Source organism: Lacinutrix cladophorae, assembly GCF_053604645.1.
In genome coordinates this window covers 57,672-173,014 of the sequence record NZ_JBSHNR010000108.1, presented here as the reverse complement: position 1 = coordinate 173,014, position 115,343 = coordinate 57,672, and the positions used below count along the sequence as shown (strand labels likewise).

Sequence of the window (115,343 nt, the reverse complement as noted above, 5' to 3'; positions counted from 1 at the left end):
AGAAGTTAACATGACTTCTTTACAATCTGGAGCTTACTTTGTTAAAGTAACAATTGGTAACTCTACAGAAACAGTAAGAGTACTTAAGAACTAATTAATTAGAACTTATTCATATTTAAAAAGCCACCCTTTGGGTGGCTTTTTTTATTTAAAAATTTAATGTATTTACTATAATCATAGTAGTCTTACTATAAATTACCATTTCCCTAAAGTATCTAGCAGATTATTAGTGTATTATCAATATGATTTTAATGATTTTTTTGTAAATTTATTTATTAATTAAATAATTTATTAACAAAAAACCAATTTAATATGAAAAAAATTACTTTATTATGTATTGCATTTATTGCTTTTGCTTTTTCTTTTCAAGCGAATGCACAATGTGACTACACTTTAGAAATGAATGACTCTTGGGGTGACGGATGGAACGGAGGTACCGTGGACGTACTTGTAAACGGATCAGTAGTACTTGATGAAGCTACTTTTACTAGTGGAGCTCAAGCTTCATTGATTATTTCAGTTAATGATGGGGACCAAATAACAACGATGCATTCTGTAGATGGAGATTATCCCACCGAAATGTCGTATCGGATATTAGATAACATTGGGGTAGAAGTTGGTACAGGAAACCCCACCACAGATATAGATACAGCAATAGTTGTGATTTGTCAAGTTGTACCAGACCCACCATTATGTACAGGATCTCCTACACCATCAGTTGGTGGAACAAACACTGGGTTAGGAAGTACTGTTGATTTATCTTGGATTCCTGATGGAACAGGAGGTGCTCCTAGCGAATATGAAGTGTTTTTTGGAACAACTTCTGGAGCGCTAACCTCTTTAGGAACAACTACTGACGAGTTTGTTTTGATTACTGGTCTTGAGTATGATACTATGTATTACTGGATGATTGTTCCTTCTAATGCTGGTGGAGTTGCAACTGGTTGTACGGAATGGAATTTTATGTCTATCTCAGCGCCTCCAACTCCTACAAATGATACTTGTAATACCGGAATTGCAGTTTCTTGTGGTTCTCAAGTTGTTGGAAGTACGGCTGATGCTGCTGCAACAAATACTGGAGGTAATGATGCTGCAGATTTATGGTACGTTTATTCAAATCCTGGTGTGACGGAAGATGTTACTTTTAGTTTATGTAACTCTGATTATGATACCAATATGATTGTATATTCGGATTGTCCTGCAACTACGCAAATAGCAACAAATGATGATTTTTGTGCATTGCAATCGGAAGTTACTGTAACAAATACTGGAACAGAAACATTCTACATTATGGTAGAAGGATATGGTACTTCTACAGGAGATTTTATATTAACTACAACATGTAGTGTATCTATTCCTGCTCCTTCTAATGATAATTGTGATGCTTCTGAAGCATTAACTTTAGGTGTATCTACAACTGGTACTACAGCTGGAGCAACAGATCAAGGTACAGGCAGTGATGATGATACAGATTGTGATCCATTTGATACGCATGCAGATGTATGGTACTCTATTACATTAACAGGAGGGCCAAATGAATTAACAGTTACTACAACACCTACTGGAACTTCTAATGAAGCCGGTTTAGCTATTTATCCTGATGAGTGTGACTTTTTAGATATTAATGCTTTAGGGTGTGCAGGTTCCAATTCTGATACAGGTGGTACCATAACATTAACGGACTTAGCTGATGGTACTTACTATGTGAGAGTTTGGAGTGACGGTGCTGTCCCTGTGTCTCCTACTGCTTCTAGAACAGAAGGGACTTTTGATATTATTGCAGATGTTACATTATCTACGGCAGATATTAATGCAAATGGTTTAGCTTTTACTTACTATCCAAATCCAGTGTCTAGTGCTTTAACATTAAAGGCACAAAAAGATATCGATAACGTATCTGTTTATAATATGTTAGGTCAAGAAGTACTTCGTACTGCTCCTAATGCGGTTGACACAGAAATTAGTATGGAAAATTTACAATCTGGAGCCTACTTTGTTAAAGTAACAATAGGTGGTGTTACAGAAACGGTAAGAGTACTTAAGAATTAATATTTAAGAACTTATATATAATAAAAAGCCGCCTTTAAGGTGGCTTTTTTTAATATATATATATTATGAAACTTATGTTTTCGTTATTTAAATATCTTGTTTTTAATTGAAGTAAAAAAGCTTGTATTTGTATTAGATGCTTTTTCTGGTATTAAATTTTTATTAAAATGTAGCTTCTTATTGTATTTAAGAAAGGAGTTCCCCATTATGGTTTTATTTATTACACTGCATATCGCTTCGGTATTTTTTAAAGGATCTTTTTCGTCCTTTAATTTATTAAGTTGAATCGATAATGGAGAGTTCGTATAGGTGCTGTTAATAGTCTTAATAAAACAAGCATTCCACATAGAAACATATTCTTCTCCATCTTTAAGTTTTAAACTATGGTGTAAATAATTATTTAACTCTTGAAAAAAAGCGGTATTGTTATAAATAAATTTTTTGTTTTTAATTCCTATTTCTAAAAGGTTAAATCGCTCTGTATATTTCAATACATAATTATATTTATCTCCTCTAAAATTTAAAGATTTATTTTGTTTTAAATCTTTGGTGTTTTCTTCAAACTTTTTTACGCAATAATTATATAGCTTAAAATCTAAGGCATTATGTTTTATTACTAAATCTTTAATCTCTTGAGATACCTTATCAAGCTTAGGCCTATTAAGTGTTATTCGTTTAATATCAATGTTTTTCGGTAATTTTATTCCTGTAATAGAACTAAAGTGTTGTAGTGATTTTGCGTATTCTTCAAAAACACCAACATTAATAGGTAAGTTGTTAATCGTATTAATAACTAAATCGTAGTCGCTTTGGGTTACTAATTCTTCGTCATACATTCTTTTTCCTAATAGGAAACCAATCATATAGTTTTGCGTTTGTTTACTTTTAATATATTCTTTTAAATTTCTTGGCACTGGTTTAATTAGTGACATAAACTCTTGTCTGTCTTTAATAAAATAGTATTCAGAAATAAGTCTGTCTATAGGATTTCTTAACAACATGAATATATGATATGCATCATATTTATTGTAGTTTAATGGATTAAAAATATCTTTCGAATTAGACCTTTTAGTTTCATATAAAATATGTCTATAATTAAAATCTGGTTTGGTTTGCCATTCTGTTTTATTCATCACACAATTAATTGTAGTGCCTCCAGTTTTAGGAATATGAATAAAAATATTTTTTGAACTCATTGTTAATACAATTTTATATAAAGATACTGATTTTTGAAAGATAATAATTTATTCGATTGTCTTACATTTGTAGCATGCATTTAGACTTTTCATTTATTATTCCTGTTTATAACAGACCTCAAGAAATTGATGAGTTATTGCATAGTTTTACGCTATTAAAAACAAAAGCAAGCTTTCAAGTTGTTATTGTAGAAGATGGCTCGACAAAGACCTCTAAAGAGGTTGTAAATAAATATACAGATCAATTAGATATAGCATACTATTTTAAGTCCAACTCAGGTCCTGGTGATTCTAGAAATTTTGGAATGTATAAAGCGACCGGTAACTATTTTATTATTTTAGATAGTGATTGTATTTTGCCTTCACAATATTTAAATGAAGTTAGTAATAGTCTAGATAAAGAGTATGTAGACTGTTTTGGAGGTCCAGATGCAGCAGATACTTCGTTTACCAATTTACAAAAAGCTATAAATTTCGCAATGACATCCTTTATTACTACTGGAGGAATTAGAGGGAATAAGAATAGCGTAAATAAGTTTCAACCCCGAAGTTTTAACATGGGGATTTCAAAAAAAGCATTCCTTAAAACAAAAGGATTTGGCTCCATTCATCCTGGTGAAGACCCCGATTTATCTATTCGTTTATGGAAACTTGGCTACCAAACAAAATTAATTCCTGAGGCTTATGTATATCATAAAAGAAGAATTTCTTGGTCTAAATTCTATACACAAGTATATAAATTTGGTATGGTGAGGCCAATTCTTAATGCTTGGCATCCACAAACAAAGAAAATCACGTATTGGTTTCCTAGTATTTTTAGTTTCGGATTTATTCTAGCTATAGTTTTGTGTTTATTTCATTATAAAGTTTTGTTATATGTATATGCATTGTACTTTGTTTTAGCATTTGTTTTAGCTATATTAAAAACAAAAAATATAGTTATTGCTATACAATCTATGCTTGCAATTTGTATTCAGTTTTATGGTTATGGGTATGGTTTTTTTAAATCGACTTTTATTGTCGGTTTATTAAATAAAATACCCGAAGATCAATTTCCAGAATTATTCTTTAAAAAATAATGTTAAATAAGATTAAATTAGAATTTTTATCGTTTATAAAAACAAAAAAAATTAATATTTTTTTACTGTTTTTGGCATTAGCATTTGGTATTTTGTTACTTACTAAATTATCTAAAAGCTATACAAATACTTTTGTTTTTAATATTGATAAAATTAATATTCCCGAAGAAGAAGTAATACTTAACGATACGAGTCAAGTATTAGAAATTACTATAAAAACGTATGGGTTCGATTTATTGCAATACCATTTTTCTAAACCTAAAATACGAATAGATTTTTCTAAACATATTGATAAAACAGATTCTGCTTACATTTGGAGTAAAAACAAAGCATTTGCAGCATTACACAATCAATTTAATAAAAATATAGAATTGGTAAATATTGTTCCAGACAGTTTGTGGTTTGCTTATGATATAAATGCAGTTAAAACTGTCCCTATTAAATTACTTTCTAAAATAAGTTATAGCCCTGGTTATAACCTAACAGATAATATTGTTTTGCAACCCGATTCGGTTAAAATAATTGGAGCAAAAGCCATATTAGATAAAATGGATAAAATAGAGACAGACACGATTACTCTTAGTAATGTAAATCAAAACATTTCAAAATCTATAAATTTAAAACTGGATGACTTAGCTAAAGATTTAAAGTTTTCTGTGCATAAAATTGATGTTGAAGCTAAAGTTGAAAAGTATACAGAAGGGACATTACCAATTGTTGTACAAATAATAAATGTGCCTGTAGATATTAAGCTAAAACACTTTCCAAAGACAGTAAATGTTTCCTATTATACAAGTTTGGCTAAATTTAACTCCATAGAAGCCAAAGATTTTAAAGTAATTTGTGATTATAGTAAACTAGTAAAAGGACAAACGTATTTAGTACCTAAGCTTGATAAAAAGCCAGAAGCCGTAAAGCACTTTAAAATCAAGCAAGAGTTTATTGAATTTATTATTACAGAATGAAACTTCAAGCACGTAAGTAATATTACGTATTAATTACAATATAACACATGAAAATAGTTGGTCTTACAGGTGGGATTGGTAGTGGGAAAACTACAGTTGCAAAAGAGTTTAATAAACTTGGAGTGCCTATTTACATTGCTGATGATGAAGCTAAAAAGCTCATGAACAGGTCTAAAGTTATTAAGAGAAAGTTAATAGCGCTTTTTGGCGAAGATGCGTATAAAAATGAAAAACTTAACAGACCGTATTTAGCGAAGCTTATTTTTAATGACGAAAGTTTATTAAAAAAAATGAATGCTATAGTACATCCAAAAGTAGCGCAACATTTTAAAAGATGGCTTAAAAAACAAGATGCACCATACATCATTAAAGAAGTAGCTATTTTATTTGAAAATGGAAGCTACAAACATTGCGATTATATAATAACTGTAACAACAGCAATAGATACGCGAATGGAACGTTTGTTAAAAAGAGACAATACAACAGTTTCTAAAATTGAAGCAATTATGAATAATCAATGGAAAGACGAAGAGAAAATAGCATTGTCTCAGTATGTAATTTATAACGATATTTTAGAAGATACTATTTTTCAGGTGCAAAAAACCCATAATGAGTTACTTAAATCAATTATAAGTCTATAATTTTAACATTTTTGTTAATGTAAGGTTAAAAGCTATAACACCTAAATGTTAAAATGTTAATTTTGACCAGATGAGCAAAAAGTTATTCATCTTACTAATTATTTTAATGAGTTTATCGCTTATAGGAATTATTTCTGTACAAGCATATTATATTAAAAACTCGGTAGATAATAAAAAAGAGCAGTTTAATTTTAATGTAAAAAAAGCATTAAGTTATACAACAGCTGCTATTGAAAATAAGGAGCTAGATAAGTATTACACCATGTTTCAACAGCTTGCAGAACAAAAAAAGCAAGCAGACACTGTAGCAATTAAGAACTTATTTATAGTACAACAAAACCAAAACACTAACGAAACGATAGTGTATAAGAGTGGTATTTTTGAAGAGAATCACACATTGTCTTCCGCGTTCTTTGACATAGGTTTAGATAGAGATAGTATTAATATACAAAGAATACTAAGCAATTCGGAAACCAAAATTTATTCAAATTCTAACGGAACTGATTCCGATTTAAATATGAATCCTGTATTAAGTATTTCTAACTCAGGAAGACTTACAGAAGCAGAAAAAATAAATTTTGAAAAAGCTTTTAGAACATTTGCTAGTAGAATGCCAATTCATAAAAGAGTTTTAAATAAAGAAATTAATAGATTATTAAAAAAACAGCTTAATGAAGATAATATTAATATAGATTTTCAATATGCAATTTACGATAATGATCTAGCAACAAAAGTACACAGTGAAGCATTCGAGTTACAAAATGCATCTACTTTTAGTGTGCCAATTTTTGAAAACGAATTAAACGATAATAATTATAGATTGCTTGTAAATTTTCCAGAACACAATAAATTTATTTGGTCTTCAATAATTAGCATGATGATTTTGTCTATAGTATTTACTGGCATTATTATTTTAGCTTACGCGAGTGCATTATTGCAGCTTTTTAGACAACGAAAAATTTCGGAAATTAAAACAGATTTCATTAATAATATGACGCATGAGTTTAAAACACCTATTGCTACTATTAACTTGGCTTTAGATGCTATAAGAAATCCAAAAATTATAGACGATAAAGAAAAAGTGCTTCGTTATCTCAGCATGATAAAAGATGAGAATAAACGCATGCATGCACAAGTAGAAAATGTACTAAGAATATCTAAACTTGAAAAAAATGAACTAAACATTAGTAAGGAAAATGTAGACTTGCACGACTTAATAGAAGATGCAATTACACATGTAGAGTTAATTATAGAAGATAAGAAGGGATATTTAAAAACAAACCTTATAGCAGATAAGACTTCGGTCTTAGCTAATGATACTCACTTTACCAATGTGATAGTAAATATTTTGGACAATGCTATTAAGTATTCTCCAGAAGCACCAGAAATAGAAGTTTCTACAGAAAATGTAGGAGAAAATATTCTATTAAAAATTAAAGACCATGGAAGTGGTATGAGCAAAATAGCTCAAAAACGTGTTTTTGAAAAATTTTATAGAGAACACACAGGAAACATACATAATGTAAAAGGACACGGATTAGGTCTTGCATATGTAAAAAGAATGATAGACGACCATCATGGTCACATATCAGTAGAAAGTGAAAAAGACAAAGGAAGTATTTTTACAATAAGGCTTCCATTAATATCATAAAGCTATGAACGAACAACAAAAGAGGATATTATTAGTAGAAGACGACCCAAATTTCGGAACCGTTTTAAAAGATTATTTAATGATGAATGATTACGAAGTTACACATGCCAAAAATGGTATGGAGGGCTTTGAAAAATTCAAAAAAGATGATTTCGATTTATGTATTTTAGATGTCATGATGCCTTATAAAGATGGTTTCACTTTAGCTAAAGAAATACGCGAGAAAAATACAGAAGTGCCAATTATTTTCTTAACTGCAAAAGCAATGAAAGAAGATGTTCTTAAAGGATACAAAGTTGGTGCAGATGATTATTTAAACAAGCCATTTGATAGCGAAGTGTTATTAATGAAAATTAAAGCAATTATTCAACGTAAAGCTTCAGATACTGTTGCTGATAGTAAACAGTTTGAGTTTAAAATTGGAGGTTTTGATTTAAACTCTAAACTTCGTTTTTTAACTTACAATGGAGGTGAACAAGTAAAATTATCTCCTAAAGAGAATGAACTTTTACGCTTGTTAGCTTTACATGAAAATGATTTAATGCCTAGAGAATTAGCATTAACAAAAATTTGGAGAGACGATAATTATTTCACCTCTAGAAGTATGGATGTTTATATAGCGAAGCTACGTAAATATTTAAAACTGGATGAAAAGGTAGAAATATTAAACATACATGGTGAAGGCTTTAGACTAGTAGTTAATACAGAAGCTTAAAATTCTAGTATATATAAATAAAAAATCCAACTTTTTTAAGTTGGATTTTTTATTTTATGTTTTTTTTAAAAAAATTAGCTGAGACTTTTAAGCTTTAAGTTTAGATATAATAAGGCCAACATTTTTTTCTTCAAATTTACCTATAAGTTGTAAGGCAAATTTTAAAATTTTAGATTTTGGCGATTTAATAATTTGGGAAAGCTTTACAACCAGTAAGTCAATTTTATTTATAGCTTCAGTATTGTTGTTATTTCCTAAAGCCCATAATAAATTAGCATTATTCCAAGCTTGTTGTCTTGCTTTTCGCATACTAAAGTCTATTATTTTTTCATCGGTTTTTTTTCCAATAAAATCTAAGAGAAACATAAGGCGTGACACCTTACTTAGTCGGTCTTGCATTTCATTAACAATATGAAAAAGAATATCATTTACTTTATTAAAATCGTTTTCAATTGTAATTAAATTAGAATTCACCATCGTTGTACTTGTAGAAATACTCAGGTCTAAATTTATATGTGCATTCATACCTAAAAGTATGTGCTGTAAAATAGTAAGACTTTCGTTTTTGGCATAAAACGCAAATTCCCAGGATTTACTTACAGGTGTCTTTTTAGAATAATTAGCATGAGCATCTAAATAAAGGTTTGCAAAAGCAACATCTAATTTTTCTAAACGTTCATTATCTTCAAAATTTCCTAATAAAATTTCCTTTTGTATTTCAGCAGTCGTTCTTCGGTATATAAAAGCAAATAAGCCAACTCTATCATTATTTAATATAGCTTGTTCTATAATAGCGTCTAATTGATTTAAAACTTCTTGGATGGTTGTTGCTCGACTCATCTATTTGTTTTTAAGGATAGATATATTTAATTATTAAGAGTTATTCTTGCTTTAGGTCAGTAGATTTTTCAATAGAACTAGCGTGATCTTTTATGATGTACCAAGTGTTATCTATTTTTTGAAGCGCATAACTTACATGCATTCTATTAAAATAGGGTTTTCCATTTCTTTCGGGTTCTCGATATATGATTTCGGTAATAGCGATGCCAAAATCGGTTCCAATTTCTGTATTTAATATTTTAGTTTCAAAAGTCCATGGTGTTTTCGATGCAAACCATGCTTTATGATATGCTATAAAATCGGCAACAGTATTGGTGATTTCTGTTTTTGGTAAAATAAGTTGCATATTTCCTTTTGGAGATAGAGTGCTTTTTAAGGTTTTTAAGTCTTTATTTGAAACGGCATTTAAATGTTTTTGCATGGTTTCAACAAAAAGCAATTCGTTTTTAGCACTGTAATCTATTAGCGGGTTTCTATGTTCTTTTTTTTCACAAGAAAGTAGAAGAAAACTTAGCATTATGAAAACACAGGGTATTCTATTTGGTATTGATTTCATGTGTGATTTTTTTAATTATTGGTTCTAGTGCTGTTTTATAATCAAACCATAAGGTTTTCTCATTTCTTTTAAACCACGTAAGTTGACGCTTAGCAAATCTGCGAGAATTCTTTTTTATTTCGCTGATTGCAAATTCTAACGACCACGTTTCACTAAAATAATTAAAAATCTCCTTATAACCAACAGTGTTTAAGGCGTTTAATTTTTTGTTTGGAATTAATTTTTTCACTTCGTCTAGCAAACCTTCTTCTAGCATAATATCTACACGTGTATTAATTCGGTTATAAATAATATCTCGATCTGCTGTTAAACCAATAGTTATTGTTTTAAAAGGCCTCCTGTTTTTTTCTTTATTAATAAAAGAAGCATAGGGTTTTCCTGTGCCAATACAGACTTCTAGTGCTCGAATAACCCGTTGGGGATTTTTTAATGCAATGGTATTATAAGTCGCTTCGTCTAATTCTTTTAATTGTTTTTGAAGCGTTTCTAAACCTTCGTTTTTTAACCGAATATTCAGTTTTTCTCGAATGCTTTTATCTACATCTGGAAAATAATCTAATCCTTTAGTTACGGCATCTACATATAATCCTGAACCACCAACCATAATTACTACATCATGCATTTTATGTAGCTCTTCAAGTTTTTGTATCGCATCTTTTTCGAAAGAGCCAACACTGTATTCCTCTTGAATAGATTTATGGTGAATAAAATGATGTTTCGCTTCAGCCAATTCTTGTGGAGTAGGAGCAGCAGTGCCAATTTGCATTTCTTTGAAAAATTGTCTAGAATCTGCCGAAATAATTTCGGTATTATAATGTTGCGCAAGTTTAATACTAAGGCTTGTTTTCCCAATTGCTGTTGGTCCAACTATAGAAATTAGGTATTTAGGAGTAATAATCAAAAGGCGTTATTTAAGGATGCAGTTTTTCACCACAATTATAACAAAAGTCTGCGTTGTCTTGGTGTTTTTCTTTTAAACAATTTCTGCAAGATTGAGAGTTTACGTGGACAGTATCCTCTTTTTTTTGTTTTTCTTCTTTGTTTTGGTTGGTATATTCTGCAGAAACAATTCCTGTTGGTACCGCAATAATTCCGTACCCTAAAATCATGACTAAAGATGCTATAAATTGCCCCAAAGGGGTTTGTGGAGCAATATCACCAAAACCTACAGTTGTAAGTGTTACAATGCACCAATATACACTTTTAGGAATGTTTGTAAAACCATTTTCTTCGCCTTCAATCATATACATGATAGTACCTAAAATAACAGCAACAATTATCACTGCAAATAAAAACACAGATATTTTTGCTCTACTTGCTTTTAAAGCATTTACCAAATTGTTTGAAGCTCCTAAGTAACGTGCCAGTTTTAATATTCTAAATACGCGTAATAAACGTAAAGCTCTTAAGGCTGCAAGTGCATGAACTCCTCCAAAAATTAGCGATAAGTATTTTGGAATTGTAGAAAGTAAATCTATAACACCATAAAAACTAGTAATGTATTTTAAAGGCTTATTTACCGTTATAATTCTTGCTATATATTCTATAGAAAATAAAATCGTTATTATCCATTCTGAAATATTAAGAAGATTATGATATTTTATATCGATGCTTTTTACACTTTCTAGCATAACTAGTAAGATACTTGCAATAATTGCAACAAGTAATACTACATCAAATAATTTACCTGCAGGAGTATCTGCTTCATAAATAATTTCATGAAGTCTTTCTTTCCAGTTTTTGTAAGATGTGTTACTCATAGTTTCAAAAGTAGTGAAAAAGATTTATTACTTCCTTTTTAATACAATAGATGTGTTGTTTTGTATACTAACTACTTTATTTATTGTTTTTTTTAAGATGGGTAAAATTCTTTAATCCACAAGTAAACCGTAGTGATTGTCCCAAAAAGGTTGTAGTGATGAGTAAGGATAAAAGTAGGTAAGGTTTATTCATTCTAATCTAAAGTTAAAACTTTTATTCTTTTATTTCGTCTTAAATAACTTTTAATAATATGTTGGGTATCTCTATTGTTTTCCATTGGAGTAATAATAGATTCTAAAACATCTATATTGTTTATTTGATAGTTTAGATTGTAAAATCCTATGCCTTTAAATACGCCATTTTGAATTAGAATTGCCGCGCGTTCATCGATATCACGACCTCGGTCTATAATTACAATGTTTTCGCTAACAAATGCATTTTTATTAATAAGTTGTAGTACACGTTTGTTATAGTTTTCTACCTCTTCTTCTTGTATGCAAGCACCTTCGCAAGATTTAATGGAGTAATTAAAACAGCTTGTTTTGGTATCGTATAAACCATTTAATTTTTGACAAAGGTTGTATTCTTCTGTTCTGCTAAACATAAAACTTTTTGCACTTTGTCTATTGCTAAAAGTGGTTATTGGTTTTTTGCGTCCATCTACTTTATCAATTTTTAGGTTGATATAGCCTTTTTCGTCTGTATAACTATATAATGCGTGCGTAAAAATGGTTTTTCTTAAAGCTCTATTGTAAATAGGCTTGTTCTGTTTAATAGCTTCGCTTTCTTTTAATAAAGCGACTAGTTCACTTCCACAGGATTCGTAGGTTACAGTAGCTACTTGTAATTGTATTTTTTTAGATTTATGGGAAGTTCCCGTAAAGTGTTGGTTTACTCGTTTTCTTATGTTTTTGCTTTTACCAATATAAATAATTTCGCCATCTGCTTTATGCATAAAATAGACTCCAGTTATTGATGGTAAAGTTTCTATAATATTTAATAATCTCGATTCTACTTGATTCTTAGGTTCTTGTCTAATAGATTCTTGAATAATATTTTTTTTCAAATCTTTATCTAGTAGCATTTTAAAGAGCTTGACTGTTGCAAATGCATCTCCAGAAGCTCTATGTCTATCTGCAACAGGGATTCCTAAAGCTCTGGTTAGTTTACCTAAGCTATAGGAAGGCTGATCTGGAATAAGTTCTTTAGAGAGTTCTACTGTGCAAAGGGTTTTACGTTTAAAATCGAAACCTAATCGTCTAAATTCTGTACGTAAAATTCTATAATCAAATTTAGCATTATGTGCTACTAAAATTGTTTCTTCAGTAATCTCTACAATGCGTTTTGCAATCTCGTAAAACTTAGGAGCATTACGTAACATATTGCTGTTTATTCCAGTAAGGTTAACTACAAAAGGTTGTATTTCTCGTTCTGGATTTACTAGGCTTATAAATTGGTCTACTATTTCGTGACCATTGTATTTGTAGATAGCAATCTCTGTAATTCCTTCTTCATTATACTTTCCACCTGTGGTTTCTATGTCTACTATTGTGTACAATACATTTAAAATTTAATAGTTAAAAACTAAAAGTTATTTAGTTTTTGATTTCATAGTATTTATTGTCGAAACTAATTTTTTATTTTAAAAATTGATTTTCTATATTCTCTATTGGTTACGTACGCCAAATATACTACTTCCAACGCGAACCATAGTACTGCCGCAATCTATTGCTAGTTTATAATCGCCACTCATTCCCATGGATATGGTTGTTAGCTTTTGATTGTATAGCTTTAAGTCATTAAAAGTAGACTTTAATAGATTAAATTCACTTCGGATTTGTTCTTCGTTATCGGTAAAAGTAGCCATTCCCATAACACCAATTACATTAACGTTTTTTAATTCTGAAAATTCTTTTGATTGTAATATTTCGGAAGTTTCATTAGCAGTCATACCAAATTTAGAGTCTTCGGAAGCTATTTTTATTTGTAACAAACAATCTATAATTCGGTTATGTTTCGCAGCTTGTTTGTCAATTTCTTTTAATGTTTTAAAGTTTTCTACACCATGAATTAAACGTACAAAGTGTGCCATGTACTTTACTTTGTTTCGTTGTACATGACCAATCATGTGCCATTGGATATCTTTTGGCATCTCATCAAACTTTTCTACCATATCTTGAATCTTATTTTCGCCAAAAATGCGTTGTCCAGATTGATATGCTTGCATGATGTCGCTTACAGGTTTGGTTTTAGAAACAGCAACAAGTGTTACGTTTTTTGGTAGCTGCGATTGTATGTCTTGTAAATTTTTTGTTATGCTCATATTATTTCCTGCACAAGCAGAAATTTTATTAATGTTATTGACTCATTTTAGTAATTCCTCAGGTTGCTCGACTGCGATCAGAATGACAAATAATTTTTATTTTTTAGCCTTAAAGCTAAAATTCATAAATGGTTACGCCACTTCGTAATTTAGGTTCAATATAAGTGCTCTTCGGAGGCATTTTTAGTCCATCGTCTGCTATTTGTTTCATTTCTGGAATCGATACAGGAACCATACCAAAACCGACTGCAAATTCACCATTATCGATGCTGCTTTTTAAATTGATAATATCTTTCTTTCCGTTCAAATATTTAATCCTTCTGTCATTTCTTAAATCGTCAATACCTAAAATAGGTTGCAAAATTGTTTTATAAAGCAGTTGTGCATCTAAAGCGTCTAACGAATTAATAAAGGAATACTTTGTTTTTCGTAAATATAAAGAATAAAAATCGCCATCTAAATACATGCTAAAATGATGTTTTTTACTTGGTTTATATGGTATTATCCCTCTGTTTTCAATTCTAAAAGCAGTATCTAATTTAATTAGAAAGGCCTCTTTAGATAGGCCATTTAAATCTTTAACCAGTCTATTAAATTCATGAATACGAAGTTCGGATTCAGGTATTAGAAAACTCATAAAGAAATTATAAGCTTCTTTCTCGTTGTGATTGGGGTTGCTTTCTTTTAAATCTTTGCTTAATAAATAGGAAGAGGAACAACGATGATGCCCATCTGCAATATAGATGGTTTCCATGTTTTTAAATTCTTCAGTAATGGTTTTAATAGTTGTTTCGTCTTCTATTTTCCAAAGATAGTGTGTGTCTCTATAGGTTGTTGTAAACTCAAATTCTGCTCGTTCCTTTTCGGTTTCCTTTAAAATGGAAGCAATAATTTTATTATCAGGATAGGTGAGTAGTACAGGTTCTGCATTAAATCCAACCGTTTTTAAATATTCTTTAAAAATGGTTTCGCGATGCTCTAAAGTGTCTTCGTGTTTTCTAATAATATTATTTTCATAATCTTCTGCACTTGTTGCAGCAACGATACCATGAAAAATCTGCTTTTCTCTATCTACAATTTTATAAATGTAAAAGGAAGGCTTTTTATCTTGAACAAAAATGTTATCTTCTTTAAATTCTGAATATCTATTCTTTACTAAAGTATAGCGTTCTTCCCCAGTAATTTCATGTGCATATTTGTAACCAGGATTTACAATGTGTAAAAACGAAAACGGATTGTAATCTAATCGCGCTTCTCGTTCTGCTTGCGTGTAGGTTTGATAGGAGCGTGAGGCAACCAGACTTACTTTGTCTCGTGTAGGTCTAACTGCTTTAAAAGGTTTTATCGTTGCCATATTTTTTATTTGTCATTGCGAGAACGAAGGACTTGGCAATCTTTTTTCACAACATATTATTTTTTACTTCAAAAATTGCTTAGCAACATGTTCTGCTTTTCTGCTCTCAGAATAATCATAAAAACCTTCTCCAGATTTTACCCCTAATTTACCAGCACTTACCATATTTACTAACAGTGGGCAAGGCGCGTATTTAGGGTTTTTAAACCCGTCATACATTACATTTAAAATAGAAAGGCATATATCTAACCCAATAAAATCTGCTAATTGTAATGGTCCCATTGGATGCGCCATACCAAGCTTCATAACGGTGTCAATTTCTTGTACTCCCGCTACGCCGTTGTATAAGGTTTCAATTGCTTCATTAAGCATTGGCATTAAAATTCTATTGGCAACAAAACCAGGGTAATCGTTAACTTCTGTAGGCGTTTTTCCTAATTGTTTAGAAAGTTCCATGATGGTTTGTGTTACTGCGTCACTTGTATTGTAACCTCTTATGATTTCAACCAATTTCATAATTGGTACAGGATTCATAAAATGCATACCAATTACTTTTTCTGGACGATTAGTAACTGCAGCAATTTGCGTTATAGAGATAGATGAGGTGTTAGATGCTAAGATGGTGTCTTCCGCGCAAGTTTTGTCTAATTGTTTAAAAATATTAAGTTTTAAATCTACATTTTCTGTTGCTGCTTCTACAACAAGGCTGGCGTTTTTAACGCCTTCTGGAATAGTAGTAAAGGTTGTAATGTTTCCTAAAGTGTTTGCTTTGTCCGTTTCTGTAATTTTTCCTTTAGCGACCATTCTGTCTAAATTTTTAGCAATGGTTTGCATGCCTCTTTCTAGAGATGCTTCACTAATGTCTATAAGTTGTACTTGGAATCCAGATTGTGCAAAAGTATGCGCAATTCCATTCCCCATGGTTCCAGCTCCAATTACTGCTACGTTTTTCATAAAAAAGAGAAGTTATATTTTTTCCTGTTAAAGGAAATTGTGATTAATTGTTCGTTTGTTTTTATTTGTTTACCGTGTCTACTAAAATTGATCAATTATCATGTTAGCTACACGTAAAGCTTCTGTACCATCATGTAGGGTTACAATAGGTTTTGTGTTGTTATTTATTGCATCTGCAAAAGTTTCTAATTCGTCAAGAATAGCGTTATTTCCATCTACTTCAGGGTTATCGAAATAAATTTGTTTTTTTACACCTTCCGCATTTTGTAGAATCATGTCGAAATCGCCAGGAGTTTCTGGGGCATCTTTCATTTTAACTACCTCACATTTTTTTTCTAAAAAATCTACAGAAACATATGCATCACGTTGAAAGAAACGTGTTTTTCGCATGTTTTTTAAAGAAATCCTACTTGCTGTAAGGTTAGCTACACAGCCATTTACAAACTCTATTCTTGCATTAGCGATATCTGGCGTGTCACTAATTACAGATACTCCACTAGCACTAACATGTTTTACTTTAGATTGTACTACGCTTAATATAATGTCTATATCGTGTATCATTAAATCTAAAACTACGGGAACATCTGTGCCACGAGGATTAAATTCGGCTAAACGATGTGCTTCAATAAACATTGGTTTGTCAAGCATGTCTTTAACAGCAATAAAGGCTGGGTTAAATCTTTCAACATGACCAACTTGACCTTTTACACCATATTCGGCAACTAAAGTTCTAAGGGTTTCAGCTTCTTCAACGGTATTGGTTATTGGTTTCTCAATAAAAATATGTTTGCCTTTTGCTATCGCTTGTCTTGCACAATCGTAATGAGAAAGTGTAGGCGTGACTATGTCTACCACGTCTACAGCTTCAATAAGTTTGTCAATAGAATCAAAATAAGTGTAACCAAATTCGGCAGCAACTTTTTTTGCATTTTCTTTGTTAGCATCATAGAAACCAACAAGGTTGTATTTTTTAGATTGATGAAGTAATCTTAAATGAATTTTCCCAAGATGACCAGCACCAAGAACACCTGCTTTCAGCATACTTTTACGTTTTTAACAAAAATAAGATTTTTAATTTTTTAATTGTTAATTCTCCGGAATCTTTTTAAAGGAATTCCTATTAAGAAAGCCTTAACTACCTTTTAACGTAAGTTTGTGATTTGTGCGAAATCTATTGTTAAAGCGTAAAACGTAAATATAATGTACTACTTATAAGAGCACATATTGTTTAACTAAAATTCTATAAAATCATGAAAAAATTAATCATAACATTAAGCGGAGTATTTTTTATATCAACTACTATTTCAGCAAGTAATGGCACATCCGATTTACAAGTTAAAACCTTAAAAACTAAAGTAGATACCTACTATAATAATTACAAAAAAGACATGTATTTGTGGGAAGTAGAGAGTAATTATGGAACAGCAAGAGGGTATTCGGCTTCTTTAGAGAAAGCAAAAGAAATGATCGCTTTAGTAGGTAAAGAAGATGTTACAACATATAAAATTATTGTAAGTAATTAAAAGATAATTCTCTAAAAAGAAAGTATCAAGTTATTCTAATTTGATGCTTTTTTTTTGCATTTTTATTTATGGTCTTTAAAATCTTTGTTTAATTTTAGCATCCTAAACGAACTTACTTTTTTGAAAGATACATTTAAACACCAAGGATTAAGGCAAAAACTAGTGGATGTTCTAGTTGCTAAGGGAATACAAGATAAACAAGTTCTAGCTGCTATTAGAAAAATACCTAGACATTTGTTTATGGATTCCAGTTTTTTAGATCATGCATACCAAGATAAAGCTTTTCCTATTGCGGCAGATCAAACTATTTCGCAACCATATACAGTCGCTTTTCAATCGGAATTATTACAAGTAAAACCTACCGATAAAGTTTTAGAAATTGGTACAGGAAGTGGTTATCAAACAGCAGTTTTGTGCGAGTTAGGGGCAAAAGTGTATAGTATAGAAAGACAACAAGAACTTTTTAAAAAAACGAGTAAGTTTTTACCTAAACTTGGCTACAGGCCAAAGAAACTCATTTTTGGAGATGGTTATAAAGGTTTAAAATTAGAAGCGCCTTTTGCTAGTATTATTGTAACAGCTGGGGCTCCTTTTGTTCCAACACCTTTGTTAAGCCAGTTAGCCATTGGAGGGCGTTTAGTTATTCCGGTAGGAGGCGATGTACAAACGATGACCTTATTTATTAGAAAAGGAGAAAAAGAATTTGAAAAACACGAGTTTGGCGAGTTTCGTTTTGTACCTCTATTAGAAGATAAGAATTAATAAAATATAGGCACAGATTCAGTACGTAAATACGTTAATGTTATATTACTTATTTATAAATTATGTTTATTAACAAGGAACAATAAACCTTATTTTGAGGGAGTTGTAGAAATAAAAAAGGATTGTTAATAAAGAATGTTTGTGTGTTGATTAAAAATTTTTCTTAATTCGATCTAGATCACGCTTATTATCTCTGTCTTTCATCGTCTCTCTTTTGTCAAAAAGCTTTTTACCTTTAGCAAGAGCTATGTCTAGTTTAGCCAAACCTTTTTCGTTTAAAAATAATCGAAGCGGAACAATTGTCAAACCTTTTGTGTTTACATCTTTGGCTAGTTTTTTTAACTCACGCTTGTTTAACAAAAGTTTACGTTCTGCTTTTGGCCTGTGGTTATAATAGTTACCATAAACATATTCTTGAATAGTCATGTTTATAACAAACAGTTCTCCTTGTTCATTAAACTCGCAAAAACTTTCTGCAATAGAGGCTTTACTATCTCTAATAGATTTTATTTCGGTTCCAGTTAAAACAATTCCAGCAGTATATTTATCGAGTATCTCGTATTCGAATCTTGCTTTTTTGTTTTTTATGTTTACAGTGTTTTGCATGGTTGCCAAAATTACACAATTAAATTAAGTACTTAAATGTTATTAATTGAATAATTTTGCGACAACCTAAAGAAAAAAATAATTCATGCAAAATTTAAAATATATAGTTGTCGTTTGTTTTCTTTTTATTGCTTGTAATTCAAAAAAAACAGAAACAGCAAATGCTATTGTTGATAAGGCAATTGAGGTAGCAGGAGGGGAAAAATATGTAACTGCAGAAATTGATTTTAATTTTAGAGACAAGCATTACAAGGCTATTCGTGATACAGAAAAATATCAGTACGAACGTGTGTTTAAAGACTCTGTTTCTATAATTCGTGATGTTTTAAATAATAAAGGATTTACAAGGTTTATAGATGATAAAGCTATAACGATAGCAGATAGTGTGGCTGTAAAATATGAAGCTTCAGTTAATTCTGTGCATTATTTTGCTTTGCTTCCTTATGGTTTAAATGATTCAGCTGTTATTAAAAACAAACTAGGGGAAGTAGTTGTTAAAGGAAAAAAGTATCATAAAATTAAAGTAACTTTTAATCAAGAGGGAGGCGGTGAAGATTACGAAGATGTTTTCGTGTATTGGATTAATTCTGAAACATATACTGTAGATTATTTAGCATACTCTTATCAAGAAGTATCTGGTGTTGGTATGCGTTTTCGTGAAGCCTATAATGTAAGAATCGTTAATGGTTTACGTTTTGTAGATTATAATAATTATGCTCCTAAAGACAAAAGCCTACATCTTATAGAAACAGACAAGGCTTTTGAAAAGGGGAATTTAAAATTATTATCCAAAATAGAACTAAAAGACATAATAGTGAAATAAAGGCTTATGCTAATTCTAAGGCAATTTCTATCATATCTTTAAAGGTAGTTTCTCTTTCTTTACTTGTTGTTGTTTCCCCAGTTACTAAAGAGTCCGAAATAGTAAGTATTGTTAGTGCATTTGCGTTATGCTTTGCAGCAACTGTATACAAACCAGCAGTTTCCATTTCGACGCATAGGACACCAAATTTGCTCCATTTTTTATACGATTCAAAATCGTCAGCATAAAACTCATCGCTAGTAAAAACATTTCCAGCTTTTATTGCAACATTTTTAGTTTTTGCTGCTTCTACAGCTTTTTGAAATAACTCAAAATTAGCAGTAGGCGCGTAGTCTGCACCTCCAAAACGGAGTTCATTTACTCCTGAATTCGAAGAGGCAGCCATAGCCAAAACTACATCTCTAATTTTAATATGCTTTTGGTATGAACCAGAACTACCAACTCGAATAAGGTTTTTAACACCAAATTGTGTAATTAATTCGTGCGCATATATAGAAATACTAGGCACACCCATTCCAGTTCCCATTACAGAAACACGCTTTCCTTGATACGTCCCCGTATAGCCTAACATACCTCTTACTTCATTAAAGCAAATTGGGTTTTCAAAAAAAGTTTCGGCGATCCATTTTGCGCGTAAAGGGTCACCAGGAAGTAAAATAGTTTCTGCGATATCGCCTTTGTTGGCGCCAATGTGTATGCTCATGTTTTTTGTTTAAAGTTGTAACTTTTTAAAGCTTTTTTGTGTTTTATATAATTTTAGTAATTATTTTCTTTGGCAGTATTTCCTGTAGCGATAGCAATTCCGTTAGAGGTACCTATTCTGTCCACACCCAGATTAATGTAGGTTATAGCTGTTTTTGTATCTCTAATTCCTCCAGAAGCTTTTATTTTTGTATCTCCATTTTTAATAACCGATTTCATAAGTGTTACATCTTTTATTGTTGCTCCTCCAGTACCGAAACCTGTAGAAGTTTTAATAAAATCTGCTCCAGAGTTAATAGCTAATTCACTGGCTTTTATAATTTCTTTTTCTTCCAAATAACAGGTTTCTAAAATAACTTTTAGCGTATGATTTGGTATTACTTTTTTTACCGCTTCAATATCCTGCGATACGGCTTCATAATCTTGACTTTTTAAAAGTCCAATATTTAAAACCATATCAATTTCATCGGCTCCATCTTTTAAAGCCTGCTTGGTTTCCGCAACCTTTGCATTAGTACTCATGGCACCAAGAGGGAAGCCTATAACACTACATGTTTTTACTGTTGTGTTTTTTAATTCTTCTTTAACTAGTGTTACGTAACAAGAGTTTATACATACCGAAAAGAAGTTGTATTCCTTAGCTTCTTTGCATATTTGTAGAATATCTTCTTTAGTTGCAGTTGCTTTTAAAAGCGTATGATCTATATATTTATTTAATTCCATTGTAGTGTAAATTGACTATAAAATTACTTCATTTTATTTAAAAATTAAGGCTAATTTATAAGTATTATTCTTTCCTTAAAAATGAAAAAAAATAAAACGTCAGTCTATGACTTTTGTCATCTTTTAAGGTCTTTTTCACTATTAATTTTGTTTAAAATTTTAACCCAATTAATTATGAGAAAAATATTTATTACCGCTTTAATGGCATGTTTTACTTTCTTTTCAGCTAATGCTCAGGAGAATACATCAGCAGAAAACACAGGATATACTAAATTTCAACTTAGAGTTAGAGCTTTAGTCGTTGCACCAGATGAATCCGCTACCATTGAAGCCATAGGAGGTGATGTTCAAATTACCAATAATTATGTACCAGAATTAGATTTAACTTATTTTTTTACAAAAAATATAGCTGCAGAGTTGATTTTGGCTACAACAAAACATGATGTAAAAGCAGTTGCAACAGCTGCGGGTGATATTCCTTTAGGTTCTGTTAGATTGTTGCCACCAACGTTAACATTACAATATCATTTTAATGGAGATTTAGTACGTCCTTATGTTGGAGCAGGAGTTAATTATTCTTTATTCTTTGATGAAAAATCTGGTCCAGTAGCAGATAAAGTAGAATATGATAACGCTTTCGGATTCGCTTTTCAATTAGGATTTGACTTTGATATTACTGATAAATGGTTTGTTAATTTAGATGCTAAATATTTATTGTTAAACACAGATGTTACTGTCGATGCAACAACAGCATTAGGAGCTACGGTTGGTGCAGATGTTGATATTAATCCTTTTATAGCAGGAGTTGGTATTGGTTATAGACTGTTCTAATTAGAAAGAAGTTTTATTTAAAAGGTCGCTTTTTGCGACCTTTTTTTTTATTTAAAAATTAATTATTTCAAAGGACTTGCATATATTGAAGCCTAAATAATAAAAAAAAATGCAAGATATTAGTAGTGTTAAAGAATACGATTTAATTTGTGTTGGAGGAGGAATTATGAGTGCCACATTAGCACTTATATCAAAAATTATAAAACCAGAATTAAAAATTTTAATCGTTGAACGATTAAGTGCCGTTGCACAAGAAAGTTCTGCTGCATGGAATAACGCTGGAACAGGACATTCTGCACTTTGTGAACTTAATTATTGTCCAGAAAATGAAGATGGATCGGTAGCGATAGAAAAAGCCATTAAAATTTGCCAACAGTTTGAAATCTCTAAACAATTTTGGAGCTATCTAGCAGAAGAAGGATTATTAGAAAGCCCTGAGGAATTTATAGCTGCTGTGCCACATCATAGTTGGGTTATAGGGAAGGGAAATGCCGATTATTTAGAAAACCGTTTCCATGCAATGAAAGATCATTTCATGTTTAATACCATAGAATTTACAAGAGATTCTAATAAAATGAAGGAGTGGTTTCCTTTAATCATGCAAGATAGAAAGGAGGATGAAGTTTTGGCTGCTTCCCGAATTGAAAGAGGTACAGAAGTAAATTATGGAGCTCTTACCAAAAGTCTTTTTAAAATATTAGAAACCAAATACAATACTCCTGTGCATTGTAATATGGAAGTGCAAGATGTAGATCCTAGCGCAGATATTGATTGGACTGTAGAAATAAAAAACCTAGAAACTAAAGAGAAATACAACCTAGAATCCAAACATGTTTTTATTGGCGCAGGAGGAGGAAGCTTGTTGTTACTACAAAAAGTAGAGATTGATGAAAAAGAAGGTTATGGCGGTTTTCCTATTAGTGGCGAATGGTTGGTTTGTAAAAATGAAGAAATTATAAAACAACACAATGCAAAAGTGTATAGTAAAGCAGGAATTGGAGATCCACCAATGTCTACACCACATTTAGATACAAGATATATTAATGGAAAACGCGAACTGCTTTTTGGTCCTTTTGCAGGTTTTAGTCCTAAGTTTTTAAAAGAAGGTTCAAACCTTGACTTATTTAAATCGGTGCAATTGGATAATATTTCCCCTTTACTTGGTGCATTTTGGCACAATTTGCCTTTAACTAAATATTTAATTGAACAAGTCACTTCTAGTCATGAAGATAGAATGCAGGAATTACGAAAATTTGTTAAAGAAGCAAAAAGCGAAGATTGGGAAATTCTTGTTGCTGGTCAACGCGTACAAATCATTAAAAAAGACGAATTTGAAGGAGGTAAACTTCAATTTGGTACAGAGGTAGTAAGTAGTAAAGATGGGAGTATTACTTGTTTGTTAGGCGCTTCTCCTGGAGCTTCTACTGCGCCTTCTGTAATGCTGGAAGTTTTAGAAAAAGCTTTTCCTGAAATTTTAAATACTTCCGAAGGAAAAGAAATATTAAACCAATTAGTTCCCACTTGGAAAAAAGATTTGGATGCTGAAACTTTTCAGCAGCAGCTAGAAAAATCTAAAAAAGCATTAAAATTATAGTGTAAATATGCCAACTCTTCCTATGGTTTTGATGTCGAAAAATATTTTGTTTGCATTTTTTTTAAACCAAGTATAAACCCCTGATTTTTAAGTATTAAAAGGGTGTTTTTTTGCTGATGTATTAAATTTATTTACCTTTCGAAGGCTAATAATCAACTTAATATATATTATGAAAAAACAAAACTTTTTTTTTATGTTGCTATGTCTTATACTTAGCCCAACACTTTTCGCACAACAAGATCAAGATATTCCGGTACCGGAAGATCAAGTTTTTGTCGATGATTTAGTAGTACAAGGTAGTGCAGTTGTCGGTTTCGATGCTATAGATGGTGAATCTTTTGGCTTTGATACTTTTAGGCTTAAAGAAAATAATCTAAGAATTCATTTTGACGATACTTCTGCTAGTGCCTCTTTTCCGGGTAATGACTGGAGAATTTCCATTAACGATACTGCTAATGGCGGTCTTAACTATTTTTCAATAGATGATGCTACATCAAATACAAATCCTTTTAGAATTTTAGCAGGTGCTGGAAACAATGCACTATACATTAACGCCTCGGGTAATGTTGGATTTGGTAATGCTGCACCAGTAGTAGAGTTACACGTTACAGATGGAGATACGCCAACATTACGTTTAGAGCAAAATGGTGCTAATGGTTGGCCGGCGCAAACTTGGGATGTTGGAGGTAATGAAACTAACTTTTTTGTAAGAGATATAACTAATGGGACTTTGTTGCCTTTTAGAATGCAACCAGGAGCTGCAACAAACTCTTTATTTGTTGCTTCTAATGGTAATATAAGTTTGGGAGACGATTCTGCTTCTGAGAAATTAGAAGTAAATGGTAATGTTGCAATTACAGGAAATACATTTATTGCTGGTCAAGCAGGTATTGCTACGATGACTCCAGATGCTAATGCATCTCTAGATCTTGCTGCTACAGATAAGGCGTTGTTGTTAAATAGATTAACTACTGCGGATAGAACAACTTTAGGTGCAAGTGCAGTTGCAGGTATGTTGGTGTATGATACCGATGAAAATAAAACGTACTATTTTGATGGAACTGCTTGGGTAGATCCTTCAAGTGATAACCAAAATTTAGCTTCTGCGTCTTTAACAGCTACGACCTTAACTATTGCTATTGAAGGAGGTACTTCTGTTGCTGTGGATTTAGCACCAATTTTAACACCTTTACAAACAGCAATTACCGATTTAGAAAATGAAAATACTGCGCAACAAGCCCAAATTGACGCCTTAATGGCTAGAATGGATGTTGTGGAAGCTTGTGCTTGTGGTGGAACTTTAGGTATTGCAGATATTTCTGATGATTTAAATGATAATGCAAATATTAGATTAAATCAAAATATCCCAAACCCTTTTCAATCTACTACAACGATAAACTATTTTATACCAAATAAATATAATACTGCTAACATTCAAGTAGTATCTTCTTTAGGTCAAGTGGTTTATGATATTCCTGTTACAAAATTTGGTGATGGTTCGGTTACTTTAACAAAAAACAATTTACAATCTTCAGTTTATTTTTACACGCTTTATGTTGATGGTGAAAAAATAGATACCAAACGATTAGTTGTAGATTAAGAATGAAGTAGAATTTTAAAGTAGATAAAAAAAAACAGCGTGCATCTTAATTTAAGACTTACGCTGTTTTTCAACTAACTAACCAACTTACTATGAAAACGTATAAACTTTTAAGTTATTTTACGTTAACAATACTTTAATATATTTCACTTATTCTTTTGGTTTTCTTTAAGAATAATAGGGTTTTATACTTTTTCTGTAACCAAGCTATTTTGATTTCTAAAAACCAATTCTCCATCAAAAGCATCTAGTAAAATAATACTATCTGTAGTTACAGTTCCTGCAAGTATTTCTTTACTTAAAGCATTTAAAACTTCTTTTTGAATTACTCGTTTTACAGGTCTTGCTCCATATTCTGGATTATACCCTTTGTTTGCTAGATATTCTACAGCTTCTTGTGTAGCATCAAAAGTAATACCTTGTTGTGCTACCATTTTGGTAACCGATTTTAATTGTAAACCAACTATGTCAACAATATTGTCTTTACTTAAAGGAGTAAACATAATGGTGTCGTCTATTCGATTTAAAAACTCTGGTCTTACGCTTTGTTTTAGTATTGCTAAAACATCTACTTTTGCTGCTTCTATAGCAGAGTCTATATCTTTTGTTGCTTCAAAACGTTGTTGTATAATATCACTTCCCATGTTAGAAGTCATGATAATTATTGCATTTTTAAAATCGGCAACACGACCTTTGTTGTCGGTTAATCTACCTTCATCTAATACTTGTAATAAAATATTAAAAGTATCTGGATGTGCTTTTTCAATTTCATCTAATAGGACCACAGAGTATGGTTTTCTTCGAACCGCTTCTGTAAGTTGTCCTCCTTCATCATAGCCAACATATCCAGGAGGAGCACCAACTAATCTGCTTACCGCATGACGTTCTTGGTATTCGCTCATATCTATTCTAGTCATAGCATTCTCATCATCAAAAAGATATTCTGCTAAAGCTTTAGCTAGCTCTGTTTTACCAACGCCAGTTGTACCTAAGAAAAGGAATGTGCCTATTGGTTTTTCAGGGTTTTGTAAGCCAGCTCTACTACGACGTACTGCATCACTTACAGCAACAATAGCTTCTTCTTGACCAACAACACGTTTGTGTAGCTCATCTTCTAGTTTTAAAAGTTTTTCTCTGTCGCTTTGTAGCATTTTGGAAACAGGAATCCCTGTCCATTTGGCAACAACATCTGCAATATCTTCGTAAGTAACTTCTTCTTTAATTAAAGAGCTTTCACTTTGATTTTCTTGCAATTCTTTTTGTAGTTTTTCTAACTGTTCCTGTGCTTCTTTAATTTTTCCATAGCGAATTTCGGCAACTTTTCCATAATCTCCATCTCTTTCTGCGCGTTCTGCTTCTAGCTTAAACTCTTCAATGTTAGATTTTGCTGTTTGTATGTTATCTACAACATCTTTTTCGCTTTTCCATTTTGCAAATATTTCGTTGCGTTCTTCTTTTAAATTAGCTAAATCTGCACGAAGCGATTTTAATTTTGTTTCGTCCTTTTCACGTTTGATCGCTTCAATTTCAATTTCTAATTGCATAATTTTACGATCTAAAACATCTAATTCTTCAGGTTTAGAGTTTATTTCCATGCGAAGTTTGGAAGCGGCTTCATCCATTAAATCAATAGCTTTATCTGGTAAAAAACGATTGGTTATATACCTTTGTGAAAGCTCTACAGCTCCAATAATAGCTTCATCTTTAATACGTACTTTATGGTGTGTCTCGTACTTTTCTTTAATTCCTCTTAAAATAGAAATAGCACTTTCGGTATCTGGCTCATTCACCATTACTTTTTGAAAACGACGTTCTAAAGCTTTGTCTTTTTCAAAATATTTCTGGTATTCATCTAAGGTGGTTGCTCCAATAGCACGAAGTTCTCCACGTGCTAATGCTGGTTTTAAAATATTTGCAGCATCCATTGCGCCTTGACCTCCTCCAGCTCCAACTAATGTATGGATTTCATCTATAAAAAGGACAATGTCCCCATCGCTTTCGGTAACCTCTTTAATAACTGCTTTTAGTCGTTCTTCAAATTCCCCTTTAAACTTTGCGCCAGCTATTAGTGCTCCCATGTCTAATGCAAAAATTTGCTTGTCTATCAAGTTTTCGGGAATATCTCCATCTACTATCCTGTGTGCTAAACCTTCTGCAATAGCAGTTTTACCAGTTCCAGGCTCACCAACTAAAATAGGATTGTTCTTGGTTCTACGCGATAAAATTTGAAGTATTCTTCTAATTTCTTCATCTCTACCTATTACAGGGTCTAGTTTCCCATCTTTAGCTAATTGGTTGAGGTTTTTAGCGTATTTGTTTAAGGAGTTGTATGTTTCTTCTTGGCTTTGCGATGTAACTCTATCTCCTTTACGTAACTCTTCAATAGCAGCTTGTAAGCCTTTTTCGGTAATGCTTTGGTCTTTTAAAACCTGTGCAATTTTACTTTTTGATTTAAAAATAGCTAAAATTAAATGTTCGACAGAAACATAATCATCGTTCATTTTTTTTGCAACAATGGATGCTTCATTTAGTGTTTTTCCTGTTTCTCGAGATAATATTATATCTCCACCAGAAACTTTAGGAAAGCTTTCTAATTCTTTGTCTAAAATTTGTTGTAGTATGGTGATATTAACATTCAATTTTTTTAATAAGAATGGTAGTACATTTTCATCTACTTCAAAAATAGCTTTAAAGAGATGTTCGTTTTCAATTTGTTGATGACCATAACTTTGTGCAATTTGTTGCGCTTGCTGTATGGCTTCTTGCGATTTTATTGTATAATTGTTAAAGTTCATGTTGTTTTATTTTTCTTTATTCTGATAAGTATTAGTCAACAATCTTACCAGTTAAATAGATGAGACAAAATGTCTGATTTGCTGAGTAGCGAAATGACTTTTTGTCTGTTTCTCTGGTTGGGTAAACTAATAGTAAGTTTACAATAATGTTTCGACAAAAAGAATGATTAATATCATTAAAAGGGTATTAGATTGTTTCATTTAAAATTAATTTTGCTTTCTAGCAAATAAAGAATAGAGTGTATGTTTAAAAAAATATTCGGTTCTAAAGAGCCAAAAGAAGTAAAGGTTTTGCCTTGGATACCTTTAAATGATTTGCAACAACTAATGTTTATTGAGGAAAAATCGAAAACAAAAACACAAGTGATATTTAAGCATTCTACACGATGTGGTATTAGTAGAATGGTTATGAATCAATTTATTGCAATGTATGGTTTAACCGAAAAAGATTTGGATTTGTACTATTTAGATTTGCTAAATTATAGAGCTGTTTCTGATGCGGTTGGCGTTAAGTTTATGGTTATGCATGAGTCACCACAGTTATTAGTTATTAAAAATGGAACCCTTATTACTCATGCGTCTCATGGAGGTGTTAATGACATTAAATTAGAGGAATATATCTAATTGCTATTTGTTTTTGTATTAATAGTTGCAATTTTAAATAGCAAATCCCCTTTATCGCTTTGGCCATTAATAATTAGTTTTATGTGTTCTAAATTATCGTTGTAAACTGTTATAAAATTATCTGTGTTTGGTTTTAATTCTATATTTGGTATCCAATCTAGAGTGCTATAATATATTTTAGAATTTTTTGTTGGAAATTGTATATCTTCATTATAATAATTTTCTGTTGAAATTGAAAAACCAAAATCTACATTCCCAATTTTTAATGTAGATAGTGTATTGTTTGAATTTTTAATCGGATTTGTTTCTCCTTTCGTTTTTAGTATTACAACTCCAGCAAACCCATCTAATCCATAACCAGCTCCTGAAGCATTTACTTTAGCTTCTACGATTTCTGTAGCATTAATAGATCTTAGTAAATCGAAATCTGGTACTCTAACACCATTTAAAATTACAGCGACTTCATCATTTCTACTGCCTGGGATAATAGATTTTGCTCCTCTAGTAGATCTTATTTTTGTTGAGAAAACATCTACTTCAATTCCTGGTAAATCTTTAATAACATCCATTACTGTTTCGTTAGGTGAGTATCTGTTTTCTTTTATTTGATACGTTTTTGTAAAGCTACTTGCACGAACTTTAGGGTCTGGATAATCATCTGGGAGAACTGTTTTTTTTGTTTTCGATTGAATAACCACTTCGTCTAGAATTTCTTGTGTTTTTATTTGTTTAGAATCTTGGTCCTCAATTTTGGCATAGGTATAGTTCTTTGCGTACAACTCTTTTAAGTTTTTATTAGAAACAATCTCTGGCTTGTAGTCTATAAAATCTTCATTTACCTTAATAATAGCTTTTAAAAGTCTCCCTTTATTATCGATTAAAGAAAGTTTGTAATTAGAGTTTTGCTTTAGTAAAAGACTATCAAAAACAAAGGTGTTGTTTGGTTTTAATCTAGATACTAAAACAATATTATTTTCTTGTGAAGTAAGCATTATTCTAGAATTTTCACTATTCGCTTTGTTTAGTAATATAGAACCACTAATTCTTGTTCCAATTTCTGGTTTTTTTGTGGATTTTTTGTTTTTTGTAATTACTGAAAAATGATTTTTGTTTTGGGTTTGTATGTATGTATCTAGGTTTTTTAATGTCGATTTATTTAAAAAGTATTTAGCTGCGTTTCCTGTTTTATCGTTTAAATAAGGAGTCACTAAAAAGTCGGAAAGAATATTATTTTGGTTTTGATACATCAACGATTTTTCAGGTAAAACCGAAATGCTAGCATTCGTTTTAGTGTAAATATTTTGGAGGTTTATTTTTAAGGTTGTAGAATCTTTTGAATTGGAAATTTTAGTTACTTCTATTTCTATTTGATTTTTATTAGTATTAAAAATATTACGTTCTGCAATGGGTTGATTTTTATTATTAAAAAGCGTTATGGTATTAATACCATTAAAAAGATCATTTTTAAGTAGCTTTAGGTTATAGCTATAGTATTCTTGACTTATAGTAATGGGGATTACAGATAAAACATGTCCTTTTCTATGTATTACAGCAAAAATAGTGTTCCCTTTTTCTTGCTGAATGGTACTTTTGTTAGTTGTTATTTTTAAGCTAATTGCATCCTTATTTTCCTGATTTTCTTTTTTGTGAATAATAAATCCAGTTTCTTGAGTTTGCGGTATTTTATACTTAGAAGTATTAATCTTTATAGAATATGCATCTTGTTCATAAGGAGTTAGTTGAAAGTTTCCAATTCCATTTTTATCACTATAAAATTCAGTGATTACCTCTCCATTTTTATCTATTACATTCCCATGAACCTTTATTGGTTCGTTGTTTTTTGTACTTGAAAAATATATTGTATTCTCCGTGTTTTTTAAAATAACGTTACTTTCTGGGTAGAATTGAAAGGTAGTATCTGTATTTAAAGATTCTGTGTTTTCTTGTGAAGAAATAAAACCGTCTTCTAAATTATTAATTTTAATGGGTTTAATGTAAGTATTATTAAAATTAGTATTCCAATTGGTGTCTAATTGCAAGTAATATGTATTTGTTTTTATAGTATCCGGTATTTTTATTTTGCCTTCTACTTTTCCATTAGAAACATAAGCTAATTGCTTTGCTATTAGTTTCTTTTCAGCATCGTAAAGGTTTAGATGTAAGTTTGTGGTTTTGTAATTTGGTGTTTCAGTGATATCGTATGCCACATAAGCTTTAAACCAAATATGCTCTCCCGAAAAATAGATTGTTTTATTCGTGTGAACAGCAAATTTCTCTAAATATTCATGATGCAAAAAGTTGTTTTTTGAAACAAAAGATTGTGTTATATTTTGTTCTTCCTTTTGTGCATATGTACTAGTATGAAAACTGAATATAGTGATTAATATAACAATGAATCTTTGCATAATTTTTGTATAGATTTTTTAAAGATAATAATTTAAAATACTATAAAGAATAGGGGTAAGTGAAAGTATTTATTAATCACGAATACTATATGGCTATAGTTCTATTATTTTACTAATTAAATTTCCATTTTCATTAAAACCATTAATAATCAGCTTAACCTTTTCATGCTTTGGTTTTTTAATTTTTAAAATATTTGAGCTATTTGCTTTTATATTGTAGTTCGGAATCCAATCTATAGTTTTATAATAATACTGTGACTGTAGACTTGGAAAAGTAAGTTTACTGTCTTCTAATTGTGCTTGGTTTAAGTTAAATCCTTTTACTGTTTGGTATTCTTTAGTAAAAGAATTGCCTTTGTTTTTATAACTAAAATCGTTTCTAGTAATTAAATTTATTACACCATTTGAGCCATTAATTCCATAGCCAGCTCCAGATATATTTACACTAATTAATTCAAAATCGGTAACATTAAGATATGCAATATCTAAACCATCTTCTTGGCTAAATGGCATACCATCTAAAATGATATTCATCAATGAAGCACCAGCACTTTTCTGTAAATTAGACATTCTTCTTGTGTATACTTTTATAACACCAAATTGATCCGTAACGCGTAAGCCAGGAATATTTATTAAATAATCTTTGAGGGTTAAATGAGAGTCTTTTTCAGTATCAATAATATAATCTTTTGAAAATCCTGCGCCTATTCCTAAAAATTTATTTTCTTTTTTTAATTCTTTAACTCTTTGTTGTTTTTTGTTTTGAATGTCTTTTAAAAACACTTCTTCTAATTCTTCGATTTCATTGTTAAGCGGGAAGTAATTAACTATTTCATTTGTATTCGAATTTATAACCGTACTGTCCAAATTTATTTCCTTTTCAGCATCTAAGGTTTCTGAAATAATAGGGTCTATAACCGTATAATTGTTTAGAATATTATCTGCTTTGTAGGTAACAAAATCTTTATAAACATAAAATTCACCTTTTATAATTTCTCCTTTTTTATTTACCAAAGCAAGTTTATAATCGGAAGGATGTTTTAATAGTAAATTTTTAAATTCAAACTTTTTATCAGAAGTAATCGGGCTAGTTAAAAGTATGTTGTTAACATGTGAGGTTAGCATTACTTTGTGATTTTTTGTATTCTCTATGCTACTATTAACTGTTCCAGTAATTTTTAAACCATTTTCTCTGGTAAATAGAGGTTTTGTATTTGTTTTGTCTTTATATGGAAATGCATTTTTAGTATCTATTCCTAGTAGTGTTTTCGTTATTGTAGCATTGCTATCTATGGCTTTCGTTTGTTGGTGTAAAACAGCAACACTTATATTGGTATCTTTTAAACTGTTTAACAGTTTAATATTTAAACTTACAGAGTCTTTCGTTTCTTTTAAAACATTAGTAATAATGTCTACTTTTTTTTCTGGGTACTTATAGTAGTTTATTTGCGCAAGAATTTCGTTCTGTTTATTAAAAACCGATATGGTATTTGTGCCTTCGTATAGCGAGTTTTTATAAAAGTTTAATTTGTAAGTATTTATTCCTTTAATAAGTTTTATTGGAGCAACAGATTTAGCTACTCCTTTTTTATGTAATACTGCATAAATAAATTTGTCTTTTTCTGCTAATACCGTTTTGTTATCTGTGTTTAGTCGAAAGGAAACAATATCTTTTTTGTCTAATTTGTTTTCTTCGAGTATATATCCAGTTTTCTTTACATTAATGAAAGCAGTTCTATCCTCCTGATTTAATATTCTTTTTTGAGGTTTAGTAATAGAAGTAGTAGTATCCTTTATATTATAAATTTGAATAGGAAATAAGGAGCCTTCCTTAAAATTTCTATTCCATTGAGTATTTAATTGTATCGTATAATTTCCTGTTTTTATATCTTCAGGAATAGCAATAGTGCCATAAGTGATTCCTTTATCTACATAAAACAATTCGCTTATTACCAGTTTATTTTCAGAGTCGTATATGTTTATATGAAGGTTGGTCGTTTCAAGAAAAGGTTTGTTATTCTCTTCATGTACCACATAGGCTTTAAAAAATATTTCTTCTTGTGTGAAGTAAACGCTTTTATTGGTGTGTAAATAAAAATTTTCTAAACTATAATTGTTGAAATATCCATTATTTAATATTGCATCAATAGGGTCTTTATTACTATTGCTTTGAGAAAAGGAAAGATTTGTAGCTAAAGCAATAAAAATAAGTAGGATGTTTCTCATAAGTTAATTTTTGTAACAATAGTCTTGCAAATAAGTATCGATAACGAACATTTCGTATAGATTTATTAATTGATTAGATATCCAAAATAACCCAAAATAAGGATAATGGATAGTAGAGTAAATTTACTATTATTTTTTAAGTCTTTAAAAGAAATAAGCAACGAAATTGCCATTACTATCATACATCCAACAAAATTTAACCATAAAAAAGGAAGGTTTATTATTTCGTATTGATTTAAAAGAAACAAACTAATAACAACCACTTGCGTTATTAATGCTGCTACAAATACCGCATTTGCTTTTACTGTTTTAAAGAAAAAGGCAAGAAGAAAAATACCCAAAACATTACCATAAAAAATAGAGCCTATTATATTTACTAGTTGAATTAAATTTTCGGCAAGATTGGCTACGCAAGCAACACCAATAGCAATAATTCCCCAAGCAAGAGTAAACAATCTAGACGTTTTAACCATTTCTTTCTCAGTCTTTTCGCTAGTGTTACGTTTGTATAAATCTATAGTAGTTGTACTTGCTAATGCATTAAGTTCACTAGAAGTACTAGACATTGCAGCACTTAATATTACAGCTAGAAGTAAGCCAATTAAACCTCTTGGTAAGTTGTTTAATATAAAATGAATAAACACATAATCTTTATCGTTGCTTTCTACTTTTACTTGCTGCGCTTTACCAGCTTTTTCTATTAAAATTTTGGCTTCGTTTCTAATATCATCATTGGCTTGATTGGCTATATGAATGTAGTTTTTTAGCTGTTCTGTTTCCGAAGTAGTGTACTTATCGATTAGAATTTGTTTGTCTTTAAAAATCTTTTCTTGTTCTAGTTGAAGATTTTTATATTGTTCCGCATACTCCGAATTTAAAACCAATTCAGTAGCTGTAGGATTAAAATTTACAGGAGCAGGATTAAATTGATAAAAAACAAAAACCATAACTCCAACTAGTAAAATAAAGAATTGCATAGGTACTTTTAATAAGCCGTTAAAGACTAAACCTAATTGCATTTCTTTTAATGATTTACCAGATAAATATCGTTGTACCTGACTTTGGTCGGTACCAAAATAGGAAAGCATTAAAAAAGTACCACCAATAATTCCAGACCAAAATGTATATCGATTGTTTAAGTTGAAAGAGAAGTCTAAAACTTCCATTTTTCCGCTAGCTCCTGCAATATTTAATGCTTTCGAAAAAGTTATATCTGCAGGAAGTTTGCTGATAATAAGAATAAAAGCAATTACCATTCCTGTGAAAATAACCACCATCTGGTGTTTTTGTGTGACGTTTACAGCACGTGTACCACCAGAAACGGTATAAATAATTACAAGAACCCCAATGATGATGTTTAGTAATAATAAATTCCATCCAAGAACTGCCGATAATATAATTGCAGGTGCAAAAATAGTAATTCCTGCAGCTAAGCCACGTTGAATTAAAAATAGAATAGCAGTTAGTGTTCTGGTTTTAAGGTCGAATCTGGTTTCTAAAAACTCATAAGCGGTATATACTTTTAGCTTATGGTATAACGGAATAAATACCATGCAAATCACTACCATTGCTATTGGTAAGCCAAAATAGAATTGCACAAACCCCATGCCGTCATTAAATGCTTGTCCTGGAGTAGAAAGAAAGGTGATGGCACTCGCTTGTGTTGCCATTACAGACAAACCAATAGTCCACCATTTGGAAGAATTTCCACCTCTTAAATAATCTTGTACATTTTTACTGCCTCGAGTTTGCCAAGTTCCATAACCAACAATAAGTAATAAGGTACTTATAAGTACGATCCAATCTAATGTTTGCATAGTTTATAAGGCTTTGGTTATAAAGTAAAATGCAATAATATAGACTGCGTTTGCAACAAGTATTAAAGTATACATGTTATTCCATTTATATTTTGGTTGGTTCATTGCGGTTATTTTTAATTTTTTATTGTGTTTACTGCATGTATATTCTCTTTTCCTATACTTAACATATTTGCAAATAATCGGTAAGCGCCAGAAACTCCAGCAGGAAACTCTCTAAAGAAACTTAATCCGGTATATATATAATAACCTTTGCCATGTTTTGCAACCAGTAAACTTCCTTTTTTAGCAGATTCTCCTTTGTCATGCATTGATAAAATAGGAGTAAACTCTTTAGACCATTTATCCGGAAAATACAAACCACGTTCTTGTGTCCAGCCTTCAAAATCTTTTTCAGTTATTTTATTTGGAAAATTTAATAGCTCATGTTCTGGTTTTAATAAGGTAACTTTTGCGTTTTCGTCGGTAACACGATCTCTAGAAAGGGTTAAAGAATAAGGAGCAAGTTGCTCTGTTTTTAATCTTCGGTTAGTATTATATTGCACAATCATGTTTCCACCATTAGCGACAAAATCGAATAATATTTGTTGTTTAAATTTTAAAGCTTCAACGGTGTTGTATGCACGAATACCAACTACAACAGCATCAAATTTGCTTAAGGTTTCGGTATTAATATCTTCTGGTTTTATAGTTACTACGTTGTAACCAATTTGTTGTAAACTCTCAGGGATCACATCTCCAGCGCCTTCAATATACGCGATGTTTTCTCCTTTTTTTTGAATATCTAATCGAACAATTTTACTTTCACTAGGCAATAAAACCGTTTGAAACGGAATGTGATCGTATTCCATTTCAATAAGTTCCTTAGTGTAGGTTTTATCTGCAACATGAACCATTGGGGTTATTAGTCCTTCACTTTGATTTTTAGGAGGAATAATAGTAAATATTAGGGTTTGTTCTTGTCCTTTATTAGCGATGGCAAATTTTTGCTTTTCGGGAAAAACACTCCATCCATTAGGATATGCAATTTCTACAAAACCTTCAAGATTATCTCTTCCAGCTTTTACAAGTACAGGGATTTCTTTTGGCTTATCGTTTTCAAAAATTATTACTTTTTCTGCTATTTTGGCCGAAGCTTCTGTGATAATTTCAAAAGGTTTGTATACTTCTCCTTTTACAGGATCATTGGTTTTATAGATAATTGGTTTTGTGTACGAAATTGCGATACCTTGTATGTTTAAGCCAAAAGTTACATTAAAATATCGAGGTGTTTCTGGCTTGCCTATCCAACTTTTATCGTTTACTTGGTACATGCCAAGCGTTCCTTTTTTTGTTAGCCAATATGGTGTTGTTGGTTCTTGGTCTTTCTTTATAGAAAAAGATTTTTTAAGCCCTATTTTTTCGTTTTTGACTAATATTTTTTCTTCTAAAAGAGGAGTTTCATTATTAATTTGTAAGGTTTTTAATTGTACATTGTCAGAAGCCCTGTTAATAAGTTCAATGTTTAAATGAACAGTTTCATTTGCTGTAGCATGATTGTTTACGGCTGCAGCTTCTAAATATAAACCAGCACAATTATATATAAGGTTTTTAATTTCTTCGGATTTGATTTGCTTCCAATGATTGTCTTCTAATTTTTCAATGCGCTGGTAAGCTTTCAATAGTTCTGGAATAGAAGCGGAAGGATTTGTGAAGTCGAAATCTTTTTCTACTTGATATAAAATATTTCCTATTGCATTACCTCCAGAAACACGGTTCCATGTAGTATCTATTCCTTCAAAAATATTGTTTTTATCCTTAGGTATTTCTCCTTTAATTAATTCGATATACTCTTGTTGACTTCCACGTGTTCCTGTATTACCGAAGCCTTGCGATTTATGCTGACTTCTACTAAGTGATGCAATTTCGGTGTTACTTAAACCATTGGAAGCATAATAAGTACCAATATCAAAGTTTAAAAGTTTGCTCTTGTCGGCCTTGTCAAATTTTTCTTGGCTGCCATAAAACCACCAAGAAGTATTAAAAAACTCACGGTTTGGTTGCCAAGCTCCATGTTTTTTTACCTGCTCAGGATAAATAGAAGGATTGTTCGCTAAATCAAAAGCTTCTACACTTAACATAGCAGAACTTGTATGATGCCCATGAGTGGTTCCTGGGCTTCTGTGGTCAAAACGATTAATAATAATATCTGGTTTAAATTGTCTAATAGCTAAAACTACATCACTTAAAACTTCTTCTTTGTTCCAAATAGCCAATGTTTCGTCTGGATGTTTAGAATAGCCAAAATCGTTCGCTCTGGTAAAGCGTTGTTCTCCTCCATCTGTTCTTCTAGCTGCAAGTAATTCTTGAGTTCTTATTACTCCAAGAAGTTCTCTAATTTCTGGACCAATTAAGTTTTGTCCTCCATCACCACGAGTTAGGGAAAGGTAAGCAGTGCGAGCTTTTACATGGTTTGCCATATAAGATATTAATCGCGTATTTTCGTCATCGGGATGGGCTGCAACATATAATACAGAACCTAAAAAATTAAGCTTTTTTAAAGATTCGAAAATCTCTGAAGCATTAGGTTTTTTAGGTTGTTGTGCTTGTGTGCTTGTTATTGTAAAAAAAGAAATAAATAAATAGAGTAGTAGCTTTCGCATCATTTTGGTTCGTTTAATAACCAAATATAAAAAAGTTACTACCGAGTAGAATGCTTTTAATCTTTATTTAACTTTATATTTAAATAAGATCGGAACCATGTTCAAAATCTTCGATAGCATCTTTTTCTATAAGGGTAACTGCCTTTTGTAGAATAAGATTATTAGGGTAAGTAACTAAATCACCATTATCTTGTCTTAAGTGTAGTTGAAACGCTCTAATGTCTTCAATAATAGCCTCTATGGGAAAGTCTTTGTCGTGTATTTGAATTTTATCTCCAACTTTATATGGAAACGAGAAAAACATAATGACACCAGAAGTGATGTTGCTTAATATAGACCAAACAGCAAATAGTGCAACTCCAATAACTGCAAAAACAGAAGAAAAAACTAACGCAAGATTTTTAAATTCTGCACCAAAAATAAAAGCTAAAATGAGTGTTAGAATTAAGAAGAGTGTTACAGATGAATATCTAATAATTAAGTGAATTCTTGCATCATTAATTCCAGATTTTCTTCCTATTTTTCGAATAGAAAATTTTTGGATGGTCCAAATAATAAAAAAGATGCCTAATACAATTAAGGCGTTTATAAATTGGTCACTAAGTGAGCTAAAAATATCTTTCATAATTTAAAATAAAATGCAAAGATAAATTAGAATTAGTTCTTAAAAACAAAAAGAAGAAGTTAGTTTGTAATTTCTAACAAAGCTTGATACACTAAATGAAGCGGTAACCCCATTACATTATAATGAGACCCTTCAATTTTTGTAATAGCGATATAGCCAATCCAATCTTGAATACCATAAGCACCAGCTTTGTCGTATGGTTTATAGTTGTCTAAGTAGTAATTTATTTCTGTATCAGAAAGTGCTTTAAAAGTAACTTTTGTTACAGCACTTACTGTTTTTTCTGAAGTTTTTGTTGTAAAACAAACCGAAGTAATTACTTCGTGGGTAGCATTACTTAACGATTTTAATATTTGAAAAGCATCGTCTTTATCTCTCGGTTTCCCTAAGGCTTTTTCGTTATGCCATACAATGGTGTCACTAGTAACTAGAATGTCTTTTTCTTGTAATTCTGTTTTAAACGGAAGCGATTTTAATTGCGCTAAATAATCTGTTATTTCAAAATGACGGAGCCTATCTGGATACTCTTCAACAACCGGTTTTAATTGAATTTTAAAATCCAGATCTAAATCCGAGAAAAACTTTTGTCGTCTAGGTGAAGCAGAAGCAAGAATTAGATTGTGGTTTTTTAGTTTTTCTTTCAACATTATTTTAAAATTAAAGGGTAAAGTAGCATCGATAACATGCCAAAAAGCATGACCAGTTTCAATATAATACTAATATGTGCATATTCTTTTTTCGTTTTTGCTGAAAACAGTTTTATGCTAATGTAAATAAGTGGCGCTACTATGAATAGTAAAAAGTAAGCTACAGCAATTTCTTGTTTGTATAAAAAAGTAGTGATGTAAAATACAACGCCAACTATTGGTATTAAAGAAAAAACGAAAATAACTTTATTAGCACGATCTCTTCCAATGGCAATTGGTAACGTGTTTCTACCTGCTTTATAATCTCCATCGATATCTTCGATGTCTTTTACCATTTCTCGAATTAGATTAATTATAAATGCAAAAAATGCATAATCTAAAATAATCTTGAAGAAAGTAATTTGTGCTTCTTTGTTTGCAGCGGTTATTGCAGGTAGTAAATCGAAGATGCCAACAATAATTAAACTTAAAGCTACTAAAACAGAGATGACGACATTTCCTATTAAAGGAATTTGTTTTAAATAGGAAGCATACATATAAAGTAGCGCAGAAATAATAACAAATAAAGTAAAAAAAGGACTTTTCCCAACCACATGTGATAAATAAAAACCAAGAGCAACACCTATAAAATTAAAAGCAAAAAATAGGTTGTATGCTGTTTTTTCGGAAATAGATTTACCTACAGTTACCCGATTTGGTTTATTAATTAAATCGGTTTCTATGTCATAGATGTCATTAATTATATTTCCTGCTGCAGCCAAACAAAGTGTCGCTAAAATTAAAATAAATAAACCCATGCCATTTAAAGTAATAGTAACGCCAAAAGGTTCCAAAAGCGCATATTTTATGAGTAATTGCACCAATACAATTAATAAGAGGTTTTTCCAGCGAATTAGGTTTAATATGCTTTGCATTATTTTAAAGAATAATTAATATGAAATAATTAAAGTGTTTTAATCTGTTTGTTAATGCTTTTACTTAACAACGAACTAATCATATTTAGCATCAAAATTACCATCCCATTTGCCTTGTACTTTTAGTACTTGCTCAATAACATCGCGAACAGCACCTTTTCCTCCATTTTTATGTGATATGTATTTAGAAACCGCTTTCACTTCTGGTACTGCATCTTGAGGACTACATGGTAATCCTACTAGTTTCATAACAGGAATGTCTGGAATGTCATCTCCCATGTATAAAGCATTTTCTAGCTTTAAATGGTGTTTTTTTAAATACGCATGAAGTTGTTCTATTTTATTATGCGAACCAAGATATACATCTGTAAGACCTAGATTTTCTAAACGTTTTCTAACACCTTCGTTACTTCCGCCAGAAATAATACAAATAGGATATCCTTTGTCTACTGCAGTTTTTAAAGCATAACCATCTTTAATGTTCATGGTTCGTAACATTTCTCCCGAAGTAGTAACGGTTACTGTTCCATCTGTTAAAACACCATCTACATCAAAGATTAGTGTTGTAATATTATTTAGGTATTCTTTGTAGCTTTTATCTTCCATGTGTTTTTTGTATCGATTTGGTTAGCAATTCGTAAACTTCTTTATGGTGTTTATCTGTTAATGCTTTTAAGTGTTTTTTTATTGTTTTTTTGTCGTTGCGCTTGGCAGGACCAGTTTGTGCTAGATAAGGAGAAATATCATCCAGTTTTCTAGCCGTTTCTTTAATTAAAGGTTTTAGTATTTCAAATTCGGCACCTTGAGATTCTGTTATTTCGTGTGCAATTCTGTAAATCTGATTGGTAAAATTATTTACAAAAACAGCTGCCAAATGCAAAGCAGCGCGTTGGTCACTATTTACTTTATGTGGTTGGCTGCCAATAGCTATTGCAAGTTTTTTTAAAATAGGGAGATCTTCTTTGTTTTTTAGCGCTTCTAAGCATAATGGAACATCCGAAAAATCTACACTCGCATTTTTACTAAACGTTTGTAGCGGATAGAATACACCGCGTTTATGTTTTTTATCAACGGCATATAAACTAACACTACCAGAAGTATGAACAACCAATCTGTTTTCAAACGGAAGTTTAGAAGATAATTCTGCAACTACATCATCACTAACTGCAAGAATATATATATCTGCTTCTACCAAATCTTCTAAATTATCGGTAATGGCAACTTTATTTTTATACTTTTCAATGGTTTTTAAACTCCTGTTATACCATTGTTTTACAGTTACTTCTTCTGCATTTGTAAATGCTTTATATAAGTGGGTTGCTACATTTCCTGCACCAAGTAATACTACGTCAATCATTCTGCTAAAATAATAAGAATAATCAATTACTAATTAATATTATTTAATTCCTTTATTCAAAATAAAAACTTAATTTCGAATTCATGAATAAATCCGATATAAATACTAGAGAAGATATTTTTTTACTTGTTTCTACTTTTTATGATAAAGTTAGAGCAGATCTAACGCTTGGGCCTTTTTTTAATGAAACCATTAAAGATTGGAGTGCTCATCTAGAACACTTAACTACGTTTTGGGAAACAAGTCTTTTTATGACCCGAAAATTAGAAAATAAATACCAAGGAAACCCTCTAGAAGCACATGTTAAAGTAGATAAACAGTTTAATCATACCATCGATAATTTACATTTTGGATTATGGTTAAATTTATGGTATCAAACTTTAGATGAATTATTTGAAGGAGACATCACAGAGAATGCAAAACGAAGAGCAAGAAAAATGGGAACTTTTATGTATATGAATCTTTTTGCTGCACGTAAAAAAGATGAAATGTAAATCACGTATATTTTAACACAATATTTGTTTCAATTCGATACTTAAATAAACTAAAATCCGTAAATTTGCACGAGCTAAAAATAAGCTTGTTATTATGCTAAAGAAACTCTCCGATATTCTGTTTTCAACCAGACTAACCGCATTACTTTTTGTTTTATTTGCAACAGCAATGGCTGTTGGTACTTTTATGGATGCAGGAATGGACACATCTCCAACGCCATATAGTAGGAATTTAATCTATAACACATGGTGGTTTGAAGGAATCATGCTATTTTTTGTAATTAATTTTGCAGGAAATATTTTTAGATTCCGATTGTATAAAAAAGAAAAATGGGCAACTTTAATCTTGCATGTCGCTTTTTTGTTTATACTTATTGGAGCGTTTATTACACGCTATGCAAGTTATGAAGGTATGATGCCAATTCGAGAAGGTGCTACCGAAAGTAAGTTTTTGTCACAAAAAACATATATAACAACGTATATTGATGGAGATTATGAAATTGATGGTGTTCCACAACGATTACCAGTAGAAAGAGAAGTAGATTTTTCGCCACGTTTAGAGAATAATTTTGAAGTAAATACCAACTATAATAAGCAACCAGTTCGCATTTCTTTAGAGGAATTTATTGGAGGAGCAGAAGAAGATATTTTGCCAAATGAAACTGGTGAAGAATACCTTAAAATAGTTGAAGCAGGAGGGGAAGGACCTCACAATCACTTTTTAAAATCTGGTGAAGTACAAAGTATTCATAATGTATTAATTGCATTAGATAAGCCAACAAAAGGAGCAATAAATATTACACAAGATGCGAACGGATTAAATATTCATTCGCCTTTTGAAGGAGAGTATTTAACAATGGCTACTATGGCCACTGGCAAGCTTGTGAAGGATAGTTTACAACCATTAATTTTGCGTTCCCGATATATAATTGGAAATATGCAAATGGTTTTTCCTAAACCTGTAGTGAAAGGAGATTTCGGGATTGTAAAAAAAGCACAATTTCTTAAAGGAGACGAGGATGGCGTTGTTTTAAAGGTTACCGCTAATGGAGAAACTAAAAGCGTAGGGTTACTAGGAGGACCATATAAAAACAATGCGTTTAAGCAAATTAAAATAGGAGGCTTAGATTTTGCTTTCCGTTATGGTTCTAAAGTTTTAGAGCTACCATTTCAAATTAAGTTGAACGATTTTATTGCAGAACGTTATCCAGGAACCGAAAGAAGCTATTCTTCCTACGCAAGTGAAGTAACTGTTTTAGATAATAAGGAAGGCGATTTCGATTACCGAATTTATATGAATAATATATTAAATCATGGTGGTTATAAGTTTTTTCAATCTAATTTCGATCCAGATGAAAAAGGAACTATTCTTTCTGTAAATCATGACTTTTGGGGTACATGGATAACTTATTTTGGTTACTTTATGCTTTTCTTCGGTATGATTGCTATCATGTTAGCAAAAGGAACAAGGTTTTCCGATTTAAAAAGACACTTAAATAAGATTAAGGATAAAAAGGAAAAGTTACTTACTGTATTCTTTTTCTGTTTTGCACTACAAACTTTTGCCCAAGAAGAGCAACATCAAGCTCCAACTCCTGCGCAAATTGACTCTATTTTAATTGCTAATGCAACACCAAAAGAACATGCTGACAAATTTGGTAGATTGGTGATTCAAGATTTAAGCGGACGAATGATGCCAATGAATACATATGCATCCGAATTAGTTAGAAAAATTCATCATAAAGAAACGTATGCAGGTTTGTCTCCTAATCAAATTTTGCTTTCTATAAGTGAAAGTCCATTGCTTTGGTATAATGTGCCAATTATTTATCTAACACCAATGAAAACCGATTCGTTAAAAACGATTCTTGGTATTCCGAAGGAAAAAAAATATGCAACTATAGTAGATTTCTTTGACGAAAATTTAAGCTATAAATTAAATCCGTATTTAGAAGATGCATACAAAACAAAAACGCCTAATGGATACCAAAAAGAATTAAAGTTAGCAGACCAACGTGCTACTATTTTATCGAATGCGATTGAAGGATTGACCTTAAAAATTTTCCCAATCCCAGAAGACGATAATAACAAATGGATATCTCCTTTAGAATACAGAAAAGAAGGTTATAAAGAAAAAATTACAGATTCCCTTTACGGAAATTTTGTAAATTCTGGTTTTTCGGCATATTTATTTACTTTAGATAAAGCAAAGCAAAAAGGAGATTTTACTGAAGCTGAAAAGCTTTTAGAATCTTTTAATAAAACGCAGCATAAATATGGTAGCGATATTATGCTTAGTGAGAATAAGATTAGTGCAGAGATTAATTACAATAAATACAATGTATTTAAAAAACTTTATAGATATTATTTATTAGCAGGTTTTTTAATGTTTGTTTTCTTAATTACACAAATTTTAAGCAAAAATAGAAAAGGCATTAACCTAGCTGTAAATATTAGTAAATGGTTAATCATAGCTTTATTTATTGTGCATACTATTGGCTTAATTGTACGTTGGTATATTTCTGGTCACGCTCCTTGGAGTGATACCTATGAAACAATGTTATATGTCGCGTGGTCTGCAATGTTATTTGGGTTGTTTTTTGGAAGAAAAAGTGATTTAACCATTGCTTCTACGGCATTTGTGGCATCTATTATTTTATTTTTTGCACACCAAAACTGGCTAGATCCTGCAATTGCAAACTTGCAACCTGTTTTAAATAGTTATTGGTTAATGATACATGTATCTATTATTGTGGCTAGTTATGGTCCATTTGTTTTAGGTATGATTCTAGGTATAGTCTCTCTTGTTTTAATGATTGCAACTAATGCAAACAATAAAGAGAAAATGCTATTAAATATTAAAGAGCTTACTATTATTAACGAAATGGCTTTAACAGTTGGTTTGGTTATGCTTACTATTGGGAACTTTCTTGGTGGTATGTGGGCTAATGAAAGTTGGGGAAGATATTGGGGATGGGATCCTAAAGAAACTTGGGCTTTAATTAGTATTATGGTATATGCATTTGTAATTCACATGCGTTTGGTGCCTGGATTACGTGGCAGATTTGGTTTTAACTTGATGTCTATTATTGCTTTTGCAAGTATAATGATGACCTATTTTGGAGTAAATTTTTACCTAGCAGGACTACACTCTTATGCTAGTGGAGATCAAGTAATGAGTGTGCAAATTATAGGGATTTCTTGTGCAATAGTAACGATACTAGGTTTCTTTGCATATAGAAAGTATGCGAAGTTTTATAAAAAATAAACAATAAATATTCCAGATGAAATTTTTAAAAGAGTTTAAAGAGTTTGCTGTTAAAGGCAATATGATGGATATGGCTATTGGTATCATCATTGGTGCATCTTTTAATAAGGTAATAGATGTATTAGTGAAGAAAGTATTTATGCCACCTTTATCTTTAATGACAGATGGTTTAAATTTTCAAGATAAAAAATATGTGCTTCGAGATGCTGTTGTTAACAGTGAAGGTGTAACTACTACAAATGAAGTCGTAATAGAGTATGGAACCTTTTTTGAAGTTTCGTTAGATTTTTTAATTGTTGGTTTAACCGTATTTCTAGTAGTTAAAGCAATGAATCGTTTACGTACAAAGGCACACAACGAAAAAGACACAACAGTGGCTACTCCCAAAGATATTGAGCTTTTAGCAAAGCTCACCGTTTTAATGGAGGAACAAAATAAATTATTAAAAGCTACTAAAAATTAAGGTAATTTAATTGGCTCTTTGTCAAGGTTAAGGTCATCAAGCATGTCTTGTGTGAACTTATAATGACCACGACGTGTAATTACTTTAAATCGATCGTCTTTCATTCTAGATAAAACATCTAAAAAACGCCATTTCGACTTTAATAAAGTCGGTTCTTCACTTTTTAAGCCAATTTCAAAATAGTGTTTTCTTCCTGCTTTTTCTGCTACAATATCCGGAGTTATTGAAGAATCAACACCTTTACTCTTTTTAGTGTAAGATTTTGGAGATTCATAACCTTCAACATCTGCTTGAATATTATCAAAGCCTTTGTTTTCTAGGTATAAAATACTTTCTTTTAAAAATTCTAAATTTACTTCTTTGTCTGCTGTTGTCATAACCTGCAAGTTACAAAAAATAATCAACAATACGTAATTATCTGGTATACAGTTGTTTAAAATTATTGCGAATTTGCGAATTGCGTTAAAAAAGCGCCAAAAAAAATAAGTGTCAAGGCGTTTTATTTATAAGATTCTGATTAATAGTTTATTGTGTGCTAATAGAACTTATAGCATATGCAAATTAGAAAATATTTAAATTTATAAAACCTAAATAAGTTTAATTATTAAAATCTGCTACTTCTTCTACTTTACCAGATTCTATTTTTAGAAGTATACTACCAATTCGAACTCTAACCAAGCGTAATGTTGGAAAACCAACTGCAGCAGTCATTTTACGTACTTGTCTAAATTTACCTTCTGTTAATGTAATAGACACCCAAGACATTGGTCCATGACGTGCATCTCTCACTTTTCTATTGGCAAAAGGAAAGTCAGAAACATTAGAAATACTTTTTACGATGCATGGTTTCGTTTTATATTTTGTGCCATGTATTCCAATTTCTACACCTTCTTGTAATTGTTTTAAGGCTTGGGTAGTAATTAGACCATCTACTTGTGCATAATATTCTTTTTCAAATTTTACACTTCTTATTTCTTCACTTACTTTACCGTTAGTGGTTAAAAGTAGTAGACCTTCCGAGTTTTCGTCTAATCTGCCAATTGCCATAGTTCTTTCCGGAAAATCGAATAGTTCTCCTAATAAACGTTTGTTTTTCCGTTTGTTTTGGTTGTTTATTAATTGGCTTAAATAGCCATAAGGCTTGTGTAATATAAAATGTTGATGGTTTTCTTGTACTTGCAAAGCAATATTCTTTTATTAATAGCAATGTACTTACTTTATTTAAAATGTTTCCATAAAAAATTATTTACATTTGCTTATGCCAAAACCTAAAGGACAAAAAAACACAAAGAATAAAGCGAAACATTCTAAGTTAATCGCTAGAAAAGTGAATAAACAAAAAAAAGAAAAAGAACTGCGAAAAGAACGCTTAAAAGAAATTGTAAAGCGATCTAAAGGGCAAGCTTAATCTCTTATATTTTGTAACTAAAATAGGATAACAATGAAAGACAATAAATTAGGAATAAATACGATTTGTACACATGTTGGTGAGACACCAGATGAACAGTTTAAAGGAGCAGTTTCACCAATGTATTTATCGTCTTCTTATGCGTTTATGGATATAGACGTAAAGCGATACCCAAGATACTATAACACGCCAAATCAAGAATATTTGTCTAAAAAAATTGCGGCCTTAGAACATACAGAAGCAGCAATGATTTTTGGATCTGGAATGGCTGCTATTAGTACTGTTTTGTTAGCGTTTTTAAAATCAGGAGATCATGTAGTTGTTCAAAATGATATTTATGGAGGAACAAGAAATCTTATTGAAAAGCACTTTGAAGACTATAATATTGCATTCACGTTTACTAAAGATTTAAAGATTACCTCGTTTAAGGATTGCATTCAAACAAATACGAAACTCATTTATATTGAAACACCTTCTAATCCGCTTTTAAAATTAGTTGATATGGAAGCAGTCGCAGATTTAGCAAAATCGAAAAATATTTTATCAGTAATCGATAATACTTTTGCTAGTCCAATTATTCAAAACCCAATAGACTTTGGTATCGATATCGTTGTGCACAGTGCAACCAAGTATTTTGGCGGACATAGTGATATTTGCGCAGGAGCTGTTGCTACTTCGCAAGCTTACATAGATACCATTTGGCAAACCGGAATTGCGCTTGGAGGTAGTTTAAGTGATTATACCGTTTGGATGCTAGAACGTAGCATGAAAACCTTAGCGATTCGTGTAAAAGCACAACAACGAAACGCTAGAAAATTAGCGAAATTTTTAGATGCACATCCTGCAGTAGAAAAAGTATATTATCCTGGATTAAAAAACCATCAAAATCATCAAATAGCTAAAAAGCAAATGAAAGGTTATGGTGCGATGCTCTCTTTTGAATTAAAAGAAAATATAGATGCAGAAGCATTTTTAAAGGCATTACAACTTATAAAACCATCTATGAGTTTAGCAGGAATAGAAAGTACCATGTTATTACCTTCTAAAACATCTCATTCTTTATTAACTGCCGAAGCTAGAAAAGAACAAGGTATAAAAGATGGTTTAATTCGTTTCTCTGTCGGAATAGAATCTAAGAAGGATTTGATGTATGATATTGAACAAGCTATAAGTAATTCCTAATTAAAGTATTTTGCATAAAAATAACAAGCATATTAAGGGGTATGATTTTGAAGCTTTATTGAAGGGGTTTCCTAAACTAGAACCTTTTGTTTTTACAAATAAGTATGGTACACTAACCATAGATTTTGCTAATCCGGAAGCTGTAAAAAATCTAAATAAAGCATTATTAAAAACCTATTATTCTATTAATTATTGGGAGTTTGATGATACTCATTTATGCCCACCAATTCCTGGTCGTGTAGATTATATACACCATTTAGCTAATCTATTAAAAACCTATACTTTTAAAAAGAAAATTCAAGTTTTAGATATTGGAACAGGAGCAACTTGTATTTATCCTTTGCTCGGTTTTGCTGCATATAATTGGCGTTTTGTAGGGACAGATGTTGAAAACACTTCCTTGAAAAATGCACAAAGAATTATAGATGAGAATATGTTAAGGGATAGTATTACTTTACGTTTCCAAAAGGACAAGGCACAAATTTTAAACGGAATTTTAAAGCCGGATGACACTTTTATGGTTAGTATGTGTAATCCTCCTTTTTATAAAGATGAAAAAGAGGCATACGAAGCGACACAACGTAAACTAAAAGGTCTTGGTAATACAGACAAACAAGGGCAGCGAAATTTTAGCGGAACAGCAAGTGAACTTTGGTTTGCAGGAGGAGAAAAAGCCTTTTTGCATACCTATTTATATCAAAGTGCTTTGCATAAAAACAATTGTTTTTGGTTTACAAGTTTAGTTTCTAATAAAGACTTGGTGAAATCGATGCAGAAATCACTTAAAAAATTGGGAGCTACAGAAATAAAGATAATTAATATGCAACTTGGTAATAAGATAAGTCGAGTAGTGGCTTGGACTTTTTTAACCGAAGAAGATAAAAAAGATTGGTTATTATAATAGGGGAGGGATAAGTTAATTACAATTTTACAGCAGATTTAGATTTTCTGTAATCGGTTAGGATACTAATTCCTATTTGAATACGATTAAAATTCTTTTTTCTAATATGATGTTTTAAATAATCCATTTGTAGTTGCATGTTTTTAAATAGATGGAAACCTGCTCCAATAAAAAAACGATTTTCATGAAAAGCTTGATCCTGAAAATTAACAAAAGGTTCTTCTTTTATACCAAGGAATAACGTTTTATTGATGTTGTATTTTAAACTAAATCGATAACGAAATCTATTTTGCATTTCATTTTTAGCTGCTAATTGCAAAAAACGTTGCTCTAACCTAAAACGATGCTGTACATTAAAAATACCAAGCTTATGCTTGTAATTGTATTGTTCATAGATTCTGTTTTCCTTCGTGTTGTTGCGATTGTCTTCATCAAAAACACTATCGATATCTAAATACGCATAAGCAACACTAAGAGTTTGTTTCTTTTTTATGTGATAATTTCCAGAGAAACTGGAAAAGGTTAAATTATAATTAGAAATTGGTTCATAAAAACGTAGTTCCCCATAGGTGTTTACACTAAATTTTTCTGTAAATCTATGGTTAATACCTAGCGTGTACCAAGAACCTAAATAGTCTTCAGAAGTTTTTTGAGCAAACAATTGTGCTGGGATGCATAGTACAATAAGTAGTGCGATTTGGCTGGCTTTTACAATCATAGAAAAATAAAAGAGCCCAGAATTGGGCTCTTTTTAATTAGGATAATATTAAATATGTTCATTTAAGTGATGGTGCTCATCAATTAATGGGCCTCCTTCTAGTATTTGTTGGGAAGCTTCACTTGCGAATTTTTCAAAATTTAAATGGAAGGAATGTGCTAATTGAATCGATTTACTAATGTAAGCTCCCTTGTCAGTCCAAGTATTCATTGGGTCTAATAATGCTACAGGTACATTCGGACACGTTTTTGGCATGAATAAACCAAATATGGGATGTTGCGAATAATCTACAGTATCTAAATCGCCGTTTAAGATAGCTGTAATCATAGCTCTAGTGTATTTTAATTTAATTCGAGAACCAACGCCATAAGGACCTCCACTCCAGCCTGTATTTATTAGCCAAACGTTAACACCAGCATCTTGCATTTTTTTGCTTAGCATTTCAGCATATACGGTTGGGTGTAAAGGCATAAATGGTTCGCCAAAACAAGCAGAGAAAGAAGGTACTGGTTCTGTGATACCAGCTTCTGTTCCTGCAACTTTAGCAGTATATCCTGAAATAAAGTGATATGCTGCTTGACCTGGAGTTAATTTAGATACTGGTGGTAATACACCAAAAGCATCTGCAGTTAAGAAAAATATATTTGTAGGATTCTTAGCATAAGATGGTTTTTGAATATTGTCAATATGATAAATAGGGTAGCTTACACGTGTATTTTGTGTGATACTACTATCCATATAATCTATAGTACCATCGTCTTTAAAAACTACATTTTCAAGAATTGCTCCAGGTTTAATTGCTCTAAATATATCTGGTTCTTTTTCTTCAGAAAGATCAATAACTTTAGCATAACATCCGCCTTCAAAATTAAAGATGTTATTATCGGCTGTCCAACCATGTTCATCATCACCAATTAGTTTACGGTTAGGGTCAGCAGATAATGTTGTTTTTCCTGTGCCAGATAATCCAAAGAAAATAGCCGTATCGCCAGCTTCACCAACATTAGCAGAACAGTGCATAGGTAAAACGTTCTTTTCAACAGGCAGAATAAAGTTTAAAGAAGAGAAAATACCTTTCTTTATTTCTCCAGTATATCCAGATCCTCCAATTAAAGCTATTTTTTTTGAAAAATTAAGTATGGAAAAATTCCCTTGACGCAATCCAATAGATTTAGGGTCTTTTGCTTCGTATCCAGGAGCGCAAAGTACCAACCAGTCTTCTTTGAAATTTTCTAATTCTGATGCATCAGAACGTAAAAACATATTGTAGGTGAACATGTTAGACCAAGGATATTCGGTAACAGTTCTCACATTTGTTTTATATTCTGGGGCTGCACATACATATGCATCTCTTACATAGATTTCTTTACCGCTGAGGTATTTTGTGATTTCCGATTGTAAATATTCGAAATTTTCAGGAGAGATTGGTTTGTTTGTTTTTCCCCACCAAACACGATCTTTGGTATAATCATCCTTTACAATAAAACGATCTTGAGGAGAACGTCCAGTATATTTTCCTGTATTAATAGCTAATGTTCCATTAGCGGTTTCTTTACCCATTCCTTTTTCAATAGTAATGGCTTGTAGTTTTTCAGGGGAAAGATTCCAATGTGCATTGGTGTCTTTTATTCCGTACTTTGTTAGGTCTCTTGTTTTCATAATCTGTTGTTTTAATGTGTTGTTCAAGATGTTAAATATTAAAAAGGCCAAAATAATGGCACTAGTATTAATGATGTTATTAGAAAGAGTAGTAGCAATGGAACTCCTACTTTTAAGTAATCCATAAATTTATATCCGCCAGCCGTCATTACCATAGCATTCGTAGTTGTGCCAACTGGTGTTAAAAATGCGGTGGATGCACTAATTGCAACTATAATCATAAATGGAGCAGCAGAAAGGTTTAAAGAATTTGCGGTAAGAATTGCAATAGGCGCCATTAGTACTGCTGTCGCTGAATTATTAATAACCTGACTAAAGGAGGTGGTTAATAAAAAAATACCTCCTAGCAATACAATTGGATGTAAAGCTCCTAAAGTGTTAACAAGTCCATTGGCTATTAGTTCTGCTGTTCCAGTTTTTTGTAAAGCAACTCCCATAGGTATCATCGCAGCAATCATAATAACACTCACCCAACTAATACCTTTATATGCTTTTGCCATTGGAACACAGCCAGTGATTAATACAATCCCCGCAGAAATTAATGCAGCAATGGAACCAGGTACAAGTTTAAATACTAATAAAACAATCATTAACAGGAGTGCGAATAGTGCGATATACGATTTAAGGGTGATATTAGTTACGGTTTTAATCATGCCTTCTGGGCTCCCACAAATTACTATATGTTCATGATGTTTTTTTAAATCGTCAATAGCACTCCATTCTCCTCTAATTAAAAAGGAATCTCCCGATCTTACCGTAATTTCTGGCTCTGTTAGTGGTGTTGAGTGACGAGAAGCAGCCATTAATTGTACATTGTATCTATCAAAAAAGCGAATAGATTTAATTTGCTTTCCAACTAAAGAAGATTGCGGCGTTACCAATATTTCCGTCATGCCAACTTCTCTGTTAATTAAATTGGTTCTTAGTTCATTAGTAATGGATTTTAAAGGTAGTAGCCCTAGTCTTAAACTAATCATTAAAGCATTTATCGCTTGCGTTTCTCCCTTTACTGTTATAATATCATGATACAGAAATTCTGTATTCTCCGTTGGAAGTTCAATAAAAGGGTCATTTCCTTTAAGACGGTTAGGATGTCTTCTCTTAATACGAAGTATAGATACCCCGTATTTATTTTCAAAATCCCAATCGCCTAATTTTGTATTTAATAATGGCGATACAGATCTTACTCTTAACCGGTAATATTCACCATCTACTTTATAAGCTTCAATCCATTTATAAAGTGTATTGCTTATATCTACAGGTTTGTTATTTGTTTTGTTATCTGGTAAGAGTTTATGTCCTATAAATTTAAAGTACAGAAGAGTTATTAGTAACAAGGGGATACCTATTAAACTAAATTCAAAGAAAGAAAAACCTTCAAGTCCGCTTTCCATCATTGCATTATTTACTATAATATTAGGAGGTGTACCAGTTAGTGTTAATAAGCCTCCGGTATTAGAACCAAAGGCAACAGGCATTAATAATTTAGAGGGCAATGTGCCAATGCTCCAAGCAGAAGAAATAGTTACTGGCATTAGTGTTGCTACTGTTCCTGTATTACTTACGACTCCAGAAAGTAGCCCAGAACCTAATGTGGTTATTAGTAAAAGTTTCGTTTTGCTTTTACCAGCCATTTTTATAAACTTTTCACCAGCCAATGCTGTCCATCCCGTTTGCGATAATCCTTCTCCAATAATAAATAGAGCGGCAATCATAATAACAGTTGGATTACTAAATCCGCTTAGTGTTTCTGTTAAATTTAAAATACCAAAAAGAAATAAACTTAACATAGATAATAATGCGATAATATCTGGTGTAAATTTGCCCCAAATAAATAAGGCGATGGTGATAATAAGAATTATAATCATTAATGTCATAATTACTAAAAGTTCATTGTATTAAGTTGTGGATTAAAGGTATAGCCATTAGAAGATAATATTTATGATTATTATCATACTTCGAAGTATTACCAGTTTTACAATTTTGACTGCTCTTTATTAAGAATTCTTTAATTTATTTCAAGGAATAATGATTGCTAGTTAAAAAGAAAGCGATTATCTGTCTTCTTTTTAATATTTTTGATGTTTAGAAAACTAAAAACACATATGAAACTAGATATATTAGCTTTTGGTGCACATCCAGATGATGTAGAATTAGGTTGTGGAGGCACAATAGCAAAAGAAATAAAAAACGGAAAAACCGTTGGGATTATAGATTTAACTCGTGGAGAATTAGGTACTCGAGGTACCGCAGCAACTAGAAAGCAAGAAGCAACAAATGCAGCAAAAATTTTAGGGGTAACCGTGCGTGAAAATCTTGGTTTTGCAGATGGTTTTTTTATAAATAACAGGCAACATCAGCTGGAGATTATTAAAATGATACGTAAATATCAGCCAGACATTATTCTTTCTAATGCCATAGATGATAGACATATAGATCATGGCAAAGGAAGCCAGCTGGTTAGTGATGCTTGCTTTTTAAGCGGACTAATAAAGATTGAAACCGAAGTAGACGGAAGCAAACAAAAACAATGGAGACCAAAGCAAGTATACCACTATATACAATGGAAGAATATAGAGCCAGACTTTGTTGTTGATATTTCTGGTTTTATAGATACTAAAATGGCATCTGTTTTAGCATATCGTACTCAGTTTTTTGACGCCAATAGTAAAGAGCCAGAAACCCCCATTTCTAGTAGAAATTTTACCGATAGTGTAGATTATAGAGCAAGAGACTTAGGAAGATTAATAGGGGTAGGGCATGCAGAAGGCTTTACCACAGAGCGTTATGCTGCTGTGGAAAGTTTATTTGATTTAAAGTAATAATTTTTTAAAAAAATCTTTGCAGTAATTACTAAATAATTTACATTTGCACTCGCATTCTTAAAGAATGTTATAAGGTGGGTCTTTTCGTTAGGTTAGGCACTTCTTTTTTAGAAACTTTTATAAAGTTTTAAAATAAAACAGGTTGTTGTAGTCTTAGTTGGTTAGAGCATTCCTTTTTAGAAACTTTTATAAAGTTTTAAAATAAAACAGGTTGTTATAGTCTTAGTTGGTTAGAGCATTCCTTTTTAGAAACTTTTATAAAGTTTTAAAATAAAACAGGTTGTTGTAGTCTTAGTTGGTTAGAGTATTCCTTTTGAGAAACTTTTTTAAAGTTTTAAAATAAAACAGGTTGTTATAGTCTTATTTGGTTAGAGCATTCCTTTTGAGAAACTTTTATAAAGTTTTAAAATAAAACAGGTTGTTGTAGTCTTAGTTGGTTAGAGCACACCTTTTGAGAAACTTTTTTAAAGTTTTAAAATAAAAAACATGGTGATTGTAGCTCAGCTGGTTAGAGCATCGGTTTGTGGTACCGAGGGTCGCGGGTTCGAATCCCGTCTTTCACCCAAAAGCAAAAGCTTCTCTTTTACAAGAGGAGCTTTTTTTGTTTGTAATAATTGCATAGTTTTGATAAAAAAGAATCCTTATTTTAATACGATGAAGAAAATAACTATAATCTTACTACTTGCTTTCATTTCAATCTCCTATTGTAATGCACAAGAAATCTCTTTTAAAAAACATTCCTTTGTGGGCTATGTGTTTTATGAAGATGGTAATAAGTTAGGGCTTAATGAATTAGTAGATAAAATAGCATCTAATGCAGAAGTATTACACTTAATGAAGAATGCAAAATCTAAAAGTGTTTTTGCATCGGTTATTAGTTTTTCTGGAGGTGCTTTAATTGGTTGGCCTATTGGTGAAGCAATTAGTGGCGGGGATCCTAATTGGGTGCTTGCTGGTATTGGAGCAGGATTGGCTATTGTAGCTATTCCTATTGGGGCTAGTGCTAATAAAGATGCAAAAAAAGCAGTTACATTATATAATGAAAGTCTAAAGACTACTTCTTTAAATAGGTTTAAACCGGAATATAAAATTATAGCAAATACTACTGGAATTGGATTGGCAATGCAGTTTTAGTTTTTTGGAGAAATAAAAAAATAGAAAGAGAAATTAAAAAAGGAGCTATAAAATACATTTTATAGCTCCTTTTTTTGCGTTAGCGATAGTAGCGTTATCCTTTTTGGTACAAAAAGATTTAAGCGGATAGCGCGACCCTTTGGGTAACGCCCAACTTTTAATTTGCCTTATCTACAGTTATTCTATTTTCACGATTTGCTAACTCCCAAGCGGTGTAAAATATTAGTCGTGTTCTGTTTTCTAATAAGTCGTACTCAATTTTGTCTGGGGTATCGCTTGGTTTGTGATAATCGTCGTGCGTACCATTAAAATAAAAGATTACTGGAATGTTGTTTTTTGCAAAGTTATAGTGGTCACTTCTGTAATAAAAACGGTTTGGATCGTTGTCATCATTAAAGGTGTAGTCTAAATCGATGTTGCAATATTTGGTATTCATTTCTTCTGAAATGTTGTGTAATTCGGTACTTAATTTATCGCTACCAATAAGGTAAAGATAGTTTCTGTTGGTTTTTTCGCGTTTCGGATCTGTACGACCAATCATGTCTATATTTAAATCGGCAACCGTATTTGCTAAAGGGAAAATTGGGTCTACGTCTGTGTAATATTTAGATCCTAGTAGGCCTTTTTCTTCTCCAGTTACATGTAAAAATACGATAGAACGTTTTGGTCCTTGACCGTTTTTTACTGCGTTTTGAAATGCTTCTGCAATTTCTAACATGGCTACGGTACCAGAGCCATCGTCGTCTGCACCATTATAAATCTCACCATCTTTTATTCCTTCATGGTCTAAATGTGCTGAAACTACAATGTATTCTTCTGGCTTTTCACTTCCTTTAATTATTGCGACTACGTTTTCCGATTCGAAACCATTGGAATCATTTTTATACGTAAATTCTATTGCGCTGTTTAGTGTTTCTGTTTTATCTGAAGTATCAATTGTACTATGTATCGTTTTTGCTAAATTGGTATTTATAACAAAGTAATATAGATTGTTTGGTGCTTCTTGTAGAGACATTCTTCCATGACTTCCTCCAAATCTTCTCGCAACAAAATCGTAAGCATTTGCATTATAAAATATTACTGCTTTTGCTCCTTTTTTCTCTGCAGCTTCTCGTTTTGCAACAAACTCTTGTCTAAGATTAGACCATTTTGAAGTTTCACTAGTTCCAGAAATAGTATAGGTTCCATCTGTGTTTTTTGGTTCTCCTGCTTTAAAAAGAACGACTTTGTTTTGCACATCTAGATCTGTATAACTGGAAAATTTTTCATCATCAATACCATAGCCAACATAGATTATTTCTTTTGCATCTAATGTACCATCTGGGCTAGAGAGAACAGATACATAGTCATCAATATTTGTGAATGATTTTCCGTTTACTAATAAATCAATCTTAGGAGTTTTTAATGTTTGTAATGGTACTTCTTGAAAGTAGTCGTTATCTGGTAAAGCCGAAGGAACTCCTATGTTTATATAGTGGTTTTTTAAATATTCTACGGCTTTCTTTTGTCCTGGGTCTCCAGTATTTCTACCTTCAAAGTCATCAGAAGCATAGGTGTAAAGTGCCTCTTTTAGTTCTGCCGAAGTTATGCTGTTTGCATAGGTAGTAACATCTACCGTTTTTGTGCTTGTTGTAGCTGTTTTGTTTTGCGAAGTTCCACAAGAAAAGAAAATAGTAGAAATACCAAAAAGGAAAAACAATTTTTTCATAAGATTGTATTTTTAATGAAGGTGTTCGTTTGTTGGTTAGTAAAAAAATCTAATCTACTATATTACGAAAAAGTAAAATAATAGATTAAGTAAATATACGCTTTATATAAATTTTAACAGGGAGTATTAAAAATCGGTATTCATTAATAGCTTGTTTTCTTGATTGGCTAGTTGCCATGCGGTAGCAAAAATAAGCTGTGCTCTTTTTTCTAGTAGGGGATAGTTTATTTTATCTGCAGTATCTGTAGGCTTATGGTAGTCTTCATGTTCGCCATTAAAATAAAAAATTACAGGAATATTATGTTTCGCAAAGTTATAATGATCGCTTCGGTAATAGTATCTGTTACTGTCGGTTTCTTCGTTATACTTATACTCTAAATTTAAATTCGTGGTGATAGTATTTACAGATTCATTAATATAATGTAATTCTTTACTAAGCCTATCTGCACCAATAATATAAATATAGTTTGGATTTTCCTTATGAGTTCTATCTACTCTTCCAATCATATCAATATTTAAGTTCGCAATGGTGTTCTCTAGTTTAAATATTGGGTTTTTGGTATAGTATAGAGAGCCTTGTAGTCCAATTTCTTCGGCAGTAAGGTGTAAAAAAAGAATACTTCTTTTAGGTTTAAATCCGTCTTGTTCTGCTATTTTAAAGGCTTGTGCTATTTCTAGTATTGCGGTAGATCCAGAACCATTATCGTCTGCACCAAAATGTATTTCTTCATTTTCTATACCTAAATGGTCAAAATGCCCAGAAATAATAAGAACTTCATCAGGCTTTTCACTTCCTTTAATATATGCTAATGCGTTTTCCGAAGCATGTATTCCTTCTGGTAAAAAGGATTTAGGTATGTGTTGAAAGTAGGTAGAATCTGCAATAGGAGATGCTATGTTGTGCGATTTATAAAAATCGACTAAAAAATTAGCGGCTTTTTTCTGACCTTCTTCTCCTGTTGCACGACCTTCAAAATTGGTAGATGCAAATTGGTATAAATTTTCTTTTAACGCTGCAGCAGTAATGGTTGCTGCATATTTTTTCACTAAAGTACTATCAACAATAGTTATATTTCCTTTTAGGTTTTCAATTTTTGTAGCATATTTAGTTTCAGCACAAGAACCAACTAAAATAAAAGCAGATAGTAAAAAGTACATCTTCATAAACATCCATTTTTTTGAGCCTCAAATATATACAAAATTTGATAATGATTTATTCCGATAAATCGATACCTTCTAATGCTTCAATGGCATTATCTTCTGCTTCTTGTTCGCGTACTTCTAGTGCTTCTGTATTTCCAATTTCAGCTTCGCTAAAAACAGATTTGTAAGTGCTTAAACATAAAGAGATTATGGTTAGTAAAAATATTAATTGTACTGTTTTTTTAGATTCGTTTTCCTTTTTAGATAAGTAAAAGGCGATCAAGCCAAACAATAAAGCGGCTATTGCAGGAATAAACGCAATGTTGAATAATGGTAAAGCAGATAAAACCACTGCAATTATGGCTGCAATTAACCCTAGAATGATAAATAACTTTCTCATAGTTTTTAGTTTTTTAAACCTGTTGCAGATTTTATTTTTAATTCTCCACTACCAACTGCTACTCTAAATTTTGCGTAAACTGGTATTTTATTTTCGTCTGCAGTTAGCCAAAGTAGATTCGCATTATTTCCTTTTAAAACGTCGCTACCATGAATGCGAATTGCTAATTTGTAGCATTCTTTATTTCCAATGTTGGTACTAATGGTTTCTTTTCCTAAAAGCGTAAACGATATTTTTGTTTCCTCATTATCAAATAATACAGTAAAAGAATCTGTTGCTCCAATTGGAGCTTTATGGATATCTAAATTTCTAATATGGTAAATAGTGGTTACTAAATCTTTGGTTCCCGAATTAATTTTCACTTCCTCATTTCTGTCCCAAAAACCAGATGCAAAGTTCTTACTTTTTTGTCTTCTTAGGCTTTTTACTGTATTTGTTTTATGGTTAAAAGTATACTTCACAAATTTATAATGACCACCTTCATCAATATCTCTTTGGTATAAATAAGGGGTTAAGGTTTTAGGGTTAACATAACTTTCGTAGATGTCTCTAATTTTAAAAAAATTATCCCATTTGCTATACGTAGTTGCTGTACATTTTAGACGTAATAATGTGGCTTTCGAAGTCTTTACTTCGCTAGTTTCCATACGAACTTCGGCAAGGTCTGTTAGTAAACCAGACATATTATAAGCAGCTGTAAAACTAAGTTTTTCGCCAGCTTGAAATGCATTGTTTTGTGCAAATGTAGTTGCGCTTAAGGTTAGCAAAAGGAGCGTGATTATTTTTTTCATAAATTCTAAAAATTTTTCAAATATACAAGTTTGTAACATTAATTATGCCGAAGCTTATACCTTAACTTCTTTTTTCGAATTTTATTTTTTAATCCACATACTAATTATTTAATTCCAAGGCAGTTGTTTTCTTTCTTGCCAATAAGCAACAGGGGCTATTTTTAATTTTTTTAAGCTATTTAATTCTTCTTCCAATAAGGTGATTTTATTTGCTTGTAGGTTAGAAATTAACTGTTCTGTATTCGATGCGCCACTTAAAACAATACTTTTCTTAATATTTTGTTGGCAAAATTTTAAAGCTATTGCATCTATACCAACATGGTATTTTATTGCTAATTTTTCTAAAGTATTGTATAGTTTAGAGTAGTGCTTATAATTGCTGTTTTTAAAAACCCTACCATTCGCTAAGGCTTCTTTTATAATTATTTTTTTGCCTTGTTTTGCTAACGTATTACACATGGTTTCTAAACTTTGATCTAAAACATTATAAGTAACCTGAAACGCATCAAACAATGGTGTACCTTCTATAGTAACGTCCATTGCTTTTTGTAATACTTCTAACTGGTTACTTCCAGTGGTTGTAATCCCAATCTCTATTGGATGTTCCTTTTTTAAAAATGCCAATCGGTTTAAAACGGCAACATTATTTAAGACTCCAGTTTCTAAAGTAGCCGAATGGATTTGATACAGTTTTAGATGCGGAAGAAATGCATTAGAAACTTGCCATTGCGCATTTAACTTTTCTAGGCTATGTTCTTTTACCTCATGAACTTTTGCATTTGCATCAAAATTGGCAACGTATGTATAGCCCCATTTGGTAGCTACAGTAATGGTTTCGTCTTCTTTGGTTTGTAACCATTCCAATAATACATCTTCCGCTAAGCCGTATCCCGGAGCAGTATCAAAATAGCGAATACCTAATTGGTATGCTTTTTCAAGTGTATTAAAGCTGTCTTGTCTAAAGGATTCTAAACTTGGATTTAAGTTTTTATCCTTTCGTATATTAATATATTGCGGTCTTCCTAATGCAGCAGTACCAAGTCCTAACATTGTATTTATTTTTATGGTTATCATGCCTTCGGTGTAACCCACTGGCAATTTGTATGTTTTGTATGTTAAATGTATTACGAACTACAAGATAACATCGAACAGCCAACTTTATGCCTTGCCCAATCGGGACGTTTTGCAAACCATTTTTCGTTTTCTGGTTGTGCGTCATAAGGTTTTTTTAGTAGCTGAAATAAATCGTCTATTAATTGGTAATCTCCTTTGTTTGCAGCGTCAATTGCTAATTGTGCCATATAATTACGAAGCACATATTTAGGATTCACCTGATGCATTTTTTGTTTTCTTTCTTCTGAAGAAATGCGTTCTTTTTCAAGGCGTTTCGCATAGTCGGTAAACCAAAGATTCCATTTTTGTCGAATACTATCGGAAACTTCGTTGGGTACATAAAAAGCATCCTGTATAATTTGCAATCCTTCCGAAGGTTTCTTTGCCGAAAAATCACTTAAATTTCTAAAAAAGATTGTCATATCTGTTTCGGTAAGTTGAAGTATTTCTTCTAAAGTAAAAATTAATTCTACGTCTGTATCTTCTTCTAAAAACAAACCTAATTTACTACGCATCATAGCTATGTATTGGTCTGCAGCCTTTTGATTATAGGTATTTAAAATGTTTTCTAGTCCTTCTGCTTCTTCTATTAAAAGATATAAGGCATTTGCAAGCTGAAACAAATTCCACAAACCAATCTCTAACTGTGCACCAAAACGATACCTTTTATGTTGATTGTCTGTGGTGTTTGGTGTCCAATGGGCATCATAACCTTCTAGCCAACCATACGGACCATAATCTATGGTAAGTCCAAGAATAGACATATTATCGGTATTCATTACACCATGCACAAAACCAACACGTTGCCAATGTATTAGCATTTCAAGAGTATTATTAAATACGCTTTCAAAAAATTGCAAATAGGTTTCCTTACTAGGTGCTCCCAAGTGTGAAAAATGATTTTTTATGGTATAATCTACTAAGGTTTTTAAGGTCTCTTTATCTTGTCTAGCGGCTAGTATTTGAAAATTCCCAAAACGTAAAAAACTATGCGCAACACGACAAACAATAGCACCTTTTTCGTAGGCAGCATTACCATCATACAGCATATCTCTTAAAACGGCATCTCCAGATACTGCTAACGATAAAGCTCTGGTAGTTGGCACGCCTAAATGAAACATGGCTTCGCTACATAGATACTCGCGAACCGAAGAACGCAAAACCGCCAAACCATCTGCTGTACGGGAATATGGTGTTTCTCCTGCGCCTTTTAGTTGCAGTGCCCAATGTTTATTATTGTGTTCTATTTCTGTTAAATTAATAGCACGACCATCACCTAATTGTCCTGCCCAATGTCCAAATTGATGTCCGCCATAACACATCGCAAAGGGTTTTGTGTTTGGTAAAACACTATTACCAGTAAATACATTTAAAAAAGTTTCGCTTTTAGCATCTGCTGCTGTTAGCCCTAAAGCTTTAAGCATTTCGGGAGAAACATGAAGCATTTCTGGATTTGCAGTTTGCTTTGGGGTTACGTAAGAAAAGCAAGCCTTTTCCACCTGTCTTCTTGTGTTTTCCAGTATCGCATCTGCTGGCAATTGGCTAGTAAATGTATCTTTTATTTTTAGGTTCATTATTTTACGTGCTACTTAATGGGGTTCCTATTTTAATTTATCGGAATAGAGCCTTCTTAGTTTTGCTAATTTTGGAGCAATAACAAAACTGCAATACCCTTGTTCTTTATTATTTTTGTAATAATCCTGATGTTCTTTGTCGGCAGCATAAAAAGTAGGAGCAGGGCTTATTTCGGTTACAATAGGGTTTTCGTAATACCTAGCAATAGCTTTAGTAACCTCATGTGCAATAGCTGCTTGTACTTCGTTGTGATAAAAAATAACCGATCGGTATTGCGTACCACGATCGGCACCTTGTTGGTTTAAAGTTGTAGGATCGTGAGTGGTCATAAAAATAACCAAAATCTCTTCGTAAGAAATCACATGCGCATCAAAAGTAATTTGTATTACTTCGGCATGACCTGTAAGTCCGGAACATATTTCGCGATACGTTGGGTGTCCAGGAACCGTTCCGCCAGCATATCCAGAGATTACTTTTTCTATACCTTTTACTTCTTGAAATACCGCTTCGGTACACCAAAAACAACCACCACCAACAGTGGCTAATTGTAGGTTTTTAGCTTTCATTAGTAATTCCTTTCTCTAATTGCATAGATGCCGAGTTAATACAATAGCGCAAACCGCTAGGTGCTGGTCCATCGGGAAAAATATGCCCTAAATGCGCATCGCAAGTATTGCATAGTACCTCTACGCGAACCATACCAAAAGCAGTATCTTTTTCGTATTTAATGGCATTTTCTTGTATGGGCTGTGTAAAACTAGGCCAACCAGTTCCAGAGGTAAACTTAATTGTAGAGTCGAATAAAGGCGTGTTGCAACAAATGCAATTGTATTGTCCTTCGTCATAAATACTACAAAGTGCACCACTATGCGGCGCTTCCGTTCCTTTTAGTCTGGTAATTTTAAATTGTTCTGGCGTAAGTAACGTCTTCCATTCGTTTTCGGTTTTTTCTACGCGTTGGTCTGGAGTAGGGTTTCCGTTTACGGTATAATTAATTACATGTTTCCAAGTAAGCATAATGTAGTTCCTTTCTTTGTTAGATTATTAATATGCTTTTAAAGATACATTTTTTGACGTATTTTTATTAAAAACCTTACAGGAAAAATAGAAATACAATAGGCAATAAAAAAATTATAGTGAAAAAAAAACGTGGCTTACGGTTTTCTGTAAGGAATGCTTTAAAAAAGCATCTAGCTTAGAAAAATATAACTGTTTTTAGCTTTGTAAAATAATTATGTACTAAGATGAAAAAAGCTAGCAGTTTGGTTTACTTTTTTTTATTAAGGCAAGCGTTTAAGTAGTTGATAGTCAATTGTTGTTAATATTTGTATTGGTTAACCAAATTATTTTTCGAGGATATACATCTTCCTTTTTTAAAAAGGTTATATATTTAGATTCTCCCTTTAAGCTAATAGTGAAATGAATTACTTTTACTAAATCATTTCTATTAGTAATTAAATGTATAATACTATTTATAAGTTTTTAAACCATTAAATTTAATGACTCACGACAATATAAAACAATTAGAAACCGAACTTTGGGATGCTGCCGACGACCTAAGAGCAAATTCTAAACTTACCGCAGGCGAATACAAAGACCCATTATTAGGTTTAGTATTACTACGTTTTGCTCAAAACCGTTTTGAGGATGCTAAAATTGAAGTAGAAAAAAAGCTACCAATAAATCCGAGAACAGGTAAAAAACGAGAAGCCAATAAAGGCGATTATGCAGGCGCAGGAGCGATGTTTATTGCCGAAAAAGCTAAATACGATTACTTAGCAGATTTACCAGAAGGCGAAAACATAGCAGAAGCCATTAACAATGCCATGAAGCTTATTGAAGCGGAATATCCAGACCTTGAAGGTATTCTACCAAAAAGCTACCAAGAGTTTGATGAAAAACTATTGCGCGATTTGGTACGTGTCTTTAACAAAGACGCTGTAAAAAATGCAAAAGGGGATGTGTTTGGTCGTATTTACGAGTTTTTCTTAATGAAATTCTCTATGCAAGGCGCAGGTGCACAAGAAGGAGGCGAGTTTTTTACGCCACCATCTTTAGTAAACCTAATCGTTAACTTTATACAACCCAATCACGGAATAGTACACGATCCCGCTTGTGGTTCTGGTGGTATGTTTGTGCAAACTGCACATTTTGTAGAAGACCACGAACATAAAAATGTAAACGAAGCCATAACCGTTTATGGTACAGAGTTAAAAAGCAACAACACACGTTTAGCAAAAATGAACCTTGCCATACATGGTATAGAAGGTAAAATTATAGAAGCCAATAGCTTTTACAATAATCCACATCATTTAACAGGAAAGTGCGATTTTGTAATGGCAAACCCACCATTTAATGTCGATAAAATTGATGCCAAAAATAAGTTTCTAGCAGATGATGATCGTTTACCCTTTGGCGCACCATTAACAGGAAAAGGCACCATAAGCAATGGTAACTATTTATGGATGCAATATTTCCATTCGTATTTAAATGAAACAGGACGCGCAGGTTTTGTCATGGCAAGTTCTGCAACTGATGCAGGAAATGCCGAAAAGCTAATCCGTCAAAAACTTATAGAAACAGGCGACGTAGAATGTATTGTAGCCATAAGCAACAACTTTTTTTACACACGTAGTTTACCATGTCATGTTTGGTTTTTTAACAAAGGGAAAAAGAAAGAAAACAAAGACAAAGTCTTAATGATAGATGCACGTAATGTGTACAGAAAAGTAAGCACAACCATTAACGACTTTAGTGATGACCAACTAGAAGGTTTAACTGCAATTATGAATGCCTTTAGAACCAATAACCCTAAAGCTGTCAGTTCGAGCGCAGTCGAGAACGCTTGGTTAGCAGAACACTTCCCAAACAACAAATACCAAGACGTAGAAGGCTTATGTAAAATAGCCAGTCTAGAAGAAATTATAGAACAAGACTACAGCCTAACACCAGGACGCTACGTTGGTGTAAAGATAGCTATTGATATGGATTTTGACTACAAAACACGTATGACAGAAATCCATACCGAATTAGCACAACTAAACACCGAAGCCATTAGTTTAATGGAACAAATTCAATCTGTTAAGTTATGAGATTGAATTTAGAAGATAATTGCACATTTATAAATGGTGGAAGTTGGACAGCAAGTGAATATGCAGATTCTGGCTATCCTGTTTTGAAAGTTTCAAATTTTGATAAAGCTACTATCTCTTATAATGACTTGAGTTATTTGCAAGAAAGTAGTTTTGATAAGTATAAAAAGAATCAATTAAAATTACATGACATTGTAATAGCAACTGTTGGTTCGCATCCATCACTTGTAAATTCGGCTGCAGGAAGATGTATTACTGTACCAAAAGATGCTGTTGGTTTATTATTAAATCAAAATGCCTTATGTCTTAGATCTAAAAATGAAAACGTTATTGATCAACGTTATTTAGGTTATTTATGTAAATCTCAATTATTTCAACATTTTATACAGCAAAGAGGTAAAGGAGCTGCAAACCAAATGAGGATTCCCATAGGAGGAATTAAGAGTTTTGAAATGGATTTTCCTGAAATTGAAACCCAACGCAAAATAGCATCTATTTTATCTGCTTATGATGATTTAATAGAAAACAACCTCAAACGCATAAAATTATTAGAAGAACAAGCGCAACAAACCTATGAAGAGTGGTTTGTACGTTTTAAATTTCCTGGTTATGAGAATGTGGAGTTTGATGAGGTTAGTGGGTTGCCTGTTGGGTGGAATTTAGCTAAGCTCACAGATTTATACGATATTAAATATGGTAAGAATTTACCACAAACAAAGATTAAAAAAGAAGGAGAACATAAAGTTTATGGAGCTTCAGGAGTTATGGGTTTCTATGAAAAACCAAATTGTCATCAAAAAGTTATTCTAGTTACTAGTAGAGGAAACGGAAGTGGAGAAGTTCATAGAACTTATGAGAATTATAGTTTTATAACTAATAATTCATTCGTAGTAAAACCTAAGGAAAGTATAAAAAATCTTTCGATTAGCTATACTCAAGAGTTTTTGAAACATTTAGATTTAACTAGATATTGTTCTGGTTCTGCACAACCACAATTAACTAATTCAGCTATGATGAATATAAAGGTAAAAGTGCCTTCTGAAGATTTACTTTCTTATTATTCTAGTTTTTCAAATGATTTAATTATGGTTTCAGATAATTTAAGAGTCCAAAACCAACATTTAAAAGAAGCACGCGATATTTTGTTGCCACGTTTAATGAGTGGGATGATAAATGTTGATGGTTTGGAGGTAGATGAGCAGTTAGGTATGGTTGCGGAGGAGAATAGTAATTATGGAAAATAATTTAAAATAAATTGATTTTTGGTTTATTCTCACATATTTATAATAAACAATAAATATGAAAAATAAAATTAAACAAAGAATTACAGAATTAGAAATTGAAGTAGAGAATTTAAGAACAGTACTCGAAATTATTAATTACGAAATACTATATCGTAATCTATATATTAGTGGTTATAGAGAAATAGAAATCAATAACTATTGTCTAATGGGACAACGAAAATTAAAAGAAATAAATACTTTAATAAAACTCTTGGACTAGAGTTAAACATAATATGAACCAAAAACTTGATTTTGTAACAAAGGAGCTTATTGATAAAGCAGTTGTAGAAATAGATAGAGATGGAATACCATCTGGAAGAAAAGGGACAAAATATGCTGTTACTATTAATGGGAAAAATTATCCATTTAAGTTGTTAATTACGGAAGCGGCAAAATTGATTGGTGTAAAATTAACTGCAAATGATTTTAGTAGTAATGCACATTATAGATTAAATCTAGAACAAATTACGGGCTACCCTGTTATAGATTTAAATCATAAAATGGAGTATTTTGATTTCGTTAAATTAGATAATTATAAAAATGATATTGGTAAAAAATATGATTCAAATAATCAAGGAGCAAAATTGTATTTCGACACAAGGGGAAAACTACAATATTTAGCAGGACAATTATCACAAAAACTAGGAGTAGACTTAAAAAATAATTATAATGAAAAGCCGAATAAAATGGCTGGTCAAGGAAAAGGATTTGTTTTAAAAGAATACATATTAGTAGGTTTTTTACCAAGTAAATTTGAAGATTTAGGTAATTCTATTTTTGTAAAATTAACGTTTCATGGTTTTAGGTCTAAGTTTGAATTTGGTTTAGATATAGATGTTAATTTTTCAGATATAAATAATAAATTCAATAAGTTTCGAGATAAGTTTCAAAAAGAAAATAACTGGAAAATACCTGTAGATAGTACATTTCCTAAAAATTGGAATGACCTTATTGATGTTACATTACCAGAGTTTAAAAAACAGATAGAATATTTAAATGATTTCTTCTCAAATGATAAAGAAATGAATGAACTAAACGAGTATATAAAAATTTTAAAACATAAAAAACAAATTATTTTACAAGGTCCTCCAGGAACTGGTAAAACCTATACCGCAAAAAAGATTGCAGACCAATTAGTTGGTTCAAATTCATTAGGTTTTAAACCTAATTATACGTTAGTGCAATTTCATCCATCATACACTTATGAAGATTTTGTAAGAGGTATTTCGGCAAAAAGCGAGGGAGAACATATTAGTTATGAGACAGAGAATAAAACTTTAGCATTATTAGCAGAAGAAGCGAATGCTAATTTAATAGCTAGTAAAAAAGATGTTTTAGATTATTCTAAAGAAGAAAGTATTAAAGATTTATTAATAGAATTTTCTGAAACTATTCAAGATAAAATTGATGAAGTTGAAGAATATAAAATAACTGAAGCTGTTTCTGTTATAGCTGTAGAAGAGGATGCTTTTAGATACACTGGGAAATGGAAAACAAGTCAACGCATGAAGTATAAAGACTTGGTTACCGCAATTTTAGAAAATGTAAACTCTAAACAAGATTTTAAGAAACTGGAGAATGTTTCAGGATTAGCAAGACAGCACTCTTCATATTTTTTTAAAGTGCTGGAATTATTTAAAAAGGATTTTAGTCAGCAATTAAAAAATGTATCTAATAAAACATTAGAAAAGCCACAGCTTAAAAACTATGTATTAATTATAGACGAAATAAATAGAGCAAATCTACCTTCAGTTTTAGGAGAACTTATTTATGCTTTAGAGTATAGAGGAGAGTCTGTTAATAGTATCTATACCATAGATAATGATACAAGCATAACTATTCCAGAAAATCTATATATTATTGGGACTATGAATACTGCTGATAGAAGTGTTGGCCATATAGATTATGCCATAAAACGACGTTTTGCTTTTATAGATGTATTATCTAATGTAGAGGTAATTACTAATGTGAAAGCTAAAGAACTGTTTAATAAAGTAAGTGAGCTGTTTACAGATACATATTTAGCTTCAGATTTTGACAAGAAAGATGTGCACTTAGGGCATAGTTATTTTTTAATGGATAAAAAAAGTGATTTACCCGAATCTGAACAATTAAAATTAAAACTAGACTACGAAATACTTCCAATACTAAACGAGTACGTAAAAGATGGTTTGCTACTAGAAACAGCAAAAGAACTAATTAAAGAAATTTCAGAATTTGAGTGTTAATCTATTAACATATTTAGAGCATGAAAATGCTATTTTAAGTCTTGATGATTCTAGTGATTTTGTAAAAAAAAGTTATCAGAGAATCTTTGAAAAAAATCATCGTGGTAACGATGTTAGTTTACCTTGTTTTGAAATTAATAAAATAGACGAAGAGACTAATCAGTATAAAATAAAGACAGACTATTTTATTGGTTTAGATTGGATAGTGACAAATAAATCGGCTTTGTATGTTGCACCAAAACTAAATAAACACACGCAAGAGGTAGATTTTATTAGTATGCTACTTGCATCTTTAAAACACGATGCAGTTACAAAAGATATAGAAGAATTATTTGTTGTAAAATGGGATCAACCAACCATTGAGATTTCACAACAACAAGATTTACTCACACCATTTCTAGTAGTAGAATTTTTAAGTTTATTAAAACAAATTGTTAGAAAGGGTTTAAAAAAATCGTACTACAAAGTAGAACACAATTTACAAGGTAGAGTAAAAGGGAAAGTACAAGTCTCAAAAACCATAAAACAGAATCTAGTTAAAAATAAAAATTTATATACCTACTGTAGTTTTGATGAGTTTGGCATAAATAATAAGGAAAACAGGTTATTGAAAAAAGCGTTACAATTTATAAAACGCTATTTACCAACCTATCCACAAATAACAAACCATAAGGAGTTACAAAACACATTTAATTATATAAATCCTGCTTTTACGCAAGTATCAGATAAAATTGAAATTACCGAGATTAAGCATACTAAAACCAATGTGTTTTATAAAGAGTATGAGCAAGCTTTATACTTAGCAAAGCTTATTTTAAAACGTTTTGGTTATAATATTTCTAATACAATAAAGGAAACAGTACAATCTCCACCTTTTTGGATAGACATGACCAAATTGTTTGAGTTGTATGTGTTAGGATTATTAAAAGATAGATTTCATAATCAGGTTAAATTTCAATTTAAACATTATGGTAACGAGTTAGATTACCTTTTAAACAATGAAGACTATCAAATGGTTATAGACGCGAAGTACAAGCTTAAATATTTAAATGGCAAACATGACGAAGATATAAGACAGGTGAGTGGTTATGCACGTTTAAAAAAGGTTTATGATGCTTTAAATAAAAAACAAGGTGAAGTTATAGATTGTTTAATAATTCATCCAGACCAAAATGGGTTAGATAATTTATTAAGTGCAGATTTAAAAGAAAAAGATATTGAGCATTATTATGATGTTTATAAACTTGGTATTAAACTACCATTAGTAAAATAATAAACTATGAGCTACGAATATTCAGAAGACGGTTTAATAGAAAACGCAACCCAAGATGTTTTAGAACAATTGGGTTGGACAGTAGTTTCTGCTTGGCATAAAGAATCTTTTGGAGACAACGGTTTATTGGGTAGAGAAGATAAAAGTGAAGTAGTGTTAACGCGCTACTTATTCCAAGCACTTAAAAAATTAAATCCAGACCATCCCGAGTTAGCCTATCAGCAAGCTGTAGATAGAATCACTCAAAACGTAGCCGATCAAACCTTAGGGAGCATAAATAAAGAAAAAAGCAATTTACTTAAAAATGGTGTTCCCATAAGTTATACTAATGATAAAGGAGAATTGATTAAAACCAAGCTAAAGGTTTTTAATTTTAATAAGTATCAAGATAATCATTTTCTAGCGGTACGTCAATTAGAAGTTCTAGGAGAATTGTATTTAAGACGACCAGATGTTATTGGTTTTGTAAATGGGATTCCCTTAGTGTTTTTTGAGTTAAAAGCACATCATCAAGATTTACGTCATGCATATAACGATAACCTAAAAGATTATAAAGATGCCATTCCACAGGTGTTTCATAATAACGGATTTGTTATTTTAAGTAATGGTTTAGATGCAAAAGTTGGTACCATAACTAGTAAATATAAATACTTTTTAGACTGGAAACGTATAGAAGAAGATGAAGAAGGCGAAGTAAGTCTGGATACCATGTTACGTGGAACTTGCGACAAGCATCGTTTAATGGATATTTTTGAAAACTATTTGTTATTTGATGATTCTGAAGGTGATGTAGTGAAATTAATGGCAAAAAACCACCAATACATTGGTGTAAATAAAGTCATAGAAAATGTTAATAATATAGAAGATTTAGAAGGTAAATTGGGTGTGTTTTGGCATACGCAAGGTTCTGGAAAGTCGTATTCTATGGTGTTTTTATGTGAAAAGATTCATAGAAAATTAGGAGGCTCTTATACTTTTTTAATTGCTGTGGATAGAACGGAATTAGAAAATCAGTTATATGATACTTTTTCTGGTGTTGGAGCAGTAAATGATAAAAACTGTATTGCAGGTAAAAAGAAAGGGATGACTGGTCGTGAGCATTTACGTGAGTTGTTGTCTGAAAATCATAGGTATGTGTTTTCCTTGATTCATAAGTTTTCCATAGATCCAAAACTAGAAAGCGAATATCCATTAATTACAAACCGTAAAAATGTTATTGTAATTAGTGATGAAGCGCACAGAACACAATCGGGAACCTACGCAAGAAACATGCGTTTTCATGGTTTGCCTAATGCATCCTATTTAGGGTTTACAGGAACGCCAATCATCAAAGAAGAGGAAGAGCTAACCAAAAACATCTTTGGTGAGTATGTATCGGTTTACGATTTTAAGCGAGCCATTGAAGATGAGGCAACTTTACCACTACGTTATTTAAATAGAGGCGAAAAACTAGACATTACTAATCCAGAATTGGATGAGCAAATGGCTGTCGTTTTTGAAAATGAAGATCTAGATGACGACAAAAAGAAGAAATTAGAATATCTGTTTAGTCGAAATTATCCAATTCTTACAGCGCAACCAAGACTAGAAGCAATTGCAAAGGATTTAGTCTGGCATTTTAACGAAAGAGGGTATCAAGGAAAGGCAATGTATGTAGCTTTAGATAAGCCAACGGCAGTTAGAATGTATGAGATGATTCAAGGTTATTGGCCAGAATATCTAAAAGAATTAGAAGAACGTATTAAAAATGCAGAAGACCAACAGGAAGAGCAAGAACTAAAACGTAAATACGCCAAGGTTAAAGAAACCGAAGTTTGTGTAGTAGTAAGTAGCGAGCAAAACGAAGTAGATAAATTCAAGAAAATGGATTTAGATATTGAAGTGCATCGTAGAAAAATGGTGGAGCGTAATTTAGAAAAAGAATTTAAAGATGAAGAGAATCCATTTAGATTAGCCATAGTTTGTGCTATGTGGATTACTGGTTTTGATGCACCTTGTGTCTCAACGGTCTATCTAGATAAACCTATAAAAGGACACACACTCATGCAAACCATTGCAAGAGCCAATCGTGTGTATGATGATGAAAAAGAAAACGGTTTAATTGTAGATTATGGAAATGTGTACAAACAATTAGAGCATGCGTATTCAATATATGGAGAAGGAGGTAAGTCTGGTGGAAGTAAAGGAAAACCTGGTAAACCTGTTGAGCCTTTAGAAGATGTAGAAATAGAATTAAAACAAGCTATTAAAGATGTAAAAGCTTATCTAAAAGAACTTAATTTTTTACTTCAAGACTTAAAGGATGCAAAACCAATGTCTAAAATTGCAAAAATTAAAAACGCTACAGATTGTGTGTGTTTAAATGAAACTACACGAACAACTTTTGAAATGATGGCAAGAAATGTATTTAGAAAGTACAAAGCATTATTTCCTAGTGATAAATTAAAGAAGCATGTTAAAGATTTCAATGCAATTGAAGCTATTTATACCGCTTTAAATCAAAATGTAAAGTCAGCAGATGTCACGCAAATTATTATGGAATTGCAATCCATAGTAAGTGATAGTGTTGTAATTCAGGATAAAGGAGTCAATGAAGATGAAGAAGATGTGTATGTTGACTTGTCCTCTTTAGATTTTGATAAGTTAAAAGCAGCTTTTGCTAAAACACCTCGTAAAAACACATTAGTGTTTAATTTGCAAGAAGCTATAGAAAAGCAATTAGAGCAAATGTTAAAAGAAAACCCATTACGAATTGAGTTTTATGAACGTTATAAAGAAATTATTGAGGAATACAATAAAGGAAAAAGCCTAGAGGATACTGTTAAGACGTTTGATAATTTAAACAACTTTATTAAGGATCTATCTTTTGAAGAGCAACGTGTGGTTAGAGAGAACGTAAAAGATCAAGAAACACTTGCTATATTTGATTTATTGAAAGAAGGAAAAGAGCTTTCAAATAAAGAATTAAAAGAAGTGAAAAAAGTAGCTGCAAAAACGTTAGAAACTTTGAAAACTGAAAAATTAAAAATTGATAATTGGAGAGAGAGTAGACAAATAAAAGCACAAGTAAAAAGTACTATTTATGATAACCTTTTATACTTGCCTCAAGACTATTATTCAGATGAGGAAGTGGGAATTAAAACAGCAAATGTATATCAACATATTTACACAAACTATTATGGAAATAGTAAGAGTGTATATAATCAAAAGGCGAGTTAGATAAAGTTTAAAAGTATTTTTATATAAAAGCGAGTAATTGAAAAAAATAAAGACTACCCGTTTAAATAGAATGAATTAAAAAAATATAAAAGTAAAACCTACAATGAGTAAATTTTTAACTGGAGATGAATTAGAAAAAAAATTAACCGATATTATATGGAATGCTAAAAAAAATATAGTGTTAGTATCACCTTTTATTAAGCTAGATGATCACATGAAAAAGGTTTTAGAAAAGGTAAAAAGCACACACGAAATAAGTGTTTATATAATATTTGGTAAAAATGAAGAGTATAAACATAAAAGCTTCAATGAAGAAGACTTTAAGTTCTTTAAAGATTTTAAAAACATTACTATTTTATATAATAAAGATTTACATGCAAAGCACTATTGTAATGAAAGTGAAGGTTTAATTACATCTCTAAATCTTTATGGGTATTCTATGGTGAATAATATAGAATATGGTGTGTATTTTTCAAAATCTTTATTAAATCCAATGGATAAACTTTTTGAAGAAACTGAATTATTTACAGATGAATTATTATTTAATCAAAGTGAAGTGGTTTTTATAAAAAAGCCACAGTATTCTAAAAAACTATTAGGGTTAAAAAAAGTATTTCAACAATCTAAAGTATTATTTGATGTTTCTGATGCTGTATTTAATGGCAACAGATACGAGTCTAAATCATTAGGAGAATTTGATTTAGAAATTGAGATGTCTATAGAAAAGAAGTTTAGTGAAAAACCAGAAAGAGAAAAAGTTATAGATAAAAATAAAGATAAAGGTGGTGTTAAAAAAATGGTTTTCAATACTAAAAAAAGTGTAAAACAGGAAATGGGCTATTGTATAAGAACTGGTGAAGAAATCCCTTTCAATCCGCAAAAACCTTATAGTTATAATGCCTATAAATCATGGGCTTATTTTGAAAATTATGATTTTCCAGAAAAATATTGTCATAAAACAGGCGTTAAATCTAATGGAGATACATCTATGGCAAATCCTATACTAGAGAGAGCTAAAAGGTAATATTAAGTTAATAAGAATTATAAAGCGATAAAAGCGAAAGTAATATGGTTAGTAGTAATCTAGATGCCATTAATTATATTTAGAAAAAGTGTTTTCTCTTTTACGCTAATCTCCAAAGGTTCTTTACAATCATATAATTCTAAATTACGATTATCTATGTTTTTTATATAGTTAATGTTAACTAAAGTGCTTTGGTTTATTTTAGCAAAACCTAAGTCTTTTAGTAATGTTTCTAATTTACTAATTGTTATTCGTATATCAGGAAATAAAATCTCACTGTCTTTTCCATATAAATGCACATTATTATCCTCTGGCTTTTTAGCTTTTATTTCCGTTTTATTTAAAATTTGTTTTCCTGTACTTATTAAAGCAGAACTAATTATATATATATCTGCTGGATAGATGCCAATATTTTTAGTTTTCGAAACTGGTAACATAAATACATTACCTTTTGTATATGTTTTTTTAGTTTCTATTTTTCCAATAACTTTATGCTTAAGAATGTCTTCAAATTCTTCAATATCAAATGGTTTACTTAAATAACCAGATATATCTAATCTGTTAATCACACGCTTTTCATTGTCGGTTGTTGCGGTTAGAAAAACAATTTTTTTATTAGTAGCAATCTTTTGTGCCAACTCCATGCCATTGTATACAGGCATTTCAAAATCTACAATCAGTAAATCATAAGCGTCTTCGTTTATCTCTTGAAAGGCTTTTTTAGAACTATCATAACTCGCTATATGTTTTAGCTCATAGTCTTTGGCAATCCTGTCAATTTTTGTCTTAACACGTTTTAAAGTTTTAGGTTCATCATCAACAAGTATATAGCGTATCATTTAATTAAGGCTTAAAGTTAGTTCCGACAAATATTGTTGGTTAGGTAGTGTTTTGTGTTCTAGTTTGCTATTTGGGTAGTAAGCATCCAATAGCTGTTGTAAAGCATTTAATCCAAAACTAGAAGTTTGTACCATTTTATCTTCTTGTTCTATGCGTTGTTCTGCACTATTTACTAAACAATAGCTTAATTGTTTTTCCGAATTTTCTTTTAGTACAATGCTAATAAAAGAAGCTTCTTCGTTAAGACTACCGTGTTTTAAAGCATTTTCTACAAACGGAAAAAATAGTGTAGGCTTTATTTCTATTTGGTTTCGTTGTGCTTTGGTAAGCATGTTTTTTAAATCAATTTTAGTATTGGGTTTTAGGTACTTAATTAAATCTAAAAACATTTCTATGTGTAGTAGTTCATCATCAATACTAGTCTTTTCTTTATTTAGCGCAGAAACATTATAATCTAAAAGTTTAAAAATACTTTTTAATGCTTTTAAAGAAGGAAGTTTACTTTTAGCATTTTTATTTTTATAAGGTATACCCAAAAACGACTTTTGGCTCTCTTCGGCTTCTTCCAAATCATCATAGATTTGGTTAATTACATTTTTAATAAAATGTGCGCCAAGTCTGGTATTATTTGCTTCAACGTTTTTATAATTTACATAGCGTTCGTAAGCCTTTTGTTGGTGGCTAATTGCTTCCTTTTGTATAGCAATCTCTTTGTCTTTTTCACTTAAAGTAGCATAGAACTTTTGTTTATAATCTTCTATTTCTTGTTGTAATGCAAAAATCTCTGTGTGTTTATTTGTTAGTTTATTTTCTAGAGATGCTATTTTTTGTAACTCCTTATCAAAATTAGAAATACCTAACTGACTAGCTTCTAACTGTTCTTGTAACTGTTTGTTCTTTTTTCTAAAAGAGCGTTTTTTATAAAGATTATACCAGTTTCTAATAATGATTAAGACAAGCAAACCAAGTAGTAGGATTGCTAATCCTTTCAATATATCGTTCTCCTCACTAACTTCTAAATACTTTGAATAATATTCCATAAAAAGTGGTGAATGTTTTATTGCTGTTGGTTAATAATCAGGTTTTTGTAATAAACCTTTTTAAAGATATCCCAAAAAAATAGGTCTATATCCCAAATATAAGCCCTCTGTCACAAACTAGGAAATTTAATTGTAATCATCTTGATATTTACAGTATTAACAAAGGGTTTAGCATGGTGCTGAGCTTTTAAAACTTTAATTAAATAGAATATTATGAGTAATTCAAAACAAAACAACCACCAAGCAAATCAAGGAAATGCTAACAAAGGAACATCAGGAACTAACCCTGCAAATAGTAAAGTGCATGGGAATAGAGGGAAACAGTTAAACCCAAACCAGAACACTAAAAAGTAATTATTAATAATACCTCGCCTTTTTGTAAAGGCGAGGATTAAACTAACCATGAAACTAAAACCAATGAAAAATAAAATAACATTAAGCGGATTTGCGGGTACAGGTAAATCAACAGTAGGTAAACGTATTCAAGAACAATTAAATTTTGAATTCATTTCAGTAGGTAATTATTCTAGGACATTTGCTATGAAAACGTATGGGATGACCATTAACCAATTTCAAAAACATTGCAATAAGCATCCAGAATTGGACAATTTAATTGATGAGAAATTTAAAACAGAATGTAGCAGTAAAGATAATATAGTTATTGATTATAGACTTGGGTTTCATTTCATTAAAAATGCTTTTCATGTACTGTTAAAAGTATCAGATAAAAAGGCATCTGAAAGAATAAGTTTAGGTAATAGAGTAGATGAGGTAACAAGTCCAGAAGCAATTAAGTTAAGAAACGAAGCTATGAGAACGCGCTTTATAGAGCGTTATAATGTGGATTTTACAAACGATAATAATTATGATTTGGTAATCAATACAGATAATATAACTCCTAATGAAGTGGCACAAAAAATAATTAGCCATTATCAAGAGTGTAATTCTGTAATAGCAATTCCAAGCATCAATTTCCATCTTTGGGAGCCATGTAATATGCGTTGTAAATTTTGCTTCGCAACTTTTCAAGATGTTAAGCAAACCATTTTACCAAAAGGACACCTGCCAGAACAAGACGCTATAAAAGTAGTGGAGCAAATTGCAGCAGCAGGCTTCGAAAAAATAACCTTTGCAGGTGGTGAACCTTTATTATGCAAATGGTTACCAAGTTTAATTAAAAAGGCAAAACAATTAGGTATGACTACTATGATAGTAACCAATGGTAGTAAATTAACAGATGCATTTTTAAAAGCAAACAACACATACTTAGATTGGATTGCAGTAAGTGTAGATAGTTTAAAGGACGAAAATAATATTAAAATAGGTAGAGCAGTACCAGGGAAAAAACCATTAAACAAAACAGATTATTATGATCTAGTAAATAGAATAAAGAAACATGGATATGGTTTAAAAATTAACACAGTAGTGAACAAAGTAAACTATAAAGAAAATTTAACAGAATTTATAAAACACGCCAATCCAAAACGATGGAAAGTATTACAAGTATTACCAATAGCAGGACAAAACGATACTAAAATAGATGCTTTTAAAATTACAAAGACCGAGTATAGACACTTTTTAAATACGCATAAAAAAGTTAAAACAATTGTGCCAGAATCTAATGATGAAATTAAAGGAAGTTATGTAATGGTAGATCCTGCAGGACGTTTTTTTGATAATGCAAAAGGTACACATAACTATAGTAAACCCATTTTAGAAGTAGGAGTAGAAGAAGCTATTAAAACTATGGATTATGATTTGGGTAAGTTTTTAAATCGCGGAGGTATATATAATTGGGAGAATAACAATCAATATATAGGAAAGGAGGAAGGTGAACTATGAGTAATAATATAGTAGGGTTTTGTAAATCAGACCATTTTATTCTAAGGCAATGGGACAGATGTATAAACGATAAACTTTTGGTTAAAATATTAAAAAATGTAGAACCAAATAATTGTAATACACTGCTTATTGTTAGTAGAAAAGTATTAAAACAAATGAATAATAAAAGAAACAAAGAGTTATTCATTAAAATAGATAAAAAAACTTTAATTACATGCTTTTATTGTGATTTTCAAGAGTATTGTGCATCAAAAAGAGAGCAAAATTATTTAATAATAAGTAAAATTTAATAGTATGAAAAAGATTGTATTAATAGATATGGATGGCGTTTTAGTTGAACTAGGAGAAGGTTCATTTATTGAAAATAAAGACAAAAAAGGTTTTTTCTTGAATAATAAACCAATGAAAGGTGCAATTCATGCTTTTAAGCAATTAAGTAAAATGTACGATTGTTATATTGTAACAACACCAGTTTGGAGTAACCCAAATTGTTGGAAGGAAAAACGTTTATGGGTAGAAAAGAATATAGGTATTGAAGCAAAAAAACGACTTGTTTTTACCCATCATAAAAACCTGATAAAAGGAGATTACATAATCGATGACACAGTAAATCATGGTGTAGCTGATTTTGAAGGTGAACATATCCATTTTGGTGCAAATATTTATAAAAATTGGTTAGATGTTTTAGTTTATCTAAAATGTAGTTATTAAACTTAAACAGAGGTAATAAAAAAGGCACTAAACAAAACATCCCATACAGCAAAGCCATATGGGATGTTTCTACTACTTCGTTAAAAATTAACCAGCAGCAGCAATTTGCATACAATGCCCTTGTGCAAGTGCATACAATTCGCCATTTACCATTTGGTAAAACACAATAGCAGTTCCTGCAAATAAAGATGTAGTTGCGGGTATAGGCGCATAAGCCGTTAAGTCTACTGTTAAATCGGTTGCTGCACCAACCATACCACTTAAAGCAATAGCATCGCTATAGCTTACATCGCCATGTCCATTAGCATTTTCTTCTACAGGCTCATAAGATTTTAGAGCAGGTTCCCATTCATAATTACTGGTATAACCAGCGGCTAATGCTAGTTTACAATGGGTGGCACCTTCTGGTATATTAATATACGTTTCTGTATTAAAATCAGGAATAGACCAAGTTACGGTATCCCGACTGGCGTTAATAGTTGGCCCTACATTAGGAGCGTTAAACTGACTGTCAAAAGGCTTGGTCTTATCAAAGTTAAAACCAAAAAAAGTAGCGCTATTATCTACCACATTAATGCTGCGAGAACCACGAGTACCAATACCATTCGATACTACGTTACGCATAATACCCGTAATTCGTGCGCTTAAATAATTATCACCAACCAATCTGGCAATTCCAGAAAAGCTTTCTCTAAAGGCTTTACCGCATCGCGCTGCACCTCCAAATTCTTGCATATTTTCTCGCGTACGCTTGTACGCAGGGTCGTTTAATATGCGTTTTTTACTAACGTTACTTTTGGTTTTCACAAAATTGTCGCCGTTCTTTCTAAAAAAGGTTAAACCATCTAAGGTTCCTTCCAAACGAATAAATGAATTGTTCTTTGCCATATTATTAAAATTTATGATGCATGTAGCTTATGGCATACGAAAGCTACATAACGCATCTAGTTAAACAAAATACCCAAGTATGGCCAAATATGGGTGTATAAATAAAAAGGGTTTTTTGTAGTTCTCTATAAAACCGGTATTATATAGATAGTAAATAAACACCTAATACAATTAACTGTAAATCAAACATATAAAATATTTTCGTATTCAAAAGCGTATCCAAATCAGGCATTCGCAACAAAATATAGAAAATTTTCTCAATCGTTTAATAACTAACGAATTATAGCAGATAAATTTTAAAATTCTTACAAATACCCGAAAGGCAATTAAGAATCTCATAAAAATGAAAACTAGAAGTAAAAAATATAACAACAAAAAAGCACAACAAACAAAAATACAAGAACTGCGTACTAGTATCTCCTCGGGTGCTCCCTCGGTGCTCCTTCGGATATACGTCGGATATGCGTCGGGTGTAGATAAAAATAGATACAGCACAAGTTAAAGCGCAACTACAATGATTACAAACCGTTTTTAATGTAAAAAAAGAGCATCTATTTTCAGTACAAAGGTTTCTGCCTTTTGGTTAGCAATTAAAAAAGCAATTTCTTCAATAGCAGATCCGTCATAATTTGGCATATCCAGCTTGCGCCCCCTAAACGTAGGGTAGAGGTCTAATAACCTTATACTAATATCTTGCCACTCCTTTGTGGTGTCAAAATAAGTGACATAAGAGTAGTAGTCAGAAGACTTTCTTTTTATTCTAAATTGATACCTTTTTCCATCCCCTTGTACCCTTAAAATAAGTTTAGAAACAGTATGGGTGTTTATTTTGTCAAAACGATACCGCAACATAGAAAATCCACCATTGTTTTCTAAAGAAACATGTCCTTCAAACACACCATGACCTGTAGGGGCAACATAAAAATGCCCAGAAGATTTGCCTCCCATTACTACATCGTCCACAACCTGCCATTCTTTGGTGTTGCTATTCGTTTTAAAGTCAAAAAGAAGTATAGGTTGTTCCATGGTTACAATAAGTAAAATTAGTAGTTGTACAGTGGTATTTAGGTTAATAATCATAATAACGCAAGTCTAGAAAGGTGTTTTTTAAGGCAGTCATTTTAGCAATAAACCGAATATTGTTTTTATAGTTTTTGTTTTTCCGAAACCGTATAAAATGCCCATTGGCGTGAATACTAAAAGTTTGTGTACTGTATAGTACTAATCTATAGTAGGGGATAACCCAAGAATACCGATCTAAATTATTAGTAAAGTGTACTATAATACCTTTAGGTCTTAATTCTATATTAGAATATTTAATAGAAGCAGTTGTTTCTAACGAACAAAGTGTTGTGCTAATTTCAGAAAGGATAAACCTACTAGAGCCAACACCTCCCATTTTTATTTTTTCTAGAAAGCTAAACGAAGGACCTAGAGTTTCAGTACAAGTTTTGGTGTATTTTTCATTCTTATAACTGGTATTAAAAAAAAGTGTAGCCATAATAATAACTTATAAAGATTGTAAATAGTTATTTGCATTTTTTAAGTGCATTTGTTGTTTTTCAGCAGGCATTTTGTCAAACATTCTAACCAGCATACCTAGTCTCGGATTAGATAAAAAGAAATCCCGATGCACATGCATAAACCTCCAGAAAAGACCATCCCAAGTTGCTTGCCAAGGGCCTTTTTTGTAGTTGCTCATTTTCATAAGGTAATTACTGCCGCTTATATAAGGCTTACTAGCCATTAAACCTCCATCTGCAAACTGACTCATGCCATACACATTAGTTACCATTACCCAATCGTAAGCATCAATAAAAAACTCCATAAACCATTTGTAAACCTCGTCTGGGTCAAACTCACAAAGCAACATAAAATTACCAAGTACCATAAGGCGTTCTATGTGGTGGCAATACCCAGTTTTTAATATTTTTTTTATGGTTTGGTCTATGGGAGTAATACCTGTAGTGCCTTTGTAAAAAGAGTCAGGAATTTTCTTTTTGAACTTCCAAAAGTTAGTAGTACGCTCTTCGCTTCCTCTAGACTCATAAACCCCTCTTATAAATTCTCTCCAGCCTATTATTTGCCGTACAAAACCTTCTGTAGAATTAATAGGTATATTGTTTTCCTTAGCATATATTAAAGCAGCATCAATGATTTCTTTCGGAGTAATTAATCCTACATTAAGCATAGGTGTGAGCACGCTATGATTTAGAATTGTGTTTTCTGCAACAATAGCATCTTCATACGTACCAAACTCCATAAAACGCTGTTCAAAAAACTGCTGCAACCATACGCGAGAAGCTTCAAAACTAGTAGGGTACAAGGGCAAAGCACTTAGTGTGCCTAAATGCGAATGAAAATACTTTTCTACATAGGTTTTAGCCTCCTCATAATACTTGTCTGTATCGGGGTAAAAAATAACAGGAGCTATTTTTTTAGCAGGATATTTTTTTCTGTTTTCGCTGTCAAAAGTCCATTTTCCACCTGTAGGTTTTCCGTCAGGATCAATAAGAATATTGCGTTTTTTTCGCTGTGCTGTATAAAAAGAAGTTTGGTGGTATTTCTTTTTATCAGCCTTAAAAAATGCACTTAAATCTTCTGTAGTATTTAAAAACAATGGAGACGCATATTGGGTGCTAGAAATAGCGCTTTCGCGGAAACCCAAATCTAATCTTTTTTGCAACCAATTATCGGTAGGATCTATATAGTAAATATGCGAAACCCCTTGGCGTTTTAATTCAGGAAGCAGGAAGCGTATATCAGAAATAGGCGCTATAGCCTCTACATAATATACTTCTGCATTTTTCTCCTCCCGAAGAAAATCGGCATACCGCTGCATAGTCGCTCTATGGAAGGCAATTTTTTGTTTGTGAAAAGCATATTGTTTAAAAAATAAATACGCTTCCACAATATAAAAAGGAGCATCGTTTTTAAATAGCGGAGAGGCTTCAAATAACTGATGCGGAAATACAAGGTTTATGTTTTTCATTTGTTCTTTCTGCAGCGTACACTGCAATATTTTACAGCTTCCCAATCCTTTGCCCATTTTTTACGCCAGGTAAAAGAACGATTGCAAACGATGCAGATTTTTTCAGGAAGGTGTTGTTTTTTCATCTTTAAAATTCTGGGATTTCAGAAACTCTCACATACGGAAACGTTTCCGTTTTATGTAAAGTATAATAAGTGTTTAGACCAGAAATACCTACGCTATTACTAGCCTCTAAGTCTATAGTATCATCTATTAGTGCACCATCAGGAAAGTGAATGTGCTCTACCTCTCCAATAACTAAAGTAGTACCATTAAGTGTAATGTCTATAGCTTCTTTAAATCGCATTCCCATTTTAAAAACACTTTCTTTTACAAAGGGGGCTTTAAAATCTGTTATAAATTCTGCAGTAAGGTTGCAACGTTCAAATTCAGAGATACTAGCATCTAATTTAGCAGAGGTGTAATGTGCGTTTTTTATAAAGGAAGGATGTATATGATTAATAGTATAATATCCAGTTTCTTGAATGTTTTTATAGGTATGACTAAAATCTTTTGTAATAGGTCTACAAATAAAACCAATTAGCGCAGGATTACTTCCTAGATGTACTATAGAACTAAATATAGCTAGATTTGTTTTTCCTTCTGCATTTACAGTACCTAAAAGATTAGCAGGTTTGATACCCGTTATAGAATTTATAATTTTTAGTTTGCTAACGCGGTCTAGCGCTTCAATGTCTTTTTTTGTGTAAATCATATTATTTTTTTGTTTACCAGTGTGTTTAGTAATCGTTTCTTTTCTCGTTCTACTAAAGGGTGTTTTTTATGTCCCCAAATTTTATCTCGTGCTTGTTTGGCGCTTTCTTGTAAATCTATAATAGGAAAAGGATAATCTTTGCCTAGTGTAAAATTGTAAAAGGTTTGTTCCATTACGGTCATTTTCCAGGGTTCATGAATATGTGGAATAGGCACGTTAGCGAGTTCAGGAATCCATTTTTTTATGAATACACCCTCAGGATCATGTGTTTTAGAATTTTTTATAGGGTTATACAAACGAACCGTATTTATTCCTGTTGTACCAGCTTGCATTTGAAATTGCGGATAATGAATACCAGGTTCATAATCTAAAAATTGTTTGGCTAAATAGTAGGTGCCATCTCTCCAGTCTTGATCTAGATTTAATGTTAAAAACGAAACGACCATTGCACGCATTCTAAAGTTAATCCATCCTGTTTCTTTTACTGCTCGCATGCAGGCATCAATTAAAGGGTAACCTGTAGTTCCTGTTTTCCAGGCTTTTAAAAAAGCATTGTTTCTAGTGTGTACTAGTAATTCGTAACCACTATTAATACAAGCCGTTTCATAGCTACAAGCGGTTTCAAACTTTTGTATAAAATGACAATGCCAATGTAACCTAGTTAACATAGCAGAAAATGCATTGCTGTTTTTAGTACCGTTAGGATGTGTACCCACAAATTGAAAAACTTGTTTAATACTTATGTTGCCCCAGGCCAAGTAAGGCGATAGCCTACTACAAGACTTTCTACTTTGTGTAGGTTTTGAAATGTGTTTTTGGTAGTTAAAGCCCCTTTGTTCTGTAAAGCTCTTGAGGTAACGCCATGCATTACGTTCTCCAGCAGGCTGATACTGTTTAGGGTATTCTTGTAGTTTTTTTTCTAGTTTTTGAGGAAGTATAAAAGGATGTGTATATGCATCCATTTGATTAACCGAATAGTTGTTTACACAAATAGCTGTATGCATTGTTTTACCCCATAGCGTATTCCAAGTATCTCTATTTTTAATGCCACGTATAATGCCATCTCTTTGAAATTCTTTCCAAATAATATGTTTTGTTTTACAAAATGTTTTTAATAATTTATCTCTTTGCCATGTAATTTGTATTCCGCTTTCTTGATAACTAAATAGGTTTTTAATTTCAAATTTTTGATGCAGATAACTAAATACTTCAATAGCTTCCTGATAAAATACTTCAACCTTTCTATTAAAAGGAGCAAGCGTTTTATTTAATTCTAATATAGAATGATATACAAATTGTAAATGTCTTAAGCTTGTGTCTGGATGCCTAATTAAAGAAGGTTCAAATAAATAAACAATAAAATAAGGCGTACCATCTGCTTCAGCCTTAAATAAAGGCTCGTGATCTTGAGAGCGTATATCTCGCTTTAACCAAACTATATTTATAACCTGTTTTTTCAATAATCTAGCTGTTTTTTACATTTTTTCCAGAAACTAAAAAAAGAAGGGTAGTAGCCACCTACTGTAAACATCCAATCTCTAGGTGCTTCTGTGCCTTTGTAATGTGTTTGTAGCGGGTGTTCTTTAAAATAGATATTTGTAGAAGGGTGTTTGGTAGTAAAGGCATCAAATTCTCCTATGTAGATTTGTATATCTGTAATGTTTTCTTTAGAAATTGCAAGAATGAAATCTAAAGTTTTCTGTGCTATTGGGTATTTTTCAAAATGCGAAGGCTCTAATAATAAAACTCTATTTGCAGTAATTTCTTTTTTCCAATTAGGATCTAGATTATAAAAATTATAAATACAAGTAGGAAGGTTTTTATTTATGGTAATACCTTTCTGTTTTGGTAGTATCGTTTTTAAGCTTAAGCTTGAAATGTCTTGCAGTTTCGAGGGGATAGTAGACAAAGGAAGATGCGTATAACTGACATCTAAATACGTGTTTTTTTGGTCTGTAAAACAGAATTTATTAATGTTGTCTTGATTTGCAACATACTTTTTATTTGCATTAGTTCCAGCAACCCATTGCCAACTTAGTGCATTACTAGCCCAATCTGCATCTAATAGATGGTAATACATCCATTGTGCTGGTAGTTTCCAGTAACTTTGCGCTATGTTACAAGTTAAAGCAGCAATATACATGCGTACGTGGTTATGTATATATCCTGTAGCATAAAAATTTGTAATCGCTTTATCTATGGCTTCAATACCAGTATTCGCATTTAAAATAGCCGTTGGAATTCCTTTATTTAAAACGGGTGTTTGTTTTTGTTTCATGTTTTCATTAATACTATCTCCTTTTGCAATCCAAACCTGTTGCCAATAATCTCTCCATGCTAGTTCTTGAATGAATTTTTCTATTTGTATGGGTGGATAACCTCTTTGTAATATTTCTGAAAGTATCAATTTTGTAGAAATAACACCTCTTGAAATATAAGGAGATAAGTAACTAACAGCTCCATTTGTATAATTTCTTGTTGTGGTATATTTAATGGGGTCTATAGTACGAATACGTTCAAGTATTTCTGTGTAAGAAATAGGAAATAATATGTTTTGTTGTTTTACTGAGGCCATTTATACTTTTTCCCAAATTTGTTCTGCATTTAAATAAAAGCTTCCTAGTGCATTAAAATTACATTCTTCAGGTGCTATAATAGAAAGAAAAGTTTCGTTGTTGTCTCTTTTGTATAGGTGATATACTTGCCCAATAATAGGTTCAAAAGAAAATGTAGCTTCAAAAATAAGTTTGTTGTATTCAAATTCTTGCATTAACTTTTCATAGGCAGATTTAAGCTCTAAATATTTGGTTTCTACTTTGTGGTTAATTTTATGGATGCTTCTGTTTTTCCAAGCAATGGTATCTGTGGTAGTAATTTTAGGTGCGCCTACAGAAGTTGCATAAGGTTTAATAGCTGCATCATATCTTTGTGTATCTTCATTAAAAACAACATTGTCCGGTTTCTTTTTTTTTATCATCAAAGTGCGTTTATAGGTTTAATTTTGCTAGTTTCTTCATTACTTCTTCAGCTTCAAATGTTTTTTGATCACTTTTTTTTCTATTGGTTGAAGAAAGTGTATATGCCTCTTCTAGGAGTTTAGCATATTGTTCTTTTAGTTTTTCTTTCTCTGATTTCTTTTTGAATAATCCGAACATTTGTATTTGGTATCTATTTTATCACTAAATTTTTTATAAAGATACAAAATGTCTAACTATTTTTTAAAATAATTAGACAAAAAAAACAGCACTAACACTTTGTTAAGGCCAGCATTTTGTTGATTTTATGTTATAAAAAAGGATTTAAATAGTGAGATGTTTAATTAGATCTTAAGATTTTAAAAGCGTTTAGTACGTCGTAGATAGTTTGAGAAGAGATTGAAAAAATATCAAATGGCTGACACCTAAAAAAACAAAGCCCTATAAACATTGCGTTTACAGGGCTTTTTGCGGAGAAAGAGGGATTCGAACCCCCGGAGGTGTGACCCTCAACAGTTTTCAAGACTGCCGCATTCGACCACTCTGCCATTTCTCCTTGAGTGCCTCATTGGATATTCTCCAAATGCGAGTGCAAATATATAATCCTTTTTGCTTCTTACCAATAAAAAAATGAAGTTTTATTTCTTTTTTTTTAGCAATACGAAATAATATTTAGAGACAACTTGGTAATTAACGCGTTACAAATAGTACTTTTGCGAAAATAAATACTTAAAATGAATATAATAGACCATCTATCTTGGCGATATGCAACCAAAAACTTCAATGAATCGCAGTTAATAAACCCAGAATCTTTGCAAATTTTGTGTGATGCTTTTAACCTAACTGCAACATCGTATGGCTTGCAACCTATAAAGTTGGTGGTAATTCAAGATAAAAAATTACAGGCTAGTTTGGTTGCACATTCTATGAATCAACAGCAAGTAGCACAAGCTTCGCATGTATTCGTATTTTGTATTGAAACCAATATTGATAAAGCATTTATTCTAAATTATTTTAATAGAGTGAAACAATTAAGAAACACTCCAGATGCGATTTTACAACCTTTTAGAGATTTCTTAATCGAAGATTTTTCTAATAAACAACAAGAAGCTATCGAAGATTGGGCAACCAAGCAAGCGTATCTTGCTATGGGAAACATGCTAACCGTTTGTGCTACGCAAGGAGTAGATGCTTGTCCAATGGAAGGCTTTAATCCTAATAAATACGACGAAATTTTAGACTTAAAAACGAAAGGTTTAAAATCGGTATTAATAATGCCAATTGGTTACAGAGCAGAAGATGATATATTTGCAGGATTTAAAAAAGTAAGAAAAAAAGTTTCAGAATCCGTAATTATACACAAACAATAAACTGGCAAGATTGTTGTTATATTAAAAAAATAGATACATTTGTAAAACCCACAAAACCAAATCCTAAAATGAAAAATCTAATCTTAATAATAGCTTTTGCTTTTGTAAGCACTGTGTTTGCTCAAGAAGAAGCAATATCTAATCTTAATTGGTTAACAGATTTCAACCAAGCAAAATCTATTTCATCTAAAGAAAAGAAACCCATTTTAGTATATTTTACAGGAAGCGATTGGTGTCCTCCATGTAAGATGTTAAAGGAGGATTTTTTTAATACTCCAGAGTTTGAAGAAAAAGCAAATAATATGGTTTTATTAATGGTAGATATGCCAAGAAGAGTGGATATTATTACTCCAGAACAAAAGAAAAAAAACACAGCATTAGTTAATAAATATAATAAAAGTGGAGGCTATCCAAATATTGTAGCTTTAAACGATAAGGGGAATGTAATTGGTGAAATTTCAGGATATACTTTCTTGCGTGAAACCGATAGACACAATGCATTTGTAGATTCTGTTTTAGAGAATTACTAATAAAATGTAAACCTATTAAAAAGCGTTAAAACTTATAGTTTTAGCGCTTTTTTTATTCCTAAGATTAATCGTAAATTTGCTTTTTAATAACGATATAAGTATATGCCAGGATTTGAACTTTTTGGAGATAAAGAACGTAAAGAAGTAAACGACGTATTAGAAAACGGCGTGCTCATGCGTTATGGATTCGATGCCATGCGAAATGGACATTGGAAAGCAAAAGAACTAGAACAAGCCTTACAAGACAAACTACAAGTACAACACGCACAATTAGTATCAAGTGGTACAGCTGCAGTTTCTATTGCATTAGCTGCAGCAGGAATTGGAGCAGGAGATGAGGTGATTATGCCAACATTTACTTTTGTTGCAAGTTTTGAAGCGATTATGATGCTTGGCGCTGTTCCGGTTTTAGTAGATATTGACGATACACTTACTTTAAATCCTGAAGCAGTAAAAAAAGCAATTACAGCAAATACAAAAGCAATTATGCCTGTGCATATGTGCGGAAGTATGGCCGATTTAGATGCCTTAAAAGGAATTTGTGATGCTAATGATTTAATCTTAATTGAAGATTCTTCGCAAGCAACTGGTGCAACGTACAAAGGAAAACCACTTGGTAGTATTGGTGATTTAGGTTGCTTGTCTTTAGATTTTGTGAAAATTATTACTGCTGGCGAAGGTGGAGCTGTACTTACCAACAATCCTAAATACGCATTACATGCCGATCATTTTAGTGATCATGGTCACGATCATAAAGGAAACGATAGAGGTGCAGAAACACATCCTTTTTTAGGCTACAACTTTAGAATTTCCGAATTACATGCAGCAGTTGGTTTAGCACAAATAAATAGATTGGATGAGTTTGTTGCGATACAGAAAAAAAACTATAGCATACTTCAAGATGCTTTATCACAAATACCAGAAGTTACTTTTAGAACCGTTCCAGAAGGAGGAGTGGAAAGTTATTCGTTTTTAAGTTTCTTTTTGCCAGATTTAGAAACGTCTAGAAAAGCTTCGACTGCACTAAAAGAAAATGGTATCGATGCCTGTTTTCATTATTATGATAACCAATGGCATTATATTAGAAAATGGCAACACCTTAAAGATTTAAAGACATTGTATCCTATTCCTGCCGAAGTAAAAGAAGGATTAAAATATCTGGAAAACGCAGATTATTCTGTGTCTGATGCTTTTATTGCTAGAAATATATCTTGTTTAATAAAACTATCTTGGACAGAGGCTGAGGTTAAAGAACGAGCAAAGAAAATGCAACAAGTTATAAGAACAGCAATTCTGTAGAAAAAAAATAAAATGTAAAAAATCTCTTTTTAGCAAATGCTTAAAAGGGATTTTTTTTGCTTAAAAAATTATTTTCATAATGTTAACCTTTTTGATTTTTAGAGTATAAATGTTAAAATCTAATTATTTAAAAGTCTATTAATCATGAAATTATTACAAACAATTAACCAAAATTTTTTTCTTTTTACAATTCTTGCTATTGTATCTGTGTCTTGTAGCATAGATGGATTAGAAGAGAACGAACAACAGCAACAACAATCTACTTCTTTAAATGACTTACAGGGAAACTGGATACGAGTTGGTGGCAATAACCCAATTAATAATGGTGTAAAAATACATGTCGATAACAATATTGGAAAGATAACAGAACCGCAACAATCTGGTTATGCTATTGGGGATGAAAAGTGGATAGATATTTTTGGATTAGGAGCTGGAGAATATACGCATGAAGAGTTGGGTAGTGATTACAACTATTATCCAGCTACCATAAAATATGGAGTAGACGATACTTTGCGTGTAGATGTAAACCATTCTGGTGCTGGGAATATTCAAAAATGGGTTAGAGAATCCAATTATACTCCACAAAGTGTTTTTTTAGAAGTACTTGAAGGAAGTTGGATTCGAGTAGGAGGTAATAATGCAACAAATAATGACCTTGTAATAGCTGTAACTAATACAACTGGTACTATAACGGATGCGGCATTATCTGGATTTAATATTGGAGATGTTAAGTGGAAAGATATATATGCAATTGATGCTAATAGTTTTATTTACGAAGAGCTTGGTAGCGATTATAATTACTATAATTCATTTATGGAACTTGGAGTTGCAGATACTTTAAGCATTTCAGTTGGTTATAATGGTTCTGGTAATATTCAGAAGTGGGTAAGACAATAATCAAGAGCTACATAAAATACAATAAACCGAGAAATACATCGCATATTTATTTTTTGGTAAAATAGTAAAGATGCTATTAATCGATGTTAAGAGAAACCCTAAGCTAAGGCTAGATGGTTTCTCTTTTCGTATGCTATAGATTGTTATTAATAGCCTACGTATTCTACAATTTCTAATCCATAACCAATCATACCAACACGTTTTGTTTGTTGTGTGTTAGATATTAATTTAAGTTTATGAATGTTTAAATCATGTAGTATTTGAGCTCCAATACCAAAATCTTTATTATCCATTGCTATTGCCGGAGCTTTAGCTATGGATCCTTCGGTTTGATTTTCTTTTAGTAACGTTAGACGTTTTAATAAATTTAAAGATTGCGATTGTTGGTTAATAAATAAGATGGCACCTTTTCCTTCTTGATTTATAACACGAAACATATCGTCTAGCTTCTCATCTGCATTATTAGTTAACGTACCAAGAATATCATTGTTTATTAGTGTTGAATTTACTCTTGTTAAAACAGGTTCATTTGTTGTCCAATCTCCTTTAGTAAGTGCAATATGAACTTGATCGTTTGTTGTTTGTTGGTATGCTCGTAATCTAAAACTACCAAAACGAGTTTCAATGTTAAAGTCTTCTTTTTTCTCTATTAAAGAATCGTGATCCATTCTATAAGCGACTAGGTCTTCAATTGAAACAATTTTCAAATCAAATTTTTCAGCTACCTCAAAAAGTTGTGGTAAACGTGCCATGGTTCCATCTTCGTTCATTATTTCTACAATAACTCCAGCAGGTTGTAACCCTGCTAAACGAGCAAAATCGATAGCAGCTTCTGTATGGCCTGTTCTACGTAAAACACCACCTTCTTTTGCGACAAGAGGAAAAATATGTCCAGGTCTTGCTAGGTCGAAAGGTTTCGTGTCCTTTTGTACTAAAGATTTAATAGTTAAAGCACGATCGCTAGCAGAGATTCCAGTAGTTACTCCTTGACCTTTTAGGTCTACCGAAACTGTAAATGCAGTTTCCATAGGATCTGTATTATTGGTTACCATCATGTGTAACCCTAATTCTTTACAACGGTCTTCTGTTAAAGGTGCACAAATTAAACCACGACCATGTGTAGCCATAAAGTTTATCATTTCAGGGCTTACTAATTCTGCTGCAGCTAAAAAATCACCTTCATTTTCTCTGTCTTCATCGTCTACAACAATAATTACTTTTCCATTTTTAATGTCATTAATGGCATCTTCAATAGTGTTTAGTTTATAACTTTTTTTATTGCTGTTTTCTACTTTTGTTATCATGTTGCAAAGATATTCTTATTTTAATGTATTTGAAAAGTCTTCATTAATTTTATTTCGTTTTAAAAAGTGTGTTAAAGGATAAAAAACGAAACCAAGAAGTAATATTATTGGGTTTTTAGAATTTGTTTTCTTCTCTAATAAAGCATAAAGAGCATTGGTGTTTAAAAATGATTTTACATAGTAGATAAGTGTCATAGCAAAAGAGATGATACTTAATTGTACTGCTGCGGAAGCAAAATTAGGAAGTTTATTGTTTTTAAAAACGAGGTATAAAATAATTAAAAGGAGTCCAGAGATATAAAAAATTAATGCCGTTTTAGAATGAAAACTATAGTTTTTAAACATCGATTTTACTTTCTCTTTATTTTCTGGTTTTACTTCATATTCTTCAGTTACCGAATCTTTTTCAGTATTCGACTGTATTTTAAATACTTTTTTTATTGGTTCAATAATATGATCAAACTCAAATAAACCTCTATCAGCAGTTGCTCTTTTCGTTAGGAAAACGCCAAGTGGAAACATGATCATTGTGGAAATCCAAGGTGCAATCATTGGGTTTATACTTCCGTCGTTTGCACTATTTTTTGCGAAAATACCAATAAAGTGATAGGTTAAAAATAATAAAATAGCAATAACCATTGGTAAGCCTATTCCTCCTTTTCTAATTAATGCCCCTAGTGGCGCACCTACAAAAAATAGAATGATACAGGCAAAACCTAAAGCAAATTTTTCATGAAATGCTACAATATGCTTATTGTAATTGGTTTGTTTGTTTGCAATAAATTTCACTTTAGTATTCATCATTTGCTTCGTACTGTTCGTGCTGTTTAATGCTAAATCTATTAGTTGAATTTTCTTTTTAGTTTCATATAAACTTAATACATCTCCATTAAAAATGGTGTCCTTTTTTAAGCGTAAACCATTATCAAGTGAGGCTACTTGAGATCTGTTGTATAAATCTTCAGAAAAGATATCAAAGTCTTTTTTATTTTCTACGGTTAGTGAGTCTATGGTATAGTTTAAATCTGCAATATTAAGCATGCTGTATTTGTCGGATACATTTTTTTCGTCTAAATCTTGACTATTTTCTTCCGATAAATCTATGTTGACGGTGTATTTTTTAAAGGCACTCTTTACTAGAGGATTTTTTTCTCTTTCTTTAAAGTTGTTAGGAGGCGTATCATCATAAAAGTAGCCATCATGCAATATTAGTTTTAATACACTAGATTTTTCGTTACCAATAAGTTCTCCAGATTTTGAAACAATTGTTCTATAATTTTTATTTCCTCTTGTCGAGCTGCTTTTTACATGTATTACAACACCTTTAAGGTCTTTGCCATTTAAGCCACTTTTTTCTTCCACCTTAATATTAAAGTTGCCAACATCGTTAAATTGCCCTTCTGCAATAGCCATTGCAGGTTTTAATTTTTGAATATTTTTTCTAAGGTTATAAGAATTGTATTCTCCCCAAGGTATTACGCTGTTACTAAAAAAGAATGTGGTTACACCAAGTATACCAATAAATATACCTAAACCAGCCATGGCACGTTGTAATGAGATACCAGTAGATTTCATGGCTGCAAACTCATAGTTTTCGGCAAAATTACCAAATACCATTATAGACGCTAGTAGTATAGTTAGTGGTAATACTAAAGGAATTAGCTTTGGTGAATAATAAAGTAAGAACTTTAAAACGACAATTAGGTCTAAGTCTTTACCCGCTAATTCTTTAATAAATAGCCAAATTGTTTGTAAAACAAAAATCAGCATGAGTATTAAAAACACGCTGATAAAGGTCTTTAGGTAAGTGTTTAAAATGTATCTGTCTAATATTTTCACACTTTAATTGTATTACTATTTTTTAATGTACTAATCTAACTTTTCTATATAGTAGTCTTTAAACTTACTTTCGTCAAAGGTAAATAAGGTTTTTGAAATAGTCTCGTTTGTTTTAAAAGAATTAACGGTTAAAGTAGTTTTTGTTCCGTTTTTTCCTGTTTCAATTAAATTGTAAATATGTTTTGTTTGCGCATCTATTCCTAGAAGCACTGATTTTATTTCCGAATTTGAATCGATAGGAGTCAATTTTACATATTGTATTTTTCTTCCTTGTACATTTTGAACGATGTCCATAACATAGGTGAATCCGTCTTCATAAAAAGATAACATTTTACTTGGTGTTATACTTCCTTCGTCGTCCATACTTTCCGAAGAAATAGTTACTTGTTCGTCTTCAGGACTTATGCTGTATAGTGTTTTTCCGTTATATATTCTGGTTATACCAAGAATGTTTAGTTTGAATTTTTCACCTTGCATTACTACATCACCACGTGTTTCTTGTTTAATATTCTCGGCAGTATTATGCAGCATATATTTAAAGTCTATAGCTATATTATCATAGCTTTTTACTTTTTGGGAAACTTCGTCTAATAAGGTTTTAGCTTCATTTTGAGCAAAGCTTGTAATACTTAATAAAATGGTGAATATGAAAATTAACTTCTTCATAATAAATACTTGTTTTTCTTTTTTGTTATAAACTTTCGTTTTCTAATAATTGATCTAGAGCAACTAAATCTGGAACCAAAACTTGTCTTGCTTTACTACCTTCAAACCCACCTACAATTCCAGCAGCTTCTAATTGATCGATTAATCGTCCTGCACGATTGTATCCTAATTTTAGTTTACGCTGTAATAAGGAAGCAGATCCTTGTTGTGCAATTACAATAAGTTCGGCCGCTTCGCGAAATAGTTTGTCTCTATCGCTTATATCTATATCAAGACTTGTGCCACTTTCTTCACCAACATATTCTGGAAGTAAATGTGCATCTGGATAAGCCTTTTGCGCACCAATAAAATCTACAATTCTTTCTACTTCGGGAGTATCTACAAAAGCACATTGTATACGCACTAACTCGTTTCCTTGTGTATAAAGCATATCTCCACGACCAATAAGTTGGTCTGCTCCAGAGCCATCTAAAATAGTTCTCGAATCAATTTTACTCGTTACTCTAAATGCGATTCTTGCTGGGAAATTGGCTTTAATAATACCTGTAATTACATTTACAGATGGTCTTTGTGTTGCTATAATTAAATGAATACCAATTGCACGAGCTAATTGTGCTAAACGGGCAACCGGAGTTTCGACTTCTTTACCAGCAGTCATAATTAAATCAGCAAACTCATCTACCACTAAAACAATATATGGTAAAAAGGCATGGCCATCATTAGGATTTAATTTACGTGCTTTAAATTTAGTATTATACTCTACAATGTTACGACAAAGTGCATTTTTAAGCATTTCGTAACGATTGTCCATTTCTATACAAAGCGAGTTAAGGGTGTTAATTACTTTGGTGTTATCAGTAATAATTGCTTCTGCTTCGTCTGGTAATTTTGCTAAATAATGACGTTCTATTTTATTGAATAATGTAAGTTCTACTTTCTTAGGATCTACCAAAACAAACTTTACTTCTGCAGGGTGTTTTTTATATAGTAAGGAAGTAAGGACTGCATTTAAACCTACCGATTTACCTTGTCCTGTCGCTCCAGCCATAAGCATGTGTGGCATTTTTGCTAGATCGACAACAAAGGTTTCGTTGCTAATGGTTTTACCAAATGCAATAGGTAGTTGCATTTCCGATTTTTGAAATTTTTGCGAAGCAATTACCGATCGCATAGAAACAATAGTAGAACTTTTGTTTGGCACCTCTATACCAATAGTTCCTTTTCCAGGAATTGGCGCAATAATACGAATACCTAAAGCAGAAAGAGATAGGGCAATATCGTCTTCTAGGTTTTTAATTTTCGAGATACGTACTCCTGCTTCTGGAACAATTTCGTAAAGTGTGACTGTAGGACCAATGGTAGCCTTGATACTAGAAATTCCAATTTTATAATTGTTTAAGGTTTCAACAATTCTGTTTTTATTTTCTTCTAGCTCCTCTTGGTTTATAGAAATGCCTTCGTTGTCGTATTTTTTTAATAAGTCTAAAGGAGGAAACTGGTAATTACCAAGTTCTAAGGTTGGATCGAATTGACCAAAATCTTCTACGAGTTTGTTCGCTAGATTGTCGGTTTCCGAAATTTCTTCAGCTACTTTTTCTACTTCCATAGCAACTTCTTCTTCCTCTTCTTCTTTTGCTATCTCTACTTTAAAGTCGTCTGTTTTAATCTTGGTTTTAGGTTCTTTTTTTATTTCTGGTTTAATCTCTTGTTGAACTAAAATAGGTGCTTCTTTTTGGACATTAACTTGATGCGCTGCTTTAATTTCTTCCGCTTCTGCTGTTAAATCATTATCTAAAGGAATAAACTCTTCTTTAAAATCGTCTATTTCTTCATTAATTTCTTTTTTTGCTTTTTTGAAGACTTTGGCAAAAGTTTCTACAGTCATTTTAAAACGTGTCGCTAAATAGGTGATTAGCCCAAAAACAAGTAAAAGTATGGTTCCAATTTTACCAATATAATCTTGTAGAAAGGAATTAATTTCAAAACCAATAACACCTCCTAATATATCATTTTTATGCGCAAAAAATCCGAAGAGAATAGATAACCAAATCACTATTAAAGTTCCCCAAAACCAATGTTTTCCTAGTTTTTCTTTTTTTAGGTTTAGTAAAACGTAAACGCCAGAAAGAAAGATGAGGCCAGAAAATATAAAGGAAGCAATACCAAAACCACGCTGGATAAAAAAGTCGCTTAACCAAACTCCAGATTTACTAAGCCAGTTTTGAGTTTCTACGTTTCTTGATCCAAACTCGGTTAATGTACTTTGGTCTGCTTTTCCTGTAAAAAAGAAAGATAAAAAAGCGATAAAAAGTAATAAGCCAAGTATAATTAATAAGCTTCCTAAAACCAATTTTTGTTGGTTAGAAAGTTCAAAACTTGGTGCTTTTAAAGTTTTAGTCTTTTTGGTTGTAGCTTTTGTCGTCTTCGTTTTCTTTTTTGCCATATTTATTTTCCGCGAAAGTGAAAATCTTTAATTTCTAATTGTGATCTATATATTTTGTATAGATGGAAAACAAAAATACAAATTACAAATGGTAACGAAACTTTATTCTAAAAAATTGTAAACAATGTTTTCAAGAAAATGAATTCGGAAGGAGGTATTAAAAAATTTTTGGTAAATAAATAATACAACCAATAATAGATGCTGCAATAGCAAAAATAAAAACAGCCCCTGCTGCTAGATCTTTAATGAGTCCTATTTTGCTGTGGTATTCTGGATGAATAAAATTTGCAATTTCTTCAATAGCAGTATTTAACCCTTCAAAAGCCATAATAAGGGCAATGCAAAATATTTGAATAATCCATTCGGTTGCAGAAAGTTGGTAATAAAATCCAAGAATGGTCATAATAGTACCAATACAAAATTGTACTTTAATACTGTTTTCTGTAGTTATTAATAAAAAGGCACCTTTAAAAGCATATTTTACACTTTTAAGTCTGTTTACAAGAAAAGATTCTTTTTTGGTCATTTTAAAACTTTTAAAACTGCCTCCTTATTATAGATCAAATTATTTTAATGCTTCTAGTGCAGCTTTATAATTTGGCTCATCAGCAACTTCTTGTACTTGCTCAGTGTATTTTACTACTCCGTTTTCATCTAAAACTACGACACATCTAGAATGTAATCCTTCAAATTTTCCAGTAGCAAATTCTAAACCATAGTCTTTACCAAACTGTCCTGTATTGAAATCGGATAACATGATAACGTTTTCTATACCTTCAGCTCCACAAAAACGTGCTTGAGCAAAAGGTAAATCTCTAGATATACAAAGAACTTTAGTGTTTTCGACTTCGGAAGCTTCTTTATTAAAAGTACGTACAGATGTAGCACAAGTACCTGTATCTACACTAGGAAAAATATTTAATACGACTTTATTTCCTTTTAAATCTGAAAGTTTTTGCGAAGATAAATCACTTACTGTTAATGTAAATTCTGGAGCTTTGTCTCCAACTGTTGGTAAACTACCACTCGTTTCTACAGGTGCACCACCTAATGTTATTTTAGCCATTTTCAAGTTTTTTTATTAAAGTATAAAATTAAGAATAATTACCTGCTAATGCTATCTAGTTCCTTTTTTTTTTATTTTTTTTGAAATTATCAACTGCTTGAATTTAATATGTTTAGCAATAAGAGGCTCGTTAATTTCTTGTTAAAGCCGTGCTATTTGAAAAACCGACTTTTATTAATCTTCGTTTATATAACAGTAAACAATAAAATAACAAGTATTAAAAACCAAAAATTATGAAAATTTCAAAAGTATTAAAGTCCACATTATTTACAATAGTATTATTTACTTCTATTAGTGGTTTTTCGCAAGAAAAAATGAAGAAAGAGAAAAGTGTTATGGTTGGTGGTGCGGCAATGTATCCAAGTAAAAACATAGTAGAAAACGCAGTAAATTCTAAAGATCATACCACTTTAGTTGCAGCAGTAAAAGCTGCAGAGTTAGTAGATGTATTATCTAGTGAAGGGCCTTTTACAGTATTTGCTCCTACAAATGAAGCTTTTGCAAAATTACCAAAAGGTACAGTAGAAACATTATTAATGAAAGAAAACAAAAAAACACTACAAACCGTATTAACCTATCACGTAGTTGCTGGAAAATGGAATGCAGAAGATGTATTAGAGCTGATTAAAAAAGGAAAAGGAAAAGCTGTAATTGAAACCGTTAGTGGTGGTATGATTACCGCTTGGTTAAAAGGAAAAGACGTGTATGTTACTGATGCAAATGGAAATTCAGCAAAAATTACAATTGCCGATGTAAATCAATCTAATGGCGTTATTCATGTCGTTGATACCGTATTATTACCAAAATCTTAGTTTTTGGGGATTAATTAAGTTTGGTTAATGAAAAGCTACTTCTTTTGAAGTGGCTTTTTTATATTTAAACATAGTGTGTGTTTATGGGTAAATGAAAAACAATAGTTTTAAGCTATCGGTAAATAGGGACAATCAATTTTTTATATCTTAATTTTAGAGGATAAATAACTAATTTTATTTTCGATTTAAAATGTTAATTTAAAAAAATATATAATATGGATCATACTAATAATGGCGATGCTAGTAAATGCCCTTTTATGCAAGGTGCTATTACTACAACCGAAAAAACAGTAACAGATTGGTGGCCAAACACCTTAAATTTAGAGATTCTACACCAGCAGGATACCAAAACAAATCCACTTGGTGCGGACTTTGATTACCACGAAGAATTAAAAAAATTAGATGTTGATGCGCTTAAAAAAGATCTTCATGTATTTATGACAGACAGTCAAGATTGGTGGCCTGCCGATTGGGGACATTATGGAGGATTAATGATTAGAATGGCTTGGCATGCTGCCGGTTCCTACAGATTACCCGATGGACGTGGAGGTGGAGGTACAGGAAACCAGCGTTTTGCTCCACTAAATTCTTGGCCAGATAATGTTAGTTTAGACAAAGCCAGACGTTTGCTTTGGCCAATTAAGAAAAAATATGGAAATAAAGTAAGTTGGGCAGATCTTATAATTCTTGCAGGTACTATTGCTTATGAAAGTATGGGGCTAAAAACCTATGGATTTGCATTTGGACGTCAAGATATATGGCATCCAGAAAAAGATGTGTATTGGGGAGCAGAAAAAGAATGGTTAGCACCTAGTGATGAACGTTATGGAAATGTGGAGAATCCTGCAACAATGGAAAACCCATTAGCTGCAGTACAAATGGGGTTAATTTATGTGAATCCAGAAGGTGTAAATGGGAAACCAGATCCTTTAAAAACAGCGCTACAAGTTAGAGAAACATTTAAGCGTATGGCAATGAATGATGAAGAAACGGTTGCTTTAACTGCTGGAGGACATACTGTTGGAAAAACACATGGTAATGGGGATGCAAGTATTTTGGGACCAGACCCTGAGAGTGCAGATGTAGATGCACAAGGTTTAGGTTGGTCTAACCCAACAAAATCTGGTAAAGGTAGATATACGGTTACTAGTGGTTTAGAAGGAGCATGGACAACACACCCAACAAAATGGGATAATGGTTTTTTTGAAATGTTATTTAACCATGAGTGGGAACTACGTAAAAGTCCAGCAGGAGCCTTACAATGGGAACCAGTAAGTATTGCAGAAGAAGACATGCCTGTAGATGTTGAGGATATGACTACTAAGCATAACCCGATGATGACGGATGCAGATATGGCCATGAAAATGGATCCTATATATAAAGAGATTTCTTTAAAATTCAAGAATGATTTTGACGCATTTTCGGATGCTTTTGCTCGTGCTTGGTTTAAATTAACGCATCGTGATATGGGGCCAAAAGATCGTTGGTTTGGACCAGATGTACCTCAAGAAGATTTAATTTGGCAAGATCCAGTGCCAAAAGGAAATTACGATTATGATGCAGAAGCTGTTAAAAATACAATAGCAAGTACAGATTTAAGTATTTCAGAATTGGTTACCACTGCTTGGGATAGTGCTAGAACTTACAGAGGATCTGATTTTAGAGGTGGTACAAATGGCGCGCGTATTCAATTAGAACCACAAAATAAATGGCAAGGTAACGAACCAGAAAAATTACAAAAAGTACTCGCTGTTTTGCAACCTATCGCTATAGACTTTGGTATTAGCCTTGCGGATACTATTGTGTTAGCTGGTAATGTTGGAGTAGAAAAAGCAATTAAAAATGCAGGAATGCATGTTAGTGTACCTTTTGCTCCAGGTAGAGGAGATGCTACACAAGAAATGACAGATGTAGAATCTTTTGAGCCTTTAGAGCCTTTAGCAGATGGTTATAGAAACTGGCAGAAGAAAGAATATGTGGTTAGTCCAGAAGAAATGCTTTTAGATCGTACACAATTAATGGGTTTAACAGCAGCCGAAATGACAGTTTTAGTGGGAGGAATGCGTGTATTGGGAACCAATTATGGAGGAACAAAACATGGTGTGTTTACCGAAAATGAAGGCGCTTTAACTAATGATTTCTTTGTAAATCTTACCGATATGATTTACGAATGGAAGCATCTTGATAACGGTATTTATGAAATTATAAATCGCAAAACAGGAGCTGTTAAATTCACAGCAACTCGGGTAGATTTAGTGTTTGGATCGAACTCTATTTTACGTGCTTATGCAGAAGTATACGCACAAGACGATAGTAAAGAGAAGTTTGTAACTGACTTTGTTGCAGCTTGGACTAAAGTAATGAATGCAAACCGTTTTGATTTAAAATAATAATAAAACATATAGATTTTAAAGGGATGGATTTAAAAATTCATTCCTTTTTTATTGAAAAAGTATAGCATGAAAAATATAGATCAGATTTTTGAAAGCATAAAAAATAACGATAATAGCACTTTAAATGCATTGTTGTCTGAAAATTCTAGGTTGGCTGAAGCTAAAGATCAACGTGGATTTACACCATTAATTTTGGCCACCTATTTTGATAACGAAGCTGCTACTAAAATCTTAGTAGAGAATAATGCACCTATAAATGATAAAGATGCTTCCGGAAATACCGCATTAATTGGTGTAAGTTTTAAAGGGAATGTTCCTTTTGCGAAGTATTTAATAGAAAACGGAGCAGATATAAATGCTGTAAATAACCATGGAACGACTGCTTTGACCTTTGCTACTCAATATAATAAAGTAGCTATTGTGAAGTTGCTTTTAGAACAGAAAGCAGATGTAACCATTAAAGATAACGAAGGTAAAACAGCTTTAGAATATGCTAAAGTGAAAGGATTTAGTGAGATTATTTCTTTGTTAATGTAGTTGTTTTATTAAACACAAGCTGCTATTATACTTAAAAACCACTTTGAAAGAACAAAGTGGTTTTTAATATTAGGTATAATTTTAGTTAATCATTTTTTGTGAAATAACCTTCGTTAGAAACAGCAGCTTCACTTACAGAAATACTTCCCTTTTTAAACCAAACTTCTGCATAGTTTCCATCTGCATATTGTTTTTGAATATCACCACCATGTGTTTCTGCGCCTGAGCACCAGTTTTTGTTCACGTCTGGAGATTTCCCATTGGTTTGGTTATAGCAACCAAGTTTAAAAAAACAACCTTCTCCTGTATAGGCTTCCGGACGCTCTACACCATCTTGACCAATAGGGAAAAATAATTTTTGTGTTTGTTCTGGTATGTTTGCTTTTTTAGCGTATTCCGACACTACTAAGTTTTTAGTAAACGTTTTTGTCTCATGTCCTGGACTAGTAAAAATTAAGTTCATAATTCCGTCTTTTACTTCCACAGAATAGCTAAACTCTTCGCCTAACTTTATACCATCTTTAGCTTCTTCAGGATAGGTGTTTGCATCACTACCAACCACAGAAAAGTCGTTACCCCAAACGGCGGAAGAATAGTCCCAACGTTTTGCGTTATCGTCTCCAGCTGTATTAATTTCATAATGCCAGAAAACAGAACCTTTACTGTGCCCAGGGAATTTTTTGTAAAATATTTTAAGCGGCTCATTTTCAAATGCATCAGCACTATGAATCTGACCTACAACAACAGCATGAGATGCTGCTACTCGCGCATCACCAGTTGCAGATACATTCATAACTTTAAGTGTAGCTGTTAATTTATCGTTCGCCGTTTTTGGATACCATTTTTTGGTTTGCGCTAACTCGGTTCTTGTATTGTTTGAAGTTCCGTGTGTGTCTCCTCCATTTGGGGCTTTAAAAACAACCCAATCATTGGTGCCATCATTGGTAGTGTAAAAGAAATCTTTATTCTCAAAATTATTTACAATACCAGCATTTGAACCATCTCCTAAGATTAATTTCCATTGGTCAAAAAATGGAATAACGTCATTAGCGTAAACGGTTTTAGAGGTTACAATTTCTTCTTTTTGTTTCGAGTTTTTAGTTTCGCTTTTACAGCTATTTAATACAATAAATAAACTAAGTACAAAGCAAGTTGAAAGAAATGACAAGCGTTTTTTGATCATGATTTATGGTTTTTTATTTTTTAATAGAATGTAAGGTATATAAAAATTGGTTAACCAATTAATTTTTAGACATAAAAAAACCACCTAATTTTCATAAAGTGGTTTTTTTGAACTAATTTTCTTTTTCTTATGCTTATTTATCAATGGATCCTAAAACACGTTTCATAAAAGAATTAACGGCCTCTTTTTTAGGAGTTCCTTCTTTAATCATTTTGTTTACTTCTATTGCGCCATACATATTAGAGATTAATTCTCCAATAACATCTAGTTCTTCATCCTTTAAAGAGGAAACTTCGGTTAATGCTTCTAGCGTTTCAATGGTTTCTACAATATAGTCTTCGTCATTGTCTTCTATAAATTGCGCTAAGTGTTTTATTACTGGTAATTTCATTGATAATTTATTTTTGTTTCCGTGAAAACGGAACCTAATTAAGTTGTTATACTACTTCGTTTACTAATTCTTTTAAAACGTCGAATTTGTTAGTCTGAACTTGATTCACAAAATCACCTTTTTTAAAAGTTGCAAATGTTGGTAAATTATCTACTGTAGCTAATTTTCTAGATTCCGGAAATTTTTCCGCGTCAGCGATAACAAACGTAATATTTTCTAACTCGCCAGCTAATTTCTTAACTTTTGGTTTCATAATACGACAGTTACCACACCAAGTTGCTGAATATTGCACAACAACGGTTTCGTTAGCAGCAATAATTTCGTTTAGATTATCTTGACTTAATTCTTGCACCATGATGTATTAGTTTACGTGATTTGCTAAATATGCTGCAGTACCAATACGGTTAGCGCTCATAGCATCTTTACCTTCTTCCCAGTTTGCAGGACAAACTTCTCCTTTTTCTTGTACGTGCGTTAATGCATCGATAATACGTAAAAACTCGTTTACGTTTCTACCAATTGGCATATTGTTTACACCTTCGTGTTGTACTACACCATCTTCGTCAATAACGTAAGTAGCTCTATAGGTTACGTTGTCTCCTTCAACAGTTACAACACCTGTTTCTTCGTTATATTTTTCGTTTGTGATATCTAAAATTCCTAGAGTAGAAGCAAGATTACGATTAGAATCTGCAAGAATAGGGTAAGTAACACCTTCGATTCCGCCATTATCTTTAGGTGTGTTTAACCATGCAAAGTGTACTTCAGGAGTATCACATGATGCACCAATTACGATAGTGTTTCTTTTTTCAAATTCTGCTTTAGCAGCTTCAAAAGCATGAAGTTCTGTTGGACAAACAAAAGTAAAATCTTTTGGATACCAGAATAATAATACTTTTTTCTTGTTGTTTTTTGCTTCTTCAAGAACGTTTAATTTAAAGGTGTCCCCCATTTCGTTCATTGCATCTACATTTAAATCTGGAAATTGTTTTCCTACTATAGCCATTACTTTAAAAATTTTATAATTATTATATTGTTTTTTCAGTGTGCAAAGATACATTGGAACAACAAAAAAACAAGCCTAATAAAATTTTAAAATCTTATTAGGCTATAAATTTTTGTTATAGTAAATAGAAAAAGGAATTATTTATTGTTATTTCGATTTGAGTTGTCTTATTTTAATATTAAGTGCAGCAAAAAATAAGGTTGTAAAAGGACTGAGCCAATTAAATATAGCGTAAACAAAATATTCACCAACGCCAACACCTAAAACACCAGATTGGTATGCACCACAAGTATTCCAAGGGATAAGAACAGAGGTTACTGTACCAGAATCTTCTAATGTTCGACTTAAATTTTCTGGAGCAAGACCTTTATCTTCATATGCTTTTTTAAACATTTTCCCAGGAATTACTAATGCTAAATATTGGTCGGATGCAATTGCATTTAAACCTAAACAACTAATTACGGTACTTGCAAATAAACCAAATACAGTTGTCGCTAATTTTAAAAGTTCTTTCGTAATTCTAGATAAGGCACCAATGGCATCCATAATACCACCAAATACCATGGCACAACAAATTAAATAGATGGTCCATAGCATACCTTTCATGCCACCAGCAGAAAACAAATCGTTTAGTTTTTCATTGTCTGTAGAAATTTGTGTGTCTGTAAAAACAGAATTAATTATTGCTGTAAAACTGGAATCTGATAAAGCTTTTAGGACATTCGATTGAAAAATAAAAGCAAAAACAGCGGCAAGTAAAACACCGGAAGTTAAAGCTATTAAAGGTTTTGTTTTTAATAATATAAGTCCAATTACTCCAACAGGAACAATAAATAATAATGGAGTAATATTAAAAGTACTTTTTATGCTAGTTAATAAGCCACTTATATCTGCACTACCACTAGTATCAATTGTAGCACTCATAATAGCAAACGCTATTAGTGTAATGATTACGGTTGGTACAGTTGTAAAGGTCATGTATCTAATATGAGTAAACAAATCGGTTCCAGCCATTGCAGGAGCAAGGTTTGTTGTATCACTAAGCGGTGACATTTTATCTCCAAAATACGCCCCAGAAATTACGGCTCCAGCAATCATTCCTGGGTTTATACCAAGAGCAGAACCAATACCAATTAGTGCAATACCAACGGTTGCAGAGGTGGTCCATGAACTACCAGTAGCAATAGAAATGATTGCACAAATAATTACAGAGGCTGGTAAAAATATAGCAGGACTTAATACTTGTAAACCATAATAAACCATTGCAGGAATCACTCCACTAACTAGCCAAGTTCCTGCTAATGCACCAACAAGAAAAAGTATCATGATGGGAACAAAAACACTTTTAAGGTTTTCTAAAACTTCTTTAAACATTGTTAATGGAGTAACTTTATTAAATAAACCATCCATAAAAGCAACAAAACCACCAATTAATAAAATGATTTGATTAGAATAATCTCCAAACATTGCACCATCAGCAAAAAATATGTTGTAAGCCAATAGTCCCATTAAAATAACTACAGGAATAAGAGCCTCCCAAATATTAAGTTCTTTATTATCTATTATTTTTTGATCTTGAATGTTAATTTCGGAAAGATTATCGTTTTCTTGCATGAATGTAGTTGGTTTTAGAAATGTAATGTTACGATTTTCATTAAAAGTATGCAAATGCCAAAAAGGTCTGAATTTTTTTTCAGACCTTTTCCTTTATTAAAACAAATGTAATTATGCGATTTCCTGTTTTAGAATACCTAGTGCTTCCATACAAGATTTCATCGTATTGAAAGTACGTTCAATATCTGCATCTAATCCTATTGAAAATCGAATAAGTCCATCACTCAATCCCATTGCTGCTTGTTCTTCTTCTGGGATTTCAGAAGATGTAGAGCTTCCTGGAGCAGAGAATAATGTTTTATAAAAGCCTAAACTTACTGCTAAATAACCCAAGTTTTTTTCTTGCATCATTTCCATTAAGGCATTGGCTTTATCTAAAGCACCAACATCAATAGTTAACATGCCACCAAAACCATATTTATTGTTCATCATACTTTTAAAGATGTGATGCGAAGGATGCGAAGTTAAACCTGGATATACTGTTTTAAGCCCTAAGTTTTCAAATTTTTCGGCTAAGTAAGTTGCATTCAAACTATGTTGTTGCATTCTAATATGAAGTGTTCTTAAATTTTTTAATACCGAAGCAGCTCGTAAACTATCCATTGTGCTTCCTAAAAGCATACAAGCACCATCGTTTACATTTCGTAAATCATTAATAAACTCTTGAGTACCACAAATTACACCACCAACCGTGTCACTAGAACCATTAATAAATTTGGTTAAACTATGTATCACTACATCTGCACCTAATTGCGCAGGAGAAATAGATAATGGGGAAAACGTATTATCAACAATCAATTTAAGATTGTATTTTTTTGCTAGTTTTGCTAAGCCTTTAATATCTGCAACTTCTAATAAGGGGTTGCTAACAGACTCGCAGTATATAACTTTTGTGTTTGGAGTAATAGCAGCTTCAACTACATCCAGTTTTGTAATATCTACAAAAGAAGTTGTAATATTAAAGCGAGGTGTGAAATTTTTTAAGAACGCGTAGGTTCCTCCATAAATGGTTCTACTAGAAACAATATGATCTCCAGCACCACAAAGTTGCATAATTACTGGAGTAATAGCTCCCATTCCAGAAGCAGTTACATTCGCAGTTTCTGTGCCTTCCATTGCCGCAAGCGCTTCACCTAAATATAAATTAGAAGGTGTAGAATGGCGTGAATATAAGTAGCATCCATCTGCATTACCTTCAAAAGTATCAAACATGGTTTTAGCAGAAAGAAAGGTGTATGTAGACGAATCGGAAATGGAAGGATTCACACCTCCAAATTCTCCAAAATATTGTAAATCTTGAATGTTGTTTGCTGGTTTAAAAGACATAGTTGTATATGGAATTAGTTTATTTTGATGTAAATTTCAGAAGTATTAGATTAATAATCAATATATGTTATAATATTTGGAAATTTTTTCTGTATTTATTTAAATTAGCAGTTTAATAATGGTGTAATTTTAGATTATTTCTATTTTTACTGAAAATTTTTCGATATGACTTTTGATGTAATAGACCAAAAACTACTTCAACTTTTACAAGCGGATAGTAAGCAAACCAATAAAGCATTATCTAATAAATTAAACCTTTCTGTTACTGCGGTTTATGAAAGAATTAAAAAACTAGAAAATCAGGGCGTTATAAATAAGTATGTAGCTTTGGTTAATAAAGAAAAAGTAGCTAAATCTTTTGTAGCTTTTTGTCATGTAAAGCTTATTCAGCATTCCCAAGATTATGTGATTAAGTTTGAAAACGAGGTGGCTAATTTACAAGAGGTTTTAGAGTGTTATCATATAAGTGGAGACTATGATTACCTTTTAAAAGTGCTAGTAAAAGATATGGCGGCTTTTAGAGAGTTTATGGTAAATAGACTAACAAAAATACAACATATTGGTAGTACGCATAGTATGTTTATGATTAATGAAGTAAAACATACTACGGCAATTACTATTTAATTTTCATAAATCTTTCTGAAATTCTAGATCGCAGAAATAGATTAATATTATATTTAAAGTAAAATAGAATACTTTAATATTTATCTTGCTGTTATTTAGTTAATTATGATTTTTATGAAAAAACAACTACTACTTTTATTCTTAATTTTATTTTGTGCTTCCTGTTCTAGTGTTAAAAAACATAATGAACATATAACATCTTTACATACAGTTGCAGCTTTGCAAAAAGATGTAGATAAAGCATATACGCAATTAAAAAAACATCATCCAAATATTAATTTATATATAGCTAAAGAACGTTTAGATTTTAAATTTGATAGTTTAAAAAAGAGTATAGATAAACCACTTACAAGTTATGCTTTTTACGCTAAAATATCTCCAGTTATTGCTAGTATAAGACAAGGGCATATTAATGTATATACACCAAAGAAACAGTTCAAGAGAAAGGCATATAAAGCATTGATTAAAAAGGATTTTACGATAAACGATTTAGATTTTGATTATATTGAAAAGGAGCTAATAGTAACTAATATTCGTTCTCAAGATTCTTTTTTAATAGGAAGTGAAGTTATTAAAGTAGACGGTCAAGATATTAACGAATTAATAAATACGTATAAATCTAGAATGGCTTCTGATGGCTTAAATACAACCTTGTATGATAGAGTTTTAGGGAAAAGATTTGCAAACTATTACTATAGTGATAAATTTTTTATCGATAGTTTACAAATTACTTTCCAAAAGAAGGATTCTGTTTTTAACCGCAATTTTAAACGCATTGAAAAAGATGAAAAACAAGCAGATACTATAATAAAAGATAGTTTACAAAAAGATATCATTGTTAAACTTTCAAAAGAAGAACGTAAAGCAAAAAAGAAAAAGGAAAAATTAATTAGAAAGCATAATTTAGTGTATGGTTATGTGAAATCTAGAAAAGAATATACTCGAAATTTAGAGTTTATAGGAAAAGATAGTACTGTTGCTTATATGAAAATAAGAGGTTTTATGGGCGGAAGATATAAAACATTTTACGAAGAAATTTTTAAAAAGATAGATTCCTCTAAAACAGAAAATCTTATAATAGATCTAAGAGACAATGGAGGAGGAAGTTTAGCCGAAATTGCTCAACTCTATTCGTATTTAGCAGAAGAACCATATCGTTTTTTAGAGCCAGCAGAAGTGAATAGTAGAATTCCTTTTTTAAAGGCATTTATGTCGAATACAGAATCTACAGGAATTAAAATTTTGCTTGGTACTTTTTCTCCTTTTATAATCACTCATAATTGGATTAAAACAAAAAAAGAAGCGGGGAAATTATATTATAAGTTTAAACAAACTAAAGAAGTAACACCTAAAGAAAAAAGTTTTAAAGGAGCTGTTTATGTGTTAATTAACGGGCATTCTTTTTCTGCATCTTCTGTTTTGTCTAACCAATTACAAGCCAATAAAAGAGCTGTTTTTGTAGGTGAAGAAACAGGAGGAGCATACAATTCTACTGTTGCTGGAATTTTTAAAATCTATGAATTACCAGAATCTAAGTTAAAAATAAGAATAGGTGTAATGCAATTAGAAACACCTCACAAACAAAAACCGGAAGGTTATGGTGTAAAACCAGATTATATAATATTGCCAACAATTAAAGATCGAAAAGAAAACAACGATCCAGAACTAAATTTTGTTTTAAATACTATTGAAAATAAAAATAATTAGTTGCTATAAATATGGAATCAAACATACATAGATATACCGAGTTTTTTATTCTTTTTATATTACTTCCTGTAAGTTTTGTTTTTAATTACTCTTTTGTTATAAAGTTGATTTTAGGAGTGATAGGCTTTGTTTATGTAATTTATATTTTACTAAAAGTAGAAGGGAATACATTTAAAATAAATCCAAATTTAAATTGGAAACACTTTTGGAAAGTAACTTTTTTTAAAACAATTATCATTGGGGTGTTAACCACAATATTTGTTTGGTACACCAGTAAGGATAGTCTTTTTAATGTGGTATTAAACAAGCCTTTTTTATGGTTGGCTATTTTATTTGTTTACAGTGTTTTCTCGGTTTATCCGCAAGAATTGATTTATCGGACTTTTTATTTTCAGCGCTACAAAAATTTGTTTGTTAATCATCAAATTTTAATGCTTGTAAATGCTATTGTGTTTTCGTTAGCACATTTGTTTTTTAAAAACAGTTTAGTAATTCTACTCACTTTTGTAGGTGGTTTATTATTTGCTTTTACATTTCATAAAACCAAATCTACATTTTTAGTATCTATAGAACATGCTATCTATGGTTGTTGGTTGTTTACAGTAGGAATGGGAGAAATGTTAGGTTTTCCTACATAAAATATTTTAATTAAATTGCACGTTATAATTAAATCCCTAGTTAATTATCTTTATGAAATATTCCCAAATTAAACAACTGTATAAATCTATTTTCGAGTCTTATGATACGCCAACATTAGAAACGCACATCAAAAAAATTATAGAGTTAGACTTTTATTTGCCGTACAGTTCTACCTTTTTTTGCATAACAAATACACAAGATCTTACTTTTGAATATATAAGTAAAAATTTTAATTCCTGTTTGGGTTTAGATGCAAACGAATTAAAAGTCAAAGGGATGCGATATTTTTGGAGTAGAATTCATCCGGATGATATTGATATATGGTTAAGTGCTTTAAATAGTTTAATGGAATTTACGATAACCGAAATACCAGCAGAAAAAAGACAAAGTGCAAACTATACATGGAATTATAGATTAAAAAATGCAAACGATGTGTATGTAAATATTATTCAAAATACAACCCCTTTAGCATTCGATTCAGATATGAAACCTATTATAGGATTAGCACATTACACGGTTTTAGATGCTAATATTAAAATGCAAATTACAGCTTCTGCTAAGTTGTTAAATGCAAAAAATGAATACGAAACCATTTACTTTAATAACCACTCTCAAAAACTATTAGAAGGCGGAATTAGTAAAAGAGAACGAGATGTTGTTCGATTATTGGTTTTAAATAATACCAGTAAAGAAATTTCTGAAAAATTAAGTATAAGCTCACATACTGTTGATACACACCGAAGAAATATTCTTAAAAAATTAAATATATCCTCTACAGGAGAATTAATAGGAATGTTAAAAACAAATAAAAATTTAATCTAAAATATTTTAAATTTACTCAATTTGAGTATTGTAGGTTATGGTTAAAACCTTCAAATTTGTATTGCTATTAATCAGTTTTAGGTAATAGGCCTATTCTAAAGTTTTTTTTAAAACTAAGGGATAGGCTTTTTTAGTTTCTATTCCTCTTATATAAAATCAAATTCTATTAAATTTCGTTAATCGTAATTCGTAAAACATAAATCAAAGTTGTACTTTTGTTTTCGTTTCCACGAAAGTGGAGATCTGTTAAATAAAAACAAGAAATTATTATGAGTAAATATGATGTAGCAGTAATAGGTTCAGGACCTGGAGGATATGTAGCAGCAATACGTTGCGCACAATTAGGAATGAAAACTGCAATTATTGAAAAATATGCTACACTTGGCGGAACTTGTTTAAATGTAGGTTGTATACCAAGTAAAGCACTTTTAGATTCTTCACACCATTACGAAGATGCAATCAAACATTTTGAAGCGCATGGTATTGATATTCCTGGAGAAATTAAAGTCAACTTAAAACAAATGATTGCAAGAAAACAATCTGTTGTAGACCAAACGACTGGAGGAATTGATTTTTTAATGAAGAAAAATAAAATCGATGTTTATGTTGGTGTAGGAAGTTTTAAAGATGCAACCCATATTACTATTACTGGTGATGAAACTACAGAGATTGAAGCAAAAAACACCATTATTGCTACAGGATCTAAACCATCTACATTACCATTTATTGCATTAGATAAAGAACGAGTTATTACTTCTACCGAAGCTTTAAAACTTAAAGAAATACCGAAACATTTAATTGTAATTGGAGGTGGAGTTATTGGCTTAGAGCTAGGTCAAGTTTATAAAAGATTAGGAGCAGAAGTAACTGTTGTTGAGTATATGGACAGAATTGTACCAACAATGGATTCTGGAGTTTCAAAAGAATTAAACAAAGTTTTAAAGAAGCAAAAATTCAAAATTAACGCTTCGCATAAAGTAAAATCTGTAGAAAGAAATGGAGATGAAGTTATTGTAAAAGCAGATAACAAAAAAGGAGAAGAAGTAACTTTTACTGGAGATTATTGTTTAGTATCGGTTGGTCGTCATGCATATACAGACGGTTTAAATGCGGAAGCTGCTGGAGTGAAATTAACAGATAGAGGCTTGGTAGATGTAAACGAACATTTACAAACAAGTGCATCTAATATTTATGCAATAGGGGATGTTATAAAAGGAGCAATGCTTGCTCATAAAGCAGAAGAAGAAGGTGTATTTGTTGCCGAAACTTTAGCAGGACAAAAACCACATATTGATTATAATTTAATTCCTGGAGTAGTTTATACTTGGCCAGAAGTTGCAGCTGTTGGTAAAACCGAAGAGCAATTAAAAGAAGCTGGAGTAGCATACAAAGTAGGTCAGTTTCCAATGCGCGCTTTGGGTAGAAGTAGAGCTAGTATGGATTTAGACGGATTTGTAAAAATTCTTGCAGATAAAACTACAGACGAAATTTTAGGAGTGCACATGGTTGGTGCTCGTGCTGCAGATATGATTGCTGAAGCAGTTGTAGCAATGGAATACAGAGCATCTGCAGAAGATGTTTCACGTATGTCGCATGCACACCCAACATTTACTGAAGCTATTAAAGAAGCAGCACTTGCTGCAAATGATAGAGCACTTCATATCTAATCCTAAAAGGAGAATCAAAATATTACACTACGATTATTGTCGAAGTGCCTCAATAAAAAAGCGAAACATTTGGTTATATTTCTAACTAGATGTTTCGCTTTTGTTTTATGTGTTTTCTTACAAGAATAGTGATTATAACTTATATAATTACTTTTAATCGATTACTTCTTATTTCTACTTTTAAAATATCAAGATTATTTGTCTATATGCGAAATTTAAGAAGTTTTAAATATTGGAGTAAGCGCAGTAAAAATGATATTTAAATGAGTTAAAGATATAGTAGCGTGTGAAATTGAAATTCAAGATTAAACAAATAGTGTTTATGGTTAATTAAGTTTTGTTAGAAAGGGCTTGGATTTTTTAAAGCACGCTACTAGAAAACCCTTTTCATTATTAATGAAAGGGGTTTTTAATATTTATCTAATACGCTTAAAACCTCTTTTTTATAGCTCCTACTTATAGGTAATGCTTTTTTGTTTATGGTAATATACTCGTTGGTAAAAGAACTTATATAACGTATAGAAATAATAAAGGATCTATGTATTCTAATAAATTTATTAGAAGGTAGCTTTGCTTCAATAGCACTTATTGTTTCTCTAGTAACAATCGTTTCCTTTTGCAAATGAATCTTTATATAATCGCTATAACTTTCTACATATAATATAGCTTCAAAATCTATTTTAAGCATGCGTCTTTCCGAACGAATAAACATGAAATCTGCAGTTTTAGTTTTTTCAGTTGTAATCGTTTTCATATTACTATATACTTCAAAATAGGTGTTTACCGATTTTAATAAACGAGCAAAAGAAATCGGTTTTAAAAGGTAATCTACAGCTTGCAGTTCAAAACCTTCCACAGCATAATCTCTATATGCAGTGGTAAAGATAATTTTAATGTCTTTATTTATCGATTTAGCAAAGGAGATGCCTGAAATTTCGGGCATATTAATATCTAGAAAAACCAAATCAATAGTATGGTTGCTAATTATATTAAAAGCTTCCATGGCATTACTGCAACTAGCTACAACATTAATATTGTCTATTTTTGAAAGATGTGTAGCAATAATTTCTCTAGCAATTGCTTCGTCATCTATTATTAAACAGTGTATGTTTTTTGTGTTTTGCAATTAATTATTATTTAATTTTAAATCTACTTTAAAAAGATTTTCTGAAGCGTCTATCTTTAAGTCGTATTTATTTTTATAGAGTAAATCTAACCTTTTTTTTATGTTTTGCAAACCTATGCCTTCATTGGATGTTTCAGAGAAAGAGCTTGTGTTTACAATAGAAAAGAGAATGTTTTCTTTGGTAGAAGATACGTCAATTTTAATTTTTAAAACGCCGTTTTTTATGCTTCCGTGTTTAAAACTATTTTCTATAAAAGGAAGTAAAAGCATTGGTGCTACTTGTGTTGTTTCATTTATGTCTTCACTAGTAAACGAAATATCCAAGGTGTTATTAAATCGCATTTTTTCTAAATCTATATAGTCTTTTATGTGATTTATTTCGTCTACTAATAATACAAATGGCTTATCTACTTGATACAATAAATAGTCAAGTAAATTGGATAACTTTAATATCATTTCTGGTGTTTCATCTGCTTTTTTTAAAGCAAAACCATACATTGTATTTAAAGTATTAAACAAGAAATGTGGATGAATTTGCATCTTTAAATAATGTAATTCTTGTTCTTTTAACTGTAACTGACCATCTAGAATTCTTGTTTCTAATATCTTGGTTTTTTCGGCATGTTTTAAATGAAGTTTTAAAAGCTTAAAAGCACTAACCAAAACCACTACAATATATACAGCTGTTGTAATTAAGATAATATTCCGTGTTAAAGGATTCATATCGGCATAGCTAAAATTTGATAAATAAATTAGGCTAAAAAAAACGGAAACCATGATTAAATATCCCGAAATTATTATGGTATATAAACTGTATAAGCAAAATCTAAAATATTGTTTACTTATTAAATATTCTGGAATTAATTTATAAATAGAAATATAGGTAGTAGCAATGGTAATAGGCATTAAAAACAAGGCAAAGGTTAAAGTGTCTTTGTAATTTTTGCTGCCAACACCAAAAAAATAGGTAAAAAATAAAAGTACAGCACACCAGAAAATAATGTGAAGTGTAATTTGTCCTATTTTATTTAAAATGTCTTTTCTAGAGAACATAACTGGTAATTAATTTACAATAATACTATAATTTTTGCGCGTTTATATTTTTTGTAGACGAATAACAGTTTTAACGCTTGTTTTAACATTGTGGTTGTTTTAATAGCAAAACAAGTCGTTCATCGCAAAAAAAAATAATCTAGTTCTTTCTTTTTTACGTTTGTAGCATGTTTAAATTAACACCAATATAAATGATAAGAACACTATTAGTATTACTGGTTTTTATAGTTTCTAATGTTTCTAAAGCTCAAAACCTGGAACCGTTAGATTCCTTTTTAGATACTTTAAATAAGAATAATAAATTTATGGGAAGTTTATCTATTTTAAAAGAAGGAGAAATTATCTATAATAAACAGGTTGGTAATTCGTATATAAATGAAAATGAAAAACCCGCTATAACAAGCCAATCTAAATTTAGAATTGGTTCTGTAACGAAGACCTTTACTGCAGTTATGATTTTTCAGTTAGTAGATGAAGGTAAGATAGAATTAGATGAAAAATTATCTAATTATTTTCCAAAAATACCTAATGCTAATAAAATTACTATTGCAAATTTATTAGATCATAGTAGTGGCTTATTTAATATTCCTAGAGACGATAATTTTGATGAACACAAACCTATAACACAAAAAGGAATGTTAGATCTAATTCAATCGCATGCTGTAGATTTTCAACCAAATGAAAAAAACGAATATAGTAATACCAACTATATTTTGTTAGGTTATCTTTTAGAAAAGATAGATAAAACAACTTATAAAAGTATTTTAGAAAATCGTATTGTTAGCA

General features: G+C 31.5%; 106 protein-coding genes and 2 tRNA genes (2 of these 108 cut by a window edge). 45 read left to right on the top strand and 63 right to left on the bottom strand.

The annotated features are described in order from the left end of the window. Both ACVC3Y_RS07200 and ACVC3Y_RS07195 read left to right on the top strand, forming a co-directional pair. On the top strand, positions 1-94 hold the final stretch of the coding sequence (locus ACVC3Y_RS07200) for a fibronectin type III domain-containing protein (RefSeq protein ID WP_452226507.1). 2,498 nt of this gene lie to the left of the window's left edge; only the last 94 of its 2,592 coding nucleotides appear in the window; its start codon lies beyond the left edge, outside the window; its stop codon occupies positions 92-94. A 218-nt stretch (positions 95-312) separates the two neighbouring features. After that, the gene (locus ACVC3Y_RS07195) at positions 313-2,049 is read left to right on the top strand and encodes a T9SS type A sorting domain-containing protein (protein WP_452226506.1); all 1,737 of its coding nucleotides are present in this window, start codon (positions 313-315) and stop codon (positions 2,047-2,049) included. An 83-nt stretch (positions 2,050-2,132) separates the two neighbouring features. On the opposite strand, the gene ACVC3Y_RS07190 is transcribed toward ACVC3Y_RS07195, so the two are convergent. Next, positions 2,133-3,245 carry a sulfotransferase family 2 domain-containing protein gene (locus ACVC3Y_RS07190; protein WP_303424085.1) on the bottom strand — a complete coding sequence of 371 codons (1,113 nt, stop codon included), beginning with the start codon at positions 3,243-3,245 and terminating at the stop codon, positions 2,133-2,135. Between the two features lie 74 nt (positions 3,246-3,319). On the opposite strand from ACVC3Y_RS07190, the gene ACVC3Y_RS07185 reads away from it, so the two are divergent. The 5 genes from ACVC3Y_RS07185 to ACVC3Y_RS07165 all read left to right on the top strand — a co-directional run bounded on the left by ACVC3Y_RS07185 (position 3,320) and on the right by ACVC3Y_RS07165 (position 8,296). Further along, complete coding sequence (locus tag ACVC3Y_RS07185) at positions 3,320-4,324, top strand: glycosyltransferase (protein ID WP_452226505.1); 1,005 nt, start codon at positions 3,320-3,322, stop codon at positions 4,322-4,324. Between the two features lie 71 nt (positions 4,325-4,395). Next, positions 4,396-5,289: a CdaR family protein gene (locus ACVC3Y_RS07180; protein ID WP_452226504.1), complete on the top strand. Its 894-nt coding sequence runs from the start codon at positions 4,396-4,398 to the stop codon at positions 5,287-5,289. A gap of 47 nt (positions 5,290-5,336) precedes the next feature. Continuing rightward, entirely contained in the window at positions 5,337-5,930 is a 594-nt protein-coding gene (gene coaE, locus ACVC3Y_RS07175) for a dephospho-CoA kinase (protein ID WP_452226503.1), read from the top strand. Between the two features lie 70 nt (positions 5,931-6,000). Next, positions 6,001-7,581, top strand: a complete 1,581-nt coding sequence (locus ACVC3Y_RS07170; RefSeq protein ID WP_452226502.1) for a sensor histidine kinase — start codon at positions 6,001-6,003, stop codon at positions 7,579-7,581. Between the two features lie 4 nt (positions 7,582-7,585). After that, a complete protein-coding gene (locus ACVC3Y_RS07165) occupies positions 7,586-8,296 on the top strand; it encodes a response regulator transcription factor (protein ID WP_303424090.1) in 711 nt (236 codons plus the stop codon). An 87-nt stretch (positions 8,297-8,383) separates the two neighbouring features. Here ACVC3Y_RS07165 and ACVC3Y_RS07160 read toward each other — a convergent pair whose 3' ends face one another. The 9 genes from ACVC3Y_RS07160 to ACVC3Y_RS07120 all read right to left on the bottom strand — a co-directional run bounded on the left by ACVC3Y_RS07160 (position 8,384) and on the right by ACVC3Y_RS07120 (position 17,125). Next, a complete protein-coding gene (locus ACVC3Y_RS07160) occupies positions 8,384-9,136 on the bottom strand; it encodes a DUF5995 family protein (RefSeq protein ID WP_452226501.1) in 753 nt (250 codons plus the stop codon). A 40-nt stretch (positions 9,137-9,176) separates the two neighbouring features. Further along, entirely contained in the window at positions 9,177-9,692 is a 516-nt protein-coding gene (locus ACVC3Y_RS07155; RefSeq protein ID WP_303424092.1) for a YybH family protein, read from the bottom strand. After that, positions 9,673-10,587, bottom strand: a complete 915-nt coding sequence (miaA, locus tag ACVC3Y_RS07150; protein WP_452226531.1) for a tRNA (adenosine(37)-N6)-dimethylallyltransferase MiaA — start codon at positions 10,585-10,587, stop codon at positions 9,673-9,675. Before miaA ends, ACVC3Y_RS07155 begins: the two co-directional genes overlap by 20 nt. A 16-nt stretch (positions 10,588-10,603) precedes the next feature. Beyond that, complete coding sequence (locus tag ACVC3Y_RS07145; RefSeq protein ID WP_303424093.1) at positions 10,604-11,452, bottom strand: ion transporter; 849 nt, start codon at positions 11,450-11,452, stop codon at positions 10,604-10,606. 194 nt (positions 11,453-11,646) lie between these two features. Further along, positions 11,647-13,011 carry an exonuclease domain-containing protein gene (locus ACVC3Y_RS07140; RefSeq protein WP_452226500.1) on the bottom strand — a complete coding sequence of 455 codons (1,365 nt, stop codon included), beginning with the start codon at positions 13,009-13,011 and terminating at the stop codon, positions 11,647-11,649. A gap of 108 nt (positions 13,012-13,119) precedes the next feature. Beyond that, positions 13,120-13,776 (bottom strand): YggS family pyridoxal phosphate-dependent enzyme, encoded by a 657-nt coding sequence (locus ACVC3Y_RS07135; RefSeq protein ID WP_452226499.1) that lies wholly within the window; start codon positions 13,774-13,776, stop codon positions 13,120-13,122. A gap of 115 nt (positions 13,777-13,891) precedes the next feature. After that, a complete protein-coding gene (locus ACVC3Y_RS07130; protein ID WP_452226498.1) occupies positions 13,892-15,130 on the bottom strand; it encodes a DUF1015 domain-containing protein in 1,239 nt (412 codons plus the stop codon). Positions 15,131-15,193: 63 nt separating this feature from the next. Continuing rightward, positions 15,194-16,084: a 3-hydroxyacyl-CoA dehydrogenase family protein gene (locus ACVC3Y_RS07125; RefSeq protein ID WP_452226497.1), complete on the bottom strand. Its 891-nt coding sequence runs from the start codon at positions 16,082-16,084 to the stop codon at positions 15,194-15,196. Positions 16,085-16,165: 81 nt separating this feature from the next. After that, entirely contained in the window at positions 16,166-17,125 is a 960-nt protein-coding gene (locus tag ACVC3Y_RS07120) for a Gfo/Idh/MocA family protein (protein ID WP_303424098.1), read from the bottom strand. Positions 17,126-17,334: 209 nt separating this feature from the next. Between ACVC3Y_RS07120 and ACVC3Y_RS07115 the strand changes: the two genes are divergently transcribed. Together ACVC3Y_RS07115 and ACVC3Y_RS07110 are read left to right on the top strand one after the other, a co-directional pair. After that, on the top strand, positions 17,335-17,607 hold the full coding sequence (locus tag ACVC3Y_RS07115; RefSeq protein WP_452226496.1) for a hypothetical protein: 273 nt from the start codon (positions 17,335-17,337) through the stop codon (positions 17,605-17,607). A gap of 120 nt (positions 17,608-17,727) precedes the next feature. Next, complete coding sequence (locus tag ACVC3Y_RS07110) at positions 17,728-18,369, top strand: protein-L-isoaspartate(D-aspartate) O-methyltransferase (RefSeq protein WP_303424100.1); 642 nt, start codon at positions 17,728-17,730, stop codon at positions 18,367-18,369. A 150-nt stretch (positions 18,370-18,519) separates the two neighbouring features. On the opposite strand, the gene smpB is transcribed toward ACVC3Y_RS07110, so the two are convergent. Then, positions 18,520-18,975 (bottom strand): SsrA-binding protein SmpB, encoded by a 456-nt coding sequence (gene smpB / locus ACVC3Y_RS07105; protein ID WP_303424101.1) that lies wholly within the window; start codon positions 18,973-18,975, stop codon positions 18,520-18,522. An 85-nt stretch (positions 18,976-19,060) separates the two neighbouring features. On the opposite strand from smpB, the gene ACVC3Y_RS07100 reads away from it, so the two are divergent. After that, complete coding sequence (locus ACVC3Y_RS07100) at positions 19,061-19,798, top strand: DUF6503 family protein (RefSeq protein ID WP_303424102.1); 738 nt, start codon at positions 19,061-19,063, stop codon at positions 19,796-19,798. 4 nt (positions 19,799-19,802) lie between these two features. On the opposite strand, the gene deoD is transcribed toward ACVC3Y_RS07100, so the two are convergent. Both deoD and deoC read right to left on the bottom strand, forming a co-directional pair. Further along, positions 19,803-20,501: a purine-nucleoside phosphorylase gene (deoD, locus tag ACVC3Y_RS07095; RefSeq protein ID WP_303424103.1), complete on the bottom strand. Its 699-nt coding sequence runs from the start codon at positions 20,499-20,501 to the stop codon at positions 19,803-19,805. Positions 20,502-20,554: 53 nt separating this feature from the next. Continuing rightward, on the bottom strand, positions 20,555-21,223 hold the full coding sequence (deoC, locus tag ACVC3Y_RS07090) for a deoxyribose-phosphate aldolase (protein WP_303424104.1): 669 nt from the start codon (positions 21,221-21,223) through the stop codon (positions 20,555-20,557). A 174-nt stretch (positions 21,224-21,397) separates the two neighbouring features. On the opposite strand from deoC, the gene ACVC3Y_RS07085 reads away from it, so the two are divergent. The 3 genes from ACVC3Y_RS07085 to ACVC3Y_RS07075 all read left to right on the top strand — a co-directional run bounded on the left by ACVC3Y_RS07085 (position 21,398) and on the right by ACVC3Y_RS07075 (position 25,248). After that, the gene (locus ACVC3Y_RS07085; protein WP_452226495.1) at positions 21,398-22,054 is read left to right on the top strand and encodes an OmpW/AlkL family protein; all 657 of its coding nucleotides are present in this window, start codon (positions 21,398-21,400) and stop codon (positions 22,052-22,054) included. A 109-nt stretch (positions 22,055-22,163) separates the two neighbouring features. Beyond that, positions 22,164-23,648, top strand: a complete 1,485-nt coding sequence (mqo, locus tag ACVC3Y_RS07080) for a malate dehydrogenase (quinone) (protein ID WP_452226494.1) — start codon at positions 22,164-22,166, stop codon at positions 23,646-23,648. Positions 23,649-23,817: 169 nt separating this feature from the next. Next, positions 23,818-25,248, top strand: coding sequence for a T9SS type A sorting domain-containing protein (locus ACVC3Y_RS07075; RefSeq protein WP_452226493.1), 1,431 nt, complete (start codon positions 23,818-23,820; stop codon positions 25,246-25,248). A 185-nt stretch (positions 25,249-25,433) separates the two neighbouring features. Here the strand turns inward: ACVC3Y_RS07075 and clpB are convergent, their stop codons facing one another. Next, complete coding sequence (gene clpB, locus ACVC3Y_RS07070; protein WP_303424108.1) at positions 25,434-28,043, bottom strand: ATP-dependent chaperone ClpB; 2,610 nt, start codon at positions 28,041-28,043, stop codon at positions 25,434-25,436. Between the two features lie 243 nt (positions 28,044-28,286). On the opposite strand from clpB, the gene ytxJ reads away from it, so the two are divergent. Then, on the top strand, positions 28,287-28,667 hold the full coding sequence (ytxJ, locus tag ACVC3Y_RS07065; RefSeq protein ID WP_452226492.1) for a bacillithiol system redox-active protein YtxJ: 381 nt from the start codon (positions 28,287-28,289) through the stop codon (positions 28,665-28,667). Here ytxJ and ACVC3Y_RS07060 read toward each other — a convergent pair. The 9 genes from ACVC3Y_RS07060 to ACVC3Y_RS07020 all read right to left on the bottom strand — a co-directional run bounded on the left by ACVC3Y_RS07060 (position 28,664) and on the right by ACVC3Y_RS07020 (position 41,300). Continuing rightward, a complete protein-coding gene (locus ACVC3Y_RS07060; protein ID WP_452226491.1) occupies positions 28,664-31,072 on the bottom strand; it encodes a hypothetical protein in 2,409 nt (802 codons plus the stop codon). The genes ytxJ and ACVC3Y_RS07060 overlap by 4 nt on opposite strands. Positions 31,073-31,165: 93 nt before the next feature. Continuing rightward, positions 31,166-33,298 (bottom strand): hypothetical protein, encoded by a 2,133-nt coding sequence (locus tag ACVC3Y_RS07055; protein WP_452226490.1) that lies wholly within the window; start codon positions 33,296-33,298, stop codon positions 31,166-31,168. A gap of 65 nt (positions 33,299-33,363) precedes the next feature. Then, a complete protein-coding gene (locus tag ACVC3Y_RS07050; RefSeq protein ID WP_303424112.1) occupies positions 33,364-35,115 on the bottom strand; it encodes a sodium:solute symporter in 1,752 nt (583 codons plus the stop codon). A 116-nt stretch (positions 35,116-35,231) separates the two neighbouring features. After that, positions 35,232-37,757: a PIG-L family deacetylase gene (locus ACVC3Y_RS07045; RefSeq protein WP_452226530.1), complete on the bottom strand. Its 2,526-nt coding sequence runs from the start codon at positions 37,755-37,757 to the stop codon at positions 35,232-35,234. 79 nt (positions 37,758-37,836) lie between these two features. Then, entirely contained in the window at positions 37,837-38,382 is a 546-nt protein-coding gene (locus ACVC3Y_RS07040; protein WP_303424113.1) for a mechanosensitive ion channel domain-containing protein, read from the bottom strand. Between the two features lie 59 nt (positions 38,383-38,441). Next, positions 38,442-39,029, bottom strand: coding sequence for a Maf-like protein (locus ACVC3Y_RS07035; RefSeq protein WP_452226489.1), 588 nt, complete (start codon positions 39,027-39,029; stop codon positions 38,442-38,444). Continuing rightward, on the bottom strand, positions 39,029-39,943 hold the full coding sequence (locus ACVC3Y_RS07030) for a geranylgeranylglycerol-phosphate geranylgeranyltransferase (protein WP_452226488.1): 915 nt from the start codon (positions 39,941-39,943) through the stop codon (positions 39,029-39,031). The genes ACVC3Y_RS07035 and ACVC3Y_RS07030 overlap by 1 nt, the downstream gene beginning before the upstream one ends. Positions 39,944-40,018: 75 nt before the next feature. Then, positions 40,019-40,549: a KdsC family phosphatase gene (locus ACVC3Y_RS07025; RefSeq protein WP_303424116.1), complete on the bottom strand. Its 531-nt coding sequence runs from the start codon at positions 40,547-40,549 to the stop codon at positions 40,019-40,021. Beyond that, positions 40,539-41,300, bottom strand: a complete 762-nt coding sequence (locus tag ACVC3Y_RS07020; RefSeq protein ID WP_452226487.1) for a Rossmann-like and DUF2520 domain-containing protein — start codon at positions 41,298-41,300, stop codon at positions 40,539-40,541. The genes ACVC3Y_RS07025 and ACVC3Y_RS07020 overlap by 11 nt, the downstream gene beginning before the upstream one ends. An 83-nt stretch (positions 41,301-41,383) precedes the next feature. Between ACVC3Y_RS07020 and ACVC3Y_RS07015 the strand changes: the two genes are divergently transcribed. From ACVC3Y_RS07015 to mscL, 3 genes are all read left to right on the top strand, one after another. Further along, positions 41,384-41,794 carry a group III truncated hemoglobin gene (locus ACVC3Y_RS07015; RefSeq protein WP_303424118.1) on the top strand — a complete coding sequence of 137 codons (411 nt, stop codon included), beginning with the start codon at positions 41,384-41,386 and terminating at the stop codon, positions 41,792-41,794. Between the two features lie 94 nt (positions 41,795-41,888). Beyond that, on the top strand, positions 41,889-45,062 hold the full coding sequence (ccsA, locus tag ACVC3Y_RS07010) for a cytochrome c biogenesis protein (protein ID WP_303424119.1): 3,174 nt from the start codon (positions 41,889-41,891) through the stop codon (positions 45,060-45,062). A 16-nt stretch (positions 45,063-45,078) separates the two neighbouring features. Then, on the top strand, positions 45,079-45,525 hold the full coding sequence (gene mscL / locus ACVC3Y_RS07005; protein ID WP_303424120.1) for a large conductance mechanosensitive channel protein MscL: 447 nt from the start codon (positions 45,079-45,081) through the stop codon (positions 45,523-45,525). On the opposite strand, the gene ACVC3Y_RS07000 is transcribed toward mscL, so the two are convergent. Both ACVC3Y_RS07000 and ACVC3Y_RS06995 read right to left on the bottom strand, forming a co-directional pair. Then, complete coding sequence (locus ACVC3Y_RS07000) at positions 45,522-45,902, bottom strand: hypothetical protein (protein ID WP_303424121.1); 381 nt, start codon at positions 45,900-45,902, stop codon at positions 45,522-45,524. The two genes, mscL and ACVC3Y_RS07000, sit on opposite strands and share 4 nt — an antisense overlap. Positions 45,903-46,122: 220 nt before the next feature. After that, positions 46,123-46,707: a pseudouridine synthase gene (locus ACVC3Y_RS06995; protein WP_452226486.1), complete on the bottom strand. Its 585-nt coding sequence runs from the start codon at positions 46,705-46,707 to the stop codon at positions 46,123-46,125. A gap of 76 nt (positions 46,708-46,783) precedes the next feature. On the opposite strand from ACVC3Y_RS06995, the gene ACVC3Y_RS06990 reads away from it, so the two are divergent. From ACVC3Y_RS06990 to rlmF, 3 genes are read left to right on the top strand one after another with little or no spacing between them, the layout of a single operon-like run. Beyond that, positions 46,784-46,933, top strand: coding sequence for a hypothetical protein (locus ACVC3Y_RS06990; RefSeq protein WP_303424123.1), 150 nt, complete (start codon positions 46,784-46,786; stop codon positions 46,931-46,933). 33 nt (positions 46,934-46,966) lie between these two features. Then, positions 46,967-48,115 (top strand): trans-sulfuration enzyme family protein, encoded by a 1,149-nt coding sequence (locus ACVC3Y_RS06985; protein ID WP_452226485.1) that lies wholly within the window; start codon positions 46,967-46,969, stop codon positions 48,113-48,115. 10 nt (positions 48,116-48,125) lie between these two features. Further along, a complete protein-coding gene (rlmF, locus tag ACVC3Y_RS06980; protein WP_303424125.1) occupies positions 48,126-49,016 on the top strand; it encodes a 23S rRNA (adenine(1618)-N(6))-methyltransferase RlmF in 891 nt (296 codons plus the stop codon). A 19-nt stretch (positions 49,017-49,035) separates the two neighbouring features. Here rlmF and ACVC3Y_RS06975 read toward each other — a convergent pair whose 3' ends face one another. Genes ACVC3Y_RS06975 through ACVC3Y_RS06965 form a run of 3 tightly spaced genes read right to left on the bottom strand, consistent with a single transcriptional unit; the run spans position 49,036 to position 53,261 of the window. After that, positions 49,036-49,734, bottom strand: a complete 699-nt coding sequence (locus ACVC3Y_RS06975; protein WP_452226484.1) for a DUF2490 domain-containing protein — start codon at positions 49,732-49,734, stop codon at positions 49,036-49,038. A 48-nt stretch (positions 49,735-49,782) separates the two neighbouring features. Next, positions 49,783-51,393, bottom strand: a complete 1,611-nt coding sequence (gene pckA, locus ACVC3Y_RS06970; RefSeq protein WP_303424127.1) for a phosphoenolpyruvate carboxykinase (ATP) — start codon at positions 51,391-51,393, stop codon at positions 49,783-49,785. 38 nt (positions 51,394-51,431) lie between these two features. Beyond that, entirely contained in the window at positions 51,432-53,261 is a 1,830-nt protein-coding gene (locus tag ACVC3Y_RS06965; protein ID WP_452226483.1) for an SLC13 family permease, read from the bottom strand. 237 nt (positions 53,262-53,498) lie between these two features. Here ACVC3Y_RS06965 and bshB1 point away from each other — a divergent pair, with 237 nt between their 5' ends. The 3 genes from bshB1 to ACVC3Y_RS06950 all read left to right on the top strand — a co-directional run bounded on the left by bshB1 (position 53,499) and on the right by ACVC3Y_RS06950 (position 55,352). Beyond that, the gene (gene bshB1, locus ACVC3Y_RS06960; RefSeq protein ID WP_303424129.1) at positions 53,499-54,215 is read left to right on the top strand and encodes a bacillithiol biosynthesis deacetylase BshB1; all 717 of its coding nucleotides are present in this window, start codon (positions 53,499-53,501) and stop codon (positions 54,213-54,215) included. A 491-nt stretch (positions 54,216-54,706) separates the two neighbouring features. Continuing rightward, positions 54,707-54,782: transfer RNA gene (locus tag ACVC3Y_RS06955), tRNA-His, on the top strand. Positions 54,783-54,872: 90 nt separating this feature from the next. Next, positions 54,873-55,352: a hypothetical protein gene (locus ACVC3Y_RS06950; RefSeq protein ID WP_303424130.1), complete on the top strand. Its 480-nt coding sequence runs from the start codon at positions 54,873-54,875 to the stop codon at positions 55,350-55,352. A 157-nt stretch (positions 55,353-55,509) separates the two neighbouring features. Here the strand turns inward: ACVC3Y_RS06950 and ACVC3Y_RS06945 are convergent, their stop codons facing one another. The 8 genes from ACVC3Y_RS06945 to msrB all read right to left on the bottom strand — a co-directional run bounded on the left by ACVC3Y_RS06945 (position 55,510) and on the right by msrB (position 63,099). Continuing rightward, complete coding sequence (locus ACVC3Y_RS06945) at positions 55,510-57,060, bottom strand: M28 family peptidase (protein ID WP_303424131.1); 1,551 nt, start codon at positions 57,058-57,060, stop codon at positions 55,510-55,512. A gap of 126 nt (positions 57,061-57,186) precedes the next feature. Then, on the bottom strand, positions 57,187-58,224 hold the full coding sequence (locus ACVC3Y_RS06940; protein WP_452226482.1) for a M28 family peptidase: 1,038 nt from the start codon (positions 58,222-58,224) through the stop codon (positions 57,187-57,189). A gap of 49 nt (positions 58,225-58,273) precedes the next feature. After that, entirely contained in the window at positions 58,274-58,603 is a 330-nt protein-coding gene (locus ACVC3Y_RS06935) for an FUSC family protein (RefSeq protein ID WP_303424133.1), read from the bottom strand. A 5-nt stretch (positions 58,604-58,608) separates the two neighbouring features. Continuing rightward, positions 58,609-59,394 carry a DUF3108 domain-containing protein gene (locus ACVC3Y_RS06930; protein WP_303424134.1) on the bottom strand — a complete coding sequence of 262 codons (786 nt, stop codon included), beginning with the start codon at positions 59,392-59,394 and terminating at the stop codon, positions 58,609-58,611. Positions 59,395-59,502: 108 nt separating this feature from the next. Further along, complete coding sequence (locus ACVC3Y_RS06925; RefSeq protein ID WP_452226481.1) at positions 59,503-60,468, bottom strand: aldo/keto reductase; 966 nt, start codon at positions 60,466-60,468, stop codon at positions 59,503-59,505. Between the two features lie 50 nt (positions 60,469-60,518). Continuing rightward, the gene (locus ACVC3Y_RS06920; RefSeq protein WP_452226480.1) at positions 60,519-62,081 is read right to left on the bottom strand and encodes a protein adenylyltransferase SelO; all 1,563 of its coding nucleotides are present in this window, start codon (positions 62,079-62,081) and stop codon (positions 60,519-60,521) included. A gap of 27 nt (positions 62,082-62,108) precedes the next feature. Continuing rightward, positions 62,109-62,648: a peptide-methionine (S)-S-oxide reductase MsrA gene (gene msrA, locus ACVC3Y_RS06915; protein WP_303424136.1), complete on the bottom strand. Its 540-nt coding sequence runs from the start codon at positions 62,646-62,648 to the stop codon at positions 62,109-62,111. Beyond that, a complete protein-coding gene (msrB, locus tag ACVC3Y_RS06910; RefSeq protein ID WP_303424137.1) occupies positions 62,638-63,099 on the bottom strand; it encodes a peptide-methionine (R)-S-oxide reductase MsrB in 462 nt (153 codons plus the stop codon). The genes msrA and msrB overlap by 11 nt, the downstream gene beginning before the upstream one ends. Before the next feature lie 482 nt (positions 63,100-63,581). Here msrB and ACVC3Y_RS06905 point away from each other — a divergent pair, with 482 nt between their 5' ends. The 6 genes from ACVC3Y_RS06905 to ACVC3Y_RS06880 all read left to right on the top strand — a co-directional run bounded on the left by ACVC3Y_RS06905 (position 63,582) and on the right by ACVC3Y_RS06880 (position 74,201). After that, complete coding sequence (locus ACVC3Y_RS06905; RefSeq protein WP_452226479.1) at positions 63,582-65,174, top strand: N-6 DNA methylase; 1,593 nt, start codon at positions 63,582-63,584, stop codon at positions 65,172-65,174. Further along, positions 65,171-66,418 carry a restriction endonuclease subunit S gene (locus ACVC3Y_RS06900; protein WP_452226478.1) on the top strand — a complete coding sequence of 416 codons (1,248 nt, stop codon included), beginning with the start codon at positions 65,171-65,173 and terminating at the stop codon, positions 66,416-66,418. The genes ACVC3Y_RS06905 and ACVC3Y_RS06900 overlap by 4 nt, the downstream gene beginning before the upstream one ends. A 272-nt stretch (positions 66,419-66,690) precedes the next feature. Next, complete coding sequence (locus ACVC3Y_RS06895; RefSeq protein WP_452226477.1) at positions 66,691-68,685, top strand: McrB family protein; 1,995 nt, start codon at positions 66,691-66,693, stop codon at positions 68,683-68,685. Beyond that, positions 68,675-69,958: a 5-methylcytosine restriction system specificity protein McrC gene (locus ACVC3Y_RS06890; protein ID WP_452226476.1), complete on the top strand. Its 1,284-nt coding sequence runs from the start codon at positions 68,675-68,677 to the stop codon at positions 69,956-69,958. The genes ACVC3Y_RS06895 and ACVC3Y_RS06890 overlap by 11 nt, the downstream gene beginning before the upstream one ends. 6 nt (positions 69,959-69,964) lie before the next feature. Further along, complete coding sequence (locus ACVC3Y_RS06885) at positions 69,965-73,177, top strand: type I restriction endonuclease subunit R (protein WP_452226475.1); 3,213 nt, start codon at positions 69,965-69,967, stop codon at positions 73,175-73,177. Positions 73,178-73,280: 103 nt separating this feature from the next. Then, a complete protein-coding gene (locus ACVC3Y_RS06880; RefSeq protein WP_452226474.1) occupies positions 73,281-74,201 on the top strand; it encodes a phospholipase D family protein in 921 nt (306 codons plus the stop codon). A 59-nt stretch (positions 74,202-74,260) separates the two neighbouring features. Here ACVC3Y_RS06880 and ACVC3Y_RS06875 read toward each other — a convergent pair whose 3' ends face one another. Together ACVC3Y_RS06875 and ACVC3Y_RS06870 are read right to left on the bottom strand one after the other, a co-directional pair. Further along, positions 74,261-75,040, bottom strand: coding sequence for a LytR/AlgR family response regulator transcription factor (locus tag ACVC3Y_RS06875; RefSeq protein WP_452226473.1), 780 nt, complete (start codon positions 75,038-75,040; stop codon positions 74,261-74,263). After that, on the bottom strand, positions 75,041-76,081 hold the full coding sequence (locus ACVC3Y_RS06870) for a hypothetical protein (protein ID WP_452226472.1): 1,041 nt from the start codon (positions 76,079-76,081) through the stop codon (positions 75,041-75,043). It lies immediately after the preceding gene. Positions 76,082-76,294: 213 nt separating this feature from the next. Between ACVC3Y_RS06870 and ACVC3Y_RS06865 the strand changes: the two genes are divergently transcribed. From ACVC3Y_RS06865 to ACVC3Y_RS06855, 3 genes are all read left to right on the top strand, one after another. After that, positions 76,295-76,435 (top strand): hypothetical protein, encoded by a 141-nt coding sequence (locus ACVC3Y_RS06865; protein ID WP_452226471.1) that lies wholly within the window; start codon positions 76,295-76,297, stop codon positions 76,433-76,435. Between the two features lie 63 nt (positions 76,436-76,498). Beyond that, the gene (locus ACVC3Y_RS06860) at positions 76,499-77,923 is read left to right on the top strand and encodes a viperin family antiviral radical SAM protein (RefSeq protein WP_452226470.1); all 1,425 of its coding nucleotides are present in this window, start codon (positions 76,499-76,501) and stop codon (positions 77,921-77,923) included. 294 nt (positions 77,924-78,217) lie between these two features. Then, a complete protein-coding gene (locus ACVC3Y_RS06855; RefSeq protein WP_452226469.1) occupies positions 78,218-78,634 on the top strand; it encodes a 5' nucleotidase, NT5C type in 417 nt (138 codons plus the stop codon). 87 nt (positions 78,635-78,721) lie between these two features. Here the strand turns inward: ACVC3Y_RS06855 and ACVC3Y_RS06850 are convergent, their stop codons facing one another. From ACVC3Y_RS06850 to ACVC3Y_RS06800, 11 genes are all read right to left on the bottom strand, one after another. After that, the gene (locus tag ACVC3Y_RS06850; RefSeq protein ID WP_303424153.1) at positions 78,722-79,522 is read right to left on the bottom strand and encodes a hypothetical protein; all 801 of its coding nucleotides are present in this window, start codon (positions 79,520-79,522) and stop codon (positions 78,722-78,724) included. Between the two features lie 531 nt (positions 79,523-80,053). After that, positions 80,054-80,602 (bottom strand): CIA30 family protein, encoded by a 549-nt coding sequence (locus ACVC3Y_RS06845; RefSeq protein ID WP_303424154.1) that lies wholly within the window; start codon positions 80,600-80,602, stop codon positions 80,054-80,056. Further along, complete coding sequence (locus ACVC3Y_RS06840) at positions 80,592-81,023, bottom strand: hypothetical protein (RefSeq protein ID WP_303424155.1); 432 nt, start codon at positions 81,021-81,023, stop codon at positions 80,592-80,594. The genes ACVC3Y_RS06845 and ACVC3Y_RS06840 overlap by 11 nt, the downstream gene beginning before the upstream one ends. A 9-nt stretch (positions 81,024-81,032) precedes the next feature. Continuing rightward, positions 81,033-82,514 carry a cryptochrome/photolyase family protein gene (locus ACVC3Y_RS06835; protein WP_452226468.1) on the bottom strand — a complete coding sequence of 494 codons (1,482 nt, stop codon included), beginning with the start codon at positions 82,512-82,514 and terminating at the stop codon, positions 81,033-81,035. Continuing rightward, entirely contained in the window at positions 82,511-82,639 is a 129-nt protein-coding gene (locus tag ACVC3Y_RS06830; RefSeq protein ID WP_452226467.1) for a DUF2256 domain-containing protein, read from the bottom strand. Before ACVC3Y_RS06830 ends, ACVC3Y_RS06835 begins: the two co-directional genes overlap by 4 nt. Positions 82,640-82,641: 2 nt before the next feature. Beyond that, on the bottom strand, positions 82,642-83,268 hold the full coding sequence (locus tag ACVC3Y_RS06825) for a flavin reductase family protein (RefSeq protein ID WP_452226466.1): 627 nt from the start codon (positions 83,266-83,268) through the stop codon (positions 82,642-82,644). Next, positions 83,265-84,728 (bottom strand): FAD-binding domain-containing protein, encoded by a 1,464-nt coding sequence (locus ACVC3Y_RS06820; RefSeq protein ID WP_452226465.1) that lies wholly within the window; start codon positions 84,726-84,728, stop codon positions 83,265-83,267. The genes ACVC3Y_RS06825 and ACVC3Y_RS06820 overlap by 4 nt, the downstream gene beginning before the upstream one ends. Beyond that, positions 84,725-85,843, bottom strand: coding sequence for an FAD-binding domain-containing protein (locus tag ACVC3Y_RS06815; protein WP_452226464.1), 1,119 nt, complete (start codon positions 85,841-85,843; stop codon positions 84,725-84,727). Before ACVC3Y_RS06815 ends, ACVC3Y_RS06820 begins: the two co-directional genes overlap by 4 nt. After that, positions 85,844-86,245, bottom strand: coding sequence for a DUF2452 domain-containing protein (locus ACVC3Y_RS06810; protein WP_303424161.1), 402 nt, complete (start codon positions 86,243-86,245; stop codon positions 85,844-85,846). It lies immediately after the preceding gene. Between the two features lie 10 nt (positions 86,246-86,255). Next, entirely contained in the window at positions 86,256-86,423 is a 168-nt protein-coding gene (locus ACVC3Y_RS06805) for a Lacal_2735 family protein (RefSeq protein ID WP_452226463.1), read from the bottom strand. 291 nt (positions 86,424-86,714) lie between these two features. Continuing rightward, a tRNA-Ser gene (locus ACVC3Y_RS06800) sits at positions 86,715-86,799 on the bottom strand. 178 nt (positions 86,800-86,977) lie between these two features. Between ACVC3Y_RS06800 and ACVC3Y_RS06795 the strand changes: the two genes are divergently transcribed. From ACVC3Y_RS06795 to ACVC3Y_RS06780, 4 genes are all read left to right on the top strand, one after another. Continuing rightward, positions 86,978-87,613, top strand: a complete 636-nt coding sequence (locus tag ACVC3Y_RS06795) for an NAD(P)H-dependent oxidoreductase (RefSeq protein WP_452226462.1) — start codon at positions 86,978-86,980, stop codon at positions 87,611-87,613. A gap of 68 nt (positions 87,614-87,681) precedes the next feature. Beyond that, positions 87,682-88,143 carry a thioredoxin family protein gene (locus tag ACVC3Y_RS06790; RefSeq protein WP_303424164.1) on the top strand — a complete coding sequence of 154 codons (462 nt, stop codon included), beginning with the start codon at positions 87,682-87,684 and terminating at the stop codon, positions 88,141-88,143. Positions 88,144-88,245: 102 nt separating this feature from the next. Beyond that, entirely contained in the window at positions 88,246-89,442 is a 1,197-nt protein-coding gene (locus ACVC3Y_RS06785) for a DegT/DnrJ/EryC1/StrS family aminotransferase (protein WP_452226461.1), read from the top strand. 144 nt (positions 89,443-89,586) lie between these two features. Beyond that, positions 89,587-90,339 carry a hypothetical protein gene (locus ACVC3Y_RS06780; protein ID WP_452226460.1) on the top strand — a complete coding sequence of 251 codons (753 nt, stop codon included), beginning with the start codon at positions 89,587-89,589 and terminating at the stop codon, positions 90,337-90,339. A 146-nt stretch (positions 90,340-90,485) separates the two neighbouring features. Here ACVC3Y_RS06780 and ribB read toward each other — a convergent pair whose 3' ends face one another. The 6 genes from ribB to tpx form a co-directional block, all read right to left on the bottom strand. Continuing rightward, positions 90,486-91,643 carry a 3,4-dihydroxy-2-butanone-4-phosphate synthase gene (ribB, locus tag ACVC3Y_RS06775; RefSeq protein WP_303424167.1) on the bottom strand — a complete coding sequence of 386 codons (1,158 nt, stop codon included), beginning with the start codon at positions 91,641-91,643 and terminating at the stop codon, positions 90,486-90,488. Between the two features lie 15 nt (positions 91,644-91,658). Further along, on the bottom strand, positions 91,659-93,482 hold the full coding sequence (locus ACVC3Y_RS06770) for an LptF/LptG family permease (RefSeq protein ID WP_452226459.1): 1,824 nt from the start codon (positions 93,480-93,482) through the stop codon (positions 91,659-91,661). A 30-nt stretch (positions 93,483-93,512) separates the two neighbouring features. Then, a complete protein-coding gene (locus tag ACVC3Y_RS06765) occupies positions 93,513-94,148 on the bottom strand; it encodes a LolA family protein (protein WP_303424168.1) in 636 nt (211 codons plus the stop codon). A gap of 25 nt (positions 94,149-94,173) precedes the next feature. Beyond that, entirely contained in the window at positions 94,174-96,591 is a 2,418-nt protein-coding gene (locus tag ACVC3Y_RS06760; protein WP_452226458.1) for a DNA translocase FtsK, read from the bottom strand. A 157-nt stretch (positions 96,592-96,748) separates the two neighbouring features. Further along, entirely contained in the window at positions 96,749-97,117 is a 369-nt protein-coding gene (locus tag ACVC3Y_RS06755; RefSeq protein ID WP_303424170.1) for a diacylglycerol kinase, read from the bottom strand. 39 nt (positions 97,118-97,156) lie between these two features. Continuing rightward, positions 97,157-97,657, bottom strand: a complete 501-nt coding sequence (tpx, locus tag ACVC3Y_RS06750) for a thiol peroxidase (protein ID WP_452226457.1) — start codon at positions 97,655-97,657, stop codon at positions 97,157-97,159. Positions 97,658-97,890: 233 nt separating this feature from the next. Here tpx and ACVC3Y_RS06745 point away from each other — a divergent pair, with 233 nt between their 5' ends. From ACVC3Y_RS06745 to ACVC3Y_RS06735, 3 genes are all read left to right on the top strand, one after another. Then, on the top strand, positions 97,891-98,469 hold the full coding sequence (locus tag ACVC3Y_RS06745; RefSeq protein ID WP_303424172.1) for a fasciclin domain-containing protein: 579 nt from the start codon (positions 97,891-97,893) through the stop codon (positions 98,467-98,469). Positions 98,470-98,684: 215 nt separating this feature from the next. Continuing rightward, complete coding sequence (katG, locus tag ACVC3Y_RS06740; protein ID WP_303424173.1) at positions 98,685-100,859, top strand: catalase/peroxidase HPI; 2,175 nt, start codon at positions 98,685-98,687, stop codon at positions 100,857-100,859. A gap of 69 nt (positions 100,860-100,928) precedes the next feature. After that, positions 100,929-101,399, top strand: a complete 471-nt coding sequence (locus ACVC3Y_RS06735; protein WP_452226456.1) for an ankyrin repeat domain-containing protein — start codon at positions 100,929-100,931, stop codon at positions 101,397-101,399. An 85-nt stretch (positions 101,400-101,484) separates the two neighbouring features. Here the strand turns inward: ACVC3Y_RS06735 and ACVC3Y_RS06730 are convergent, their stop codons facing one another. The 6 genes from ACVC3Y_RS06730 to ACVC3Y_RS06705 all read right to left on the bottom strand — a co-directional run bounded on the left by ACVC3Y_RS06730 (position 101,485) and on the right by ACVC3Y_RS06705 (position 106,919). Beyond that, on the bottom strand, positions 101,485-102,582 hold the full coding sequence (locus ACVC3Y_RS06730; RefSeq protein WP_303424175.1) for a polysaccharide lyase family 7 protein: 1,098 nt from the start codon (positions 102,580-102,582) through the stop codon (positions 101,485-101,487). A gap of 133 nt (positions 102,583-102,715) precedes the next feature. Continuing rightward, positions 102,716-102,973 carry a DUF6952 family protein gene (locus tag ACVC3Y_RS06725; protein ID WP_303424176.1) on the bottom strand — a complete coding sequence of 86 codons (258 nt, stop codon included), beginning with the start codon at positions 102,971-102,973 and terminating at the stop codon, positions 102,716-102,718. A gap of 46 nt (positions 102,974-103,019) precedes the next feature. Further along, on the bottom strand, positions 103,020-103,328 hold the full coding sequence (locus ACVC3Y_RS06720) for a thioredoxin family protein (RefSeq protein WP_303424177.1): 309 nt from the start codon (positions 103,326-103,328) through the stop codon (positions 103,020-103,022). 6 nt (positions 103,329-103,334) lie between these two features. After that, a complete protein-coding gene (locus tag ACVC3Y_RS06715) occupies positions 103,335-103,979 on the bottom strand; it encodes a peroxiredoxin (protein WP_303424178.1) in 645 nt (214 codons plus the stop codon). A 147-nt stretch (positions 103,980-104,126) separates the two neighbouring features. Continuing rightward, positions 104,127-105,593 (bottom strand): Na+/H+ antiporter NhaC, encoded by a 1,467-nt coding sequence (gene nhaC / locus ACVC3Y_RS06710; protein WP_452226455.1) that lies wholly within the window; start codon positions 105,591-105,593, stop codon positions 104,127-104,129. A gap of 111 nt (positions 105,594-105,704) precedes the next feature. Then, positions 105,705-106,919, bottom strand: coding sequence for an aminotransferase class I/II-fold pyridoxal phosphate-dependent enzyme (locus ACVC3Y_RS06705; RefSeq protein ID WP_452226454.1), 1,215 nt, complete (start codon positions 106,917-106,919; stop codon positions 105,705-105,707). A 165-nt stretch (positions 106,920-107,084) separates the two neighbouring features. On the opposite strand from ACVC3Y_RS06705, the gene ACVC3Y_RS06700 reads away from it, so the two are divergent. The 5 genes from ACVC3Y_RS06700 (at position 107,085) to lpdA (ending at position 112,378) form a co-directional block, all read left to right on the top strand. Beyond that, complete coding sequence (locus ACVC3Y_RS06700) at positions 107,085-107,543, top strand: Lrp/AsnC family transcriptional regulator (protein ID WP_452226453.1); 459 nt, start codon at positions 107,085-107,087, stop codon at positions 107,541-107,543. A 114-nt stretch (positions 107,544-107,657) separates the two neighbouring features. After that, positions 107,658-109,250, top strand: a complete 1,593-nt coding sequence (locus ACVC3Y_RS06695; protein ID WP_452226452.1) for a S41 family peptidase — start codon at positions 107,658-107,660, stop codon at positions 109,248-109,250. A gap of 11 nt (positions 109,251-109,261) precedes the next feature. Continuing rightward, positions 109,262-109,888, top strand: coding sequence for a CPBP family intramembrane glutamic endopeptidase (locus ACVC3Y_RS06690; RefSeq protein WP_303424183.1), 627 nt, complete (start codon positions 109,262-109,264; stop codon positions 109,886-109,888). A gap of 52 nt (positions 109,889-109,940) precedes the next feature. Continuing rightward, on the top strand, positions 109,941-110,711 hold the full coding sequence (locus tag ACVC3Y_RS06685) for a LuxR C-terminal-related transcriptional regulator (RefSeq protein WP_303424184.1): 771 nt from the start codon (positions 109,941-109,943) through the stop codon (positions 110,709-110,711). A gap of 269 nt (positions 110,712-110,980) precedes the next feature. Then, entirely contained in the window at positions 110,981-112,378 is a 1,398-nt protein-coding gene (gene lpdA / locus ACVC3Y_RS06680; RefSeq protein WP_303424185.1) for a dihydrolipoyl dehydrogenase, read from the top strand. Between the two features lie 409 nt (positions 112,379-112,787). Here the strand turns inward: lpdA and ACVC3Y_RS06675 are convergent, their stop codons facing one another. Together ACVC3Y_RS06675 and ACVC3Y_RS06670 are read right to left on the bottom strand one after the other, a co-directional pair. Further along, on the bottom strand, positions 112,788-113,504 hold the full coding sequence (locus ACVC3Y_RS06675) for a LytR/AlgR family response regulator transcription factor (protein ID WP_303424186.1): 717 nt from the start codon (positions 113,502-113,504) through the stop codon (positions 112,788-112,790). Next, positions 113,505-114,557, bottom strand: coding sequence for a sensor histidine kinase (locus tag ACVC3Y_RS06670; RefSeq protein ID WP_303424187.1), 1,053 nt, complete (start codon positions 114,555-114,557; stop codon positions 113,505-113,507). Between the two features lie 191 nt (positions 114,558-114,748). On the opposite strand from ACVC3Y_RS06670, the gene ACVC3Y_RS06665 reads away from it, so the two are divergent. Continuing rightward, positions 114,749-115,343, top strand: the 5' portion of a protein-coding gene (locus ACVC3Y_RS06665) for a serine hydrolase domain-containing protein (protein WP_303424188.1). It continues 725 nt past the right edge of the window; only the first 595 of its 1,320 coding nucleotides appear in the window; it begins with the start codon at positions 114,749-114,751; its stop codon lies beyond the right edge, outside the window.

Coding starts and splice junctions, on each gene's coding strand:
- ACVC3Y_RS07195 (WP_452226506.1), top strand. CDS start 313: ATGAAAAAAATTACTTTATTATGTATTGCATTTATTGCTTTTGCTTTT.
- ACVC3Y_RS07190 (WP_303424085.1), bottom strand. CDS start 3,245: ATGAGTTCAAAAAATATTTTTATTCATATTCCTAAAACTGGAGGCACT.
- ACVC3Y_RS07185 (WP_452226505.1), top strand. CDS start 3,320: ATGCATTTAGACTTTTCATTTATTATTCCTGTTTATAACAGACCTCAA.
- coaE (WP_452226503.1), top strand. CDS start 5,337: ATGAAAATAGTTGGTCTTACAGGTGGGATTGGTAGTGGGAAAACTACA.
- ACVC3Y_RS07170 (WP_452226502.1), top strand. CDS start 6,001: ATGAGCAAAAAGTTATTCATCTTACTAATTATTTTAATGAGTTTATCG.
- ACVC3Y_RS07165 (WP_303424090.1), top strand. CDS start 7,586: ATGAACGAACAACAAAAGAGGATATTATTAGTAGAAGACGACCCAAAT.
- ACVC3Y_RS07160 (WP_452226501.1), bottom strand. CDS start 9,136: ATGAGTCGAGCAACAACCATCCAAGAAGTTTTAAATCAATTAGACGCT.
- ACVC3Y_RS07155 (WP_303424092.1), bottom strand. CDS start 9,692: ATGAAATCAATACCAAATAGAATACCCTGTGTTTTCATAATGCTAAGT.
- ACVC3Y_RS07145 (WP_303424093.1), bottom strand. CDS start 11,452: ATGAGTAACACATCTTACAAAAACTGGAAAGAAAGACTTCATGAAATT.
- ACVC3Y_RS07135 (WP_452226499.1), bottom strand. CDS start 13,776: ATGAGCATAACAAAAAATTTACAAGACATACAATCGCAGCTACCAAAA.
- ACVC3Y_RS07130 (WP_452226498.1), bottom strand. CDS start 15,130: ATGGCAACGATAAAACCTTTTAAAGCAGTTAGACCTACACGAGACAAA.
- ACVC3Y_RS07125 (WP_452226497.1), bottom strand. CDS start 16,084: ATGAAAAACGTAGCAGTAATTGGAGCTGGAACCATGGGGAATGGAATT.
- ACVC3Y_RS07120 (WP_303424098.1), bottom strand. CDS start 17,125: ATGCTGAAAGCAGGTGTTCTTGGTGCTGGTCATCTTGGGAAAATTCAT.
- ACVC3Y_RS07115 (WP_452226496.1), top strand. CDS start 17,335: ATGAAAAAATTAATCATAACATTAAGCGGAGTATTTTTTATATCAACT.
- smpB (WP_303424101.1), bottom strand. CDS start 18,975: ATGCAAAACACTGTAAACATAAAAAACAAAAAAGCAAGATTCGAATAC.
- ACVC3Y_RS07100 (WP_303424102.1), top strand. CDS start 19,061: ATGCAAAATTTAAAATATATAGTTGTCGTTTGTTTTCTTTTTATTGCT.
- deoD (WP_303424103.1), bottom strand. CDS start 20,501: ATGAGCATACACATTGGCGCCAACAAAGGCGATATCGCAGAAACTATT.
- deoC (WP_303424104.1), bottom strand. CDS start 21,223: ATGGAATTAAATAAATATATAGATCATACGCTTTTAAAAGCAACTGCA.
- ACVC3Y_RS07085 (WP_452226495.1), top strand. CDS start 21,398: ATGAGAAAAATATTTATTACCGCTTTAATGGCATGTTTTACTTTCTTT.
- mqo (WP_452226494.1), top strand. CDS start 22,164: ATGCAAGATATTAGTAGTGTTAAAGAATACGATTTAATTTGTGTTGGA.
- ACVC3Y_RS07075 (WP_452226493.1), top strand. CDS start 23,818: ATGAAAAAACAAAACTTTTTTTTTATGTTGCTATGTCTTATACTTAGC.
- clpB (WP_303424108.1), bottom strand. CDS start 28,043: ATGAACTTTAACAATTATACAATAAAATCGCAAGAAGCCATACAGCAA.
- ytxJ (WP_452226492.1), top strand. CDS start 28,287: ATGTTTAAAAAAATATTCGGTTCTAAAGAGCCAAAAGAAGTAAAGGTT.
- ACVC3Y_RS07060 (WP_452226491.1), bottom strand. CDS start 31,072: ATGCAAAGATTCATTGTTATATTAATCACTATATTCAGTTTTCATACT.
- ACVC3Y_RS07055 (WP_452226490.1), bottom strand. CDS start 33,298: ATGAGAAACATCCTACTTATTTTTATTGCTTTAGCTACAAATCTTTCC.
- ACVC3Y_RS07050 (WP_303424112.1), bottom strand. CDS start 35,115: ATGCAAACATTAGATTGGATCGTACTTATAAGTACCTTATTACTTATT.
- ACVC3Y_RS07045 (WP_452226530.1), bottom strand. CDS start 37,757: ATGCGAAAGCTACTACTCTATTTATTTATTTCTTTTTTTACAATAACA.
- ACVC3Y_RS07040 (WP_303424113.1), bottom strand. CDS start 38,382: ATGAAAGATATTTTTAGCTCACTTAGTGACCAATTTATAAACGCCTTA.
- ACVC3Y_RS07035 (WP_452226489.1), bottom strand. CDS start 39,029: ATGTTGAAAGAAAAACTAAAAAACCACAATCTAATTCTTGCTTCTGCT.
- ACVC3Y_RS07030 (WP_452226488.1), bottom strand. CDS start 39,943: ATGCAAAGCATATTAAACCTAATTCGCTGGAAAAACCTCTTATTAATT.
- ACVC3Y_RS07025 (WP_303424116.1), bottom strand. CDS start 40,549: ATGGAAGATAAAAGCTACAAAGAATACCTAAATAATATTACAACACTA.
- ACVC3Y_RS07020 (WP_452226487.1), bottom strand. CDS start 41,300: ATGATTGACGTAGTATTACTTGGTGCAGGAAATGTAGCAACCCACTTA.
- ACVC3Y_RS07015 (WP_303424118.1), top strand. CDS start 41,384: ATGAATAAATCCGATATAAATACTAGAGAAGATATTTTTTTACTTGTT.
- ccsA (WP_303424119.1), top strand. CDS start 41,889: ATGCTAAAGAAACTCTCCGATATTCTGTTTTCAACCAGACTAACCGCA.
- mscL (WP_303424120.1), top strand. CDS start 45,079: ATGAAATTTTTAAAAGAGTTTAAAGAGTTTGCTGTTAAAGGCAATATG.
- ACVC3Y_RS07000 (WP_303424121.1), bottom strand. CDS start 45,902: ATGACAACAGCAGACAAAGAAGTAAATTTAGAATTTTTAAAAGAAAGT.
- ACVC3Y_RS06990 (WP_303424123.1), top strand. CDS start 46,784: ATGCCAAAACCTAAAGGACAAAAAAACACAAAGAATAAAGCGAAACAT.
- ACVC3Y_RS06985 (WP_452226485.1), top strand. CDS start 46,967: ATGAAAGACAATAAATTAGGAATAAATACGATTTGTACACATGTTGGT.
- ACVC3Y_RS06975 (WP_452226484.1), bottom strand. CDS start 49,734: ATGATTGTAAAAGCCAGCCAAATCGCACTACTTATTGTACTATGCATC.
- pckA (WP_303424127.1), bottom strand. CDS start 51,393: ATGAAAACAAGAGACCTAACAAAGTACGGAATAAAAGACACCAATGCA.
- ACVC3Y_RS06965 (WP_452226483.1), bottom strand. CDS start 53,261: ATGATTATAATTCTTATTATCACCATCGCCTTATTTATTTGGGGCAAA.
- bshB1 (WP_303424129.1), top strand. CDS start 53,499: ATGAAACTAGATATATTAGCTTTTGGTGCACATCCAGATGATGTAGAA.
- ACVC3Y_RS06950 (WP_303424130.1), top strand. CDS start 54,873: ATGAAGAAAATAACTATAATCTTACTACTTGCTTTCATTTCAATCTCC.
- ACVC3Y_RS06945 (WP_303424131.1), bottom strand. CDS start 57,060: ATGAAAAAATTGTTTTTCCTTTTTGGTATTTCTACTATTTTCTTTTCT.
- ACVC3Y_RS06940 (WP_452226482.1), bottom strand. CDS start 58,224: ATGAAGATGTACTTTTTACTATCTGCTTTTATTTTAGTTGGTTCTTGT.
- ACVC3Y_RS06935 (WP_303424133.1), bottom strand. CDS start 58,603: ATGAGAAAGTTATTTATCATTCTAGGGTTAATTGCAGCCATAATTGCA.
- ACVC3Y_RS06930 (WP_303424134.1), bottom strand. CDS start 59,394: ATGAAAAAAATAATCACGCTCCTTTTGCTAACCTTAAGCGCAACTACA.
- ACVC3Y_RS06925 (WP_452226481.1), bottom strand. CDS start 60,468: ATGATAACCATAAAAATAAATACAATGTTAGGACTTGGTACTGCTGCA.
- ACVC3Y_RS06920 (WP_452226480.1), bottom strand. CDS start 62,081: ATGAACCTAAAAATAAAAGATACATTTACTAGCCAATTGCCAGCAGAT.
- msrA (WP_303424136.1), bottom strand. CDS start 62,648: ATGAAAGCTAAAAACCTACAATTAGCCACTGTTGGTGGTGGTTGTTTT.
- msrB (WP_303424137.1), bottom strand. CDS start 63,099: ATGCTTACTTGGAAACATGTAATTAATTATACCGTAAACGGAAACCCT.
- ACVC3Y_RS06905 (WP_452226479.1), top strand. CDS start 63,582: ATGACTCACGACAATATAAAACAATTAGAAACCGAACTTTGGGATGCT.
- ACVC3Y_RS06900 (WP_452226478.1), top strand. CDS start 65,171: ATGAGATTGAATTTAGAAGATAATTGCACATTTATAAATGGTGGAAGT.
- ACVC3Y_RS06895 (WP_452226477.1), top strand. CDS start 66,691: ATGAACCAAAAACTTGATTTTGTAACAAAGGAGCTTATTGATAAAGCA.
- ACVC3Y_RS06885 (WP_452226475.1), top strand. CDS start 69,965: ATGAGCTACGAATATTCAGAAGACGGTTTAATAGAAAACGCAACCCAA.
- ACVC3Y_RS06880 (WP_452226474.1), top strand. CDS start 73,281: ATGAGTAAATTTTTAACTGGAGATGAATTAGAAAAAAAATTAACCGAT.
- ACVC3Y_RS06875 (WP_452226473.1), bottom strand. CDS start 75,040: ATGATACGCTATATACTTGTTGATGATGAACCTAAAACTTTAAAACGT.
- ACVC3Y_RS06870 (WP_452226472.1), bottom strand. CDS start 76,081: ATGGAATATTATTCAAAGTATTTAGAAGTTAGTGAGGAGAACGATATA.
- ACVC3Y_RS06865 (WP_452226471.1), top strand. CDS start 76,295: ATGAGTAATTCAAAACAAAACAACCACCAAGCAAATCAAGGAAATGCT.
- ACVC3Y_RS06860 (WP_452226470.1), top strand. CDS start 76,499: ATGAAAAATAAAATAACATTAAGCGGATTTGCGGGTACAGGTAAATCA.
- ACVC3Y_RS06855 (WP_452226469.1), top strand. CDS start 78,218: ATGAAAAAGATTGTATTAATAGATATGGATGGCGTTTTAGTTGAACTA.
- ACVC3Y_RS06850 (WP_303424153.1), bottom strand. CDS start 79,522: ATGGCAAAGAACAATTCATTTATTCGTTTGGAAGGAACCTTAGATGGT.
- ACVC3Y_RS06845 (WP_303424154.1), bottom strand. CDS start 80,602: ATGATTATTAACCTAAATACCACTGTACAACTACTAATTTTACTTATT.
- ACVC3Y_RS06840 (WP_303424155.1), bottom strand. CDS start 81,023: ATGGCTACACTTTTTTTTAATACCAGTTATAAGAATGAAAAATACACC.
- ACVC3Y_RS06835 (WP_452226468.1), bottom strand. CDS start 82,514: ATGAAAAACATAAACCTTGTATTTCCGCATCAGTTATTTGAAGCCTCT.
- ACVC3Y_RS06830 (WP_452226467.1), bottom strand. CDS start 82,639: ATGAAAAAACAACACCTTCCTGAAAAAATCTGCATCGTTTGCAATCGT.
- ACVC3Y_RS06825 (WP_452226466.1), bottom strand. CDS start 83,268: ATGATTTACACAAAAAAAGACATTGAAGCGCTAGACCGCGTTAGCAAA.
- ACVC3Y_RS06815 (WP_452226464.1), bottom strand. CDS start 85,843: ATGGCCTCAGTAAAACAACAAAACATATTATTTCCTATTTCTTACACA.
- ACVC3Y_RS06810 (WP_303424161.1), bottom strand. CDS start 86,245: ATGATAAAAAAAAAGAAACCGGACAATGTTGTTTTTAATGAAGATACA.
- ACVC3Y_RS06805 (WP_452226463.1), bottom strand. CDS start 86,423: ATGTTCGGATTATTCAAAAAGAAATCAGAGAAAGAAAAACTAAAAGAA.
- ACVC3Y_RS06795 (WP_452226462.1), top strand. CDS start 86,978: ATGAATATAATAGACCATCTATCTTGGCGATATGCAACCAAAAACTTC.
- ACVC3Y_RS06790 (WP_303424164.1), top strand. CDS start 87,682: ATGAAAAATCTAATCTTAATAATAGCTTTTGCTTTTGTAAGCACTGTG.
- ACVC3Y_RS06785 (WP_452226461.1), top strand. CDS start 88,246: ATGCCAGGATTTGAACTTTTTGGAGATAAAGAACGTAAAGAAGTAAAC.
- ACVC3Y_RS06780 (WP_452226460.1), top strand. CDS start 89,587: ATGAAATTATTACAAACAATTAACCAAAATTTTTTTCTTTTTACAATT.
- ribB (WP_303424167.1), bottom strand. CDS start 91,643: ATGATAACAAAAGTAGAAAACAGCAATAAAAAAAGTTATAAACTAAAC.
- ACVC3Y_RS06765 (WP_303424168.1), bottom strand. CDS start 94,148: ATGAAGAAGTTAATTTTCATATTCACCATTTTATTAAGTATTACAAGC.
- ACVC3Y_RS06760 (WP_452226458.1), bottom strand. CDS start 96,591: ATGGCAAAAAAGAAAACGAAGACGACAAAAGCTACAACCAAAAAGACT.
- ACVC3Y_RS06755 (WP_303424170.1), bottom strand. CDS start 97,117: ATGACCAAAAAAGAATCTTTTCTTGTAAACAGACTTAAAAGTGTAAAA.
- tpx (WP_452226457.1), bottom strand. CDS start 97,657: ATGGCTAAAATAACATTAGGTGGTGCACCTGTAGAAACGAGTGGTAGT.
- ACVC3Y_RS06745 (WP_303424172.1), top strand. CDS start 97,891: ATGAAAATTTCAAAAGTATTAAAGTCCACATTATTTACAATAGTATTA.
- katG (WP_303424173.1), top strand. CDS start 98,685: ATGGATCATACTAATAATGGCGATGCTAGTAAATGCCCTTTTATGCAA.
- ACVC3Y_RS06735 (WP_452226456.1), top strand. CDS start 100,929: ATGAAAAATATAGATCAGATTTTTGAAAGCATAAAAAATAACGATAAT.
- ACVC3Y_RS06730 (WP_303424175.1), bottom strand. CDS start 102,582: ATGATCAAAAAACGCTTGTCATTTCTTTCAACTTGCTTTGTACTTAGT.
- ACVC3Y_RS06725 (WP_303424176.1), bottom strand. CDS start 102,973: ATGAAATTACCAGTAATAAAACACTTAGCGCAATTTATAGAAGACAAT.
- ACVC3Y_RS06720 (WP_303424177.1), bottom strand. CDS start 103,328: ATGGTGCAAGAATTAAGTCAAGATAATCTAAACGAAATTATTGCTGCT.
- ACVC3Y_RS06715 (WP_303424178.1), bottom strand. CDS start 103,979: ATGGCTATAGTAGGAAAACAATTTCCAGATTTAAATGTAGATGCAATG.
- nhaC (WP_452226455.1), bottom strand. CDS start 105,593: ATGCAAGAAAACGATAATCTTTCCGAAATTAACATTCAAGATCAAAAA.
- ACVC3Y_RS06705 (WP_452226454.1), bottom strand. CDS start 106,919: ATGTCTTTTAAACCAGCAAACAACATTCAAGATTTACAATATTTTGGA.
- ACVC3Y_RS06700 (WP_452226453.1), top strand. CDS start 107,085: ATGACTTTTGATGTAATAGACCAAAAACTACTTCAACTTTTACAAGCG.
- ACVC3Y_RS06695 (WP_452226452.1), top strand. CDS start 107,658: ATGAAAAAACAACTACTACTTTTATTCTTAATTTTATTTTGTGCTTCC.
- ACVC3Y_RS06690 (WP_303424183.1), top strand. CDS start 109,262: ATGGAATCAAACATACATAGATATACCGAGTTTTTTATTCTTTTTATA.
- ACVC3Y_RS06685 (WP_303424184.1), top strand. CDS start 109,941: ATGAAATATTCCCAAATTAAACAACTGTATAAATCTATTTTCGAGTCT.
- lpdA (WP_303424185.1), top strand. CDS start 110,981: ATGAGTAAATATGATGTAGCAGTAATAGGTTCAGGACCTGGAGGATAT.
- ACVC3Y_RS06670 (WP_303424187.1), bottom strand. CDS start 114,557: ATGTTCTCTAGAAAAGACATTTTAAATAAAATAGGACAAATTACACTT.